This window comes from Mesorhizobium sp. CA5 (genome assembly GCF_020165105.1).
In the GTDB taxonomy this organism is placed as follows: Bacteria; Pseudomonadota; Alphaproteobacteria; order Rhizobiales; family Rhizobiaceae; genus Mesorhizobium.
In genome coordinates this window covers 1-113,367 of sequence record NZ_JAIUHJ010000006.1, presented here as the reverse complement: position 1 = coordinate 113,367, position 113,367 = coordinate 1, and the positions used below count along the sequence as shown (strand labels likewise).

Genomic DNA, 113,367 nt, shown 5'->3' with positions numbered 1-113,367 from the left:
CGATCCGGCCTTGAGCTCCTGGAAAGTGATGCCGGTCCATTCGTAGCCGAAGTCGCGCGGCAGCACATTTGCCGCCGCCCGCTCCATGGCCGCGACCGCCTGTCCGGACGAGAAGCCGGGGGCAGCACCGCCATTGATAAGGGCAGACGCGTTGTTGTTGTAATGCGGCACGGTCTCCGGCCCGACGATCGGCACCAGCCTGCCCAGCGTGCTCAGCGGCACCATGCCGCCCGACGCGTTGCGCACATAGAGCCGCGAGATGTCGGTGGCGTCGCCGCGCGCGTCCTTGTCGGCCTGGATGGTCACGCGGAAGGTGCGGCCAAACAGGTTGAAGTCGTTGACGTAGAGCGAGCCGAGATAGATCTGCAGCGTGTTGAAGACGTCCGGCAGGTTGAGGCCGAGCAGCTTCGCCTTGCTGCGGTCGAGGTCGTAGTTGAACTGCGGCGTCGAGGTCGAGAAGGATGAGAACAGCTGCTGCGGGTTGAGCTCCGGCTGCTTGCGCGCCTCGGCGAGCAGCGCCTGCGTGACGTCATTCAGCGCCGCACTGCCGCGCCCGGACAAATCCTCGACCTGGAACTCGAAGCCGCCTGTGGTGCCGATGCCCGGGATCGAAGGCGGATCGAAGGAGAGCGCGAACGCATCCGGCATCTGCAGAAGCTTGCCGCGCACCTGCTCGACCAGTTTCGAGGCGCTCTGGTCAGGACCGCGTTCGTCCCATGGTTTCAGGATCGCGAACTCCACCGCCGAATTCGACTGCGCGGCGCTGGTTAGGAAGTTCAGGCCGCTGATCGAGCCGACGATGTCGACGCCGGGCGTCGATTGCAGGATGTCGCGCGCCCTTTGCGCCACTGCGTCGGTACGCTCCAGGGAAGCGCCGTCCGGCAGCTGGATGACGACGAAGAAATAGCCCTGGTCTTCCACGGGAAGGAAGGTCGAAGGCAGTTTCTGCCAGACGAAATAGGTGGCGACGAGGCCGGCCGCGAACAGGCCAAGCATGGCCCAGCGCAGCTTGATCAGAATGCGCACCCCATGCGCATAGGCATGCGACAGCCAGTCGAAGCCGGCGTTGAACCAGCGGAACAGCACGAACTGGGTTTCGCCGCGATGGCGCAGGAAGGCAGCGCTCAGCGCCGGCGAGAGCGTCAGCGAGTTGAAGGCGGAGATGCCGACGGAGATCGCCACGGTCAGCGCGAACTGGTTGTAGAGCCGACCCGAGACGCCCGGAATGAAAGCAACGGGAACGAACACCGCCATCAGCACCGCCGTGGTGGCGATGATCGGACCGGTCACCTCGGCCATCGCCGCGCGCGTAGCGGCCAGCGGCTTGAGTCCTGCCTCGAGCTGACGTTCGACATTCTCGACCACGACGATCGCGTCGTCGACGACGAGGCCGATCGCCAGTACCATGCCGAGCAGCGAGAGCATGTTGAGCGAAAAGCCCAGCATGTACATCACCGCCAGCGTCGCGATCAGCGAGACGGGAATGGCGATGGTCGGGATGATGGTGGTGCGCCAGCTCTGGAGGAAGATGAACACCACCGCGACCACCAGCACCAGCGCTTCGCCGAGCGTGATCAGCACGTCGTGCATCGAGGCCGACACGAAACGCGTCGTGTCGTAATGCATGGCGTAGCTGACGCCCTTCGGGAAGCGCTTCGACAGCTCCTGCATCTTGTCCTTGACCCGCTGCTGCAGGTCGAGGGCGTTGGAGCCCGGCATCTGGTAGACGGCCAAAACCACGGTCGGGTCCTTGCCGAAGAAGGCGGAGGAAGAATATTGCAGCGCGCCGAGCTCGATGCGGGCGACGTCGCGCAGCCGCACAAGCGAGCCGTTCTGCGAATTGGCGCGCACGACGATGTCGCCGAATTCCTTCGGGTCGCTAAGGCGGCCTACCGCATTGACCTGCATCTCGAAGGCGGTGCCGGCGGGCGCCGGCGACTGGCCGATCTTGCCGGCCGCCACCTGCACGTTCTGTTCGGCGATGGCGTTCTGCACGTCGACAGCGGTGATGCCAAGATTGGCAAGCTTGTCCGGATCGAGCCAGACGCGCATCGAATAGCGGCGCTCGCCGAAGATCTGCACGTCGCCGACGCCCGGCAGGCGCTTCAGCGGGTCGACCACCTGCAGATAGGCGAGGTTGCTCAGCGCCACCGGATCGACCGAGCCGTCCGGCGAGGTCAGGTCGACGATCAGCACGAAATTGGGATTCTGCTTCTTGATCGTCACGCCGCCCTGGTTGACGATGGCCGGCAGGGAGGATGCCGCTTGGCTGACGCGGTTCTGCACGTCGACCGCCGCCGTGCTCAGCGGATAGCCGACGTCGAAGGTGATGGTGATGGTCGAAGAGCCGTCATTCGAGCTCGTCGACGACATGTAGGTCATGCCTTGCACGCCGTTGATCTGCTGCTCGAGCGGGGTGGTGACCGTATCGGCCACGACCTGGGCGCTGGCGCCCGGATAGTGCGCGCTGACCACGACCTGCGGGGGCGTGATGTCGGGAAACTGCGAGACGGGCAAGAGGAAATAGGCGATCGCACCGGCGAGCACCATGATGATGGCGATCGCCGACGCGAAGATCGGGCGGTGGATGAAGAAGTTCACCATGATGCGGACGCCTCGCCGAACGGGTTTGCGAAATGGCGCAGGCGCCGGGCCCGGCCCGAGCCGGAATCCTGCAGGAAGGATGGCGGGATGTTGCCCGGCGCCTGGTCAGCCGCGCGCTGGCGCAGCATCCGTTCGAAGGCTTTGGGGTCGATCCCGTCCGCCTTCATCACCAGCCGGATCATCGGATCCCGGATGGCTTCGTCGATCGTCAGGTCTTTGCGCTTTTGCATAGGAGTGGCTCCTTGCTCGGTCCGCATCGCTTGATCACGAACCGCTTTTTCTCGTTCTTCACCGGCCAAAGCCGCATGACAGGCAGGTTTTGCGTCCTATCTCACTCTGGCAGGGCTATCGGAGGGCCTTGTCGTTTGACGGCGAGTGATATAGGTGTTACCAGTAAGTAACATGCTGGAAGTTACAGACCGGTAACACCCTAGTCAAGAGGTGGCGACGGTTTTTTTGGAAACGACGAAAGGAGAGCATGATGACTGACGGCGTTGCGGAGCGTTCCCGTCCCCGGGACCGAATCCTGGAGACGGCGCAGGACATGTTCCACAAGCACGGCATCAAGGGTGTGGGCGTCGACGCCATCACCGAGGCTGCCGGCACCAACAAGATGACGCTTTATCGTCACTTCGAGTCCAAGGACGAATTGATCGTCGAATGCCTGCGCGCAACGGCGGCGAAGGCTTCGAGGATCTGGGAGGAATTCGAGGCCAAGCATCCCGGCGACAAGCTCGCCCAGTTGCATGCTTGGGTGCAAAAGGCTTCGGAACTGCTGAGCGCCGACAGCCGCGGCTGCGATATGGCCAATGCCGCCGTCGAGCTCACCGAGACCGATCACCCGGCAAGGCGCGTCATCAAGGAACTGAAGGAGGCCCAGCGCGAAAAGCTGGTCGCGCTTTGCCGCGATGCCGGCATCGGCCAGGCCGAGCTTCTCGCCGACACGCTGTCGCTGCTGCTCGAAGGCGCGCGCGTCTCGATGCAGAGCGTCGGCGCCGAAGGTCCGAGCGCGCAATTCGTGCGCATGGCCGAAAGCCTGATCGCCTCGTTCCGGGCGCGCTGATCTCTTCGCCTTGTCCTGATTCTGTTATGCTGTTCCGGAAACGGCGCTAGACGATGGGTCAGGCAAGTTTTCCGGAGATGTATGAGCGCTGGCTCGTGGGTCCTCTCTTCCGCCCCTGGGCCGAAGTGACCTTCGAAGACCTGAAGCTGTCTCCAGGCCATCGTGTGTTGGACATCGCCTGCGGCACGGGAATAGTTGCCCGGGTTGCCAGGGAACGGCTCGGTGCCGCCGGATATGTCCTCGGCATCGACATCAACGCAGATATGCTTGCTGTCGCGCGCACCGTGGCGCCAGACATCGATTGGCGCGTAGGCAATGCCGGTGCACTGCCCCTCCATGACGGAGAGCAGTTCGATTTGATCGTCTGTCAACAAGGGCTGCAGTTCTTTCCCGATAAGTCCGCTGCGGCGGCGGAGATGCGGCGAGCACTGGCGCAGGGCGGCCGGCTGGCCGTTGCCACGTGGCGCCCCGATGAGGAAATCCCCTTCTTTCGGGATCTCCGCCGCGTCGCCGAGCGCCTCCTCGGCCCAGTGGTGGACCTGCGCCACAGCTTTGGGAATGCGGCGCAGATCGAGGTGCTGCTCCGGGACGCCGGCTTCCACGACGTCTGATCAAGGACAATATCGCGCAGGATACGCTTTGAGGACGGGGCGCCTCTCCTGCGGTTGAACACGATGGCCCTGGTCGGCATGAGCGCCGCCGGCAAGACAATGGCCGATCAGGAACGCAAGCACGTCGTGGAGGACATCATGAGCGGGAGCGCGCCCGTGCTGCAGTCTTATGCGGATGGATCGGGAGTCGCTTTCGAACTCAGCTCCAATCTGGTGACGGCGAAAGGCTAGGCGCGTATCTGGTCAGCATTAGGTAGCTTCGCCTCCGCCTTTGGCACGCAAAGAAAAAGCCCGCTGCCGGGAGGAGGTGGCAGCGGGCTCGATTTCGAATACGGCACGGGAGGAGGTGTACCGCACTCAGCGTCGGCATCACATCTGGGAGGAGGAGACGGCCGACACCCAGATAAATACGAGGTGCCTAACGATTCGGCAATTGCGAAACCTGCATAGCTGCTGTGCAGAATTGCGGGATCAATCGTCAGACAAATAAGCGAGCGGCGCGCTCCGCGCTACTGCGCCGGGACGTTTTCCTTGAAGATCAGCCGCGGCTCGATGAATTTCTTCGTCAGGTATGGCGCCGACGAGGCAATGGAGCCGAGCAGACGGATCACCGACTGCTCCGCGATCAGCCGCGCATTCTGGTCGATGACGACGTCGGCAAGATCGTCGACGAGATAGCGGCGCGTTTCCCTGGTCAGGTCGTGGCAGATGAAGACCGGCTTCAAACGCGGCTTGACCTCGAGCAACGCCTTGGCCACGCCGGAGCGTCCGGCGCCGACGCAATAGATGCCGAGCAGATCCGTTTCGTCGTGCAGCGCCTTGACGGTCGCGCGGTAGCTGGCGTCCGGCTCGTCGTTGCTTTCGGCCGCGCTTGAGACCGTGAGGTCGGGAAATTCTTCGGCGAGCACCGAACGAAAGCCCATCTCGCGCTCCTCGTGGCCGCGATAGGAGCGCGAGCCGACCACCATCGCCAGATGTCCCCTACGGCCGCCGAGGAAGCGGCCCATCAGCAGCGCCGCCGTGCGGCCCGCCACCCGGTTGTCGATGCCGACATAGGCCGAGCGCGGTGCCGCCGGCACATCCGAGATCAGCGTGACCAGCCTGATCCCGGCATCGACCAGCTCGCGCAGAATGTTGCGTGTGCGCGGATGGTCGACGGCGATCACGCCGACGCCATTGGCCTTGAGCGACAGGTTCTCCACGGCACTCTGCAGCGCGCCCGGCGAAATGCCGGCAAGGTTATGGATGCGGCAGGAGGCGACCAGCGGCAGCCGCGCTGCATAGTCCTCGATGTGATGGGCGAGATCGGCCATGAAGGCGTTGGATCCGATCGGCAGGAAGAATTCGAGATGCGCCGGCTTCGACGGCAGCACGACCTGGTCGAGCGTCGGCAGATAACCGAGCTGCTTGGCCGCCTCCAGCACGCGCTGCCGGTTGGCAGCGCTTGCACCCGGGCGGTTGTTGAGCACCCGGTCGACGGTCGCGGTCGACAGGCCGCAGCTCCGGGCGATATCGGCTACGGTGGCTTTCATGGGTCCAGTCATAGGCGCTGATGCAATTCTGTGCCAGCGGCGGGCGTGAAGCGGCTGCCGGCCGCCGATCGGCCTGCCGGTCAGCTCTCAGCCATGCTGCTGCGGACCGTCGGAAATCGCGTCACGGATTTCCTTGTCCGACATGCCGGTGATGACGCGCTCGACCTCGGCGACCGTTGTCTTTTTCGGGTCGATGTCGTCGGCCACCACCTTGCCCCGGCGCATCACCACGATGCGGTCGACCACCTGGAAGACGTGGTGGATGTTATGCGCGATAAAGATGCAGGAATGGCCGGAATCGCGCGCGCTGCGCACGAAGCTCAAGACCCCTTGCGTCTCGGCGACGCCGAGATTGTTGGTCGGCTCGTCGAGGATGATGAGATCGCTGTCGAAATGCATGGCGCGCGCGATCGCCACGGCCTGCCGCTCGCCGCCCGACAGCGAGCCGATCGGTGTCGTCGGCGGGATGTTCTTGGTGATGCCGACTTGCTTGAGCAGGTCGCGCGCTACCGTGTTCATTGCGTCCTGGTCCATGCGGTTCAGGAAGCGCGGCGCCTTGATCGGCTCGCGCCCGAGGAACAGGTTGCGCGCGATCGACAGCTGCGTGACCAGCGCCGAATCCTGGTAGATCGTCTCGATGCCGTGGGCAATGGCATCGCTGGTGCTGCGCAGCGTGACCTTCTTACCGCGGATGAAGATGTCGCCGCTGGTCAGCGGCACGGCGCCTGACAGCACCTTGATCAGCGTCGACTTGCCGGCGCCGTTGTCGCCGAGCAGGCCGACGATCTCCTTTTCATTGACGTGGAAATTGGCGTCCACCAGCGCCTGCACGCGCCCGTAGGACTTGCGGATGTTTGTCATGCGGATTAGAGGCTCGGCCATCGTCTTAAGTCCCCGCCTGGTGCCGGCGTTCGAGCCATGAATGCAGCGCCATCATGCCGAGGATGATCGCGCCGATGAAAATGTTGTAGGCGAGCCCCGGCACGCCGATCAGCACGATGCCGTTGCGCATCACGCGCAGGATCAGGATGCCGAGCACCGTGCCGATGATGGTGCCGCGTCCGCCGGTCAGCGCCGTGCCGCCGATCACCACCATGGCGATGACCTCGAGCTCGTAGCCCGTGCCGCTGTTGGGATTGGCCGCGGAGGTGCGCAGCGAGGAGATGACGCCGGCGAGCGAGGCCATCACCGCTGACAGGATGAACAGGCCGACCTTGACGCGGCTGACGTTGACGCCGCGCGCGCGGGCCGCGTTTGGATTGCCGCCGGCGGCCTGGATCCAGTTGCCGGTGCGGCTCTGCGTCAGCACATAGCCCAGCACCACCGCGGCGCCGATGAACCAGAACAGCGAGGCGTAGATGCGGAAGGATCCGACATAGAAGTCGCCGACCAGGATGTTCGCCAGCCAACTGCCTTCCGCGCTCCAGGTGCGCTGCGGAAAGCCGTCGGTGATGAACAGCGCCGAGCCGCGCACGACAAGCAGCATGCCGAGCGTCACCAGGAAGGACGGGATCTTGAGCTGCGTGACGAACCAGCCATTCACCAGCCCGATCAGGGCAGCGACGATCAGCGCGATCAGCAGGCCCATTTCCAGCGAAGTGACGCCGCTGTTGAAGAGCGTCCACATCAGCACCGGCGAGAAGCCGAACAGCGAGCCGACCGAAAGATCGAACTCGCCTGATGTCATCAAGAGCGTCATCGCCAGCGCGATCAGGCCGAGCTCGACGGTGAAGGCCAGGATGTTGGAGATATTCTGCGGCGACAGGAAGTCGGGATTGATGCCCCAGAAGACGACGAGCTCGACGATAAGCAGCACCAGCGGACCGAATTCCGCTCGCGCGATGAAACTTTGAATGAAGGAACGGTTTTCCATTGAGCCCGCGGCGCGAATGATTGGCTGAAGCCCGCTCCGATCAGGCAGGGCTCGACGGTACAGGAAAGCGGCCGCGGCCCGAAAGCCGCGACCGTTGATGTCAGGGATCATTTGCCGGACAGGATCTTGTCGTAGACGCCGGCGGTGTCCTTCTCATAGAGCGCGCCGGTGATGACGTTGAAGCCCGGAGGAATGCCGCTGGCGGCCATGTTGGCCAGCGAAAGCGCCACATAGCTGGTCGCTTGCGGATCCTGCCACTGCCCGGCATTGACGTAGCCGTTCAGCACTTCCTGCGTGGTGTCGAGCGAGTTGCCCCAGCCGACGACCGGGATTTCGCCGGGCTTGACGCCGGCCTGGTCGAAGACGCGCTTGATCGAGCCGGTGACGAGGTCGCCGAGGCCGATGATCGCCTTCACCTTGCCTTTGTGGGCGGTGAGATAGTCGACCATGCGGTTGATCACTTCGGCCTGGTCGAGCGTCGCTTCGGTCACCTCATAGGTGATGCCGGCGGGTCCGAACACGCTCTTGATGCCTTCCTCTTCCTGTACGCCATAGGTGGCTCCGGGGACCTCGACCGGCATCCAGACGAAGTCGCCCTTCTTTACCAGGCCCTTGTCGACCAGATATTGCGCCCAGTGCTTGCCGAAGGTGACGTTGTCGCCGCCGACATAGGCGTTGAAGTTGGCCTTCGGATCGGGCGTGTTGAAGTTGATGATCGGGATGTTGGCCGCGCGCGCTTCCTTGACGATCTCGACAAGGCTGCCCGGATCCGGGCTGGTGGTGACGATGCCGTCTGCCTTGGCCGAGATGGCGGCACGGACGGCCTCCTGCTGCGAGGCGACATCGCCATTGTGGAACGAGGTGTTCACCTTGTTGCCGGTGTCGCTCGCCCATTGCTTGGCGCCGGCCAGGAAGTAGGTCCAGACCGGATCGGCCGGGCCGCCATGCGAAATCCAGTAGAACGTCTTGGCCTCGGCCATCGCCGGAATGGCGATAGCCGCGATCAAGCCAAGCACGAGCAGTCTTAGCCGCGAAAGCATTCGATTTCCTCCCATGTTGAACTCTCCTCCTGGATCGGTGCGACGCGACCTTGGCCGCATCTCCTGCCCGCGCCGACCGGAACGTCTAGAGCATTCTCTTTTTCAGGCAGTGGCAAGCCTCCATCGCCAATGGATGTTGGCACAGGTGCGCGCGCCATCAGCAATCCCATCAGATTGCATCAGCTGCGGTGATATTCATTGGGCAAGCGGCGCCATAGACCATCCGCTGCACGGATTGGCCTCCAAGCAACCGCCCTTCGGTGCGGGGTTAGATCAGCCCCGCCTTGGCCAGGTCGCGCATCAGATGGCTGGCGCCGTAGGTCCAGTGCGGGCAGTCCGGCGACAGCCGCACGCGGTTGGTGAGCGCGCCGAGCTTTTCCGATGAGATGGTGACGATGTCGCCGATCTTGTGCGTAAAACCCTTGCCCTTCTCGCCGCGATCCTTCGAAGGCACGAACATGGTGCCGAGATAGAGCGCCAGTCCGTCGGGATATTGGTGGTGCGGTCCCATTGCCGCCTTGACCAGTTCCTCCGGCGAACGGCTGATCTCGGCCATCGAGCTCGCGCCCTCCAGCGAGAAGCCGTCCTCGCCATCGACGTTGAGCCGCACCGTGGCGCGCTTCACGTCGGCGATGGAGAAGGTTTCGTCGAAAAGGCGGATGAACGGCCCGAGCGAGGCGGAAGCATTGTTGTCCTTGGCCTTGCCGAGGAGCAGCGCCGAGCGTCCTTCGACATCGCGCAGATTGACGTCGTTGCCGAGCGTGGCGCCGACGATGCGGCCCGAGCTGTCGGCGATCATGGCGATCTCCGGCTCGGGATTGTTCCAGGTGGAGACGGGGTGCAGCCCGACATCGGCGCCGAAGCCGACGGAAGCCATCGGCTGGCATTTGGTGAAGATCTCGGCGTCCGGGCCGATGCCCACTTCGAGATATTGCGACCAGGCGCCGCGCGAGATCAGCTTGGCCTTGATCTCCATCGCTTCCGGCGAGCCGGGCTTGAGCTTCGAGAGATCGTGGCCGATCAGTCCGGCGATGTCGGCGCGGATGGCGTCGGCCTTTTCGGCCGAACCGCGCGCCTGCTCCTCGATGACGCGCTCAAGCAGGCTGACGACGAAGGTGACACCGGAGGCCTTCACCGCCTGCAGGTCGACGGGCGACAGCAGGATGGGCTTCCCGGCGTCACGTTTGGCCTCGAAGCTGTTCGCCGCGATTTCTTCCAGCGCGCCGATAGCCTTGCCCTTGGCCGAGCGCAGATAGTCAGCCGGATCCTTCAACTCGCAAAGATCGCGCACCGTAGGCGCGGCGCTCGAGGTGATGTCGATCACCTCGCCGTCCCGCACCGTAACCACCAGCGGATGGGAAGCGGCGCTGGTCTTGGCGCGGCCGACGAAAATTCCATCGGCGGGCAGGCGGGTCGGATCGGTCATGGCATCATTCCTCTCAACTTTTCGCGCGCGGCACTTTTCCCCGATTTCGCGGAAACGTCTATCCCGCCAGCCGCAACATTTGTGACCATGCATGTGCTGTCACACAGCCACGGCCGAACTGGCCCATCGAAGCGCCCTTTCAAATCCATGAAATCGGCAATAGGATTTTCACCAAGCTCCAGCGCGTGGGTGATCCTCTTGGCCGAAGCCTTTTCCGATCCGATCTGGCGAAAGCCCCAGGCGGCCACGGCGTTTCAGTCTGAGCTTTCGGCCGACGGCACGCTGGACGCGGTCGTCGTCGGCGGCGGCATTATGGGGCTGTCGACCGCGCTGCATGCGGCGCGCGCGGGCCTTTCCGTCCAGGTGCTGGATGCCGGCGCGATCGGGCAGGGCGCTTCGGGCCTCAATGGCGGCCAGGTCATCCCCGGCCTCAAATACGATCCGGAATGGCTGATCGAACACTTCGGCAAGGAGCGCGGCGAAGCCCTGGTCGCGTTCGCCGCCTCGACGGCCGATGCCGTGTTCGACGTGATCCGCGACGAGAAGCTGGCGGTGCCGTTCACGCGCAATGGCTGGATCCAGGCCGCGCACACCAAGACCGCGCTGAAGGCAGCGGCGAACCGGGATCGCCAATGGCGCTCGCGGGGTGCCGACGTCAAATTGCTCGACCAGGCCGAGATCGCGGCGATGACCGGCGCTAAGGGCTATCTCGGCGGCTGGCTCGATCGCCGCGCCGGCGTCGTCGATCCGCTGTCCTACACGCTCGAGCTCGCCCGCGTCGCCGTGGCCGCCGGCGCCAGGATCGCCGAGCAGCAGCGGGTGGTGAAGCTCGCCAAAGAGGCCGGCGCCTGGCGAGTCTCGACGCAAGGCGGCGCCGAGTTGCGCGCCAAGGCGGTCGTGCTCGCCACCAACGCCTATACGGACGGCCTTCTGCCGGGCCTCGCTCAAACAATCGTGCCGCTGCATTCCTTCCAGATCGCTACCGCGCCGCTTCCGGCCGAGCTCGCCGCAAGCATCCTGCCGGGCGGCCAGGCAGTTTCGGATTCCCGGCGCATCCTCGTCTATTACCGACGGAGTCCCGATGGTCGGATGGTGCTGGGCGGGCGTGGCCGCATGACGCTGCCTTCAAGCGCCGCCGACTGGGCGCATTGCGAACGCGCGCTCACCCGCCTCTATCCGGCGCTTGCCGGCATCGCCATCGAAAAACGCTGGTTCGGCCGCGTGGCGCTGACGCCGGACCACCTGCCGCATCTGCATGAGCCGGAAAAGGGCCTGCTCGCGGTCGTCGGCTGCCAAGGCAGGGGCGTTGGGTTGATGAGCGCGCTCGGCAAGCGCCTGGCGGATTATCTCGCGAGCGGAGACGTCAACCAATTGCCTTTCCCGCTGTCGCCGATCCGGCCGATCCCATTCCACGCCTTCCGCCAAGTCGGCGTCGCCGCGGCAATCACCTTGTACCGCATGCTCGACGCGTTCGAACGCTGACGCCGAATGCGTGCAGCGCACAAGCGAATCTGCTTGACAGTTTCATGAATATGAAAAAACATCAGGCGATTTCAAAAATCCGATGGAGCCAACAGGCACTTCGATGTCGACCATCGCCGCAACACGGCCCTTGCCGGAAAACCGCATCTCGCCGGTCTTCCGTTTCGCCATGCTGCTGCCGGGTGGGCTGGTCACCTTCTTTCTGATCCTGTTCGCGCTTGGCCTGGTGGTCTTTCTCGCCTTCAGGGGCAATGACGGCTCGCTGCTCGGGGTTGGCCTGACGGTCGAAAATTTCGTCACCGTCGCCACCGATCCGCTCTATTGGACGGTGACGCTGCGCTCGCTGGTCATCGCCGGCTTGGTGACGCTGGCGACCGTCGTCACCGCCTATCCGGTCGCCTATTATCTCGCCTTTCATGCCGGCCGCCGCCGCAACCTGCTGCTCTTCCTGGTCACGCTGCCGTTCTGGACCAGCTACCTTTTGCGCGTCTTCGCCTGGAAGATCGTGCTTGCCTATAATGGCGTTCTGAACTCGGCCTTCATCGAGACAGGCCTTTGGAAGGAGCCGACGCTCGCCTTCCTCAACACGCCGGCCGCGGTCGTGGTGACACTCGCCCACGCCTATGCGCCTTTCGCCATCCTGCCGATCTACGTGGCGCTGGACACGATCCCCAAATCGCTGCTCGAAGCAGCCTCCGATCTTGGCGCGCGGCCCTTCACCAGCTTCCGCCGCGTGGTGCTCCCAAATTCCATGCCGGGCGTTCTGGCGGCGGCGCTGGTCGTCTTCGTGCCGACGGTCGGCGACTATGTCACGCCGGCCATGGTCGGCGGTCCGGCCAGCACCATGATCGGCACGCTGATCCAGTCGCAATTCGGCAAGGCCAATGATTGGCCGTTCGGTGCCGCGCTCTCGGTCTGTGTCATGCTGGTCATCCTCTGCGTGGTGCTGGTCGCGCGCGGCGCCGACCGCCGGTTCGGCAGCCGCACATGAGCGCCCGGGCAGATATCAATAGCGACGGCCGCTGGCTCGGCGTCTACGTGCTTGGCTATCTCGTCTTCCTCTATCTGCCGGTGCTCTTGATCCCGCTGTTTTCTTTCAACAACTCGATCCAGGCGGCGTTTCCGTTGCAGGGTTTCACGCTCGAATGGTACCGGACGCTCTATGGCAATCCGGCGCTGTCCGGCGCCCTGGCCAATAGCCTGGTCATAGGCGTCATCGCCGCCTTCGGCGCGACGCTCTGCGGCATCACCGTTTCCTACATGGACCTCTACGGCCGTTCGCCGATCGCCGCCACCATCAGCGCCATCGCTCGCCTGCCGATCCTGATCCCCGGCGTCATCGTCGGCATCTCGCTTTTGATCCTGGTCAATCTGATCGGCCTCGGCCCGTCGCGCGTTTCGATCGTGCTCGGCCACATCCTCGTCGCGCTGCCGACGACGGTCGTGGTGATGCGCAGCCGCTTCGCCGCAATCCCGAAGACGATCCGCGAGGCGGCGCTCGATCTCGGCGCTTCCGACTGGACGACGTTCCGGCGCGTGATGCTGCCGCTGAGTGCGCCCGCCATACTGTCGGCCTTCATGCTCTCTTTCCTGATTTCCTTCGACGAGTTCATCGTCGTCTTTTTCCTCGCCGGCACCGAGCCGACGCTGCCGCTCTACATCTGGAGCCAGCTGCGCTTCCCGCGCTCGCTGCCGACCGTGATGGCGCTCGGCACGGTGATCCTCGCGGTGTCCTTCATCATCGCCGGCACAGCCGAAATCCTTCGCCACCGCGGTCTTGGAACTGCGCGCCGCAATCCAGCCTGAACCACAACAAAGAAGAGGAGAACGAAAATGACGGTCCATCTGAAATCGCTCTCCGGACACAAAGTCCGGGCCGGCCTTGCCGCACTGGCGCTCGCGCTGTCGTCGACGGTCGCTCTTGCCGCCGACAAGCTGCAATATTTCACTTGGTCGGGCTACGAATTGCCCGACTTCAACAAGAGCTTCCTTGCCGCGCATCCCGATGGCGTTGAGGCGACGATCTTCGGCGATGATGACGACGCCTTCACCAAGGTCAAGGCTGGCTTCAGGCCTGACATCGCGCATCCCTGCTACGACAAGGTGGCGCGCTGGAACAAGGAAGGCCTGCTGCAGCCGATCGACACCAAGCGTATCAAGAACTGGGATTCGATCTTCCCGGTGTTCAAGAACCTGCCCGACTTGCAGGCCGGCGACGGCAAGGTGTGGATGGTGCCGTGGGATTGGGGCAACACCTCGATTCTCTACCGCACCGACCTGGTGAAGAACCCCGAGGCGAGCTGGAACCTTCTGTGGGACAAGCAATATGCCGGCCGCATGGCGACCATCGACGCCGTGCACGACACGCCGATCGTCGCGGCGTTGCTGGCGGGCGTGAACCCCTTCGACATGACGCCCGACCAGATGGACAAGGTGGCCGAAAAGCTGCGCGAGCAGCGGCCGCTGCTGTCGAGCTACACCACCGACATGACCTCGGTCGAGCAGGCGCTGGCCAGCGGCCAATTGGTCGCCGCCATGACCTGGAATGCGTCCGCCACCTCGCTCAAGAAGCAGGGCGTGCCGGTCGAATTCATGAAGCCGAAGGAAGGCATGCTGACCTGGGCCTGCGGTTTCGTCATGCTCAAGGACGCCAAGAACGTCGATCTCGCCTATGACTTCATCAACAGCCGCCTCGACGCCGACTCGGGGAAATTCCTGATCCAGTCCTATGGCTACGGCAGCTCGCTCTCGACCGCGTTCGCCGGCGTGTCGAAGGAGGAGTTAGAGAAACTGCAGCTGCCGGCAGATCCGGACGTGATGCTGAAGAGCACCATCTTCACCGGCCCGATGAAGCAGAATGACGATATGGCGAAGATGTTCGAGAAGGTGAAGGCCGGGGGATGACTAGCTCCCCCTTCTCCCCTTGTGGGAGAAGGTGGCCGCGAAGCGGCCGGATGAGGGGTGCTCCAGGGAACACAGACGTCTCACTTCGCTGGAACACCCCTCATCCGTCTCGGCGCTGTCGCGCCGATCCACCTTCTCCCACAGGGGGAGAAGGGGGAGCCTGGCGGCGCTGCATCACACCGGGGAAAGACAACAAGGACCAACGCATGGACATTCTTGACGAAGCGGCGGCAAAGCCGAAAGACGATGCCGATATCCGCGTCGGCCGGCGCGTGCGGGCGCTCAGGCTCGAGCGCAAGCTGTCGCTGGCCGAGCTCGCGGCCAAGGCCGGCATCTCCATCGGTGCGCTCAGCCAGATCGAGCGCGGCATGTCCTCGCTGCGCGTCAAGGTGATCTGGCCGCTCGCCGCCGCGCTCGACATCGAGCCGTCGGCGCTGATCGCCGACGGCAGCGAAGCGGTCAATGATCTCTATTGCGTGCGCGCCGACAAGCGACGGCAGATTCCGGTGAAATCCGAAGGCATCGCCAAGGCGCTGCTCTCGCCGCCCGCCGCGACGCTCACCGGCATGCTGGTCACCGTGGAGCCCGGCGGCGGCACGGCGGAAGCCTACGCCCATGCCGGCCACGAATTCGGCTTCGTCATGGCTGGCGAGGTCGAGCTGGTGGTGGACGCCAGCACCTATGTGCTCAAGGCCGGCGACAGCTTCGCCTTCAAGAGCACGCTGCTGCATGCCTTCCGCAATCCCGGCGCCGAGCGTTGCCAGATCCTCTGGGTCAACACGACAAAGCCGTCCGAGGTGCGCGATGGCGCCTGACGCGCTCGTACGGCTGCAGAAAATCTCAAAAGTTTTTCCTGGCGGCATTGTCGGGATCGATAATGTCGATCTCGACATCGCTCCCGGCGAGTTCTTGACTCTTCTCGGGCCGTCCGGCTGCGGCAAGACGACCAGCCTGCGCGTCATCGCCGGCTTCGAAAGCCCGTCACGCGGCAACGTCCTGCTCGACGGCCGCGACATCACCGGCCTGCGGCCCTTCGACCGGCCTGTCAACACGGTCTTCCAGGACTATGCACTGTTCCCGCATATGGATGTCGCGGCCAATGTCGGCTTCGGCCTGTCGCTGCGCAAACTCACCGGCGCCGAGCAGGCCAAACGGGTCCGCGAGGCGCTCGACATGGTCGGCCTCGCCGACAAGCTGCGTGCACGCGTCTCGGAACTATCCGGCGGCCAGCGCCAGCGCGTCGCCTTAGCCCGCGCCATCGTCTGCGAGCCGCGCGTGCTTCTGCTCGACGAGCCGCTGTCGGCGCTCGACGCGCATCTGCGCGAGCAGATGCAGGTCGAGCTGAAGCGGCTGCAGTCGCGGCTGGGCACCACTTTCGTCATGGTCACGCACGACCAGACCGAGGCGTTGTCGATCTCCGACCGCATCGTCGTCATGAATAAGGGCCGCATCGAGCAGATCGCGCCGCCGGCCACGCTCTACGATCGTCCGGCAACGCGTTTCGTCGCCTCTTTCATCGGCACGATGAACCTGTTGCAGTCGCGCTTTGTCCGCCGCGACGGCGAGCGCCTGCGCTTTGCCGCCGGCGACCTGCCGCTGGAAGCGATCTCAGACGGCGGCGAGACGCCGGCCGCCGGAGACACGCGAACCATCGGCGTGCGGCCGGAAGATCTCCTGGTTGTCGGTGAAGCCGGCGAAGGCACCGCGCCGGCACGGGTCAGCGGCGTCGTCTTCCATGGCCGCACGCTGCGCCTGCATGCCGAGCTCGGACAGGGGACTTCGATCGTCATTGATGCCCCACGCCGCGCCGACGGTACTCAATTCAGCGTCGGCGACGTGGCGCATGTCAGCCTGCGGCGCGGCGCCAACTGCCCCATGCTTTCCAACTGATGGAACGGGCCTAGGCTCAAGACGCCTTGGCGAAGAATCCCTGATAGTCGGACTTGGCCTGCAGCAGGCGCAGGATGTTCTCGCGCGAGCCGCGCACATGCGCGCGGGCGCGCTCGCCGGCCAGCGCGACGTCGCCGGCGCAGATCGCGTCGACGATGCCGGCATGTTCCTCGCGGGTGAGCTTCCACTCGTCCAGCCACAAAAGCTCGGTCCACACATATTGCTGGCATTTGTCGAGGATGCCGCAGAGCATGCCATAGAGCATCTCGTTGCCGCCGATTTCGGCGATCGCCCGGTGCAGGTCGATGCCGACCTGGAGTTCCTCGAATTTCTCCCTGGTGCTGCGATCCGGGATCGCCGCCAGCCGCTCGCATTCGGCGAGCATGTCGCGCAGCTTCGCCTTGTCGGCGGCGGTCGCGTTGGCCGCCGCCAGCTCGGTCGCGCGCCCGTCGAGCAGCTCGCGGATGTCGAAAGCCTCGCGGAACATGGTCAGGTTGAACTCGGCCACCACATAACCCTGGCGCGGCCGCCCGATCACCAGGCCGTCGCGCTCCAGCCGGTTGAAGGCCTCGCGCACCGGCGTGCGGCTCACCTTCAGCCGCTCGGCGATTTCGTTTTCCGTCACGCGGCCGCCCGGCGGAATCTGGCCGGTGATGATCAACGCCTTGAGCTTCTCGAACACCGAGTCGCGCAGCGTGTTCTTTCTCTCCTTCAAGCGTTCCGCCTCCAACGGTCAGTCTGGAATCACAGTTTAGTGCCTTTTAGCGCCTGCTTGAACAGACCGTTTCGGGGCGAGCCGCCGCTCCGAACCGTCCTGCTTTTCCACCACCAAAAACCCGATGTCCCATGTTGACATCGGCTTCCGGCGAATTACACTCAAAATTGTATACAAATTCGCATACCAAATCAACGATAACGGGAACACCGGTTGGAGAAGCGAAAATGACGAAGAGACTCTGTATTCAAGGCTTGGCCGTCGCCGGCCTGCTGGCCACGGTCGCCGTTCCGGCCTCGGCCGCCGACACCATCACCGTCGCCTCATGGGGCGGTACTTATCAGGAAGCGCAGACCAAGGCGTTCTTCGATCCGACGGCCAAGGAACTCGGCATCACCATCAAGCAGGATACCACCAACGGCCTCGACGACGTGCGGCTGCAGGTCACCGGCAATGCCGTCAAATGGGACATCACCGAACTCGGCGCCGACGAATGCGCGCGCGGCTCCAAGGAAGGCCTGTTCGAGAAGCTCGACTACAACGTCATCGACAAGAGCGGCATCAACCCGAAGCTTGTCCACGATGATTGGGTCGGCATTTCCTACACGTCGGTGGTTTTGATCTATCGCACCGATGTTTTCGGCGACAAGGGCCCCAAGACCTGGGCCGATTTCTGGAATGTCGAGAAATTCCCTGGACGCCGCGCGCTCTCCGGCAGCCAGGCAACGGAGACGCTGAGCGTCGCCGCGCTTGCCAAGAGCATTCCGATCGACAAAGTCTATCCGGTAGACATCGACGGCGCGCTGCAATCCGTCGATAAAATCAAGGGTCATATCGACGCCTGGTGGACCTCCGGCGCGCAGGCCATGCAACTCGTCAAGGATGGCGAGGTCGACATGGCGAGCATCTGGAACGGCCGCGCCGGCACCTTGAAGAAGGAAGGCGCGCCCGTGAGCTTCTCCTTCGACCAGGGTGTGCTCACCGCCGACTGCATGGTCATCCCGAAAGGTTCGAAGAACAAGGACATCGCCATGAAGGCGCTGGCCAGGTTCGTCAGCCCCGATCTCCAGGCCAACCTGCCGCTCTATGTCGACAACGGCCCGGCCAATGAGAAGGCGTTCGAGACCGGCAAGATCCCGCAGGACCGCATCAAGGACATCAATTCCGCGCCCGAGAACGTCAAGAAACAGGTGCTGCAGGACCCGGCCTTCTGGCGCGACACGCTCGTCGAGGCGACTGAGAAATTCAACAACCTGATCCAGCAATAGCGATCCTATCGGAGCGGTGCCCACGAGGCGCCGCTCCGCATCGTTCGCGAAACATGATCCGGAGTTGAAGGAGATGCTCTTGTCTCTTGCGCAATCCGCGCTTCCCATCGGCATCAGCGGCATCGACAAGCGCTTCGGTGCTGTCTCCATCCTCAGCGATCTCAGCCTCGATGTCTCGGCGGGCGAATTCCTGACGCTGCTCGGGCCATCCGGTTCCGGGAAGACGACGCTGTTGATGATCCTGGCCGGCTTCGTGCGGGCCAATGCCGGCTCCATCAAGGTCGGCGACGAGGAGATCATCACCATGCCGCCGCACAAGCGCAACATCGGCATGGTGTTCCAGAATTATGCGCTGTTCCCGCATATGAACGTCTTCCACAACATCGCCTTTCCGCTGAAGCAACGGCGCGTCCCGGCGGCTGAAACGGCGGAACGCGTCGAGCGGGCGCTGGACCTCGTGCAGCTGAAAGGTCTCGGCGAGCGCCGCGTCGACCAGCTCTCCGGCGGCCAGCGCCAGCGCGTGGCGTTGGCCCGCGCCATCGTCTTCGAGCCGCGCATCGTCCTGATGGATGAGCCGCTATCGGCGCTCGACAAGAGCCTGCGCGAGCACATGCAGATCGAATTGCGCAATTTACATCGAAGGCTCGGCATGACGACGGTTTACGTCACGCACGACCAGCGCGAGGCGATCACCATGTCGGACCGCATCGCCGTCATGAATGCCGGGCGCATCGAGCAGATCGACCAGCCCGAGGCACTTTATGCCAGGCCGAGGACGAAATTCGTCGCAGGATTCATCGGCGAGTCCAACTTCGTTCCTGTCGAGAGCCGCAACGGCAGCGTCTGGTACGAGGACAGGAAGCTTCGCATGACGTCGGCCGCGCCGACCGCCGGCCGGCATCTGATGGTGGTGCGGCCGGAGAAGCTGCGCCTGATCGCCGGTGAACCTGTAGGCGATGTCAACGCGCTGCCGGCGACCGTCGGCGACGTCATCTATCAGGGCGACAGCTTCCTCTGCTACGCGACGCTCAAGGACGGCCGGCAGCTGACGTTGCGCGACTATTGCCGTCCAGACGTCCTGGCGAAACTGCCGTCGCCGGGCGAGCCGATCACGCTCGGCATCGATGCGCAGGACGTCGTTCTGGTGGCCGACCAATGAGCATCGCGTCCGCCAGTCTCGATCGCGTCCCTCGACCTAATGGGGCGATCAACGCCGATGCCTTGCGCGCAGACGCGCGACGGGAAGCGCGCGGCCTGCTCGCACTTCTGTCGCCCGGGCTCTTCCTGGTCTTCGCCGTCATCATCGTGCCGATCGGCTGGCTGTTCTGTCTCTCGCTGTTCGACGAGAACGGCCAGCTCAGCGCTTCGAACTATGCGCGCTTCTTCGAGCAGGCCTCCTACATCAAGACCTTCGTCACCACCTTCAAGGTGGCCTTCACCGTCACCGGCGCCTGCGTGCTCTTCGGCTACCCGCTGGCCTATATGCTGTCGCAGCTGCCGCGCCGCGCAGCCTCCATCTGCCTGATCTTCGTCATCCTGCCGTTCTGGACCTCGGTGCTGGTGCGCACCTATGCCTGGCTCGTCATCCTGCAGCGCAAGGGGCTGGTGAACACATGGCTGATGGATCTCGGCGTCATTGGCCAGCCGCTGCCGCTCGCCAACAATTTCGCCGGCGTCGTCATCGGCATGACCCACATCATGCTGCCCTTCCTGGTGCTGCCGCTCTACGCCTCGATGAAGACCATCGACGTCGACTGCTTGCGCGCCGGCATGAATCTCGGCGCCAGCCCGGCCGCCACCTTCTGGCAGGTCTTCTTCCCGCTGTCGCTGCCCGGCCTGGCCTCGGGCGTGGTCATCGTCTTCGTGCTGTGCCTCGGCTTCTTCGTCACCCCGGCGCTGATGGGCGGCGGCAAGGTCATCATGTGGGCGATGCGCATGGAGCAGACCACCAGCCTCTATTCCAATTGGGGCGCGGGCGCCGCCCTCGGCGTCGTGCTGCTCGCCGTCACGCTGGCGCTGCTTGGCCTCTTCCACTGGCTGCTCGGCACCCGCGCCACCGGTGTGTGGAGCGAGCGATGAGTATGGAAAATGCCCTGCCCATCTCGCATCGGCAACGCCTGTGGCTCTACGCGCTCGGCGGCCTTGTCATGCTGTTCCTGATCGCCCCGTCGGTGATCATCGTCATCATGTCCTTTTCCGGCTCGTCGCTCTTAGAGTTCCCGCCGCAGGAATGGTCGCTGCGCTGGTATGAAAGCTATTTCGGCTCGGTCGAATGGCGCGACGCCACCGTCGTATCGGTCAAGGTTGCCGTGATGACGGCGATCGTCGCAACGCTGCTCGGCACCGCCGCCGCCTACGCCATCAACGCCCGCACACTGCGGCTGACCGGCGCGATCAACGCGCTGCTCACGGCATCGCTGATCATCCCTGTCATCCTGATCGGCATCGGCACCTTTTTCCTCTATGCCCGCATCGGCCTCAACAACACACTGACCGGCTTGGTCATCGCGCACACAGTGCAGGCGCTGCCGCTGGTCGTGCTGACAGTCCTTTCGGGGCTGCGCTCCTACGACATGAACCAGGAGATGGTGGCGCGCAGCCTCGGGGCCGGCCGCTTCTCGGCCTTCTTCCAGGTGACGATGCCTCAGATACGCTTCTCGATCGTCTCCGGCGCGCTGTTTGCCTTTATCACCTCCTTCGACGAGGTGGTGGTGTCGCTGTTCATCTCCGGCGGCGAGACCACGACGCTGACGCGGCGCATGTTCAATGCGCTGCGCGATCAGATTGATCCGACGATTGCCGCCATTTCGACTTGCCTGATCGTGCTATCGATCGTCTTGTTGTCCGCTGCCCAGCTTTTCGGCCGCGGACGTTGATACAGGGATACCTTGAACAGCATGCGTGACTTCCAGTTCCCCGGCCGCTCCCCGGTCCGCGCCACCGAGGCGATGGCCGCGACCTCGCATCCGCTCGCTACGCTTGCGGCCATCGACATGCTGCGCTCCGGCGGCAACGCCATGGACGCCGCGGTTTGCGCGGCCGCGGTGCAGGCCGTGGTCGAGCCGCAGTCGACCGGCATCGGCGGCGACTGTTTTGTCCTCTATTGCCCGAAGGGCGACGGGAACGTGCTTGCCTTCAACGGCTCGGGCCGTGCGCCAAAGGCCGCGACGGTCGACTGGTATCTGGACAAGGGGTTCAGCGAGCTTCCGAAGCAGGGTCCGCACGCGGTCACCATCCCAGGCGCCGTCGACGCCTGGTGTCGGCTGCTTGAGGATCATGGCCGCAAGGGTTTGGCCGACGCGCTCGCTCCGGCCATCCGTTATGCGGAAGAAGGCTATGTCGTGCACGACCGCGTCGCCTTCGACTGGGAGGATCCCGAGACCGACCTGACGGCCGACGAGGTGGCGATGCGCATCTTTTTGCCGGGCGGCAAGCCGCCGAAGGCCGGCGATGTTCATCGCCAGCCGGAGCTGGCGGAGACGCTGCGCATCATCGCCAGGAAAGGTCGCGCCGGTTTCTATGAAGGCGAGGTCGCGGACGATCTGGTCGGGCGGCTTCGCGCGCTCGGCGGCCTGCATACGCTCGACGATTTCGCCGCCACCAAGGGCGATTACCGGACCGCGATCAGCACCTCTTATCGCGGCTATGACATCCACCAGATGCCGCCCAACAACCAGGGCCTGACCGCGCTTCTGATGCTGAACGTGCTCTCGGGCTTCGAGCTGGGCAAGCTCGATCCGGACGGCGCCGCGCGCCTGCACCTCGAGATTGAGGCCGGCCGGCTCGCCTATCAGGATCGCGATGCATTTTTCGCCGATCAGGATCATGTCGATGTCCCGGTCCAGGCGCTGCTTTCCGGCCCCTATGCCGACAGCTTGCGCGCCGCGATCGATCCCGAGCGCGCCATGACCGATCTGCCGCGTCTCGATCTTCCCGGCAGCGACACGGTCTATATCAGCGTCGTCGACGGCGACCGCAACGCGGTGAGCTTCATCAACTCCACCTATTATTCGTTCGGCAGCGGCGTTGTCGGCCCGAAGACCGGAGTCGTGCTGCAGAACCGCGGCTCGAGCTTCCGCCTCGATCCGAAGCACCCGAACGCCATCGCGCCTGGCAAGCGGCCGATGCACACGATCATGCCGGGCATGATGACGAAGGATGGCCGCGCCCTCATGCCTTTCGGCGTCATGGGTGGCGGCTATCAGCCCTTCGGCCATGTGCATCTTTTGACCAACATGATCGACTTCGGCATGGACCCGCAGCAGGCGATCGATGCGGCGCGCGTTTTCTACAACCATGACGTCGTCGAGGCCGAGCGAAGAGTGCATCCCGAGGCCATCGAAGGCCTGCGCCGGCGTGGACATCGCATTGTGGAGCCCGACCATCCGCTGGGCGGTGGGCAGGCGGTGCTGATCGATTGGGAAAAGGGCACGCTGACCGGCGCATCCGATCCGCGCAAGGACGGCCTGGCGCTCGGATATTGAGCAGGCCTTTGCTGGACATAAGCCGATCGTTCGAAACATAGTCTGGAACCATGACAAACAGCGAAAACGCCACCGATCTCGCCCATCGTCTTGCCCCCGGCGCCGACGACGCGCCGGCCATCGCCGCGCCCGAACGGACGGCACTCTCGCATGGCGGGCTGCGCCGCCTAATCCGCGATACCGTGGCGCGCTTGAACGCGCTCGGCATCGGCCGCGGCGACCGCGTCGCCATCGTGCTGCCGAACGGCCCGGAAATGGCCACATCCTTCATCGCGGTGGCGGCGGCTGCGTCCACCGCCCCGCTCAACCCGGCCTACCGGGCCGACGAGCTCGATTTTTATCTCAGCGATATCGGCGTCAAGGCGATCCTTGTCGGCAAGGACGAGCAGGGCCCTTCGGTCGAAGTCGCCGAGCGCCTTGGCATTCCGGTGCTACGGCTCGTGGTGCCGGAAGGCGCGCCCTCCGGTGTCTTCGCGATCGAGGGCGATCCCGTCGGACCACCAGTCGCATCAGGTCTGGCCGCCGATGGCGATGTCGCGCTTCTCCTCCACACCTCAGGCACCACGTCGCGCCCAAAACTCGTGCCGCTCAGCCACGCCAATCTCGCCGCTTCGGCCGCGCATATCGGCGCGACGCTCGGCCTGACGCCGGTCGACCGTTGCCTCAACATCATGCCGCTGTTCCATATCCACGGCCTGATCGCGGCGGTGCTCTCCTCGCTCGCCGCCGGCGGCAGCGTCTTCTGCACGCCCGGCTTCAATGCGCTGCGTTTCTTCACGTGGCTCTCCGAGGCCAGGCCCAGCTGGTATACCGCCGTGCCCACCATGCACCAGGCGATCCTGCCGCGCGCCGCCCGCAATCCCGAGCAGCTCGCCGAGGCGAAGCTGCGCTTCATCCGCTCTTCCTCGGCGTCATTGCCGGCGCAGGTCATGGCCGAGTTGGAGAAGACCTTCGGCTGCCCGGTGATCGAAGCCTATGGCATGACCGAGGCCGCGCATCAGATGGCGTCCAATCGGCTGCCGCCTGGATTGCGTAAGCCGGGCAGCGTCGGCGCGTCGGCCGGGCCGGAAGTCGCCGTCATGGCGCCGGACGGGCGGCTGCTCAAAGCCGGCGAGATCGGCGAGATCGTCATTCGCGGCCCCAACGTCACCGCAGGCTACGAGAAGAACCCCGACGCCAATGCCAGCGCCTTCGCGCATGGCTGGTTCCACACCGGCGACCAGGGCGTGCTCGACGAGGACAACTACCTGCGCGTCACCGGCCGGCTGAAGGAGATCATCAACCGCGGCGGTGAGAAGATCTCGCCGCTCGAGGTCGACGGCGTCTTGATGGATCACCCGGCCGTGGCGCAGGTCGTCACCTTCGCCATGCCGCATGACAAGCTCGGCGAGGAGGTGGCGGCGGCCGTCGTGCTGCGCGAAGGCAAGAGCGCCAGCGAGGCCGATATCCGTGGCTTTGCATCGACCCGGCTCGCCGATTTCAAGGTGCCGCGCAAGGTGGTGATCCTCGACGAGATTCCGAAGGGTGCCACCGGCAAGCTGCAGCGCATCGGGCTGGCGGCCAAGCTCGGACTCGGCTGATGCGCGTTACAGTCTTTGGCGCCGGCGCCATTGGCGGCTATCTCGCCGCCAAGCTCGCGATCGCCGGCTCGGTCGATCTGTCGATCGTGGCGCGCGGCGCGCATCTGGAAGCGATCAAGGCCGGCGGCCTGCGCCTGATCGAGGACGGCAAGGAAACCGTGGCGCAGGTGAGGGCGGCGGCACGCGCCGAGGAACTCGGCGTGCAGGACTATGTCGTGCTGGCGCTGAAGGCGCATTCGCTGGCCCCGGCGCTGGACGAGATTGCGCCGCTCTTGGGCGAGGGGACAGTCGTCGTCACCATGCAGAACGGCGTGCCGTGGTGGTACTTCTACAAGGCGGGCGGCGCGCTCGAAGGCACACGGCTCGACGCGGTCGATCCAGGTGGCGCGATCTGGCAGCGCATCGGACCGGAGCGCGTCATCGGCTCGGTCGTCTATCCAGCCGTCGAGGTCGATGCTCCAGGCCTGATCCGTCATGTCGAAGGAACGCGCTTCTCGCTGGGCGAGCCGTCGGGGAAGAAGAGCGAGCGAGCCGCCGCGCTTGCGCGCGAAATGGTCAAGGCCGGGCTGCAGGCGCCGGTGCGCGAGGACATCCGCTCGGAGATCTGGGTGAAGCTTTGGGGTAACCTCTCCTTCAACCCCATCTCGGCGCTGACCGGCGCCACGCTTGCGGCAATCGTCGGCGATGAAGCCACGCGCGCCGTCGCCCGCGCCATGATGCTGGAAGCGCAGGCGATCGGTGAGCGCCTCGGCGTGCGCTTCCTCATCCCCGTCGACCGGCGCATCAAGGGCGCCGGCGACGTCGGCGAGCACAAGACCTCGATGCTGCAGGATCTCGAGCGCGGCCGTCCGATGGAGATCGACGCGCTGGTCACCGCCGTGCAGGAACTCGGCCGCCTGACCGGCCAGCCGACGCCGACAATCGACAGCGTGCTGGCGCTGGTGCGGCGGCTTGCGATCGAACGCGGGTGTTATTCGCCCTTGTAGTTTGTTCCCTGTTTGTTCTAGGCTATCCTTTGGACGATATCCGAAAGGGATTAGCCATGAACAGAGAACCGCGGTATGGGATCGACAAAAAGGGGCAAGCCTTTTTCAGCTTTGGAGATCCGTTCCCGGAAGGGCGGGGGGCGAACGGACCGCACCTGTTTTATGGAGCTCTGGTTGAAAAACCGATCAATGAGCTGCTAGCGCATCAAGGTAAGATCTACCGTAGGGAGTATAGGCTGCTCCGAGCGTGGCTGACGCCAGCCGAACAGATGCACATAACTTTGATCGCTCTTGGCGATGGAAAATCCGACGAGGCGGTAGATATCGCCTGCCGCATCGGCGGCCTGATACAGGCAAAACCGTTCGACGTTTCCTTCGACCGATTGTCGGCTTTCGGCGGAGGAGCGCTGGTGCTTCGCAGCGGCGATCATTCGCCAGCATTGCAAGATTTCTGGCGCAAACTTTCAGCCATGGTTCACGACAGCCCATTGCAGCCTTTCGTAACCAATTCCCTGGAGCCCCATGTGACCTTGCTTCGCGACAGAGGCAGCGTGCCAGGGATCCAAGAACGGCTCGTCGAGCCCGTCACATGGACCATTCGGAGTTTCGCGCTGATCCGCAGTTTTGAAGGAAAATATGAACTCCCCGGCACTTGGCAGGTGGACGGCCAGGACGACGCGCATGCTGTCATGTGAGCATCTTAAAGTAGCCGTATCATCCACGCACAGGGCACCGCGTCATCCTGACACGAATTGTCACCTGCGGAGGGCCGCACCGCTGGCAGGCGAACGATCAGTCCCTACCTGATGTCTTGTCCAAACCGGGAGGAAATCATGACCACTGCCGAAATTGCCAAGGACTTCACCGAACTCCTCAAGCGGGGCGACAGCCACGGCGCTGCCGCGAAGTACAATGCCGATGACATCGTCAGCTACGAGGCGATGGAAGGGCCGATGGCCGTCTGCAACGGCAAGCAGGCCGTCAAGGAAAAGGGCGCCTGGTGGGAAGCCAACCACGAGGTTCACGGCGGCACGATCGAAGGGCCATATGTCAATGGCGACCAGTTCGCCTTGCGCTTCAGCTTCGACGTGACGCCCAAATCGACCGGCGAGCGCGTCAAAATGGACGAGGTCGGCCTCTACACGGTCAAGAACGGCAAGATCAGCGAAGAACGGTTCTATTATTGAGGCTTGCCGGCATTCGGCTGCGCACGCCTTTCGCAGCATGATTTAAAAGATCAGGCATGGCGGCCTTGGATGATTTCCAGGCCGGCATGTCTGCTTCGCAAATCGTCAGATAGTCCACAAGCTGGTCGGCAACCGTTCCCCGCAAAATCGCACCGGCGCAAAGCGCTGGCAAAGCCTATAGGGCCGGCCTAGGCTTCTGCCGGATTCGAAAATCTCATCTGACAGAGGCCCGCCTTGACCATCACTATGTACGGCATCACCACCTGCGACACGATCAAGAAGGCGCGCGTCTGGCTAGAAAGCCATGACGTGCCGTATCGCTTTCATGACTACCGGGCAGAGGGGATCGAGGCCGACAGGCTCAGCGGTTGGATCGGCAAGGTCGGCTGGCAAAAGCTGCTCAACAAGGGCAGCACGACCTTTCGCGAGCTTCCGGAGAAGGACAAGACCGGGCTGGACGAGAAGAAGGCGAAGCAGCTGATGCTCGCCAGGCCGACGATGATCAAGCGGCCGGTGCTGGAGGTGGGGGATCGGGTGTTTGTGGGATTCAAGCCGGAGGTTTATGAAGAGGTGGTGAAATAGTGCGCGATCGCGAAGCTGCCAATCTCCCCTTGTGGGCTACGGCATGCATGACAGCTTGGCGTATGCATCGTCTAATGTAGCGCTGGTCGACCCCCACTCCGTCTCGGCTTCGCCGAGCCACCTCTCCCCCGATCGATGGGGGAGAGGAAAGGCGCCAAGCTTTTTGCCGTCAACGCTCGTCCGCAAGGCTCCCTTCCTTTCCCTCCGGAGGGGGGAAAGGTGGCGCTGCGAAGCAGCGACGGATTGGGGGAACCACGTGGCAATCAAGCCTCGGCCTGATCCGTTACGCCTGTCACACAAGACGTGTGCATAGTCTAGCCATTTCATGGGGAGATGTCAGGCAGGACAGAGAGGGGGCGAAGGAACGCTACGTCTCGATAATTATGCGTGGGCTTCCAAATACCCCGCCAGCGCCACCGCATTGTTGTTCGTTTCGTCATGCGCGCCGTAGAGCAGCGTCACCTTGCCCTCACGCAGCAGGCCACGCAGCTGAGCTACCGCGTCGCTATTGGCGTCGAGCTCGGCCCGATATCGCTTCTGGAATTCCGGCCAGCGCTCCGGCTCGTGCCCGAACCATTTGCGCAGCGCGTCGCTCGGCGCGATCTCCTTCAGCCAAAGCGTCAGTTCGGCGTCCTTCTTGCTGACGCCGCGCGGCCAGATGCGGTCGACCAGCACCCGCTGGCCGTCGGCTTTCGCCGGCGGCTCATAGACACGCTTCACCGCAATGTCGAAGGCCACTTATGCCTCCTTTGCCAAGCCCCGGCAAAGTGTGCAGCGGTTGGGCTCGGCGACTTCGCCGTGGCCGTCCGTTCGGAATTGCGCCAACAAAGCACCGTTACGCCCACTCGCCCTTGCGCATCACCGGCACGCGGCCGCCATCCTTGGCGACGCCGTCGATGTCGATCTTGTCCGAGCCGATCATCCAGTCGATATGGATGAAGCTCTTGTTGCCGCCGCGCGTCGATATCTCGTCCTGGCTGAGCGAGGCGCCGTCGACGAAGCATTTCGAATAACACTGCCCGAGCGCGATGTGGCAGGCGGCGTTCTCGTCGAACAGCGTGTTGAAGAATAACAGCCCGCTCTTCGAGATCGGTGAGGAATGGGGCACCAGCGCCACTTCGCCGAGGCGGCGCGCGCCCTCGTCGGTGTCGAGCACCTTCTTCAAGACGTCCTCGCCCTTCGACGCCTTGGCCTCGACGATCCGTCCGCCTTCGAAGCGCACCGAGATCTGGTCGATCAGCGTACCCTGATAGGAGAGCGGCTTGGTCGAGGAGACATGGCCCTCGACGCGCCTTGCATGCGGCGTGGTGAAGACCTCCTCGGTCGGGATGTTCGGATTGCAGGTGATGCCGTTCTTCGCCGTCGAAGCGCCGCCCATCCATTCATGGCCGTCCGCCAGCCCAACGGTCAGGTCGGTGCCCGGTCCGGTGAAATGCAGCGCGTGGAAACTGTGCTGGTTGAGCCATTTCGTGCGCTCGGCCAAGGCGGCGTTATGCGCCTTCCAGTTGCCGATCGGGTCCTCGACGTCGACCCGCGAGGCCGAGAAGATCGCGTCGGCGAGCTTGACGACCGCGACGTCGTCCGACTCACCCGGAAACACCTGTTTTGCCCAGGCAAGGTCGGGATAGGCGACGATGTTCCAGTTGATGTCGAAGCCGGTGATCTTCTCCAGCGCCGGCTGGTAGGCCATCGAGTTGGCCTTGTTGGCGCGCGCCACCTTGGCCGGATCCTGCGACGACAGCAGCGACGGATCCTCGCCGCGCACGGCGAGCCGCGCCGCATTGTTGGAGAACGCCTTCGCCATGCCTTCATAGAGCCAGCCGGCGGCGCGGTCGAAGCCGGCGTCTGCCCCATAGCGGAAGCGCGCCAGCGTGATCTCGTCGTCGTTGAAGATCGGCGTCACCAGCCCGCCGCCGGCCTTATAGGCGTGCTCGACGATGCGGCGGGTCAGCGGCAGCGCTGCGATCGAGGAGGTCAGCACCAGGTCCTGTCCGGGCTGCAATTGCAGTCCGACCTTGACGGCGACTTCCGCCAGTCGGTCGAGCTTCACCGGGTCGATGCTTGCCGAAACGCCGCGCGAATGTGTGGTCATGATCCTGCTGCCGTTATGTTGGGGTTCTCATCCTTACATAGACCGCTGCGATTGACCTTTCCACCGCGATCGACTGGGCCTGCTCTCAAGCAGGACGAACCGCGGCATTGAAAGTGCGGAGCGGTTAGGCGGCGCTGTCGAGCGCCCGGAACTGCGCCACGGTCGCCTCGATCTCCTCGCGGATCCAGGCCTTGAAGTCGCGCACCTTGCGGCTTTCGCTCTTGGTGGCCGAGGTCACCAGCCAGTAACCCAGCCCGCTCTCGGCCCTGATTCCGAAGGGCGCGACCAGCCGGCCGTCGGCCAGCGCGTCGGCGGTGAGCAGCTGCCAGGCGAGCATCACGCCATGGCCGGCGATCGCCGATTCCAGGCAAAGCATCGGATCGGTGAAACGCGCACCCTTCTGGAAGGTGACCGGCTCGACGCCCGCCGCCTCGAACCAGCCGTCCCAGCTGAACATCGCCCGCTCGTCGGTGATGGCGCAGGTCTGCGCCAGATCGCCGATCGACTTCAGCCTGGCCGCGATCGAGGGCGCGCAGACTGGAAATACCTCCTGGGCAAGCAGAAGCTCGGCGCGCCCGCCCGGCCATTTGCCGTCGCCAAGCCGGATGGCGATATCGACATCGGAGCGGTCGAGATTGGCGATCCTGGCCGAAGCGTCGATGCGCAAAAGCACATTCGGATGGCGCGCGAAATGCCGCGACAGCCGGGGCAGCAGCCATTTCGAGGCGAAAGCCGGCGCCACCGAGACGACCAGCGTGCACTCGTTGGCCTCGTCGGCCAGCGCTACGGCTTGCGCGAGCTCGCGGAAGCCGGCGCTGAGTCGCGTCGTGAAGGCGGCGCCAAATTCGGTCGGCACGAGCCCGCCCGGCGTCCGTTCGAACAGCGCCTGGCCCAGCTGCTTTTCCGTGCGCTTGACCTGCTGGCTGACGGCACTGACCGAGACGTTCAACTCGGCCGCCGCGCCCGCCAACGATCCCAGCCGGGCGACGGTTTCCACGGCGCGCAGGCCGTTGAGATGGACGCGGTTCAGCATAGCCATCCAGTTTTTCTAAAGCGACCGGACCGAAATCTCAATTGAAACCGGACAGGAAAGCGCAGAATTTAGCCGAAACAACCTTGAACCATGAGGTGGCCCCATGAAGATTTTATCTTTGCTGAAAGGGCTTTGCGGCACCGAGGCGAGGCCGCCCGAGGACGGCGAGATCGCGCGCTGGATCATCGATCCGCTGTCGCATCCGGTGCTCGACACCATGTCGGAGCGCGAGCTCGGCGACATGCCCTTCCGGCTGACGGCCCGCCGCACAGCTTACGAGATGACGGGTGCCGCTGGCCGCTAAGTTGCCGCGAAGTTATTGATCTTTTTCGGCGATGCTCCCCCTCATCCGGCCGCTTCGCGGCCACCTTCTCCCCAAGGCGAGAAGAGGTGGCGCCGGCAGCGACAGGCTCCTCTCCCCACCACCGGGGAGAGGTCAGCCGAGCGAAGCGGAGGCTGGGTGAGGGGACGTGCACCTGGCCCAACGCAAGCGCATTGTTTCACCTGCACATGCAATTATTGTGCGCCGCAATGAACGCCACGCCATCTCCCTTGCGGCTTGCTCTCGCCGGCATGGTCGCGCTCGCGGTCGCCATGGGCATCGGCCGCTTCGTCTACACGCCGATCCTGCCGGGCATGATGGAGGGACTTGGCCTGACGCCGGCCGCTGCCGGCTGGATCGCTTCCGCCAATTATGTCGGCTACCTCATCGGCGCGCTTGCCGCGGCCGGCGGCTGGGCGCATGGCCGCGAGCGCATGCTGATGTTCGCCGGCCTCGCCGCCAGCGCCGTGCTCGCGGCCCTCATGGGGTTCAGCGAGACGATGGCCGCCTTCCTCGCCATCCGCTTCCTGGCCGGCCTCGCCAGTGCCTTCGTCATGGTGTTCATGGCCTCGATCGTCTTCAGCCATCTGGCTGAGGCTGGCTGCGGCGATTTGCAGGCGCTGCATTTCGGCGGCGTGGGCCTCGGCATTGCCGCGTCCTCGGCGCTGCTGGCGATCCTCGTCTCCGAACATGCGGGTTGGGCCGCGGGCTGGCTCTGGTCGGGAGCGCTTTCGACCGTCGGCCTGCTCGTCGTCGCGCTGCTCGCCGGCTCGACCACGCCGGCCAATGTCACCGACGGGCGCGAGCCGGCGCTGCCGAAGGACGGGTCCCTGGTGAAGTTGATCGTCGCCTATGGGCTGTTCGGCTTCGGCTATGTGGTGACCGCCACTTTCCTGGTCGCCATCGTCCGCCAGGGCGGCGGCGGGCGCGTCTTCGAGGCGACTGTCTGGATGGTCGCCGGCCTGGCTGGCTTTCCCTCGATTTGGGCGTGGCAGAAGCTCGCCGGCCGCATCGGGCTCTATGCCACTTATGCCGCGAGTTGCCTGGTCGAGGTGGTCGGCGTCACCGCCAGCGTCGTCGTCAAGGGCGTCGCCGGACCGCTGATCGCCGGCGTCCTGCTCGGCGGCACCTTCATCGCTGTCACGGCGCTGGGCCTACAGATGGGCAGGCAGCTCGCGCCGCGGGCGCCGCGCCGCATCTTCGCGGTGATGACGGCGGCCTTCGGCCTTGGCCAGATCGTCGGCCCGATCGCCGCCGGCCTGCTCGCCCAGGCTTCGGGCAATTACGTGCTTGCTTCGATCATGGCAGCGTCGGCGCTGCTCGCCTCCGGCGTCATTGCTTGGTCGGCTGCGCCAAAATCGCCATGATTTGCGGTTTGTTCGATGCCGGGCGTCGGGCACGGGCATTTTCTTTCCCCCTAATGTGTGACTTTATGCCCGCCGAACTGCAACGCCGCTGATTTGCGGTCAGACCGAGGAAACCCGCCACAGTGTTCGTATCCTTCTTCCCGCAGCCGAAGCTTTTCTTCACCTCGGCCGCCGTCTGGAGCCTTGCCGCGATCCTGTTCTGGTTCTTCGGCGGCGAGCAGTTGGGCGCCGTCTTCGGCCTGCCGCCCGTGGCGGCCGGTTCGCCGCCGATCATCGGCATCGCGGTGCTGTGGTCGAAGCCGTTTCTGTGGTTCTACATGTACTTCGTGGCCTGCGTGGCGATCTTCTACGCCTTCTGGAGCTGGTACGCCCCGCACCCGTGGCAGAACTGGTCGATCCTGATGACTGCGGTCATCCTGTTCTTCATCTACTTCAACGTTCAGGTCTCGGTTGCGGTCAACAACTGGTATGGCCCGTTCTTCGATTATGTTCAGGGCTTGATGTCGGGAACGACGGCCTCGACCGACATCGAATTCTACAAGGGGTTGGCCGATTTCTCCTGGCTCGCGCTGGTCGGCATGAACGTGCAGGTGGTCAACGCCTTCATCGTCAGCCATTGGATCTTCCGCTGGCGCACCGCGATGAACGATTACTTCATGGCCAACTGGGGCCGGCTGCGCCACATCGAGGGCGCCTCGCAGCGTATCCAGGAAGACACGATGCGCTTCTCGCAGATCATGGAAGATCTCGGCTCGACTTTCGTTCAGTCGATCATGACATTGATCGCCTTTCTGCCGGTCTTGATTCAACTGCAGGCCCACATCACCGAATTGCCGATCATCGGCACGGTCCCGCAGCCGCTGGTCGTTGCCGCATTGGGCTGGTGTCTGTTCGGAACGATTTCCGTCATGGTGGCGGGTCTCAAGCTGCCGGGCCTGCAGTTCCGCAACCAGCGTGTCGAGGCAGCCTATCGCAAGGAACTTGTCTACGGCGAGGATCATCCCGATCGGGCGCAGCCGGCGACGACGACACAATTATTCGCCAATGTCCGCCGCAATTATTTCAAGCTCTATTTCCACTACATCTATTTCAACGTCGTTCGTTACACCTACCTGCAGGCCGACAACATTTTTTCGTTGCTCATCCTTGGGCCCTCGCTGGTTGCGCATAAGATCACGTTCGGCGCCCTGAATCAGATATCGAACGCATTCGGCAAGGTGACGAATTCGCTTCAATTCCTACTGAATTCGTGGTCGACGATTGTTGAACTGCAGTCGGTGCACAAACGTTTGCGAGCCTTCGAAGCGACGCTGCAGGGCGAGCAACTGCCGATTATCGATCAGCACTATCTAGAGCGCGAGCAAGCTGGCATGCGTCCCGAAGATCAGCCGGCAGGCTAAAGCGCGGCCGGTCCAGTTAGCCGCCCACGGTCGCCTGTGCCTGCCCGGGCCGCTGGCGCGCGAGATAGTCGCGGAAACTGATGCACTCTACATCCGCTTTCACACAGACCTCGCCGGCGAAGCGCTCCAGCGCGTTCCAGTACGCGCCGTTATTCATCAGGGTGAAGTGGAAGCCGAGCTCCAGCGGCAGGCGCTTGCCGTTGTACTGAGCCTCGAAAGCGGCGCGGAACGCGTGGTAGGCGCGCTCGGTGAATGCGTCCGCCTCGGCCGGCTTTTCGGTGCCGCCCGAGTGGCGGACATAAAGATTGTAATCCATGGCGACGACCGGCTTCGCCTTCGGTCCCTCCGGGACAAGCGGCAGGGCGAAGCGGGTTGTGCCATTCAGGGTTGGCGGCACGACCGGGCCGCTCGAGACGCCGCTCGCGTCGTATTCAAAGCCGGCCTCGGGCAGCGCTTCGTAAAGCGCCTTGCCGGTGGACAGATAGGGCGCGCGAAAACCGGTTACGGTATGGCGGGCGAAATCGCGCCAGCCGGCTGGCTCCTGCATGCCGTTGATCGCATAGGCGTTCTCGAAAATGCGCCGCGCGGAGGTGAATTCGGCCAGCCAGTCGGCCTTGCTCCAGGCCTTGCCGTCGAAATGGCCGCAGGCATGGCTGCCGATGTCGTGGCCCTCGGCCGCGGCCAGCCGGACCTGCTCAAGCCGGTCGGCCACATCCTGCTTTGAGGCGCCGAAGCCGACATTGGATTTGCCGGCGGCCTTGCCGGGGCCGGCATAGTGCAGCCGCGTCTCGGGAGAGAGCAGGAAGACGCAGGACAGGAAATAGGTGAAATGCGCGCCCGTGCGCTTTGCCAGCGCCCGGCTGCGCTGCCATTGCGAGATATCGCGGGCGGCGTCGAAAGAGATCAGCACGACCTGCTTGGCCGGCGAAACGGTTGGCGATTTCGGCGGATCGGCGAAGGCGGCATTGGCTGAGGCGAGCGAGGCAAGACTGATCGCAAGGACGCGGTACGAACGAAGCATTGACAACCTTCTGGCGGGGACGTCTCCGGCCGATCGGAAGCCGGCTATCGCGCAAATGTGGCGCGGTTGCGTTCAGGTATGGACTGTGGGCGCCCGGCATTCTCAGCCGATTTTCCGGTCCGCCCCCTTCCATGCCGACGAAATTTCGCTAAAACGCGGGCTCAAGAAGCGCCCCGTCCTGGGGCCGCAATGGTTTTGATTGATGTCGGACGACAGTTTTATCCGCGAAGTCAACGAAGAGATTCGTCGCGAGCAGGCGCAGAAGCTATGGGACCGTTTCGGCCCGGCCATTCTCGGTCTTGCCATCCTGATCGTGCTCGGCACCGCCGCTGTCGTCGGCTACCGCTATTGGGACGAAACCCGCGCCAACCGCTCGGGCGACGCCTTCTCGGCGGCCCTCAAGCTCGCCAATGATGGCAAGAACGACGAGGCGATCGCCGCGCTCGACCAGCTGGAGAAGGACGGCTACGGCGCCTATCCGCTGCTCGCCCGCATGCGCGCCGCGACGGTCAAGGCCAACAAGGGCGACGTCGACGGCGCGGTCAAGGATTTCGACGAGGTCGCCGCCGACAGCGCCATTCCCGCCGGCATTCGCGATATCGCGCGGCTGAGGGCGGCGCTCCTGCTCGTCGACCACGGCTCCTACGCCGATGTCTCCAGCCGCATCGAGGCGCTTACCGCCGACACCAATCCGCTGCGCCATTCGGCGCGCGAGGCGCTCGGCCTTGCCGCCTGGAAGGACGGCAAGTCGGCGGACGCGCTCAAACTGTTCGACCAGATCTCTTCGGATGAAGCCGCCCCGCGCAATGTGCGCCAGCGCGCGCAGCTGATGTCCGAGTTGATCCGCGGGTCGGGCAACGTGTCGTGATCCTGGATGGGCTTCAAAGTCGCCATCATCGGCCGGCCTAACGTCGGCAAATCGACTCTTTTCAATCGGCTGGTCGGAAAGAAGCTGGCGCTTGTCGACGACACGCCTGGTGTAACGCGCGACCGCCGCGTCCATGCGGCAAAACTCTACGATCTTCATTTCGATGTCATCGACACCGCCGGCTTCGAGGACGCGGCGGCTTCGACGCTGCCCGGCCGCATGCGCCAGCAGACCGAGATCGCCATTCGAGAGGCCGACCTCATCTTCTTCACCGTCGATGCCAAGTCGGGCCTGATGCCCGACGACCGCACCTTCGCTGAGGTGGTGCGCAAATCGGGCAAGCCGGTGGTGCTCGTCGCCAACAAGGCAGAGGCGCGTGGCGCTCAAGGCGGCATGCTGGAAGCCTGGGAACTCGGCCTCGGCGAGCCGATCCCGATCTCGGCCGAGCACGGCCAGGGCATGCCGGATCTGCGCGATGCGGTGATTGAAGCGCTCGGCCAGGAACGCGCTTTCGGCGAGGATGAGGAAGACGAAGCCGGCGAGATCGCCGCCAGCGAGGTTCTGATCGGCCAGGACATCGCCGACCCGGATGCTGAAGCGCCCTATGACGACACCAAGCCGCTGCGCATCGCCGTCGTCGGCCGCCCGAACGCCGGCAAGTCGACGCTGATCAATGCGCTGATCGGCGAGGAGCGGCTGCTCACCGGTCCGGAAGCCGGCATTACCCGCGATTCGATCTCGGTCGACTGGGACTGGCGTGGCCGCAGGATAAAGCTGTTCGACACGGCCGGCATGCGCCGCAAATCCAGGATCCATGAAAAGCTGGAAGTGCTCTCGGTGCAGGATGGCCTGCGCGCCATCCGCTTCGCCGAGATCGTCGTCATCATGCTCGACGCCACCATCCCGTTCGAGAAGCAGGATCTACAAATCGCCGACCTCATCATCCGCGAGGGCAGGGCGCCGGTGATCGCCTTCAACAAATGGGACCTGATCGACAATCCGCAGGAGCTGCTGGCCGAGCTGCGCGAAAAGACCGAGCGGCTCCTGCCGCAGGTGCGCGGCATCCAGGCGGTGACGGTCTCGGCCGAGACCGGGCGCGGCCTCGACCGGCTGATGGAAAGCGTCATCAAGACGCACAAGGTCTGGAACAGCCGTGTCTCCACCGGCAAGCTCAACCGCTGGCTGGAAGGCATCCTCGCGCATCACCCGCCGCCCGCCGTCGCCGGCCGCCGGCTGAAGATCAAATACGTCACGCAGGCAAAAACCCGCCCGCCGGGCTTCGTCGTCTCCTGCTCGCGCCCGGACGCCATGCCGCAATCCTACGTCCGCTATTTGACCAACAGCCTGCGCGAGGCCTTCGACATGCCAGGCGTGCCGATCCGCATGGCGCTGCGCACCTCGGACAATCCGTTTGCGGGCAGGGCGAAGAAGCGGTGACTTCTGGGAAAGCGCCGACGCTGATCCCTCGTCATCCACGGGCGAAGCAAGGAGCGAAGCGACGCGCATAGACCCGAGGATCCATTCCGTGACTTAGAAGCGCCGCGACGGTTCAGAATTCTGCTCCGCTGCATTCCTCGCGCGAAGTAACGGAATGGATTCTAGGGTCTGCGCTGCGTCGCTCCGCTCCTTGCTTCGCCCTAGAATGACGATGTCGAAAGGCGTCGGCTAAGACGCTAAGCGACCTCCCGCAGTCCATCGCCGGTTCGCGCTCCCTCAGGCAGCGTCTCCAGCGCCGCCTGCAAAAGAATCTCCGCCAGCCGCGTCGCCACGGGGTCGAGCTCGGCGTCCTTCCGGTGCAGGTGCAGCGCCATTGTCGGCAGGGCAGGCAGCCCGAGCACGCCCGGCGCGATTGCCCTGACATTGGCCGGCAGGCCGATATCGGTGCGGATCGTCAGGCCGAGGCCTGCCGCCACCGCCGCCCAGATGCCGCCGAGGGAAGGACTCGAGAAGGACATGCGCCAGGGCATGCCCGCGCGATCGAGTGTCTCGGTCGCCACGGTTCTGAGCAGGCACGGCGCCTCGAACACCACCAGCGGCAGCGGCTCGCCATTGCGCGGACCAGCCTCGATCGGCTTGGCCGGGCCGATCCAGCGCGCCGGCACGTCGGCGACATGGCGGCTATAGGGCAGGGCCATGCCGTCATGCCAGGCAAGCGCGATGTCGAGATTACCTGACAGGACACGCTCGGCAAGGTCGTGGCTGCGGCCGATCCGTGCTTCGATGCGGACCTTGGGATGAGTGCGGGCGAAGCGGCCGAGCACGTCGGGCAGCACGGCCTCGCCGAAATCCTCCTGCAGGCCGAGCCGTACCCAGCCTTCCAGCTCGACGTCGCGGATAGCGGAGGCCGCCTCGTCGTTGAGCTCGATCAGCCGCCGCGCATAGCCGAGCATCGTCTCGCCGGCTTCGGTGAGCGCCAGGCCGCGCCCTGCCTTGCGGAAGACCGGCGTGTCCGCCTGCTCCTCCAGTTTCTTCAGTTGCGCGCTGACCGCGGATGTCGAGCGGCCAAGCCGTTCGGCCGCCTTGGCGAAGCTGCCCAGCTCCATGCCGGTGACGAAGGTTCTGAGGACATCGAGGTCGAACGTGACGCGGCGCATCGGGATAGTCCTGGTTTTCAGGATTGTTGGTGAAAAACTTCCTGATTTTATGGATGAAGCTATGGCGCTACATCCGGTCCGTCAAGCCGTCAGCCGGCCATCACAGGAATGGAGCCATGTCCGCCATCGTCACACGAAATGTCTGCCAGCCGCCCGCGGGAGACATTGCCAGCGCCTCAGCCCGCCGCGCCTTCGGCCCCAACCATCGCTGGAAGGTGCTGGGCATCGGCGTCGCCGCCAATGCCGGCTTCTCCGCCACCTTCTCCGGCATTCCGGCAACCGCGGTGGTGATGCGCCAGGGCTACCACCTCGACAATGCCTCGCTGGGCTTGGCATTGGGTCTACTCGGTCTGGGCGTGGCGCTGAGCGAGCTGCCCTGGGGCGTGCTCACCGACCGCTGGGGCGACCGCCGCGTGCTCCTGACCGGGCTCGGGGCGACGGCCGCATGGCTTTTCATCATGGCGCTGCTTGTCGTGCCGACGAAAATGGCCGTTCCCGGCGTCGCGCTGCTGTCGGCAAGCCTGCTCGTCGTCGGCCTGCTCGGCGGCAGCGTCAACGGTTCCAGCGGCCGCGCCATCATGGGCTGGTTCGGCGAGGGCGAGCGCGGCTTCGCCATGAGCATCAGGCAGACGGCGGTGCCGCTTGGCGGCGGGCTGGGCGCGCTTGTCCTGCCGTCGCTTGCGTTGAGTTTGGACTTCACGGCGGTCTTCGGCCTGCTTGCGGTCGTCTCCGCGCTCTCGGCCTGGTTTACCTGGCGCTGGCTGCACGAGCCGCCAGTGGAAAGCGGCCCTCACCCCGCCACGGCGACACTTGGACCGGCGCCGTTGCGCAACATCGAGGTATGGCGCATCTCGACCGCCATCGGCCTGCTCTGCTTCCCGCAGGTCGCGGTGCTGACCTTCGCCTCGGTCTTCCTGCATGACTTCGCCGGCATGGGCACCTTTGTGACCAGCGCCAGCCTCGCTGCGGTGCAGACCGGCGCAATGGCGATGCGTGTCTGGAGCGGGCGCTTCACCGACCGCCACCGCAACCGTCGCCCGTTCCTGAAACTCTGCAGCGCGCTGAGCGCATTTGCCTTCCTGGCGCTGTGGCTGCTGGTGATCGGCGCTGCCGACGCGCCGTCGTTGCTGCCGTTGCTTCCGCTGATGGTCGTCGTTGCCGGCATATCCGTTTCTGCCTGGCACGGCGTCGCCTATACCGAGCTTGCCACGCTTGCCGGCGCCGGCCATGTCGGCACGGCACTCAGCCTTGCCAACAGTTTTGTGTTCATCGGCTTCTGTCTGGTGCCCATCGCCATTCCATGGCTGCTGGTGGTCTTCGCATGGCCCGGCGTGTGGCTCGCGGCCGCGATCTGCGCGGCGCTCGCGTGGCCGATCTTCCTGCGCCAGGCCTGATTCAGCCGAAGCCGATGCACCCGCCCAGAGCCTGATTCTTCATCGGCCCCGCCGTGAAAATTGCACGCTGGCTTTCCTCAAACATGAAAAGAACATGATCGATGCCGTTAACCCCGCATCAAGGTTAATGCTTCATTTTGACTCTCCGGGGTCAGTAGCGTTCTGGAGAGTTCCGTGCATCGACGCGTTTCATTGCGGCTTGCCGCCGCCGCCGTTGCGAAAAAACGTTCCTTTCTTCCTCCTTTGGTGCTTGGGCTCGGTATTTGGATCGGCTTTCCGTCGGCCGTCGCCTACCAGGATATGGCAAGCCTGATCTCCGGCCTGGAATCGTCCGACACCCGCTGGAACGCCTATATCGAGAAATCCGCCGCCGGCTCGGTGCATGCCGCCGAAATGCCGTTTGTCGATTCCGTCACCACCGGCTCGCTGTCCGGTTCCGGCGTGAATTTGCCGGGGGTTGGCACCGTCGCCTTCCGCGGCAAGGGCAGCGCCGTGGGCGCGACGCCCGATGAGGATCGTGTCGTGCGCGCCGACAAGAAGGGCCGCATCGTCAAGGTGTCGCCAGTCGCGCCGCCCAAGAATTTCAGCGCCGGCTCGATTTTCGAGCGCACCTCCTCGCTGCTGCGTCCCGCGATGGACAGCGGCCTGAAGCTCACCTTCGCCAAGCCGGGCATCAAGGGCAAGGAAGTCCAGATCGCCCAGGCCTTCCATCTTCGCGAGGACAAGAGGCCTGATCCGGCGCTGCCGGCGGCACTTGTCGCTCTCGTCAACAACGACAAGCCGGACATCCTTGCCACGGCCTATGCCCAGTCCGCGCCCGACTACGCCAAGGCTTCGCCCTTCGAGGCGCTGCTGCAGGACGATCCCAACGATGGCCGCTTCATTCCGCCGATGGGCAAGGGCGACCATGCCTGGCTGCAGACCCCCCTGCCGGCAAGTGTCTTTTCCAAGCCCGAGCAGGCCTGCCTTGCCAAGGGCATCTATTTCGAGGCGCGCAGCGAGCCGGTCCGCGGCCAGGCGGCGGTGGCGCAGGTGATCCTCAACCGCGTCCGCAATCCGACCTATCCGAAGACGATCTGCGGCGTCGTCTACCAGAACGACAACTGGTTCAACCGCTGCCAGTTCTCCTTTGCCTGCGACGGCAGGAAGAAGACAATCACCGACCTGGCCTCCTACAAGACCGCCCAGGAGGTTGCCATGGCGGTGACCGCCGGCAAGATATTCATTCCCGAGGTCGGTTCTTCGACGCATTACTACGCCAATTACGTCCATCCGGGCTGGGCGCGGGCCATGCACAAGATGACCAGGATCGGCCTGCATATCTTCTACCGCACCTATGGCGGCGGCTGGAGCTGAGCCGCTAAAGCATGTCTCCCGAAAGTGGTAAGCGGTTTCGGGAAGACACGCGCGAAATCAAAAACTGAAGCGCGTGGAGCGAATCTGAAGGATCGCGACGCGCTTAGGCGGCTCAAGCTGAGCCGCCCAAACACCGCCCCGGCTATCCCTTCCTCCGACGCCCGGCAATGCCTCGGCGGACGCGCCTTGTCGCGCGGATTCGCGCCGTTACCTCACGCAGGCGTGAAGGGCACGATGTCGCACCTCGATAAACCATTGATTTAACTGCTAAAAATACATCGCTCGGAAGTTCGGCCCGTGGCTTGACGGGGGCGGACCCTCTAACTATGTTGCCGGCGACTTTAGAAGCGGACGGACGGCAATCGTCTGCCCGGGCAGGGGGGTTGCGATGGCCGACAAAACCGGGCCAGACGGAACCGGAGAAACCGGCCGCGGCAGGCAGCCAGAAGCCACCATCCGCGACGACGAACTTGAGCGCCGCCGGCGCGACCTCGAAGCATCGCTTGCGACGAGACGCACGGACCGGTCCGAGGGGAAAGACGAAGCGAAAGCTGCGACCGGTTACGGTCAGGCGCTGAAGCTGTCCAGCGAGTTCATCGCCGGAGTGGTGGTCGGTGTCGGCTTGGGCTGGATCATCGACCGTCTGGCGGGAATAGCGCCCTGGGGTCTGATCGTCGGCCTGTTGCTGGGCTTTGGCGCAGGCATACTCAATGTCCTGCGCTCGGCGGGACTGGCATCGGAATTCGGCCAGGGCGGCAAGCCGCGCGAGCCGAGAGAATGAAGTGAGGCGCCGCAGGGCGCTAAAGTGAATTAAAAAGCCGTTTGTGGCTTTGACGGGGATTTAAAGTGGCTGCTGACAAGGTCGATCCGATCCACCAGTTCCAGATCCATCCGATCATCCCGCTGCATATCGGCGGCTACGACGTATCTTTCACCAACTCCTCTTTGTTCATGGTCGTGACGATCGTCCTGGCGTCCGCCTTTCTCTATATGAGCACCGCCAGCCGGGCCTTGATTCCCGGTCGCCTGCAGTCGGTGTCCGAAATGGCCTACGAATTCGTCGGCAACATGCTGCGCGATGCCGCGGGCAAGCAGGGCATGCAGTTCTTCCCGCTGGTGTTCTCGCTGTTCATGTTCGTGCTGGTCGCCAACCTGATCGGCCTGTTCCCTTATTTCTTCACCGTCACCAGCCACATCATCGTCACCTTCACGCTGGCGATCCTGGTCATCGGCACGGTCCTCGTCTACGGCTTCGCCAAGCACGGCTTCGGCTTCCTCAAGCTGTTCGTGCCGCATGGCGTGCCGGGCTATCTTCTGCCGCTGGTGGTGGCGATCGAAATCATCTCCTTCGTCTCGAGGCCTGTCAGCCTCTCGGTTCGTCTTTTCGCCAACATGCTGGCCGGCCACATCACGCTGAAAGTGTTCTCGGGCTTCGTCGTCAGCCTGAGCGCGTTTGGCGCCGTCGGTATCGCCGGCTCGGTGCTGCCGCTTGCCATGGCGGTCGCGCTCTCGGCGCTCGAGCTGCTGGTCGCCTTCCTGCAGGCCTATGTGTTCGCGGTGCTGACCTGCATGTATCTGAACGACGCCCTGCACCCGAGCCACTGATTTTCACCGGCGCCCCGGCGCCAGCTTACCCAACGTACCAACTTCAACGAACAGAGAAACCACAGGAGTTTTGAAATGGACGCAACTGCAGCAGCTGCTATCGGCGCTGGTATCGCCTGCATCGGCATGGGCGGCGCGGGCATCGGCCTCGGCAACATCTTCGGCAGCTACCTCTCGGGTGCGCTCCGCAACCCGTCGGCTGCCGACGGCCAGTTCGGCCGCCTGATCTTCGGCTTCGCCGTGACCGAAGCTCTGGGCATCTTCTCGCTCCTGATCGCTCTGCTCCTGGTCTTCAAATAAGAGCCGGCGCTGACGAAAGGGGCCGCATGGTGCGGCCCGTTCTAGGGACAGGGGAATGAGATGTTCGTGACATCTGCCTATGCGCAAGAAGCAGCGCCGGCCGCGGCCGAGGGGGATACGCATGCCGGCACTGCCGTGCCTGCCGCGGAGCATGAAGCGTTCCCGCCGTTCGATGCCAAAACCTTCCCGTCGCAGATCCTGTGGCTGGTCATCACCTTCGGGCTCTTTTACCTGTTCCTGAAGCGGGTTGTGATGCCGCGTCTTGGCGGCATCATCGATGTCCGCAACGACCGCATCACCCAGGACCTCGACCATGCCGCAAGGCTGAAGGGCGAGGCGGACGCCGCGGTTGCTGCCTATGAGCAGGAATTGGCGGAAGCCAAGGTCAACGCCAACAAGATCGGCCAGCAGGCGAACGACGCCGCCAAGGCGCAAGCCGAGGGCACGCGCAAGAAGCTCGAGGCCGAGCTTGAGAAGAAACTTGGCGAGGCCGAGGCGAGCATCGCCTCGATCAAGGCCAAGGCGATGAAGGAAGTCGGCACTATCGCCGAGGACACGACCTCGGCCATCGTCGAGGCGCTTGTCGGCGGCAAGGCCGACAAGGCCGAAATCGCGGCCGCGGTCAAATCCGCGAGCCGGTGAGGAGCGGGATCATGGACGCCACATCACTCGCCACGCTCTGGGCCACCATCGCCCTGATCATCTTCCTCGGCGCCGTCGTCTATCTGAGGGTGCCGGGCATGCTTGCCAAGTCGCTCGACGCCCGCGCGGCCAAGATCAGCAGCGAGCTCGAAGAGGCACGGCGCCTGCGCGAGGAGGCCCAGCAGCTGCTGCGCCAGTATCAGCAGAAGCGCAAGGAAGCCGAGAAGGAGGCCGCCGACATCGTCGCTGCCGCCAAACGCGAGGCTGACTTGCTTGCCTCCGAGGCGGCCAAGAAGACCGAGGACTATGTCGCCCGGCGCACCGCGCTTGCCGAGCAGAAGATCAGCCAGGCCGAGCGCGAGGCGGTCAGCGAAGTGCGCGCCACCGCCGTCGACATCGCCGTCGAAGCCGCCCGCACGCTGCTCGCCGCCAAGGTCGACGTCAAGACCGGCGCGGATCTGTTCAAGTCGGCGCTCAATGATGTGAAGGCCAAGCTGAACTGAGCTGACTTCGAAACTTCGAACTCAAAAGCTGCCTGGGCAACCCGGCGGCTTTTTTGTTGTTTGAAAAGGGAGCGCGGCGCCTGAACTGCTGATCTCCCCCCTTGTGGGGGAGATGCCCGGCAGGGCAGAGAGGGGCGCGAAGGATCGCGGCGTCTCATTCTGTGCGCTGGGTCGAGTGCAACTTTGCGAGAAGTTCGTGCTACTGGCTGACAGGCTGGCGGGACAGCGCCCCCCTCTGTCCTGCCGGACATCTCCCCCACGAGGGGAGATCAGCTAACTACTCCAGCCCGGCGAGGCTCTCTTCCTCTTCCGCCATCTCAACCCCACCCAACCGGAACGGCGCGAACGAGGCCCGGTGGAGCCGTGCCACCGGCCCATGCGCCTCGATCGCGGTGCGGTGGCGGACCGTCGCGTAACCCATATGCACTTCGAAGCCGTAGTGCTCGTGATGTCCGCCGCAGCCGCACATCATGCGGTCGCGCATCACCTTGGCGACGATCGAGGCGGCGGCGATCGATTGCGAGCGCTGGTCGCCCTTGATGAGTGCGCGGCCTTCGCAGGCGAGACCTGGCGGTATGTCGCGGCCGTCGGCCATGGCGAGCTTCGGCCGCAAGGACAGGCCGGCGGCGGCTCGGCGCATCGCTTCGAGGCTGGCCTTCAGGATGTTGCTTTTGTCGATGCCTTCGGCGCTGATCGAAGCCATCGAGATGCTGAGCGCCGAGCCGAGAATTTTGAGAAACAGCGCCTCGCGCTGCAAATGGGTGAGTCGCTTGGAATCGTCGAGGCCTTCGGGAATATTGGCGGGGTTGAGCACCACCGCGGCGGCCACCACCGGACCGGCGAGCGGACCGCGGCCGGCCTCGTCCATGCCGGCGACCGGCCACAGCCCGTCGGCTATCGCTTTCGTCTCGATCGAGAAGTCGGGCTTCTCGACCATTTCAAAGAGAAGCGGAGAATCGGAACGCGCGCGAGCCATGGTGCGGCGAGGTTCGCATCGGCTCCGATTCTCCGCAAGTCCTTCCGGGTCGGATGGGGCGTCGGACCGGGAAGGCACCGTCTCACAGCCGGGGGACAGGGGCCGGACGGAATTTCGAAACGAATGGCAATTCCAGACCGAAAATCGCTTTGCCTGGAAGTGCTTAGCGCCGGCCGCCATGGCCGGTGCTGGCGTCAAAGCAGCATCAGCTGCTCGCCGGCACTGGCGCCTGCGACGAATTGGTCGGTGCGAAGCTGCCGTCGCTCGACATTGAGGCCGAGCCGCTTGGCGGCGATCTCGAAGCGCCGGCCGATCTGCCAGGCATAGGGACCGGCGCCCTTCATGCGCTTGCCCCATTCGGAATCGTAATCCTTGCCGTCGCGCATCGAGCGGATAAGCGACATCACATGCCGGTAACGGTCGGGATAATGGCGCAACAGCCAGTCCTTGAAGATCGGCGCCACTTCGAGCGGCAGGCGCAGGATGACGTAGCCGGCCTCCCGCGCGCCGGCGGCTCTAGCCGAATCGAGGATGCGCTCCATCTCCGGATCGGTAAGCCCCGGAATAATCGGCGCCACCATCACCGACGCCGGGATGCCGGCGTCCGAAAGCTGCCTGATCGCCTCCAGCCGCTTCGTCGGCGTCGAGGCGCGTGGCTCCATCGTTCTCGCCAGCATGCGGTCGAGCGTCGTCACCGACAGCGCCACCTTGGCAAGGCCGCGCTCGGCCATGCGCGACAGGATGTCGATGTCGCGTGTCACCAGCGCCGACTTGGTGACGATGCCGACCGGATGGCCGCGCGCTTCCAGCACTTCCAGGATCTCGCGCATGATGCGGTATTGCTTCTCGATCGGCTGGTAGGGATCGGTGTTGGTGCCGATGGCGATCGTGCGCGGCTGGTAGCCCGGTTTCGACAATTCCCTGTCCAGCATGCGCGCGGCATCCGGCTTGGCGAACAGCTTCGATTCGAAATCGAGCCCCGGCGACAGGCCCATGAAGGCATGCGTCGGCCTGGCGAAGCAGTAGACGCAGCCATGCTCGCAGCCGCGATAGGGGTTGATCGAACGGTCGAAGGAGATGTCAGGCGACTCGTTGCGCGTGATGATGGTGCGCGGCTTTTCGACCTGCACTTCCGTCTTGAACGGCGGCAGTTCCTCCAGCGAGTTCCAGCCGTCGTCGAACACATGCCGGCTGATCGGCTCGAACCGGCCGGACGGATTGATCCCGGCCGAGCGGCCGCGATTGCGATCGGGCCGCACGCGCAAGCCGCTCTGCTCGATCATCGCGTTCGCCATCTCGGCTCGGCCTGCTCCGAAAGCGGCAATGTCGGCGCGCACGATCTGTTCCATTTTCGCCCTCTCCCAGGGACTGTCGGCAGGCTGTCGAATCGCTCTGTTCATGAAACTATTCCTATTTCGCCGAAGAGAACAAAGCAAGAACTTTTTCGCTTGAAGCGCGCAACTGGCGCATCGCCGCACTTTCCGCTATTCGGCTAAAATGCTCAGCGTCCTTATCGAAACCCGCAACGACGAAGAGGGGCTTGCCCGTACGCTCGCCTCGCTGGTCGGCGGCGCGGTCGAAGGCGTCGTGCGCGACGTGATCGTCTGCGATCAAGGCTCGACCGATCAGACGCACCGGGTGGCCGAGCATGCCGGCTGCCACTATGCGACCGGCGGGATCGGCGCCGGTATCGGCCAGGCCAAGGGCGACTGGCTGCTCCTGCTCGAGCCGGGGGCGCGGCTCGCCGAGGGCTGGATCGACGAAGTCGTGGCGCACACCGCGAAACAGACCATGCCGGCGCGCTTTTCACGCGCCCGCGCCAACCGTGCGCCTTTCCTGGCCAGGGTGTTCTCGAGCAATCGTGCGCTGGCCGAGGGGCTTGTCATCAGCAAGCGTCAGGCCTCGGCTCTGGCAAAGAGCGCGCGCAGCGCCGAAGCCCTGGCGCGCGGCCTGGCGACCAGAAGGCTGAACGCCGAAATCTGGATCGCGCCGCCGAAATGATGCCCCGCCGTGCCGGCCGGGCGCCTTAACTGAGCTTTACGAGGTGGGCTTGCCGCCGCGCCTGAGATGCTCGTCCAGCCGCGGCATGATCTCGACGAAGTTGCAGGGCATGTGCCGGTAGTCGAGCTGCGCCTTGATGATGCCGTCCCAGGCGTCCTTGCAGGCGCCGGGCGAGCCCGGCAGCACGAAGACGAAGGTGGCGTTGACGACGCCGCCTGTTGCCCGGCTCTGGATCGTCGAGGTTCCGATCTTGTCGTAGGAGATGCGGTGGAAGACTTCCGAAAAGCCGTCCATGCGCTTTTCGAAGATCGGCTCCAGCGCCTCCGGCGTCACGTCGCGGCCGGTGAAGCCGGTGCCGCCGGTGGTGATCACGACATCGATGTTTTCGTCCTTCGACCAGCCAAGCACCTTGTCGCGGATCTTGTCGCGGTCGTCGGTCACGATATCGCGCGCGGCAAGGCTGTGGCCGGCTTCCGCGATGCGGTCGGCCAGCGTCTGTCCGGATTTGTCGTCGGCGAGGCCGCGCGTGTCGGAGACGGTAAGCACGGCGATGCGCACCGGAATGAAGGGCCGGCTTTCGTCAAGCTTCGCCATTGCTCACCTCCATGCTGCGCGTCGCGGCAACGAACCAGTCGGGGTGGCGGGCGCGGATCTCGATCGCCGCGCGTTTTGCAACATTGCCGGTCTCGAACAGGCCGAAACAGGTGGCGCCCGAGCCGGACATGCGCGCGAAGGCGGCGTCGGCTTTTTTCAGTGCCTTGAGCGCCTCGCCGATCGCAGGTTCGATCGAACGCGCGGCAGGCTCAAGATCGTTGCGCGTCGTCTCCAACCAGTTGCGGATCGTGTGGAAGTCGAAGCGCTTCGGCAGCGGCGGCAGCGCCTCGCTGTCGCGGCTGGAGAGCGCCTTGAACACGTCCGGCGTCGAGACCGCGATGCCCGGATTGACCAGCACCAGGCCAAGCGCAGGAAAGGCGGATAGCGGCGAGACTTCATCGCCGATACCGCGTGCGATCAGCGGCTTTGATTTGAGGCACATCGGCAGGTCGGCACCGAGCGAAAGCCCGATCCGGGCCAGCGAATTGTCGTCGATATCGAGCTTCCAGAGCCGCGCCAGAGCGTTAAGCGCGGCCGCCGCGTCGCTCGAGCCGCCGCCGACTCCGGAGGCGATGGGCAGGTTCTTCTCCAGCCGGATGGCGACCGGCGATCCCTGTTGCATGCCGGCTTCCCGGCGCAAGGCATCGCGCGCCTTCACCACCAGATTGTCGCCGTCGAGCGGCAGCCCGGCGGCATAACGGCCGGATACCGAGAATTCATCCTGCTCGGCCCGCTCGATCTCGAGCCGGTCGCCGAAGCGGGTGAAGACGGCAAGGCTGTCGATGAGATGGTAGCCGTCGGCGCGCTGTCCGATGACATGCAGCGCCAGGTTGATCTTGGCAGGCGCAAGCCACGTCCGGACCTCTGTGCCGGGCTCCAGGATGTCGGCTGCTGGCGAGATGGGATCAGTCCTTGGCGAGACGATATTCGCCGGTCTTGGGGTCCTTGACCAGCGTGCCCGTCGTGCCGTTCGCCGCCTGTCTTTCGGTACGCCGGATCTTGGCCGTCACGCGTTCGGCCTCGCGCACGAAAGCGCGGTAGCCAAAGTAAGCGGCGGCGCCGACAACGGCGAAGAAAATGATCTGCGGCATCTCTAAAACTCCTCCCGCGTCCTCGCGGCAAGGCCGGCCGGACAGGCTCGGTCAAGCGGCCATGCTAGCCGCATTCATGGCTTTTTCAAAGCCCGAAGCGCGCCCACAGCGCGCGCTCTTCCGCCGCATCGAGGACGCCGCTGGCGGCGGCCGCCGCGATATCCGGCGCCGAAACGCGCGAGCCGAACAGGCCGAAACGGCCGAACAGACCGCGCGGCGCGGTGATCAGCTTGAGCTGCGTCTTTTCGCCGAAACGGGTCTTGAGCACGCTGCGCATATCGCCCAGCGCATCGACAAGGCCGAGCTCGAGACCGCGCTTGGCGGTCCAGAACAGGCCGGTGAACAGGTCCGGGTCGTCCTTGAGCTTGCTGCCGCGCCGTTCCTTGACGAGGTCGATGAAGGTTTCGTGCACTTCGAGCTGCAGCGCCTTCAGCCGTTCGACGTCCTCCTCCTTCTCGGGCTTGAACGGATCGAGCACGGCCTTGTTCTGGCCGGCGGTGTGGACGCGCCGCTCGACGCCGATCTTCTTCATCAGCTCCGGGAAGCCGAACGAGGCCGAGACCACGCCGATCGAGCCGACGATCGAGGACGGGTCGGCGAAGATCTCGTCGCCGGCAACCGCGATCATGTAGCCGCCCGAGGCCGCCACGTCCTCGACGAAGACCAGCACCTTCTTGTTCTTTTCCGCCGCCAGGTCGCGGATGCGCTTGAAGATCAGCCGCGACTGCACCGCTGAGCCGCCCGGCGAATTGATCGAGATGGCGACCGCCGGCGCGTCGAAGCCGAACGCCTTTTCGATCAGGCCGGCCGTCGAGGCGAGCGACAGGCTCGGCCGGAACTGGCCTCCGCCGGCCATGATGGGGCCTTGCAGCCGGATGACCGGAATGGTGACGACTGTCGAGCGCCAGGATTTCGGCAGCAGGCGGTTGAAAAGGCGTTTCACGAACGATTGTCTCCGGACAAAAGGCAAAGGAGCAAGATGAGATCAGGTCGGTTGGTCTGTTTCACGGGCGCAGCGTCATCCTGCTTGGGCATGTAAGAAACTCGCCGGCCAACGGCAATGCCGCATCGCCGGCCAGTGCATGTCGCGCAAAAGTGTGCAGCGGTTTTGCGAAAAAGACATGCATAAAACAAAAACTTGAAGCGCGTCGCTAGAATCCATTTCAACGCGACGCGCTTCAAGGATCAATCGCCGAACAGCGATGCCAGGCCGTTATTGATCATTTCCGTCCGCTCCGCCGGCCCGTTGCCGGACGGCCCGTGCAAGATGAGCGGCGGGCGGATCGACAATTTTCCGCGCGCGCCGAGCACCGCCCTGACGACGATGCGGATCGCCGCCGCATCCGGCCGCGGATGCACGCACAGCAACTCGGCATCGCCGAAGCGTCCTTCGATCGCGTTCAGGACGGCAACCAACTGCTCGGGCCGCGCGATGACGGCCAGCCCGCCGCGCGGCCTGGCGACGGCGGCGGCGCTCCTGATCCAGCGCTCGAACAGGCCGTCCTCGGCCACATGCGCCTCTCTGCGCAACGCGTCGGGCGTCGAGCGATCCTCGGCCGCGTTGAACGGCGGGTTCATGATGACGAAGTCGAAGGAGTTGTCGGCAAGCCCGGCCTCGGTCCGCGCTCGACCGGTCAGCGTCACGTCGGCGGTCAGCACCGAGGCGCGGTCGCCGAGATGGCCATTGCCGGGATGCGAAAGCGTGGCAGTGGCGAACCCGGCCATTTCGGCGGAGCGCTCGACGAGCACGGCCTGCGCCGCCGGACAGCGCGACAGCACGGCAAGAGCGGCGGCGCCGGCGCCCGCGCCGAAATCGGCGAGCCGGCCGGAAAAGCCGGACGGCACGGCGGCCGCCAGCATCATGGCGTCCATGCCGGCGCGATGACCGCCGCGGCTCGGCTGCACCAGCCAGAAGCGCCCGCGATGGAAGGCATCGATCGTGTGCGCCGGCGTATCCGGGACGGGGGCGGTGCTGGCTCCCATTATTTTTTGCGGATCTCGTTCTCGATGCCGGCATCCTTGAGGATGCGCCGTGCGGCATCCACCTTTTCGGCATCGACCATCACGCGCCGCGGCAGGATGCCGAGCGAACCGTCGAGCACGCTCATATTCTGGTCGGCGACGAAACAGGCGATGCCGGCATCGCGCATCAGCGATTCGACAAAGGAGATGACGACGGCGTCGTTGGTGCGGACAAGCTCGATCATGAAACGAAAATCGCAGGTTGTGGCGTTCGTGTAAACGTGCGCGTGGACACTCCGTCGGCGGAGCCGCGCTAATTCGCCTCTTGCCGTGCCCGGTTGCGCCGCCCTAGAGTCAGCGAGGGACCAAGGGTGCGTCAGATTGACGGGAGTTGTCGTGGTGGGTGTCGTTCTCAACATCGAAGGCAAGCGGGAACCCGCTTCCATCAAGGATTTGATCGATCTGACAGCCGCCGATATGGGGCGGGTCAACGAGCTGATCCTGTCCAAGGCCGGCTCCGACGTCGAGATGATCCCGGAGATCGCCAATCATCTGATCTCCTCCGGCGGCAAGCGGCTCAGGCCCATGCTCACGCTCGCCGCCGCGCAGATGTTCGGCTATTCCGGTGAAGGCCATGTCAAGCTCGCCACGGCGGTCGAGTTCATGCACACGGCGACGCTGCTGCATGACGACGTGGTCGACGAGAGCGCGCTACGCCGCGGCAAGAAGACGGCGCGCATGATCTGGGGCAACCAGGCGAGCGTGCTCGTCGGCGATTTCCTGCTCGGCCAGGCCTTCCGCATGATGGTCGAGGTCGGCTCGCTGGAAGCGCTGGACATCCTGTCGGCCGCAGCCTCCATCATCGCCGAGGGCGAGGTGATGCAGCTTGCCGCCGCCAAGAACCTCGAGACCACCGAGGACGAGCATTTCGCCGTCATCAAGGCCAAGACGGCGGCGCTGTTCTCGGCCGCCGCCGAAGTCGGGCCGGTCATCGCCCAGGCCTCGCGCACCGATCGCGCGGCGCTTCGCTCCTACGGCATGAATCTCGGCCTTGCCTTCCAGCTCATCGACGACGCGCTGGACTATGGCGGCTCGAGCAAGGATCTCGGCAAGAATGTCGGCGACGATTTCCGCGAGGGCAAGGTGACGCTGCCGGTGATCCTCGCCTACCGGCGCGGCACCAAGGCCGAGCGCACCTTCTGGAAGCGCGCCATCGAGGACAACGTCGCCGACGATGCCGGGCTTGAAAAGGCTATCGGACTGATGGCCCGCCACGGCGCCATCGCCGATACGATCGGCCGCGCCCGCCATTTCGGCGAGATCGCCCGCGACGCGCTGGCGCCGCTGGAGGCGACGCCGCAGAAGTCGGCTTTGATCGACGTGATCGATTTCTGCATCAGCCGCGTCAACTGAGCCCGCGGATCCGGCACATTTGCGTCCGCCGGGAAGGGCGCCTGTGAATCCCGCGCCGGCCGTCTCGACAAACGGCGGTCCGGCAAATTATCTATAAAATATGGCCAGCAAAGAAGACACGATCGCCGTCCGCATCAGCAAGGAACTGGCGGATCGCATCATTTCGGGTGCGATCGAGCCCGGATCGCGGCTGCGCCAGGACCATGTCGCCGAGGAATTCAACACCAGCCATGTCCCGGTGCGCGAGGCCTTCCGGCGTTTGGAGGCGCAAGGGTTGGCGATCGGCGAGCCGCGCCGCGGCGTGCGTGTCGCCTCTTTCGATCTCGGCGAGGTCAGGGAGGTGGCCGAGATGCGGGCGGCGCTCGAAGTGCTGGCGCTGCGCCATGCCGTGCCGCATCTGACGGCGTCGATTCTCGACCAGGCCGAGGAGGCGACCAAGGCCGGCGACAAATCCCGCGACGTGCGCTCCTGGGAAGAGGCCAATCGCACCTTCCATCGGCTGATCCTGGCGCCCTGCAACATGCCGCGCCTGCTCTCCACCATCGACGACCTGCATGCCGCGAGCGCGCGCTTCCTGTTCGCGGCCTGGCGCTCGGAATGGGAAATCCGCACCGACCAGGATCACCGGGCGATCCTGAGCGCCCTGAGACAAGGCAATACCGAATCGGCCGCCGCGACACTCGGGCGGCACGTGCAATGGATCGGCCAGAAGCCGGTCAAGACCGCTTCCGGCAAGACCCGCGACGCCTTCGCCATCGTGGGGTAGGTTTGGCGATTGGCGATTGGCCGAGGCTTCTCAGCCTCGTCATTCTAGGGTCTGCGCCAGTCGCTTCGCTCCTCCCTGGAATGACGAATTCGAGGGCAGGCGCTTGCCATTCGTTTCAAAATATGGATTCGATAATAGATGAAGTCGAAAAATTATCTATAATTCACACGAGCCAAGGAAGACACCGTGACAAACGCAGCCATTTCGACCCAAAACCCCTCCTTCAGCCCATTGCGGCTGCACAGCCGTTCGCTCGCCTGGCAGATCGGCGCCGTGATCCTTGGTTCGCTGTTCCTGGCGCTGTCGTCCTATATCGAGGTGCCGATGGTGCCGGTTCCGGTCACCATGCAGACCTTCGCCGTCACACTGGTCGGCGCGCTTTATGGCTGGCGCTTCGGTGCGCTGACCATCGCCGCCTGGCTCGTCGAGGGCGCCGCCGGTTTCCCGGTTCTTGCAGGCGGCGCCGCTGGCATACAGCATTTCGTTGGCCCGACCGGCGGCTATCTTTTCGCCTTTCCGGTCGTCGGCGCTGTCGTGGGCTGGCTGGCCGAACGCGGCTGGAACGGGAACCGCGTCATGCTTGCCTTCGCTGCCATGCTCATCGGCAACCTGCTCTGCCTGGTTCTGGGCACCGCCTGGCTTGCGGTCATGATCGGCGCTGAAAAGGCCATCACCTTCGGCTTCGTGCCTTTCATCGTCGGCGGCCTGCTCAAGTCGGCGCTGGGGGCGGCGACGCTGAAGCTCTTTTCCACCTATCGTGCAGAGCAAGGCGACCGCTCGTCCGGGACGCGATGACCGTCAAGCTGCGCGCCCATCATCTGCTCTGCCTGCTGACCTATGTCGGCAAGGGCTACTCGCCGGCCTTCACCGCCAATTACGACAAGGTGGTGAAGCGGCTGGGCGAGAGCGAGGCGGTGGTGATCGTTGCCGGTCCGGACGACGTCTGCGCCCCGCTGCTCGGTGAGCCGGAGCCGCATTGCCTGCGCGAGAGCGCCGCCGAGCGGGACCGGATGGCCGCGCGCGATGTGAGCGAACTGCTGGGCAGGCCGATCCAGGCCGGAGACCGATTGGCGCTGGACGCCTCCAAACTGGCGGAGATGCGCAAGGCCTTTTCCGCCGGCCTGACGCGCCAGGCGTGCTCCGGCTGCGAATGGTCCGGCCTGTGCGATACGGTTGCCGCCAGCGGATTCAGCGATACCTATCTGTAGGCAATCCGATGCCGCATATGGGCGTCCCGGGCCTGCGCGCGGGATTTTCGCTGGCGCGGCATCGTTTTTTAAGCCGGATGATTGCATTGTGATTCGCCCGGCAATTGAAGCCTGACCCCAAAAAGGCCATGCTTTGACCGGAAAAGAGCGAGTCTGTGGGCGGTCCGCCAAGGGCGGGATCGCATCTGGCTGAAAGGGATACGATGCGGCAAGGACGTGCGCGCTGGCTGACGAGGCTGGCATTTTTGACCGGTGTGGCGCTTTGGGTGCTGCCGGTCCAGGCCAAGGAAGAGGCCCGACCGCTCCAGATCACGTCTTTCTCGGGCGCCTATCTCGCGGCTCATATCGCCGAAAGCGACAACGATCTCGACGATGCGATCGCCTATTACAAGCAGGCGCTGGCCTTTGCGCCGAACGACAAGGAATTGCAGCAGAGCCTGATGCTGGCTCTGGTCGCGCAAGGCCGCTTCGAGGAATCGCTGGTCTATGCCGATAAGCTGAAGGAAGTGCCGGACGTCGAGCGCTTCTCGCGCCTGGCTCTGGCCATCGATTCCTTCCACAAGAAGGACTACGCCAAGGCGCAGTACTGGCTGAAGCTCTCGCTGGAATCCGATCTCGACCGGCTGCTCTCGGGCGTCATGGACGGCTGGGCCAAGGAAGGTGCCGGCAACGCGTCCGAGGCCATGGACTCCATCGACAAGCTCAAGGGCCCGGACTGGTTCGGCCTGTTCAAATCATTCCACCGCGCGCTGATCGCCGACGCCGCCGGCCTGAACGACAAGGCCGAGGAACTCTACGCCGCCACCATGGCCGATACCGCGGCCGGCGGCTCCGCGCCCGAAACCTGGATGCGCAACGCCCAGGCCTATGCCTCGTTCCTGGTCCGCAAGGGCGACAAGTCGAAGGCGCAGGCGGTGTTGAACCAGGCCGAAGCCTTCGCGCCGGGCAAGCTCGAAATCACCACGCTGCGCGACCGCATCAGCAAGGGCGACAAGATCGAGCCGCTCGTCACCGGTCCGGCCGACGGCGCATCCGAAATCCTGCTTGACCTTGCCACCGCGCTCAACCGCGGCGGCGGCGAGCCTTTCGTGCGGCTCTATCTGCAATATGCCCTGGCGCTGAAGCCGGACAGCGACGCAGCCCTTGTGCAGCTTGCCGCCGTGGCCGAGCAGTTGAAGGACGGCGAAGGCGCCGTCTCGCTCTACCGCCGCATTCCGGCATCCTCGCCGCTGAAGGAGCTCTCCGACCTGCAGATCGGCCTCAACCTTGCCGATCTCGACAAGCATGACGAGGCGATTTCGCATCTCAAGGCCTATCTCGACAGACATCCGGACGACATGCGCGCCTATCTGGCGCTTGGCGGCGTCTATGGCTCGAAGGAAGATTTCCGCTCGGCCGCCAGTCTCTACGACAAGGCTGTCGAGCAGCTGAAGACGCCAACCGCCGCCAACTGGAACATCTTCTACCAGCGCGGCATCGCCTATGAGCGGCTGAAGGAATGGCCGAAGGCGGAACCCAATTTCCGCAAGGCGCTGGAGCTGCAGCCCGACCAGCCGCAGGTCATGAACTATCTCGGCTATTCCTGGGTCGACATGAACATGAACCTCAAGGAAGGCCTGGCGATGATCCAGAAGGCCGTGGATCTGCGGCCGAACGACGGCTACATCGTCGATTCGCTGGGCTGGGCCTATTTCCGCATGGGCCGCTTCGACGACGCCGTGCGCGAGATGGAGCGCGCCGTCTCGCTGAAGCCCGAGGATCCGGTCCTCAACGATCATCTCGGCGATGCCTACTGGCGCGTCGGCCGCAAGCTCGAGGCCACCTATCAGTGGACGCAGGCACGCGACCTGAAGCCCGATCCGGATGTGCTCGCCACTTTGCAGCAGAAGCTGCTCAAGGGCCTGCCGCCGATCGAATCCAACACCGCGCAGGAAACCCCCAAAGTGAAGCCGGAGCCGACGCCCGCGCCGAAAGGCTGAGCGCTTTTCGTCAACATTGAAGAATGCGGGGCTCATCGAGCCCCGTTTTCGTTTCGGCTCGGCGTCTGCCGAGCTCGGGCCTTGGCAGGTGGAGATTGGCCGAAACGGCCACCCCGTCGTCATCCACGGGCGGAGCAAGGAGCGAAGCGCCGCGCGCAGACCCGAGGATCCATTCCGTGACTTCCGAGCGCTGTCGCGGTGCAGAATTCTGCTCCGCTGCACTCCGCGGCTCAGGTCACGGAATGGATTCCAGGGTCTCCGCGACACCGCTTCGCAGCTGCTCCGCGCTGAAATAACGAGGTTGGAAGGCTTCAACCAATCTCAGCGGTTGTCGTGGAAATGACCGGTGACAATCTTGCGCCGACAAACAGCTGCCTTCCCTGTGTCGAGGAAACTAGAACATTTTTCTATAGACGACGAACCCCGACTTCTCGCCGATCTTGTCGTAGAGCTGCATCGCGGTGTGGTTCGTCTCATGCGTCAGCCAGTAGACGCGGTTCGCGCCCGCTTGCCTGGCGCGCTCATAGACGCCTTCGATCAGCGCCCGGCCGACGCCCTGGCCGCGCGCGGCCTGCGTGGTGAAGAGATCCTGCAGGTAGCAGCTCGGCGCGATCGACGTCGTCGAGCGATGATAGAGATAGTGGACAAGGCCGAGCAGATTGCCATCGCGCTCGGCCACCAGCGCATGCACCGGTTCATAGGCGTCGAAGAAACGCGACCATGTCATCTGCGTGATCTCGCCGGCAAGTGCCGTCGAGCCGGAGCGCCCGTAAAACGCGTTGTAGCCGTCCCAGAGCGGCAGCCACTGCTCGTAGTCCAGCCTTGTGACGGGTCGTATGGTGAGTTGACCGGACATAGCGAAACCTCTGTCGTTGAGCTGGAACGGAGCAAACGGCGGCCGCCGCTCGACGGCAATGGGCCAGCCCGCCGCAAAGCTTTCCGCCTTGCCGGGCGCGAGCCTCCCGCCTTGACGCTCGGCGGCCCGGCAACTAGGGAAGCGTCATCCCGCGCTTTCCGAGGCCGCCGTGACCATCGAAATTCCTGCCCATATACATCCCAGCCGCTCCTTCCAGGGGCTGATCCTGACCTTGCACAATTACTGGGCGGACTATGGTTGCGTCATCCTGCAGCCCTACGACATGGAGGTCGGCGCCGGCACCTTCCATCCGGCCACCACCTTGCGCGCGCTGGGCCCGCTGCGCTGGAACGCGGCCTATGTGCAGCCCTCGCGCCGCCCGAAGGATGGCCGCTACGGCGAGAACCCGAACCGCCTGCAGCATTATTACCAATACCAGGTGATCCTGAAGCCAAATCCGCCGAACCTGCAGGAACTCTATCTGGGCTCGCTGAAAGCAATCGGCGTCGATCCGCTGCTGCACGACATTCGCTTCGTCGAGGACGATTGGGAAAGCCCGACGCTGGGCGCCTGGGGGCTCGGCTGGGAGTGCTGGTGCGACGGCATGGAAGTCTCGCAGTTCACCTATTTCCAGCAGGTCTGCGGCATCGAATGCGCGCCGGTGGCCGGCGAGCTGACCTACGGCCTGGAGCGGCTCGCCATGTATGTGCAGGGCGTCGACAATGTCTACGATCTGAACTTCAATGGCCGCGAGGGCGCCGAGAAAGTCACTTACGGCGACGTCTTCCTGCAGGCCGAGCAGGAATATTCGCGCCACAATTTCGAATTCGCCAACACCGCGATGCTGCTGAGGCATTTCGAGGACGCCGAGGCCGAGTGCAAGGCGCTGCTCGATGCCGGCACGCCCAAGCCAAGCGACAATCTGGCGATGCATCGCATGGTCTTCCCGGCCTACGACCAGTGCATCAAGGCAAGCCATGTCTTCAACCTGCTCGACGCGCGCGGCGTCATCTCGGTCACCGAGCGGCAAAGCTACATCCTGCGCGTGCGCAATCTGGCCAAGGCCTGCGGCGAAGCGTTCCTCAAGACGCGGGCGGGCGGGCTGGCGGCGGCCTAAGCCGATACGGCTTTCGCGGCCGCGATGGCAGCGCCGGCCGGCAATACGATCTGCGCCGATGCGCCGTCGATCGTGCGCATGGCCTGCCTGATCCCCGGCATCGTGATCGTGCCATGCGCCTGGGCGGCGAAGCAGGCGCTGAGCGCCAGGATCTGCAGGGTTCTCGATGCCGTCTTCATCGCCGTTCAGCCAATAGCTCTCTGCCTGAGCGTTTGTCGCTTCAGCGCAGCGTTCGGTTCATGGGAAGTTCTGCCCCAAGGACGGGCAGCCCCGCGCCGTTCCGACAGCGGGCCGAAAAATTCCGCGAAATCGGTCGAAGAGGCGATCTGCTGGCGGGGTGACAGCGGGCGGCCGAGTTGCTATCTCCCGCCCATTCGTTTCGGCGCTTCGCGCCGACCCTCCCCATCAAGGGGAGGGTGGGGAGCTTAACAATGCCCGACCTGCTCTTGGAACTCCGCTCGGAAGAGATTCCCGCCCGCATGCAGCGCAAGGCGGCCGGCGACCTCAGGAAGATGCTGACCGACGGTCTGGTCGAGGCGGGTCTCACCTATGAGGCGGCGCGCGAATATTGGACGCCGCGGCGCCTGGCGCTCGACATCCGTGGCCTGACCGCGCGCTCGAAGGACATCCGCGAGGAGATCAAGGGTCCTTCGACCACGGCGCCCGAGCAGGCGGTGCAGGGTTTTCTTCGCAAGGCCGGCCTTTCGTCGATCGCCGAGGCGCATGTCCATTCCGACCCCAAGAAGGGCGACTTCTACGTCGCGCACATCTCCAAGCCGGGCAGGGCGGCCGAAGAGATCATCGCCGAGCTGGTGCCGGGCATCATCCGCGCCTTCCCTTGGCCGAAATCGATGCGCTGGGGGCCGGCCTCGGCGAAACCCGGCTCGCTGCGCTGGGTACGGCCGCTGCAGTCGATCGTCTGCACCTTCGGGCCGGAGACCGAGGAGCCGGTGATCGTCGATTTCGAGATCGACGGCATCCGCGCCGGCAATATCACCTATGGCCATCGCTTCCATGCGCCGGGCCCGATCACCGTGCGCCGCTTCGACGACTATGTGGCGAAGCTGGAGGCGGCCAAGGTCGTGCTCGATGCCGACCGGCGCAAGGAGATCATCCTGGCCGATGCCCGCAACATCGCCTTTGCCAACGGCCTCGACCTGGTCGAGGACGAGGGCCTGCTGGAGGAAGTGTCCGGCCTGGTCGAATGGCCGGCCGTGCTGATGGGTGAGTTCGAGCAGGATTTCCTCACCATTCCGGGCGAGGTCATCCGCCTCACTATCCGCGCCAACCAGAAGTGTTTCGTGACGTCGCGCCCGATCTCCCCCTCGCAGGGGGAGATGTCGGCGAAGCCGACAGAGGGGACTCAGCGCGAGGCCCCCCTCTCTGCCCTGCCGGGCATCTCCCCCTCTAGGGGGGAGATTGGCCAATCGCTTTCGAACCGCTTCGTGCTGGTCGCCAACATCGAGGCGAGCGACGGCGGCAAGGAGATCGCCTACGGCAACGGCAAGGTGGTGCGCGCGCGCCTGTCCGATGCGCTCTATTTCTGGCGGACCGATCAAGGCGATTTGCCCGACCTCGATCAACTCGCTGAGTCGGCGGCGAAGTTCGACCTGGATTTGAAGAAGCCGCTCGACCAGCGCATGGCGCGCCTCGATCATCTCAACGTGACTTTTCACGCGAAGCTGGGCACGCAAGGCGCGCGCGTTGAGCGTATCAAGCGGTTGGCTGAGGAACTGGCGCCGACGGTCGCCTCCGGCGACATCTCCCCCTCGAGGGGGGAGATTACCGCGCTCGCAAGCCGTGCCGCCGTGCTTGCCAAGGCGGACCTGCAAACCGAAGTGGTCGGCGAGTTCCCCGAGCTGCAAGGCGCCATGGGCCGCAAATATGCGCTGCTGCAGGGCGAGCATCCGTCGGTCGCCGCGGCCGCCGAGGAGCACTACAAACCGCAAGGCCCATCCGACCGCGTGCCGACCGATCCGGTCTCGGTTGCCGTCGCGCTCGCCGACAAGCTCGACACGCTCACCGGCTTCTGGGCGATCGATGAAAAGCCCACGGGCAGCAAGGATCCGTTCGCGCTGCGACGTGCGGCTCTTGGCGTGGTCAGGGTACTCGTCGAGAACCGGATTCGTCTGGCGCTGACGTCTGTTTTCGCCAAGGCCTTTGAAAACTTCAAAGGCGGCGCGGACCAGTCGTCCGACCTCCTCGCCTTCTTCCACGACCGTCTGAAAGTCTATCTGCGTGAAAGCGGTGCACGGCATGACTTGATCGATGCCGTGCTGTCAGCGGGCTCGCGCCCAATCTCCCCCACAAGGGGGGAGATCGGCCAATCGCCGAACGACGACCTGTTGCAGATCGTGCGCCGCGTCGAGGCGCTCGGCTCCTTGCTCGACACCGAGGAGGGCAAGAACCTGCTTGCCGGTACCAAGCGCGCCGCCAACATCCTGGCCGCCGAGGAGAAGAAGAAAACAGCAATCGCCCGGACCGTTGAGCCGGCGCTGTTCCGCGAGGAGGCGGAAAAGAAGCTTTTTGCCGCGGTGAATCAGGCCGAGAAGGAAGCCGGCCAAGCAATTCAAAACGAAGATTTTTCTGCCGCCATGCTGGCGCTTAGCGTGTTGCGCGAACCGGTTGATTCATTCTTTGAGCGTGTTCTCGTGAATGATGAGGACCAGGCCGTGCGCGCCAACCGTCTGGCGCTGCTCGCCCGCATCCGCGCCGCCACCGACCAGGTCGGGGATTTTTCAAAAATCGTCGGCTGACGGCTCGGAAAACCGCACATTCGAGCCTGCCCACATCGGCTAGGATGCCGGCAGGCTTGAACAATTCGGCGCCCGAAATTTAATGCGCCGGAGCCGGCTTACAGTCATATGACGATGACCTCCGCATGGGACAAAGGTGCATGTCGTCCAGAAGCGCTGAGCGGTCCTGGGGCAACGACATGCATCAACCAAAGACTTAAGGCGCGTTGCCCGAAATCGTTTCGCTGGGCACGCCGTAAGACATTCCCCAAACACGGAGGCATGCCATGAATTCCGTTGACGATATCGACCTGAATGAAGAGACCCCGGCCGCCGCCGAGGCGATCGAATCCGCTTCCGAAAACCTTCTCGACCACGCTGCCGCCGCGGCGGTCGAATCCGCCGATCCGTCCGAAGACGGCGACGAGGAAACCACTGCCTCGGCCGACGACGAGCCGGACGATGAAGATGAAGGCGACGAAGACGGCGACGAAGAAGCCAAAGCCTCGGGCGACGATGAGTCCGACGACGAGGATGAAGATGGCGACGATGATGAGGACGAAGCCGATGAGGATGAGTCCGACGATGACGACAAGGAAGAAGCGGCCTGAGCCGTCCCTCTGTCTGAAGTACGAGGGGCGGCGTCGCGCGTCGCCCTTTTTTCGTCGGTGCGGCTCTTGTCGGTCTTCCAGGAAGATTGACCCGTCAATCCTCCACTATGCTGACCCGCACGCTGTCCGGATAGACATCGACCTCGATCAACGGCTCGCCATTGACGATGGCGCGCCGGGTCGAGCTGCTCATGGCGCCGCCGCGTTCCAGCATGCGCTGCAGGTCGGCGCGCGAGCCGTCGCTGCGGAACCAGGCATCACCCTGGTCGTCGCTGTCGCGCCGGTGGAATTTATGCCAGTTGGCGCGGTCCTGCCGCACCATCTGCGCCGCGCTGCCGAGCGGGTAGCGGTCGCTGGCGCGGTGATCGCGGTCAGAAATCCGCGCGGTGTAAGAGCCAAGCATGTCGTCGGCCCGTGCCGTACCCGTGCCCAGTGTCGTCGCCGCCAACATTGCGGCAACGGTCATTGCTTTCGAAACAGTCATGAAACCCCCTTTTGAAATGCCGGCGCAATCGTGCCCGATCCGATCACGGGAATCGGACAGCTTAAGCGCCTAGCATACCAGGGCCGGATCCAGTGTGATCTACATCGCCTTGCCGACGCGCGGCACCGACGGGGCGCCTTGCGGCTGCGCGCCGCCGCCCGACGCATTGGCCGTCGCGGCCGGCTGTCCGCCGGTTCCGCTGTTGCCGTTCGAAGCGGACGCTGTGCCGTTCGCGGGCGTTGCCGGCGTGGTGCCGTTTGCCGGCGCGGCGGCGGTAGTGTTTGCCGGTGCTGTGGGCTTGGCCGCCGCGGGCGTTTCGAAAGCGCCGCCGACAATGCCGCCGCGAATGATCATCGGGGCCTGCTGGCGCCCGGACTTCGCGGGGATTGCCGCGACGTTTTCGTCGGTGACGGCGGGCACAGGCTCGCCAAGCGCTATCATCGACGGCGCCGAGGCCGCGGACAGCTTGGTCGGGTCGATCGCATTCAGCCTGATAACCGAAGGCGTCGAGGTCGAGGGTGCCACCACGACGATTGACGAGGCATGTGCCGCGCCGTTCATCGCCAGAAGGCTGATACCGAAAGCTCCGAGCAAACGCATTACAAACTCCCAAGCCGCAACCGCATTGAACCCGCACCCTAGGGCCGTCCGATTGAAGCCGGCTTGCACGGGAACTTAACATTTTAGGGATTGATAAATCGCCAATGCCCGCACTTGCCCGATGCAAGCGGCCGTATTACGGGACCGGCATGTTCAGGACTGGTGGCGGATTTGGCTGAGATACTGGCGGTCGGCGAGGCTATGGAGCAGGCATTGGCGCTGCTCGAAGGGGGCGACGTCGTCGCCATCCCGACAGAGACGGTTTACGGCCTGGCCGGCGATGCCACCAATGGCATTGCCGTGGCGCGCATCTTCGAGGCCAAGGGTCGGCCGCGCTTCAACCCGCTGATCGCCCATGTCGCCGATCGCGCGATGGCGGACCGTATCGCCGGCTTCGATCCGCTCTCGGCAAAACTGGCCGAAGCCTTCTGGCCGGGTCCGCTGACGCTGGTGCTCCCGCAGCGCGCCGGCAACGGCATCCACCCGCTCGTCACCGCGGGGCTGGACACCATCGCGCTGCGCATGCCGCGTGGGTTTGGCGGCGAGCTCATCGCCCGGCTCGGCAGGCCGCTCGCAGCCCCGAGCGCCAATTCCTCCGGGAAAATCAGCGGCACGACAGCGCAGGCGGTCGCCGCCGATCTCGGCGACAGGATCAGGCTGGTCGTTGATGGCGGCGCGACGCCGGTCGGCCTGGAATCGACTATTCTCAAGGTCGAGAACGGCAAGTTGCGGCTGCTGCGGCCCGGCGGCATCGGCGCCGAGGAGATCGAGGCGGTGGCCGGTGCGAAGCTGTCGCGCGGCGCCAGCGGCATCGAGGCGCCGGGCATGCTTGCCTCGCATTACGCGCCGGGCGCCGCGATGCGGCTCAATGTCGGAAAAATTGCCGAAGGCGAGGCGTTGCTTGCGTTCGGCCGCAACCGCGCCGAGGGCTGGGAACGGGCCGTTGCGCTGCGCAATCTCTCTGAAAGAGGCGACCTGCGCGAAGCGGCAAGCAACCTCTTTGCCTATATGCAGGCGCTCGACCGTGTCGGCGCCGCGACCATCGCCGTCGAGCCGATCCCGTTCGAGGGCCTGGGCGAGGCGATCAATGACCGGCTCGCCCGCGCCGCCGCGCCGCGTGATAAGCCGGCCTGAGTCTATCTCTTTGTTCTGACGCAATTCCGGACGGAAACCGCTTCGCACTTTTCCTGGAATTGCTCTAGTCTCGCCGCCCATGAACGATCAGCCCTTGGACCTCGATCCCGCCCTCATCGACCGCTTCGCGGCAATCGTCGGCGACAAATATGCATTGCGCGATCAGGCCGACATCGCGCCTTACATAACCGAGCGGCGCGGCCTTTGGCACGGCCGCACATCACTGGTGCTGAGACCCGGCAGCGTTGAGGAAGTGAGCCGCATCATGCGACTTGCGACCGAGACCGGAACGCCGATCGTGCCGCAAAGCGGCAATACAGGCCTGGTCGGCGCCCAGGTGCCGGATAAATCCGGTCGCGACATCGTGGTCTCGCTGTCGCGACTGAACCGCATCCGCGAGATCGATGTCCTGTCGAACACGGTGACCGCAGAGGCCGGCGTCATCCTGCAGACGCTGCAGGAAGCGGCCGACGCCGCCGACCGGCTGTTTCCGCTCTCGCTCGCTGCCCAGGGCTCCTGCCAGATCGGCGGCAATCTCTCCTCCAATGCCGGCGGCACCGGCGTGCTTGCCTACGGCAATGCGCGCGAGCTCTGCCTTGGCGTCGAAGTGGTGCTGCCCACCGGCGAGGTGTTTGACGATCTGCGCAAGCTGAAGAAGGACAACACCGGCTACGATCTGAAAGACCTCTTCATTGGCGCCGAAGGCACGCTCGGCATCATCACCGCCGCGGTGATGAAATTGTTCCCGAAGCCGAAGGGCAGGGAGGTGGCCTTTGCCGGCCTGCCATCGTCGCCGAAAGATGCGCTTTCGCTGTTCACCCTGGCGATGGATCGCGCCGGCGCATCGCTCACCGCTTTCGAGCTGATCGGCAAAAGGCCATACGATTTCACGCTCAAGCACGGGCACGGCATCACGCGGCCGCTGGCCGACGACTGGCCGTGGTATGTGCTGATGCAGGTCTCTTCCGGCCGCTCCGAGGAAGACGGCAGGGCGCTGATCGAAGAAGTCCTGGCCGAGGCTCTCGAGCAAGGTATCGTCGGCGACGCTGTGGTGTCGGCAAGCCTTGCCCAAGGCGACGCCTTCTGGAATTTCCGCGAGACGCTTCCCGAATGCCAGAAACCCGAAGGCGCTTCGATCAAGCACGACATTTCGGTGCCGATCGCCTCGATCCCGGAGTTCATTGAAAAGGCGGCCGGCGTGGTGGAGGGGGTCTGCCCCGGCGCGCGCGTCGTCTGCTTCGGCCACATGGGCGACGGCAACCTGCACTACAACATCTCGCGTCCCGTGGATTGGCAGGACGAGGCGTTCCTCGAACTCTACCACCCTATGAACCAGGCCGTGCACGATGTCGTGCGCTCCTTCCATGGCTCGATCTCGGCCGAGCACGGCATCGGCCAATTGAAACGCGACGAGCTGATCGCCACGGCGCCGCCGATGGCGATCGACCTGATGCGCCGCGTGAAGGCCGCCTTTGATCCGGCAGGCATCATGAATCCCGGTAAGGTTATCTGATCCTCACCTCATCCGGCGGTCGGTCGCATTCCGATAACCATTGGCTCAGATCAGCAAAATTTAACCGACTTTCTTAAGCGCGCCGGTAAGAAGCGAGCGCTAATGTTTCTTCCCATAACGAGGCCGGAAAAACCGGCCCTGAGAGAACCGGAAAAACGGCCCTCAGGACTAACAGGGAAGACATCGATGAACACTGGACTGAAGCCAGTCTGGGCCGGGCGCAACATGCGTCTCGACCCATTTCGCCTGCCGCAGATGGTGAGCTATGCCACCCGCGACGACTATGGCGATGTGACCTTCACCATCGACCAGCGCGGCGCCGTCATCCGCCGTGTGCTGGAGATGAGCGGCGTGCCGGCGATCATCGCGCTGCCCCCCAATGCGTTCCGCGGCGTCGCCGCGCGCGCCATGGAGGATCCCGACGGCAACGTGACCGTGACGCTCGAGCTCCTCCACAATGATCCGATGCTGTCTGTGCCGCTCCTGGTCGCCGACGACCTCGACGACGTCGCCGCCGACTGGCGCGCCTGGGCCGATGCCTATCGCCTGCCGATGCTGCTGATCGAGGCCGACGGCATTGCCCGCACCCTGGAAGAATCGCTCGGCGCCGCCATCAAGGCCCTGCCGCCGCAGGAGCGCCGCAAGGGCCGCGTCTCCACCACGCGCCGCCCGCGCTTCCTCGCCCGCCGCAAGGCCGGCAATCTGGGCTTGAGGCTCGTCATCGATGGCCAGGAGATTATCGCAAGGGAGTAGTGCGATTTTCCCTCCTCCCTTGTGGGAGAAGGTGGATCGGCGCACAGCGCCGAGACGGATGAGGGGTGTTCCAGCGGAGTGAGACGCTGGTGTCCTCTGGAGCACCCCTCATCCGTCGCCTTCGGCGACACCTTCCCCCACAAGGGGGGAAGGGGGAGCCCGCTACACCAGCGGCTTCAGCCAAATCCACACGGACCCGCCGATCAGGCCGAGGAAGATCAGCCAGCCCACCTGGTTGTTCGACTTGAACAGTTTCAGGCATTGGTCCGGATTGTTGATGTCGAGTCGGATGATCTGGCGCGCCATATGCGCGCCGGCGGCGATCAGCCCGGCCAGCGCCACGATCGGCACCTGGGCGGATGCAAAGGCGATGGCGAAGCAGACCAGCGCGCCGCCATAGAGTCCGGTGAGCCAGGTCTTGGTGTTGTCGCCGAACAGCCGCGCCGTCGAGCGCACACCGACGATGGCGTCGTCTTCCTTGTCCTGATGCGCGTAGATCGTATCGTAGCCGATCACCCACAGGATCGAGCCGATATAGAGCATGATCGCCGGATCATCGAGATCGCCGAATTCGACCGCCCAGCCCATCAGCGCGCCCCAGGAGAAGGCCAGCCCCAGCACCAATTGCGGCCAGTTAGTGATGCGCTTCATGAAAGGATAGACCGCGACGATCGCCAGCGAGGCGATGCCGAGCGGAATGGCGAAGCCGTTGAACTGCAACAGCACGGCCAAGCCCACCAGCGCCTGGATGATGACGAAAGCCCAGGCCTGGCGGCGTGTCACCTTGCCGGCGGGCAGCGGCCGCGAGCGCGTGCGCTCGACCTGGTTGTCAATGTCCTGGTCGGCGAGATCGTTATAGGTGCAGCCGGCGCCGCGCATGGCGACAGCGCCGATGAAGAACAGCAATAGATACCAAGGCGTCGGCAGCAGCGTCAGCAGCGGGTCGGTCGGGCGCGGATAGGCGCCCGCGGCAAGCGCTGCCGACCACCAGCAGGGCCATAAAAGCAGCTGCCAGCCGATCGGCCTGTCCCAGCGCGCAAGCTGCGCATAGGGCCAGAGCCAGCGCGGCAGCACGCGATAGACCCAATGACCGCTCGGCGCGTCGGCGACACGGCCCTGGATCGCTTTCGACTGGACGGTTTCCATCACGCTGGAGTGGCAGCAGCAAGCAGCGCCGTCAAGCGGCCGCGTTGTCGCTCAAGCGCTGAAAACCTAGGCGGTGAAAACATCGTGACCGGCAAACCAGGCCTTGGCGACCTCGATGAAGGCGACCGCTGCCTTCGACAGGCGCTGGCGCGTGTCGTGGGTCAGGATGATGCGCTGCATGGGCAGCGGATCGGAGAGCGGCTTGCAGACCAGTGGCAGGCCGTCATAGCTGCGGTCGCCATAGGGCCTCGTATAGCTGACCGCGACGCCGAAGCCGTTGGCCACCATGGAACGCTGCAGCTCGAACGAGCTGGTCGTCGCCCGGGCGACCGGTGAGAGGCCGCGGCTGAGGAAAAGGTCCAGCATGTGCTGCCAGCTATGCGGCTGGTCGGTGGTGATCAGCGGATGCTGCGCAAGCTCGGCCAGGCTGACGGCGTGCTTGTCCGCCAGCACATGGCCGGCCGACAAAAGCGCGTGCGGCCGCAATTCATGCAGCAGAATGCGCTTGAAATGGCCTGGAAGGCCGAGATCGTAGGTGAGGCCGAGATCGACGGCGCTGTCGGCCAGGCGCCGTCCCAGCGTGTCGAAGGTTTCATCGCCGATGACGACGGTGACAGCCGGGCAGCGCTCGGCGAAGGCGCGCATCAGCGCCGGCGCGAAATAGGGCGCCAGATCCTCGAAGCAGCCGAGCGCCAGCTCGCCGCCGACATCGGCGTCACGCGAACCGAGCGCCGCCAGCTCGTCCGCCTCGCCCAGCACCTGCCTTGCCTTGGCCACGGCCCTGCGGCCGAAGGATGTCAGCGAAACGCCGCTGCCGCGCTGGCGCACGAACAGTTTCTGGCCCAGCGCGTCCTCGACATTGTCGATCGCAACCGAGATGGACGGCTGCGACACGTTCAGCGTCTGGGCTGCCGCGGTCACGCTGCCATAGCGGGCCACGGCAACGACATAGCGCAATTGCGCGAGGGTCAGTCTCATAGGCTATAACTATAAACCAGATGGCAAGTTATTATTTTACCCGATGTCGGGCGCTTGCGATAGTCGCTTGCCAACTCAAGGAGAGCTCGCCATGGCCAGCCCGAAGATCGATGCCTCGACAATTGCCGATTATCAGCGCGATGGCGCGGTCTGCATCCGCGGCGCCTTCAAGGACTGGGTCGACGTGATCGCCGACGGCATCGAGCGTAATATGCGCAACCGCAGCGCCGCCGCTTCCGACATCGCCGGCAAGGGCAGCTTCTTCGACGACTATTGCAACTGGGAGCGCATCCCGGAATTCGTCAGGATCGTCAAGGAATCACCGGCCGCCGAGCTCGCGGCCGCGGTCATGCAGTCGCGCAGCGCCCAGTTCTTCCACGACCACGTCCTGGTCAAGGAGCCCGGCACGCAGAAGCCGACGCCGTGGCACCAGGACATTCCCTACTACTTCGTCGACGGCAGCCAGACGGTCAGCTTCTGGATCCCGATCGATCCGGTGAAGGAAGCGACGCTGAGGTTGATCGCCGGCTCGCACAAATGGGAAAAGATGGTGCTGCCGGTGCGATGGCTGAACGACGACAACTTCTACGCCGGCGAGGGCGACTACCTGCCTGTGCCCGACCCCGACAACGACCCGTCGATGAAGGTGCTCGAATGGGAGATGGAACCGGGCGACGCCATCCTGTTCGACTTCCGCACCGCGCACGGTGCGCGCGGCAACCTGACGGCGGCGCGGCGCCGGGCGCTGTCGCTGCGCTGGGTCGGCGACGACGCACATTATGTCGAACGTCCCGGCCGCACCTCGCCGCCCTATCCGGGTCACGACATGAAGCCCGGCCAGAAACTGCGCGAGGATTGGTTCCCCGTCATTTTCCAGAGCTGAGGCATTTTTTCAGACCAAGTTGGGGACACAGCAATTTCTGATGGGTCGGCTATATTTGCGCCGGCAATCGCATGTTGGGGTTGGCCGAACCGGCCCGCCCTCGTCATCCACGGGCGGAGCAAGGAGCGTAGCGACGCGCGCAGACCCGAGGATCCATGCCGTGATGCTGAGGCGTTGCAGGGGTGCAGAATTCTGCTCCGTCGCGGCCCTCGATCAATGTCACGGCATGGATCCTAGGGTCTCCGCGACGGAGCTGCGCTCCTGCTTCGCCCAAGGATGACGACGTTGATGAAACTTCAGCCAATCACCAACGCTTGCGCCGATTTCACGGAAATGAACGGCCAACATCTTGCTCGCCGATAAACGGCAACCTCCCAAATCCCTGTACCGGGGACTGGCCGGCGGCGGGACTTGTCTCATCGGCCTTGATGAGGCCCATGTTCCCATGCGCAATTGCCGCCAAAATGCCAAGATGCCTTGACCCGTCGCCTGCGTACCAATAGCGGGTTCAGGGAGACGATCAGCAAGAGGTGGCCATGAACGTTCTTCTTCTCGGTTCGGGCGGCCGCGAACATGCGCTGGCCTGGAAGATGTCCGCCTCGCCGCTGCTGACGAAGCTCTACGCCTCGCCCGGCAATCCGGGCATCGGCCGCATCGCCGAACAGGTCAAGCTCGACGTCGCCGACCATTCCACCGTCGCCGCCTTCTGCCAGGAGAAGAAGATCGACCTCGTCGTCGTCGGCCCGGAAGGTCCGCTGGTGGCCGGCATCGCCGACGATCTGCGCTCCTGGGGCATCCGCGTCTTCGGCCCCTCTAAAGCGGCGGCGCGGCTCGAAGGCTCGAAGGGCTTCACCAAGGATCTTTGCGCCAGGTTCAACATCCCGACCGCCGCCTATGGCCGCTTCAGCGACCTTGCCTCGGCAAAGGCCTATGTCGAGAAGACCGGCGCGCCGATCGTCATCAAGGCCGACGGGCTCGCCGCAGGCAAGGGTGTCACCATCGCCATGACGCTCGATGAGGCGAACGCCGCGCTTGAAGGCTGTTTCGACGGCGCCTTCGGGGCGGCCGGCGCCGAGGTCGTGGTCGAGGAATATCTGACCGGCGAGGAGGCAAGCTTCTTCTGCCTGTGCGACGGCGCCACCGCGCTGCCCTTCGGCACCGCGCAGGACCACAAGCGCGTCGGCGACGGCGATACCGGACCGAACACCGGCGGCATGGGCGCCTATTCGCCGGCGCCGGTGATGACGCCGGAAATGACCGAGCGCACCATGCGCGAGATCATCGAGCCGACCATGCGCGGCATGGCCAATCTCGGCGCGCCCTTCGCCGGCATCCTCTTCGCCGGCCTGATGATCACCGACCAGGGCCCCAAGCTGATCGAGTACAACACCCGCTTCGGCGATCCCGAATGCCAGGTGCTGATGATGCGGCTGAAGGACGATTTGCTCGTCCTGCTCAACGCCGCCGTCGACGGCCAGCTCGCGCATATGTCGGTCCGCTGGAGCGACGAGACGGCGTTGACCGTGGTGATGGCGGCCAGGGGTTATCCCGGCGCGCCGGAAAAGGGCTCCGTCATCCGCGGCCTCGACGAGGCGGAAGGCGAGGGCGTCCAGGTCTTCCATGCCGGCACCGCCATCAATGGCGGCGCGCTGGTCGCCAATGGCGGCCGTGTGCTCAATGTCACCGCGCTCGGCAAGACCGTCGGCGAGGCGCAGGCCAAGGCATATGCGGCGATCGACCAGATCGACTGGCCGCAAGGCTTTTACCGCCACGACATCGGCTGGCGCGCCGTCGAGCGCGAGAAGGCCGGGGCGTAATTCCGGAATTCAGGCGGCCGCGCTCTTGCGCCGGCCTCGCGCCCAGGCCGGCAGCCAGTCGCCATGCGCGGCAAGCAGGTCGTCGACCAGTGACCAGATCTGATCGAGGTCGAGCTCGGCCGCCGTATGCGGGTCCATCATCGCCGCGTGGTAGATGTGCTCGCGGTTCTCGCTCATCAGCGCCCGCACCGTCAGCTCCTGCACATTGATGTTGGTGCGGATCAGCGCCGTGAGCTGCGGCGGCAATTCGCCGATGTAGGTGGGCTGGATACCTGAAGCATCGACCAGGCACGGCACTTCCGCTGCGCAGTCGAAAGGCAGCGAGGTGATGCAGCCATTGTTGCGCACATTGCCGTAGATCACCGACGGCTCGCCGGTCCACACCGAATTCATGATCGAGGAAGCGTACTCCCTGGACTGCTCGACCTCGATCCGCTCGGCCGAGCGGTAGGCCTCCGCCTGGCCTTTCCAGCGCTCGATCTGCTCGATGCAGCGTTTCGGATATTCGTCGAGCGGAATACCGTATCTCTCGATCAGGTCGGGTCGGCCGTCCTTGATGAAATAAGGCGTGTATTCGGCGAAATGCTCCGAGCTTTCGGTGACGAAATAGCCGAGCCTGGTCAGCATCTCGTAGCGCACCTTGTTCGGGCAGCGCGGGTTCCACCCGGGTTTTGGCGCACGACCCTCGCGATAGGCGCGCACGAGGTCGGGATAGAGGTCGCGGTAGGTGCCGTCCGGCTGGCGATGCTCGAACTTCAAATAGAAGGCCATGTGGTTGATGCCGGCCGAGCGGTAGCGGATCTCCTCATAGGGAAGGTCGAGATCATGCGCCAGTTCCATCGCCGTGCCCTGCACCGAGTGGCAGAGCCCGACCTGCTTGATCGTGGGATATTTCTCGGCGATCGCCCAGGTGTTGATCGCCATCGGGTTGACATATTGCAGCATGATCGCCTCGGGGCAGACCGCGAGCATGTCCTCGCAGATCTTCCACAGATGCGGCACGGTCCTGAGGCCCCGCATGATGCCGCCGACGCCGAGCGTGTCGGCGATGGTCTGGCGCAGGCCGTATTTCTTCGGCACCTCGAAGTCGGTGACGGTGCAAGGCTCGTAGCCGCCGATCTGGAAGGCGACGACGACGAAGTCGGCGCCGGAAAGCGCCTTGCGCTGGTCGGAATAGGTCTCGGCCTTCGCCTTGACGCCGAGCGTCGCGATCAGCTTGTTGACGACGACGGCGCTTTCTTCCAGCCGCTGCGGGTTGATGTCCATGAGCGCGATGGTCGCGCCCGACAGCGCCGGCCGCTGCAGCACGTCGCCGACGATGTTCTTCATGAACACCGTCGAGCCTGCGCCGATGAATGTGATCCTGGGATTTCTTGCCACTGTAAAAACCTCCGGCACTTCTAAGCCACGTCGAAAGCGGCCCTGACGAGCCGTTCGGTGTAGGCGGTCTTGGGATTGGAAAGGACCTCGTCGACGGGTCCCTGCTCGACGATCTTGCCGTGCTGCATGACGATGACGCGGTGGCAGAGCGCCCGCACCACCTTGAGGTCGTGCGAGATGAACAGATAGCTCAGGCCGCGCTCGTCCTGCAGCTTGCGCAACAGGTCGATGATCTGCGCCTGCACCGAAAGGTCGAGCGCCGAGGTCGGCTCGTCGAGCAGGATGAATTCGGGCTCCAGCGCGATGGCTCGCGCGATCGCGATGCGCTGTCGCTGGCCGCCGGAGAACTCGTGCGGGAAGCGCGACAGGATATTGCCGGGCATGCCGGCGCTGACCAGCGCCTCGCGCACCCGCGCGTTCCGCTCGCGCCGCGTCGCGCCCAGCCTGTTGACGACCAGGCCTTCCTCGATGATCTGGCCGATCGTCATGCGTGGGTTGAGCGAGGAGAACGGATCCTGGAAAACGACCTGCATGCGCGAGCGCAGCGGCCGCATGTCGGTGCGCGACAGCTTCTCGATCGGCTGGCCGTCGAAGCGGATCTCGCCGCGCTTGGCGTCGGCCAGCCTGATCAGTGCCTGGCCGAAGCTGGTCTTGCCGGAACCGGATTCGCCGACCAGTCCCAGCGTCTCGTGACGGCAAAGCTTCAGGTCAAGATCATCGACCGCGACCAGCTCGCGCCAGTCCGGCTTGAGGAAGGAGCCGTGGCGCAGCATGAAGCAGACGCGCACGCCGTTCGCCTCGAGGATGGTGCCGCTGCTCTCCGGCAGTGGCTGCGGGCGGCCGCGCGGCTCCGAGGCGAGCAGCCGCTGCGTGTAAGGGTGCCGCGGGTCGGCGAACAGCCGCTCGGTGACGTTGTGCTCGCGCATTTCGCCATGCTGCATGACATAGACATAGTCGGAGAACTTGCGCACCACGGTGAGATCGTGGGTGATCAGGATCACCGCCATCCGCAGTTCCTTCTGCAGGTTGCGGATCAGGTTCAGGATCTGCGCCTGCACCGTGACGTCGAGCGCCGTGGTCGGCTCGTCGGCGATCAGAACGTCGGGCTCGTTGGCCAAGGCCATCGCGATCATCACCCGCTGCCGCTGACCGCCCGACAGCTGATGCGGATACTGCTTGAGCCTTGCTTCCGGCTCGGGGATCTGGACATGCCGTAGGAGCTCGAGCGCGCGCGCCCAGGCTTGCCTGCGGCCCACCTTGCGGTGCACCCTGATCGCTTCGACGATCTGGCTGCCCACCGTGTAGATCGGGTTGAGCGAGCTCATCGGCTCCTGGAAGATCATCGAGATGCGGTTGCCGCGCAGCTTGCGCCGGGCGCTCTCGGGGAATTTCAGGATGTTCTGCCCGAGATATTCGACGCTCGATCGCGGCGAGACGGTTGCCCGCCTGGACAGCAGCCCCATGACGGTGCGCGCCGTCACCGACTTGCCGGAGCCGGACTCGCCCACGATCGCGATCGTCTCGCCGCGATAGATCTGGAAGGAGACGTCCTTGACCGCCTCGACGGTGCCGTGCTCGACCTTGAACGCGACCTCGATGTTGCGGGCGTCGATGACGGGTTGGTCATGGCGTCCGCCATGGTCGAACCGGACGGCCGGCGCGAGGGAGTCTGCGATTGCGATCGTCGTCATCCGGCCACCTCAATAAGGATCGACGGCATCGCGCAGGCCGTCGCCCAGCGCGTTGAAGGCAAAGACGGTGATCAGCACGAAGCCGACCGGCGACAGGATCCACGGATAGGTGCCGATGACCGAATAGGTCGCGGTGTCCTGCAGCATCAGGCCCCAGGAGATCAGCGGCGGCTTCACCGCGAAACCGAGGAAGCCAAGGAAGGATTCGAGCAGCACCACCGTCGGGATCGCCAGCGTCACGGCGACGATCACATGGCTCATCACATTGGGGAAGATGTGCTGCATGATGATGCGCCGGTCGGTGGCACCGACCGCCATGGCGGCGCGCACATAGTCGATCCGCGCCAGCGCCAGCGTCTTGCCGCGCACCTCGCGCGACATCTGCGCCCAGCCCAGCGCCGACATGACGATGATGACGAAGGCGAGGAAGACATTGGTCGGCGCGGTGACCGGGATCAGCGTCGTCAGCGCCAGATAAAGCGGCAATTGCGGGAAGGCGAGCACAAGCTCGACGAAGCGCTGCATCCAGACGTCGAACTTGCCGCCGAAATAGCCGGAGATCATGCCGACGCTGGTGCCGATGACCGTGATGATGAAGACCACCGTCAGCGCGATCATCAGCGACACGCGCGAGCCGTGGATGGCGCGCGACAGCACATCGCGGCCGAACTTGTCGGTGCCGAGGAAATGCACCGGCTGGCCGTCCATCGAGGCGAAGAAATGCCGGTTCGCCGGAATGAGGCCGAGAAGCTTGTAGGGCGCGCCTTCGACGAAGAAGCCGAGCAGCCTTGGATGGTCGTAGTCGGGGCCGACGATCGGCTGGAAGGTGACCGGATCGAGATCGGCCGAATCGGCCAGCGCATAGACCCGCGGCCGCGCGACGAAATTGCCGTCCTTGTCGTGGAAGGCGGGCAGTTGCGGCGGCGCGAAGGCGACGTCGGTCGCCTTGGGGTCCATCGGCGCCAGGAATTCGGCGAACACCGCCATGACAAGCAAGAGCGCGACCAGGCAAAGCCCGGCCATGCCGGTCCACGAACGCTTCAGCCGGCGCCAGACAAGCGCGATGTAGCTCTCATTGCCATGCGCGGCTTCGGCCACCGGAACGCTTTCGGCCGGCAAGGGCGTAAGGGATGGGGGCGGGGGTAAGGGATCGCGGGCCAGCATCTAGCGCTCCCCGAACTGGCGGATGCGCGGGTCGAGCAGGACCAGCAGCATGTCGGCGATGATGTTGCCGACGATCAGCGTCGCCGACAGCACCATCATGAAGGTCGCCGTGACATAGACGTCGCCAACCGCCATCGAGCCGACGATCGCCGGGCCGACAGTGGGCAGCGCGAAGATGATTGCCGTCTCGATCTCGCCGGTGAGCATATAGGGCAGCACCACGCCCTGATACATCACCAGCGGATGCAGCGCGTTGGGCACGGCGTGCCGCATGACGACGGCGCCGCCGGTCAGGCCCTTGGCCTTGGCCGTCTCGACATATTGCGCGTTGAGCGTGTCGAGCAGATTGCCGCGCATGACGCGCATATTGTAGGCGAGGCCGCCGAAGGTCGCGATCGCCACAACCGGCCAGACGTGTTTGACCAGGTCGACAAACTTCGCCCACGACCAGGGCGCGCCGCCATATTGCGGCGAGAAGAACGAGCCGATCTCGGAGACGTTGAACTGGAAGACCAAGAGGTAGACGATGATCAGCGCCATCAGGAAGCGCGGCACCGTCATGCCGAGGAACGAGATCGCCGAAAGTGTCGAATCTATCCAGCTGTACTGACGCGTTGCCGCCCATATGCCGAAGGTGATGCCAAGCACCGAGGCGAGCAGATGGCAGACCAGCGCCAGAAGCAAGGTGCGCGGCAGGCGCTCGCCCACCACATCGGCTACGGGCTTGTTGTAGTAGAGGCTGTAGCCGAAATCGCCGCGGGTGACGATGCCGCCGATCCAGTTGAGGTACTGGATGGGCAGCGGCCTATCGAGGCCATGCTCGACGCGGTAGGCCTGGGCTTGCGCTTCAGCCTCGGCGTAGGAAGCGCCGCCCTGGTTGATCAGCTGCGAGCGGATGTAATCCGCATAGTCGCCGGGCGGCGCCTGGATGATGGCGAAGGTGACGAGGCTCAAAATGGCGAGGACGGGAAGCGCCGACGCTATGCGCATAAGCAGGAATCGCAGCATGGGCGGTCAGCTTCCTTTCTGGCCGGTCGCTCCCTGAGGTGCGTTCGGAGGTTTCGTTGTCCGGCCGCGCCGCGGCGCGGCCGGACGTCTTTTCGTCAGGGGAGGTAAACCTTACATCGGACCCTTGTCACCCGGTTTGCCGGGAAGCTCCTCCGGATACAGTTCGTGCTTCGCCTGCTTGTCGGCGGCGACGAACACACGTTCGCGGATGATCGAATCCTCGGCCCAGTTGAACATGTAGATCGGCGTGCCTTGCGGAATGTTCGAGAAGCGCTTGTTGATGATGAGCGCGCCCGGATACTCGGTCAGCCCGACATTGTAGACATGCTCGGTCGATATCTTCTGGAACTTTCGCATCAGGTCGGCACGCTGGTCGTTGTCCTGCGTCGTCACGAACTTGTTGACGATGTCCACGAGGTCCTTCTCGAAGGGCATCAGGTCGACTTCGCCGCTTTCCGGCGCGCGGTGATTCCAGCTGGTCTTCGGGCCGACGGGAGCAAGTTGCTCGGTGTTTTGCACCACCGAGGTGAGCTCGGTCTCGTTGCGCCGGATCAGCCAATCGAAACGGCCGGAATATTGGATGGCGTCGCGCTGCGTTCCGTTGACCCCGTTGAGGACGACCCTCAGTCCGAGCTTTTCCATCTGCGCGACGACGCCTTCGGCGAGGCTCTTGTCGGTGGTGTAGTCGTTGTTGACCAGCATCACGATCTCGACATTCTTGCCGCCGGCGGTGCCGGCCGGGAAGTTCACGATGCCGTCGCCATCAGTGTCCTTCAGCCCGGCCTTGGCAAGCTCGGCCTTGGCGCCTTTGAGATCGAACGGATAGTAGACGGTCGACTTGCGGTCATAGAAGCTGGTGCCCGACGAGAAGCCGCCCGGATAGATGGCGGTAAACGGACCCTTGACCAGCGAGTCGCCCAGCGCCTTGCGGTCGAGCGCCATGGTCACCGCCTTGCGGAAGTCCTCGTTGCGGTTCAATTCGCGCAGCGCCTGGCCGCGTTCGTCCGGGTTGCCCCAGCCATTGGCGGAGAAATTCATGCGCAGATTGTAGCCGATGAGGCGCGGGCCGAAGGCAAGCCGGGCCGGCGCGTTCGGGTCGGCCGCGCGCTTCAGCGAGGCGACGAAATTCTCGGGCTGCTCAAGGTTCGAGAAGTCGCCGGAGCCCGCCACCGCCTGGACGTCGCGGTCGGCCCAGGTCGACAGCTTGTATTGCAGCTCGTTGAGATAGGGCAGCTGGTTGCCCTTTTCGTCGACCTTCCAATAGTAGGGGTTGCGCCGTAAGACGATGATATCGTCCGGCCGGTATTCGACCGGCACCCAGGCGCCCATCACCGGCATGTTCATATAATCCGGCGGGAAGGCGTTCTTGAACTGGTCGTAGGTATTCTTCGAATATTTCGGATGCTGCGGCTTCAGGATATGCGAAGGGCCGGGACAGAAGGTGCCGTAGGCCATCGCATAGAGATATTGCCGCGGGAACGCCTCCTTGAAGGTCCACTCGACGGTGTAGTCGTCGACCTTCTTCAGCGTCGTGCCGACGCCGAAAGTTTCGGGCGTGGCGCCGTTCAGCGGCGAGACATTGGGATCGACGACCTCGTCATCCCAGTAGAACATGACGTCGTCGGCGTTGAAGGGCGCGCCGTCCGACCATTTGGCGCCTTCGATCAGATGCATGGTGAGCTTGTGACCGTCACTCGACCAGTCCCAGCTCTTGGCGAGGTTCGGCAGCGGCTCGGTGTCCTTGGCCTCGACCTGGAACAGCGGCGCCGTGCGCGTCAGGCATTCGGACAAGCCGATATCGATGCCGCCCCAGCCTTGCGTCTGGCCGGCGCCGTAGTTCCAGCCTTCCGGCCTGCCGCCGATGACGTGGCGCATCGTGTCGCCATAGACGCCGATGCCGTCGGGCATGTTGCCGGTCTTGAAGACCAGCGGCTCCTTGGGCAGTCTGTCCTTGACCGGCGGCAACTTGCCGGTCTTGACGTATTTCTCCGTTACCCAGTCCGGCTCGTGATATTCGGGCAGCGCCTTGAACTCCAGGATGGAGTCGCGCGCCACATAGTGGATCTTGCCTTCGGCCGGGAATGTCGCCGGCTGCGGCGGCACGGTCGGTTCGGACGCGAAAGCGTTGAGTGCATGGACTGAAACGCTCAGCATCAGCCCGGCGGCGATACCAATTCTATGCAGGTTCCTCATAGTCTCCTCCCAGATGTTTGGATGTCTGCTGTTGCCCGCCTCTGCCTCCAGCAGGTCCGGCTGCTTGTCCCAGTCTCAGCCGGCCTGTTTCAGCGCCGCCTTCTCGGCGCGCAATTCCTCGATCGAGCGCACGCTGCGCCGCGCCGCGCCTGCCCATTCACGCGTCTTGACCTTGGATTTCGAAAGCCGCTCCTTTGCCGCCGGAACGGCATGCGCATATTGCGGCAGCCATTGAGCCTGCGCGACGACCATCTCGTCCACCATCTGCCAGACCTCTTCCGGCGTCGACACGGCTCCGACCAGCGGATCGTGCAGCACGGCGAGCTTCAACAGGTCGATGTCGCCGGCGATGGCGGCATGCACCGACATGCGCTGGACGTTGATCGAAGCCATGCAGGTGGCCGCGCAGGCTTCCGGCAAGGTGATGCCGGCCGCCATGTTGATGCCGAACCGGTCGACGAAGCCGGGCGATTCGATGATGGCATCCTGCGGCAGGTTGGTGATCACGCCGTTGTTCTTGACGTTGAAATGGCCGCGATAGACGCGATTGGTCTCAAGCGCCTCGAGGATGTGGCTGGCGTGTTCGTTCGAGCGTTTTGCCGAGTCGATCGGTTTCGAGGCCGCTTCGAGAAATTGCGGATATTCCGTCTCGAACCAGTTGCGGGTTTCGGTCGAGTAGCGCAGGTAGCCGCCCGTCTCGCCATGGATCCATTCCGACATGTCGATCCAGCGCGCGATCTCGTCGGGACGCTTGCGATACCAGGGCAGATATTCCGACAGGTGGCCGTTGCTTTCGGTCGAATAGACCCCAAAACGCTTCAGCACGTCGATGCGCAGCTTTTCCTGCTTCGAATAGACCGGATGCGCCTCGAAGGCGGAGATCAATTCGTCCTTGCCGATCGGCCGGCCGTTCAGCTTGAGCTCGATGAACCAGGTCTGGTGATTGATGCCGGAGCAGACATAGTCGAGCTCCTTGGGCGACTTTGCGCCGAGCACCTGGGCAATCTGCTCGGCGCCATGCTGAACGCCGTGGCAGAGGCCGACCGTGTCGACCTTGCCGTATTCGATCGCGGCCCAGGTGTTCATCGCCATCGGGTTGGCGTAGTTGAGGAACTTGGCGCCGGCGGCGGCGACCTCCCTTATATCCTTGCAGAAGTCGAGGATCACCGGAATGTTGCGTTGGCCGTAGAGAATGCCGCCGGCGCAGATCGTGTCGCCGACGCATTGGTCGATGCCGTATTTCAGCGGGATGCGGATGTCGTCGGCATAGGCTTCGAGCCCGCCGACGCGCACGCAGCTGATGATATAGCGCGCGCCCTCCAGCGCCTCGCGGCGGTTGGTGGTCGCCGTCACCTTGGTCGGCAACTTGTTCGCTTCCACGATCCTGTCGAGGATCGCCTTGATCATCGCCAGATTGTGCTCGCTGACATCGGTCAGCGCGAATTCGATATCCTCGAACTCCGGCACGCATAGGATGTCGGTGAACAGCTTCTTGGTGAAGCCGACGCTGCCGGCGCCGATAATAGCGATTTTGAAACTCATCACCTTCACCTCGATCCAATCGAATGCTAGGCAAGGAGCAAAGGAGAAGAACATGGCCGCGTGCAACAGCGCGCATGCCATCCAAAGCCGGAAATCCGGCTCTTTCTCCTCCCGCCCGCTCCTCGACCGCGGGTCTTTCGCGTTCTTGAGGGCCGGATTATGCGCTTATTCGCCGACGGGGCCAGAGAAGGATTATGCTTTCGAGGGTAATTTTGTGCTGCGGGACCTGATCGCCAACGGAAAGCTGATGCGCACGATCTCGCTGCCGCGCGGCCGCCAGCGCCTGCACGCCATGCCGACCAGCACGGGCTATGAACTGCGCGAGGACGAGGCATATGACTGGGACGGCAGGAAGCGCGGCCAGACCCCGTTCACGGTTCTCCAGCATACGATCAGCGGCACCGGCCAATTGCGCTACGAGAGCCGCAATTACCGCCTGCAGGCGAACGACACGCTGCTGGTTCTGGTGCCGCACAATCATCGCTACTGGTTGGCCAAGGGCGACCGCTGGGAATATTTCTGGATCTCGATGAACGGCGAGGAGGCGCTACGCATCCACAAGTCCATCCTCAGCGTCTCGGGCCCGGTGCTGCGGCTGCAGCCGGCCACCATCGATCACCTTGCCGATTGCAGCCTGCGGCTGATCAAGGGCGCCGCTTCGCCAGGCGCGGCCTCGGCGATCGCCTACGAGGCGGCAATGGCGCTTTATGACGACGTCTTCGGCTCGCACGCCTTCGCCGAGAAGCAAAGCGCCATGCAACCGGTCATCGACCACATCAACGCCAATCTCGACAAGCCGCTGCCGGTGGCGGAGCTGGTTCAGATCAGTGGCTTGAGCCGTGCCCATTTCTCGCGCTGCTTCGCCGAGAGCGAAGGATTGCCGCCGGCCGAATTCGTGCTGCAGCAGCGCCTGCAACGCGCGGCGAAACTCCTGACCAAGGCCGATTTCCTGCCGGTCAAGGAAGTCGCGGTGCTGTGCGGCTTCGAGGACGCGAACTACTTCTCCAAGGTCTTTCGCCGCTGTTACGGCATCAATCCGACGCAGTTTCGCACCACCGGCATGTATGCCAGCCTGGGCAGCCATCGTTGATGTCCTCGGCTCCTGGAAGAAGTCGGCTCTTGGAAGAAGTCAGCGCTTGGCGCTGTCGAGCGCCGTTGAGGCGGTGCTGACCGGATCGGCGGCAGCGGCAAAGGCCGCGTCGATCTGCTCGGGCGTGCGCTGTCCGGAGCGTTTCCAGGCGACATATTGCGCGATGCCGAAGCCGGCACGCCGCGGCACCGTCTTCACCACCGGCATGCGGAATCCGTCGCGGAATGTCTCCCAGCGCGCGCCGAGCACCGCCACCATCTCCTCGAAGGACGGCGGCGCCGCCACGTCGGCATAGGTGATCGTCACCTTGCCGGCCAGCGCCATCTCACGCGAAATCGGCACCGGGATCGAGGCGAGATAGTCGGCCGGCACGTCGAGCAGGCCGCCAAAGGCCCATTGCCGGCGCAATTCGTCGGCGCTCATCGGCGCGACGCTGACGTCGATGTCGTTGGGCGTGCCGGGCACGCGGTAGGGGCAACGGAAGCGGCCGCAATTGGTGTGCGCGGAGAATTGCCAGAGCGCATAGCCCTGCCAGTTGCCCATCGGGAAATGCACGTCGATATCCGGCTTGTAGCGCGCATACCAGAGCGGCAGCCGCGACAGGAGCCGATATTGGTAGCGGTTGTCGGCGATATACTGGGCGGTCTTGCCGTTGACATAGAGCACCGGGAAGCGGCCGAGGCGGCGATGCACCTGGCGCACGAATTCTTCCGCGTCCTCCAGCGACATCCATTGCGTTGCATCGATGCCTTCGATGTCGAGGGCCATCAGCTCGTCCGGCGCCGGCTCGGCGAAATCGATGAAGTTATTGGCCTGCTCGACCGGGTTGCCGGGCCGCGCCAGGTGATAGGCGCCCCATTTCAGGCCGAGCGCCTTGGCCACCACCTTGCGCGTCTGGAACAATTCGCGCGTCACCGCATAGCGCTTCCACTGCGCCTTGCAGAGTTTGACGTCGGCTTCGGCGCCGAAGCAGAAATAGGGCGGCGGCAGCCCGTCGGACGCCTTGTTGATGAAGCCGGCGACACGCTTGTCGGTGACCAGCTGCTGCCAGTCGATCGAATTGTATTCATAGGCGTCGATCACCAGCGGCCGGTCGGCATTCTTCCACGGCTCGGAAAAATCCGAGGCCTTTGCCGCCGTGCCCAGCGCAATCGCCGCCGCGAGAAGCGCCAGGCGGCGAAGAGGGCGCGCCGGCTTTTTCAATCAGGGTGTCCCCACTGACCAGAGAACGATCCTGAACCGCTATGGTTAAGGAAGTGCTTTCAAAACATCGGCTGCTTCGACCTGCTCCGAAACGTCAAAAAAGTATCGGTCGGGTGGACAAGCCGTGGTGGCAGGCGTTTCAATTGCCGCCTAAGCTTCAATCACGGCGGCCAGTGGGAATACACAGGCCTGCCTGACGAAGCGCAGCAACCGGTCCCAAGACCGGACCCGCGCGGGGAGGAAATGAAGATGAATCCGGACCTGGAAGTCGTCCAGATCAGACAGGGAGAGTCGTTCAAGGCCTGGGCCCACGGCTATCCTTTCCGCACCGTGCGCTGGCACTTCCATCCCGAATACGAGCTGCATCTGGTCGTCGCCACCACCGGCCGCTATTTCGTCGGCGACTTCATCGGCGAGTTCGAGCCGGGCAATCTGGTGCTCACCGGGCCCAATTTGCCGCACAACTGGGTCAGCGACGTGCCGCCGGGCGAGACCGTGCCGCTGCGTGGCCGCGTCGTCCAGTTCTCGGAAGAATTCATCGCCGGCGCCTCCGCCGCGCTGCCCGAACTTGCCGCCTGCGCCGGCATCCTCGAAACCAGCCGCCGCGGCGCGCTGTTCTCGCCGGCGACGGCTGAGCTCGTGGCGCCCCTGCTGGCCGAACTGACCGAGGCGCAGGGCGTGCGCCGCCTGTCGCTGTTCATGGCCGTGCTCGATATATTGAACCGCGCTGGCGACGTCCGCACGCTGGCCAGCGCGGGCTATCTGCCCGACCCCTCGGGCTTCATGTCGGCCGGCATCAACCAGGCGCTCGCTTACATCAACTGCCACCTGACCGAGCCGTTCAGCGAAGGCACTCTGGCCGAGATCGCCGGGCGCAGCCCGAGCGCCTTCTCGCGCAGCTTCCGCCGGCACACCGGAATGGCGCTGGTGCAGTATGTCAACCGCCTGCGCATCAACCTTGCCTGCCAGCTGCTGATGAGCGAGGACCAGATGTCGATCACCGAAATCTGCTACGCCGCCGGCTACAACAACATCTCGAATTTCAACCGTCAGTTCCTGGCGCAGAAAGGCATGTCGCCTTCGCGCTTCAGGGCCTTGTTGGCTGAGAATATCAACGCGGAGATAGCCGCCTAACAGGGAGGAAGCGGGAGGAGCCTAGAGCAATTGCGAAGCGGTTGAACGCGGCGAGCTTGCCGTAGCCTCCGTCCGCAATTGGTCAAACAACAAAAGATTCAGGGAAGGAAGGACGCGGGGTGCGGAGCACCCTGTGCTGGAGATCGTTTGTTTCGAATCCAGCACGTTCAGGAGGATGCTTGTAGAGTTTACCGGGATCGGATCGATCCTCGGCCGCTGACAATACTCCTCCCAACAGTTCGACATGCAGTCAAGGCCTGGCGCGTGGTCCACCGCGCAGGTCCTCGTGAAACCATTTCTCGAAACGGAGACATTCGAATGACCAGACATGCTTGGAAATCGCCGTTTGCCTTTAAATCGACGATCGCGGCCGTTTTCGCGGTCTCGCTGCTCGGCAGCACCGCGGCCTTCGCCGACACGGTAACCGATGCCACGGTTGCCTTCCTGATGCCCGACCAGGCGTCGACCCGCTACGAGCAGCACGACTATCCCGGCTTCGTCGCCGAGATGAAGAAGCTCTGCCCGGGCTGCAAGGTGATCTACCAGAACGCCGACGCCGATGCGGCGCGCCAGCAGCAGCAGTTCAATTCGGTGATCTCGCAGGGCGCCAAGGCCATCGTGCTCGACCCGGTCGATTCGACCGCCGCCGCCTCGCTGGTCAAGCTCGCCCAGAGCCAGGGCGTCAAGGTGATCGCCTATGACCGGCCCATCCCGACGGCGCCCGCCGATTTCTACGTCTCCTTCAACAATGAAGGCATCGGCAAGGCCATCGCCGACTCGCTGGTCGAGCACCTCAAGGCTCTGAAGGTCGACCCGGCCGGCGGCGGCCTGCTGCAGATCAACGGCTCGCCGACCGACGCCGCCGCCGGCCTGATCAAGAAGGGCATCCACGAAGGCCTCGACAACAGCGGCTATCCGATCCTGGCCGAGTTCGACACGCCGGAATGGGCGCCGCCGAAGGCGCAGCAATGGGCGAGCGGCCAGATCACCCGCTTCGGCACCAAGATCCTCGGCGTCGTCGCGGCCAATGACGGCACTGGCGGCGGCGCGATCGCCGCTTTCAAGGCAGCAGGCGTCGATCCGGTTCCACCGGTGACCGGCAATGACGCGACCATCGCGGCGCTGCAGCTGATCATCGCCGGCGACCAGTACAACACCATCTCCAAGCCGAGCGAGATCGTTGCGGCGGCCGCGGCCAACGTGGCCGTCAAGCTGTTGTCGGGCGAAAAGCCGAAGGCAGAGATGACGCTCTACGACACGCCCTCGCAGCTGTTCACGCCGGCGGTGGTGACGCAGGAGAACCTCAAGGCCGAGATCATCGACAAGAAGATCAACACGGCGGCCGAACTCTGCGTCGATCGCTATGCCGAGGGCTGCAAGAAGCTCGGCATCACGAAGTGATCCATATGGCATCCGGCCGCTCCTTGGCGGCCGGATGTCCAGCGAACGACAGTCAAGAAAGGCGGCGCATGAGTGAAAGTCCCGAAAGGTCGGCTTCCGTCGGCGAGCTGGTGCTCAGCCTGCGCGGCATATCGAAGAATTTCGGCGCCGTTTCGGCGCTGACCGATATCGATTTCGATGTCCATGCCGGCGAGGTCGTCGCGCTGGTCGGCGACAACGGCGCCGGCAAGTCGACGCTGGTCAAGATCCTCGCCGGCGTGCATCAGCCGAGCGCGGGAACGATCGATTTCCGTGGCAAGCCCGTCACGCTGCCAGACCCGCGCGCGGCGCTGACGCTCGGCATCGCCACAGTGTTCCAGGACCTGGCGCTCTGCGAAAACCTCGATGTGGTCGCCAACATTTTCCTGGGCAACGAGCTCAGTCCGCTGCGGCTGGACGAGGTGGCGATGGAGATGCGGGCCTGGACGCTGCTCAACGAATTGTCGGCGCGCATCCCGAGCGTGCGCGAGGCGGTCGCCTCGCTGTCCGGCGGCCAGCGCCAGACGGTCGCCATCGCGCGCTCGCTGCTGCTCGAGCCGAAACTCATCCTGCTCGACGAGCCGACCGCGGCGCTTGGCGTCGCCCAGACGGCGGAGGTGCTCAACCTTATCGACCGCGTCCGCGCGCGCGGCCTCGGCGTCGTGATGATCAGCCACAACATGGAAGATGTCCGCGCCGTCGCCGACCGCATCGTGGTGCTGCGGCTGGGGCGCAACAACGGCGTCTTCGAGCCCGACGCCTCGAACCAGGATCTGGTGAGCGCCATCACCGGCGCGTCCAACAACGCGGTGTCGCGCCGCGTCGAGCGCCTGCGCATGGAGCGCGATCACAGCGGCAGCGCGCAGGCGGGGGAGCAACGCCCATGACGGCAGAGAAAAGCACCTCCGCCCCGATGGCCCTCGACCGCGCCGATGCGCGAGTGAAGCATGAAGCCGGCTTCGGCGGCGCGCTCCGCGCCTTCCTCGACCGCGTGCGTAGCGGCGATCTCGGCTCCCTGCCGGTCATCGTCGGCCTGGTGGTCATCTGGACCGTATTCACCAGCCTCAATCCCGTGTTCGTTTCCAGCAGCAATCTGGTCAATCTTCTCTTCGACTGCTCGACGGTCGGCGTCATCGCGCTCGGCATCGTCTGCGTGCTGATGGTCGGCGAGATCGACCTTTCCGTCGGCTCGATCAGCGGCTTCGCCTCCGCGATAGTCGGCACGCTCTGGGTCAACCAGGGATGGCCGGTCGCGCTCGCCATCCTGGCGGCGTTGGCCTTCGGCGCCCTGATCGGCTCGCTCTATGCCATTTTGTTCAACCGTCTGGGCATGCCGAGCTTCGTTTCGACGCTGGCCGGCTTGCTCGCGGTGCTGGGCATGCAGCTCTACATTCTCGGCTCCACCGGCTCGATCAACCTGCCATACGGCTCCGCTTTGGTGGATTTCGGCCAGCTGATGGTGATGCCGAAATGGGTATCGTACACGCTGGCAGCGATCCCGGGCCTGGCGCTGCTGATCTCCGGGCTTCGCACCTTCGCGCGCCGCCGGGCGGCCAACCTGTCGGCACCGTCCGTGACCGGGCTCATCGTGCGCGTCGCCGTCATTACCGTCGGCCTCGAGCTGATCGTCGCCTATCTCAACCAGTCGCGCGGCATCCCGTGGATGTTCGGCCTCTTCGTCGGCCTCGTCGTGGCGATGAACTATGCGCTGACCCGGACCAAATGGGGGCGCTCGATGACCGCCGTCGGCGGCAACCGCGAGGCAGCACGGCGCGCCGGCATCAAGGTCCGCGCCATCTATCTCAGCGCTTTCGCGCTCTGCTCGCTCTTTGCCGCGCTCGGCGGTGTGCTTGCGGCCGCCAGGCTTGCTTCCGCCAGCCAGCAGGCCGGCACCGGCGACGTCAACCTGAACGCGATCGCGGCCGCGGTCATCGGCGGCACCAGCCTGTTCGGCGGCCGCGGCAGCGCCTATTCCGCGCTGCTCGGCATCATCGTCATCCAGTCGATCGCCAGCGGCCTGACGCTGCTCGATCTGTCCTCGTCGCTTCGTTACATGATCACCGGTGCCGTTCTGGCCATCGCCGTGATCGTCGATTCCCTCGCGCGCCGTTCCCGTGCTTCGCACGGCCGCGCCTGAACAGTTCAAACGAGAAGGGTACACATGGCTCACGATCTTTCGGGAAAAGTCGCCGCGGTCACCGGCGCGGCATCGGGCATCGGCCTCGAATGCGCCAGGGCGATGCTTGCCGCCGGCGCCCGCGTCGTTCTGGTCGACCGCGCGGAGGACAGGCTGAAGGAGGTGGTCGCCGAGCTCGGCGATGGCGCGATCCCGCTGGTGGTCGACCTCACCAGCCCGGCTAGCGTGGCGACCATGATGCCCGGCATCCTCGACAAGGCCGGCCAGCTCGACATCTTCCACGCCAATGCCGGCTCCTATGTGGGCGGCGAGATCCTCAACGGCGATCCGGATGCCTGGGACCGCATGCTGAACCTCAACATCAACTCGGTGTTCCGCTCGGTGCACGTGGTGCTGCCGCATATGGTCGAACGCAAGACCGGCGACATCATCGTCACAAGTTCGATTGCGGGCCTCGTCCCTGTCGTCTGGGAACCGGTCTACACGGCCTCCAAGCACGCCATCCAGGCCTTCGTCCATACGCTGCGCCGGCAGGTCGCCAAGCATGGCCTGCGCGTCGGCGCGGTGGCGCCCGGACCGGTGGTGACGGCGCTGATCAGCGATTGGCCGAAGCAGAAGCTCGAGGACGAGCTGGCGGCCGGCGGACTGATGCAGCCCACGGAGGTCGCGGACGCCGTCCTGTTCATGCTGACGCGGCCGAGAAACGTCACCATTCGGGATCTGGTGATCCTGCCGCAGAGCAATGATTTGTAGGCAATAGGAATTAGGCAGTAGGGAATAAGGAAAGAGGCGGTTGCCTCCGGCCGTCCAACACGGATCATCTCCTACTGCCTACTGCCTACTGCCTACTGCCTACTGCCCTACCTTTGAGGTTCTCATGCCTTCCCACTTTCTCGGCATCGATGTCGGTACCGGCAGCGCGCGCGCCGGCGTTTTTGACGAGCGCGGCGAGCTGCTCGCTTCCGCCAAGCGCGACATCGCGCTCTTCGTCGAGCCCGGCGAGATCGCCGAGCAGTCGAGCCGGGACATCTGGCAGGCGGTGTGCGCCAGCGTGCGCGACGCGGTCGGGAAATCGGGCGTCGGTCCCGGGGAAATCGGCGGCATCGGCTTCGACGCTACCTGTTCCCTCGTGGTGGTCGGCGATGATGGCGAGGCTTTGCCGGTCGGTCGCTCGGGAGATAGCGACAGGAACATCATCGTCTGGATGGACCACCGCGCCCTCGACCAGACTAGGCGCATTAACGCCCTCCGGCACCCGGTCCTCGACTATGTCGGCGGCGTCATTTCGCCCGAGATGGAGACGCCGAAGCTTTTGTGGCTGAAGGAGAACCTGCCGGCGACCTTTGCCCAAGCGCGGCATTTCTTCGACCTCGCCGACTATCTCACATGGCGCGCCACGGGCAGCCTTGCCCGCTCGGTCTGCACGCTCGCCTGCAAATGGACCTATCTCGGCCACAAACGGCGCTGGGACGAAAGCTATTTCCATGCCGTGGGGCTCGGCGAGCTTGCCGACGAGGGTTTTATCCGCATCGGCACCGACGTGGTCGATCCCGGCACGGCGCTGGGCGCCGGCCTGACGGAAGCGGCCGCCGGTGAATTGGGACTGGTTCCAGGCACCGTTGTCGCTGCCGGGCTGATCGACGCCCATGCCGGCGGCGTCGGCACCGTGGGGGCTGCGGGCGAAGCCGGCACCATCGCCTCGCGCATGGCCTATGTGCTCGGCACCTCTGCCTGCACCATGGCAAGCAGCGAAGGCCCGGCCTTCGTTCCGGGAGTCTGGGGACCCTACTATTCCGCCATGGTGCCCGGGCTCTGGCTGAGCGAAGGCGGCCAGTCGGCGGCCGGAGCGGCCATTGATCTCCTGGTGCATTTCCACCCGGCCGAGGCCGAGGCCTCCGCGCGCGCCGCGGCCGAGGGCAAATCGCTGGTCGATTGGCTGGCTGCGGCCGCCACGGCGGGTTCGCCCGACCTGTCGGCCGCCGCCACACTCGCGGGAAGCATCCACGTCGTGCCCGAATTCCTCGGTAATCGCTCGCCTTTGGCCGATCCGGACGCGCGCGGCCTGATCGCCGGGCTTGGCACGGACCGTTCCGTCGATAATCTCGTCGGGCTTTACGTGGCCGGGCTTTGCGGGCTCGGCTACGGCGTGCGCCAGATCGTGGCGGCGATGGCGTCGTCCGGCCATGCGGTCGATACCATCGTCATCAGCGGCGGCGCCGGGCAGTCGCCGCTGGTGCGACAGCTGCTTGCCGACGCCGCCGGCTTGCCGGTCGCCGCCTCGCAATCGCCCGAACCGGTGCTGCTGGGCGCTGCGATGCTCGGAGCGGTCGCCGCCGGCCGGTATGCGAACCTTTCGACCGCCATGCCTGCCATGTCGCGGCTTGGCGAGGTTTTCACCCCGGCGACCGGTGAAATGCGGGCTTGGCATGACAGGCGCTACGAAGCCTTCCTGGCGCTGCAGGCGGTGGGACGCAGCATACGTTGAGAGACCGTTTTGTTTCTGCGCGATTTCGGACGCTTGGACCAGCGCGAAGGTTCGCTTGCCCCAACGAAGCAATCGCAGACTCCGGAGATCAGCGCAGCGTCCGAGCTTCGTCATCCACGGGCGGAGCGGGAGCGCAGCGGACGCGTAGACCCGAGGATCCATTCCGTGACCTTGGCCGTGGGATGCAGCGGAGTAGAATTCTGCACCGTAGAAGCGCCTCAAAGTAACGGAATGGATCTATGGTCTGCGCGCGTCGCTTCGCTCCTTGCTCCGCCATAGAATGACGAAATCGCGAAGGCCACGGCCAATCTCAATGTTGCAATTACCATTCAAAATTCTACGCCGAATTACATCCGGCTGGTAATCCAGGAAAAGCGGACGCGGTTTTCCGGTTGTCAGGCCCATCCTCGGCTCTACGCGTTCGCGGTGCTCCCGCTCCGCCCGTGGATGACGAAGTCCAAGCAAAATCCGCGTGACAAAAGTTGACGTTTACGTAAAAAGAAGGCGTGAGGCCGGCCCAAAGGTGGATGGCTTCGCTTCGGCCATGCGCCTACGCTCGGCCGGAATGGGAGGAGCAGACATGTATCGCGCGCCGGTCGAGGACATCGCCTTCACGCTGAAGCAGGTGGCGGGGCTGAAGCCGGCGCTTGACGCCGGCATTTTTGGCGATCTCGGCGAGGACCTTGTCGACGCGATCCTGGCCGAGGCCGGCCGTTTCGCCAGCGAGGAGGTTGCTCCGCTCTACAAGATCGGCGACGAGCAAGGCGCTGTGCTGAAGGACGCCGCCGTCACCACGCCGCCCGGCTGGAAGGAACTCTACCGGCGCTGGATCGAAGGCGGCTGGAACGCGCTGTCCGGTCCGGAAGAATTCGGCGCCCAAGGCCTGCCGACCATGCTCGGCGTCGCCGCGCTCGAAATGTGGAACTCCGCCGCCATGGCCTTCGGCATCGGCCCGACGCTGACCATGGGCGCGGTCGAGGCGCTCGACAAACACGCCTCGGAGGAACTCAAGGCCAAATACCTGGCAAAACTCGTCTCCGGCGAGTGGATGGGGACGATGAACCTGACCGAACCGCAGGCGGGCTCGGACCTCGCGGCCTTGCGTACGCGCGCCGAGCCGGTCGGCGACGGCACCTACCGCATCTTCGGGCAGAAGATATTCATCACCTACGGCGAGCACGATTTCACCGACAACATCGTGCATCTGGTGCTGGCCAGGCTGCCCGACGCGCCGGCCGGCACGCGCGGCATCTCGCTGTTTTTGGTGCCGAAGTTTTTCGTCAACGACGACGGTTCGCTCGGCGCCCGCAACGACGTCTTCTGTTCCGGCCTCGAGCACAAGCTCGGTATCCATGCCTCGCCGACCTGCACCATGATCTACGGCGACGGTTTTCGAGGCTCCACACCCGGCGCCATCGGGTGGCTGATCGGCGAGGAGAACAAGGGTCTGGCCTGCATGTTCACCATGATGAACAACGCCCGCCTTGCCGTCGGCATGCAGGGCGTGGCGGTGGCCGAGACCGCCACGCAGAAGGCGATCGCCTATGCCAACGAGCGCCGCCAAGGCAAGGTTTCCGCTTATACGGGCGCTGGCATGGCGCCGATCGTCCATCACCCCGATGTACAGCGCAACCTGCTCACCATGAAGGCGCTGACCCAGATCGCGCGCTCGATCGCCTATTCCTGCGCCCACGCCATCGACCGCGCGCGCGTCGACCAGGGCGAGGCCGCCGCCAATTGGCGCGACCGCGCCAACCTGCTGACGCCGCTCGCTAAAGCCTTCTCGACCGATGTCGGCGTCGAGGTCGCCTCCATCGGTGTCCAGGTGCACGGGGGCATGGGCTTCATCGAGGAGACCGGTGCCGCCGCGCTCTATCGCGATGCGCGCATCGCGCCGATCTATGAAGGCACTAACGGCATCCAGGCGATCGACCTTGTGGCGCGAAAGCTGCCGCTCGGCGGCGGCGAGCATGTGCATTCCTATATCGGCGAATTGAAAGCGGTGGCCGATGCGGTGCGCATCTCCAACATTGAGGGTTTCGGCCGCACCGCCGACAATCTCGACCGTGCGCTGGCCGATCTCGAAGAGGCGACGCGGTTCCTGCAGAAGCTCATGGCCGATGGCAAGACCGACGCCGCGATGGCCGGTGCCACGCCCTATCTGCGCCTGATCTCGCTCGCTGCCGGCGGCGCCTATCTGGCGCAGGCCGGGCTGGCCGACCGCGGCCGCGTCGCGCTCTGCCGCTTCTTTGCCGAGAACCTGCTCGGCGAGACGCGCGCCCTGAAGGAGCGTGTCGTCAATGGCGCCGAGAGCCTCGCCGCCGCCGGCAAGCAACTGATTTCCGCTTGACGTTCACAAGGAAAAAATCGTGACAGACCATATCCTCGTCGAGCGCCAGGGCGCCGTGCAGATCATCCGCATCAACCGCCCGGACAAGAAGAACGCGCTGACGCGCGCCATGTATGCGAAGATGTCGGCGGCGCTGGCCGAAGGCGATGCCGATCCGGCGGTCCGCGTCCATGTCTTCCTCGGCGTTCCAGGCGCCTTTTCCGCCGGCAACGACCTGGCCGATTTCCTGGTCATCGCCACAGGCGGCGAGGGCGGCAACGAGGTCTGGGATTTCCTGATGGCGCTGGCCAAGGCCGAAAAGCCGATGGTGTCGGGCGTCGACGGCATCGCCGTCGGCATCGGCACCACGCTCAACCTGCATTGCGACCTGACCTTCGCCACGCCGCGCACGCTGTTCCGCACGCCCTTCGTCGATCTCGGCCTGGTGCCTGAAGCCGGCTCCAGTCTGATCGCGCCGCGGCTGCTTGGCCGGCAGGGCGCCTTCGCGTTGCTCGGCCTGGGCGAAGGCTTTTCGGCCGAGCGCGCCAAGGCCGCGGGTATGATCTACGATGTCGTCGCGGAAGACTCCCTCGAAAGCGCCGTGTTGGCGGCCGCCGCCGACATCGCGGCCAAGCCGCCTGAGGCGCTGAAGATCGCGCGCGACCTGATGCGCGCGCCGCGCGAAGAATTGATCGCCCGCATCGAGGTCGAAAGCGAACATTTCCGCGAGCGGCTGACCTCCGACGAGGCGTGCGCGGCGCTGACTGCGTTCATGACGCGCAAGAAGGGCTGAGCCCTTCGCCTGCGGCACCGTTCAAGGATAAAGCCGCGTCTTGTCCCAGCCGGCGGCGTTGCGCGAGAAAAGGATGCGGTCGTGCAGGCGGAACGGCCTGTCCTGCCAGAACTCGATTGTCTGCGGCAGGATGCGGAAACCCGACCAATGTTTCGGTCGCGGGATCTCGCCGATGGCGTAGCGCGCCGTGTATTCGGCTACCGCCTTTTCCAGCGCGAAGCGGCTCTCCAGCGGCCGCGACTGTTTCGAGGCCCAGGCGCCGATGCGGCTGCCGCGCGGGCGTGTCGCGTAATAGGCGTCGGCCTCGGCGTCGCTGACGATCTCCACCGGCCCGCGTATCCGCACCTGGCGGCGCAGCGATTTCCAGTGGAAGCACATCGCCGCCTTCATGCTGCCAAGAATCTCGCGGCCCTTGGCGCTCTCGAAATTCGTGTAGAAGACAAATCCCTTTTCGTCGAACCCCTTGAGCAGCACCATTCTCACATCCGGCATGCCGTCGGCGTCGACGGTTGCCAGCGCCACGCCGTTGGGATCGTTGGGCTCGCTTTTGGTGGCGTCCTCCAGCCATGCGGCAAAGAGCCTGAACGGCTCCGCGGCCTCGGTGAAGTCACTGCTTGTTAACTCAGTTTCGTTCATAGTTTTCCGAATTTTTACCGTTGCGGGAGGAGTTGGCCGATTGTCGCGTATCGCGCAAGCTTTTGACAGCAGGCAATGGGGCGTTATCGCTTCTGCCAGCGTCAAGGCTGTGGTCGTGACGTTGGCGCTACCGCTTGCCGCTTGCGGTGCCGGCGGCTTCAGCCTCGAAAAGGCCGACGTCGACCGCTCGATCATCACCTCCAGCGCGCCGTCGTCGCCGGCTGCCCCGGCGGCTGATAAGGACTCCGACCAGACCACCATCGGCAACGCCGTTTCCTCCGCCGACTTGAAGGAGCTTGCCGGCCAAGCGGTGCCATGGGCCAATGCCGGGACCGGGTCCCGCGGCGCGATCACCGAACTGGTGGAACTGAAGGATGGCGGCCTGACCTGTCGCCGCTTCAGCGCCACGCGCGAGAGCTTCGACGGCGTCGCCCTCTACAAGGGCGAGCTGTGCCTAGCCGAGGCCGGCGGCTGGCGCATGCATGAATTCAAGGCGCTCTGATTGTCCGGCACTCTGATTTTCGGGCGCCAATTGCCCTTGCGCCACTGGAATTTCTTCCTATGCGAGCGCATATAGGAGGCGACTCATAAATCCATTCTCTCATGCAGGCAGGAAGCATGCGCGACCCCTATGAGGTGCTGGGCGTTGCCAAGAACGCATCGGCCAAGGACATAAAATCGGCTTACCGCAAGCTCGCCAAGAAGTATCATCCGGACCAGAATCCGAATGATCCGAAGGCGAAGGACCGTTTTGCCGCCGCCAACCAGGCTTACGAGATCGTCGGCGATGAGAAGACGCGCGCCGCCTACGATCGCGGCGAGATCGACGCCGACGGCAAGCCTAAATTCCAGGGCTTTGAAGGCGCAGCCGGCGGCGATCCGTTTGCCGGATTCCGCCGTCAGCAAGGCCCCGGCGGCGCGCATTTCGAATTTCGCAGCGGGCGCCCGGGCGGCGATCCGTTCGACGGCAACAGCGACATCTTCAGCCAGATTTTTGGCGATGCCTTCTCCGGCGCCCGCGGCGCCGGCCGGGCCGACCGCCGTCAGCCGGTCCAGGCCGCGGACCTCAACGTCACCATGGATATCAGCGTCGAGGAGGCAGCCACCGCCGATAAGGTGACGGCGATGTTCCCCGACGGCCGCAAGGTGGCGGTCAAGCTGCCGGCCTATGTCGAGGATGGCCAGACGATCCGCTTGAAGGGCCAGGGCGAGCAGGGTCCGGGCCAGCCTGGCGACGCGCTGGTCAAGATCCACATCCGCCGCCATTCGCGCTATCGCATCGAAGGCCGCGACCTGCATGTCGATCTTCCCGTCGATCTGGCCGATGCGGTGCTTGGCGCCAAAGTGGCGGTCGAGACGCCGACCGGCAAGCTCGCGGTCAACGTGCCCGCATGGTCGAGCTCGGACAAGGTGCTGCGCCTCAAGGGCAGGGGCCTGCCGGAAAAGGCAGGCGGCCATGGCGATCTCTATGCCCATGTTCGGCTGATGCTGCCGGAGGGCGGCGATGCCGAGCTCGAGGCCCTGATGCGCCGCAGAAAAGGCTGATTGAGGGAATTTTGTTCCTGTTGCAGTGTCTTTTGAGCGCTTGAAGGGGCTTTGTGCCTGTGCGATAGGCTCTCCACAAAGCAGATATTCTTGCGGAGAGCTTGCACATGGCGGGTGGACAGGGCCTGATGGCCGGTAAGCGGGGCCTGATCCTGGGCGTCGCCAACAATCGGTCGATCGCTTTCGGCATCGCCAAGGCCTGCGTCGATCACGGCGCCGAAATCGCTCTGACCTATCAGGGCGAGGCCTTCAGGAAGCGCGTCGAGCCGCTCGCGGCCGAACTCAACGCGCATGTCGCAGGCCATTGCGACGTCACCGACCCGGAAAGCCTCGACGCGGTCTTCGCCGACATCGCCAAGCACTGGGGCAAGCTCGACTTCCTCGTCCACGCCATCGCCTTTTCCGACAAGGACGAGCTCACCGGCCGTTATGTCGAGACGACGCGCGACAATTTCCTGCGGACCATGGACATTTCGGTCTATTCCTTCACCACCATCGCCAAGCGCGCCGAGCCGCTGATGACCGATGGCGGCTCGCTTTTGACGCTGACCTATTACGGCGCCGAGAAGGTGATGCCACATTACAACGTCATGGGCGTCGCCAAGGCGGCGCTCGAGGCCAGCGTACGCTATCTCGCGGTCGATCTCGGGGCCAAGAAGATCCGCGTCAACGCGATCTCCGCCGGTCCGATCAAGACGCTGGCCGCCTCCGGCATCGGCGATTTCCGCTACATCCTGAAGTGGAACGAGTACAATTCGCCGCTGAAGCAGACGGTCACCCAGGAAGAGGTCGGTGATTCCGGCGTCTATTTCCTGTCGGACCTGTCGCGCGGCGTGACCGGCGAGGTTCATCATGTCGATTCCGGCTACCATGTCGTCGGCATGAAGGCGGTCGACGCGCCGGATATCTCGACCGTCAAGGACTGATCCTCTCCGCTTATCCAGCGTCCAAGCAACTTCCAGGAAAAGTGCGAAGCGGTTTTCCGTCCGGAATTGCTTGAAAAGCAAAAAGCGCCCGACCTTGGAAGACCTGATGTATCCGCTCGTCTACATCGCGCGTCACGGCCAGACCGAGTGGAATGCCGAGCGCCGCCTGCAGGGCCAGGCCGATACCGATATCAACGAACTTGGCCGCGAGCAGGCGACGCAAAACGGCCGACGGTTGGCGGAACTCATCGGAAATCCTGCGGATTTCGATTTTGTCGCCAGCCCGATGCGGCGCACGCGCGAGACGATGGAGCTGATGCGCGCTGCGATGGGGCTCGATCCTTCCGCCTACCGCACCGATCCACGCCTGGTGGAGCTAAGCTTCGGCGACTGGCAGGGTTTCACCTTTGCCGAACTCGAAAAGCGTGTCCCGGGTTCGACCAAAAGTCGCCGCGCAGCGAAGTGGGATTTCCAGCCGCCGGGCGAGGGCGCGGAAAGCTACGAAATGCTGCTCGAGCGGATAAAGCCGTGGCTGGACGCGCTACGCCGGCCGACGGTCTGCGTCACCCATGGCGGCGTCATGCGCTGCTTCTTCCGCTTGGTCACTGGCATTTCCAAGGAGGAGGCCGCCAGCCTCGATGTCCCGCAGGACCGCCTGCTCCGGCTGGAGGGCCGCAGCCTGGAGTGGCTTTGAAGGCACTCCGCTTCGTCATTCTAGGGCGAAGCAGGAGCGAAGCTCCGTCGCGGAGACGCTAGGCGCGGCCTGGCGAATTCAGGTCAGGCCGAGTCGAAAATGGTGGGTTCCGAGAACCGGCCTACGCCGGCCGTAGCCTTCATAGCGCGGAGACCCTCATGAGAGCTTCGGCCGGCGAAGGCCGGAGCGGAGCGTACTTTTCATACGTGAGCACCGGAAGCGCAGGAAGCCGCCATTTGCAGGCCGGCCTCACCTGAATTCAGTTCTGGTCGCTGTCGGGCAACTGCATGTCCGTCACGACATTCTCGCCATTGGTCACGTCATAGGCGATGACGATGTCCATGCCGGGCTTCAGCGAGTCGATGTCGGTCTCGGCGTTGAGCTTGTAGGCCTTGCCGTCGTCGAGCGTCAGCGTCAGCGTGTCCTTGTCGACCTTCTTGATCAGGCCTTCGGTCTGGCCGGCGAACGCGGCGGCGGTGGAAATCAGCAACATGGCGCAGGCCGCGCCAATCAGGGTACGCATCGTCGTCCTCTTTAGGTCATTGCGCCGGCTTGTCAGCGGCGGGTCCTCAACGGCGGATGGGAAGAGAGCAGAAACCAACCGAATGTGTCAAAACTAAATCCGCCACATCACAGTTTGATGCACACCCGATCAGCGTTTGACCACTGTGGAAAACGCCAATAGAAGGCAGCCTTAACCGGGTTCCCTCACCGGGCAGGGCGTATCCTCATGTCGCACAACACATTCGGCCACCTCTTTCGAGTCACCACCTGGGGTGAAAGCCATGGCGCCGCGCTCGGCTGCGTTGTCGACGGCTGCCCGCCCGGCATCCGCTTCAAGCGCGAGGATATCCAGGCCGAGCTCGACCGCCGGCGGCCCGGACAGTCGCGCTTCGTCACCCAACGCCGCGAGCCGGACGAGGTCAAGATCCTGTCCGGCTTCATCCTCGACGAGGACGGCGAGACGATGATCACCACTGGCACGCCGGTGTCGATGCTGATCGAGAATGTCGACCAGCGCTCCAAGGACTATGGCGAGATCGCCCGCCAGTATCGGCCGGGCCATGCCGACTACACCTACGACGTCAAATACGGGCTGCGCGATCACCGCGGCGGCGGCCGCTCCTCGGCGCGTGAGACGGCAGCGCGGGTGGCGGCCGGCGCCCTGGCGCGCCGGATAGTGCCCGGCATGGTGGTGCGCGGCGCGCTGGTGTCGATGGGCGAAAAGTCCATCGACCGCGCCAACTGGAACTGGAATTTCGTCGGCGACGCCGAAAACCCGTTTTTCACCCCGGATCCGGCCTCGGTCCCGGTCTTCACCGCCTATCTCGACGGCATCCGCAAGGCCGGCTCTTCGGTCGGCGCGGTGATCGAGATCGTCGCCGACGGCGTGCCGCCCGGCCTCGGCGCGCCGATCTATGCCAAGCTCGACCAGGACATCGCGTCCGGCCTGATGTCGATCAACGCCGTCAAGGGCGTCGAGATCGGCAATGGTTTCGAGGCGGCCCGCATCACCGGCGAACAGAACGCCGACGAGATGCGCATGGGCAATGACGGCAAGCCAGTGTTTCTGTCCAACAACGCCGGCGGCATACTGGGCGGCATCTCGACAGGACAGGCGATTGTGGCCCGTTTCGCCGTCAAGCCGACCTCCTCGATCCTGACCCCGCGCCAGTCGATCGACAAGGACGGCAAGGATGTCGAGGTGGTGACCAAGGGCCGCCACGACCCGTGCGTCGGCATCCGCGCCGTGCCGATCGGCGAGGCCATGGTTGCCTGCGCGATCGCCGATCATTATCTGCGGCACAGAGGACAGACAGGAAGGGAGTAGGGGAATAGGGCAGTGGGGCAGTAGGCCAACGCTTGCCCGGTGGCCAAAACTTTTTCCTTCCCCTATTCCCTTACTGCCCTATTCCCCTACTCCCTTGCGAGCGAAGCGAGCGCCGATGCCATACGACCAGAAGAAGATCGTCGAAGCGATCCGCGCCTTCGAGCGCGGCGAGATCGTCGTCGTCATGGACGATGACGGGCGCGAGAACGAGGGCGACCTGATCGTCGCCGCCGTCCATTGCACGCCGGAGAAGATGGCCTTCATCGTCCGCAACACCTCCGGCATCGTCTGCACGCCGATGCTGCGCGAGGACGCGAGGCGGCTGAACCTTGCGCCGATGGTGGCGGATAATGATTCCGCGCACACCACCGCCTTCACCGTCAGCGTCGATTTCAAGCATGGCACCACGACCGGCATTTCCGCCGACGACCGCACGCTCACCGTGCGCAACCTTGCCAATGGCAATGTCGGCCCGTCGGATTTCGTGCGTCCCGGCCACATCTTCCCGCTGATCGCGCGCGAAGGCGGCGTCTTGATGCGCTCCGGCCATACGGAGGCCGCGGTCGATCTCTGCAAGCTCGCCGGTCTGCCGCCGGTCGGCGTCATCTCTGAACTGGTCAATGACGACGGCACGGTCAAGCGCGGGCCGCAAGTGCAGGCCTTTGCCGAGGAACATGGGCTGAAGCAGGTCTCGGTCGCCGACCTCATCGCCTATCGCCAGCGCAAGGAGACGCTGGTCGAACGCGTCGCCTGCTCCGACATCGACACGCCCGGCGGCAAGGCCCAGGCCTTCACCTACACGCTGCCCTGGGATTCCATGCACCATCTCGCGGTCGTCTTCGGCGACATCCGCGATGGCGAGGAGGTGCCGGTACGGCTGCATTCGGAAGATGTCGTCACCGACGTCTTCGGCACCAGCCACCGGCTCGACGGCATCATGAGGGCGATGGGCGAGCGCAGGCGCGGCGTCATCGTCTATCTGCGTGAAGGCTCGGTCGGTGTCGCCCATCAGGAGCGTAAGCGGCCCGCGAGCGGCGAGCGCGAGGACCACGAAGAAGCCCGCCGCCGCGAGAACGAATGGCGCGAGATCGGCCTTGGCGCCCAGATTCTCAGGGACCTGGGCATCTCCTCGATCAACCTGATCGCCTCGCGCGAGCGCCACTATGTCGGTCTTGAAGGATTTGGCATCCATATCGCCAAAACGGAGATTCTGTAGTCCGTCGAAGGACCTGACGCGCCAGAGGTCCTAGCGGCAGTCTGATTGATGGAAGCCTCCGCGACGCAGGCGATTGGCGGAAGCCTCCGCGACGTCGTCATCCACGGGCGGAGCAAGGAGCGAAGCGACGCGCGCAGACCCGAGGATCCATTCCGTGACCTCGAAGCGCCGCGACGGTTCAGAATTCTGCTCCGCTGCGCTCTATGATCAAGGTCACGGAATGGATCCTCGGGTCTGCGCTCCGCTTCGCGTCGCTCCGCCCGTGGATGACGAAGTCGCGAGGGTCTCGGCCAATTCCGAACGCTGGCGAAACGAGTGCTGGACGCTTCGTTCGATCACTCCGCCGGAACCACCGCCTCGCCCCTGTCCACATCGCAATCGTCCGTCGCCAACCGGCATTGACCGGCGAGCACGGTGACGAGCGCGACGGCGCCGGCCGCGACCGAAACCCAAAACCCGTTCTGCGGACCGAAAGTGTCGACCATCCAGCCGGCGGCGAAGGAACCCAGCGCCATGCCGATGCCGATGCCGGTCGTCACCCAGGTGACGCCTTCGGTGAGCATCGCCGGCGGCACGTGGCGCTCGATCAGGCCGAAGGCGGTGATGAAGGTCGGCGAGATCGCGACGCCGCTGACGAACACCGCCAGCGCCAGAGTCGGCACCGTGTCAACGAAGAGGAGCGGCAAGGTGGTGAGCGCGATCACGCTGACTGCAAGGGCCAATTGCCGCTGCAGCGGCACCTTGAGGCTGAGCGCGCCGACGATGATGCCCAGCACGAAGGATCCCAGTGCATAGACGCCGATGACGAGGCTCGCCGCCTCAGGCTGGCCAAGCTCCTTGGTGATCGCCACCGTCGTCACTTCCGTCGTGGCGAAGGTCGCGCCGACGAATATCAGTGCGAAGGTGATGATCTGCACCGGCCGCAGGCGGATCGCCGAGCCGGCCGCGCCATGTTCGGCCGGGCGGACCGGCGGCTCGGACGAGCGCTGCAGCAGGAATGCCGCCGAGCCGAGCGCAAGCAGCAATGTGCTGACCACCATGCCGGCTTCCGGGAACAGCGCGGCGCTCAAGCCCACCGACAGCGAGGCGCCGGCGACATAGACCAGTTCGTCGGCGGCCGATTCGAAGGCGAACGCCGTGTTGAGCTCCGGCCGGTCGCGGAAGATCTCGGTCCAGCGCGCCCGGACCAGCGCCGGGATGCTGGGCATGGCGGCGGCAAGTAGCGCCGAGCTGAACAACGTCCAGATAGGCCAGTGCTGGTTGGCCGCGACGATCAATGTCGCGAAGGAAAGCACCGAGACGAGCGTCATGGGTGCTGCGATCGCCGTCTGGCCACGTCGGTCCACCAGCCGCGACCCTTGCGGCGACAGGAAAGCATTGACCAGCGCGTAGGTCGCCGAGACGGCGCCGGCCAGCCAGTATTCGCCATGCGTCTGCGACAGCATCGCCACGATGCCGATCGGGGCCATGGCGATCGGCAAGCGCGCGATGAAAGCCGCCGCGGCAAAGCCTTTCGTGCCGGGAGCCCGAAAGATGTCCGAATAAGGGTTTCGCATGATCCTGCTCCTCGACAACGGCGCATACTAAAATTACATACGCTGCGTATGACTGTGAGATAGTTCATACGTCACGTATGTCAATTGGCATACGATGCGTATGTGAATAGGGCCAGAACCATGCACAGACCGCGCAAGGAGATGATCGCCGAGACGCGCGCCAAGCTGATCGCAGCCGCTCGCCATGCTTTCGGCACGATCGGCTATGCCGAGGCCTCGATGGACGATTTCACCGCGTCGGCCGGCCTCACGCGCGGCGCGCTCTACCATCATTTCGGTGACAAGAAGGGACTGCTGCAGGCGGTGATCGCCGAGATCGACGGCGAAATGGCTGTGCGGGTGAACGAGGTGGCTTCGAAAGCGCCCACCCGCTGGCAGCATTTCGTCGACGAATGCACCACCTATATCGAGATGGCGCTCGAGCCGGAAATCCAGCGGATCATGTTCCGCGATGGCCCGGCGGTGCTCGGCGATCCGGCGCAGTGGCCGAATGCCAGCGCCTGCACCGCCTCGATGACCAACCATCTGACCAGGCTGCAGGAAGAGGGCGAGGTCGTTCCGGAGCTTGATCCCGAGACGACCTCACGGCTGATCAATGGCGCCAGCAGCCAGGCCGCGCAGCGCATCGCCAATTCGACGGACCCCGAGGCGGCCTCGAAAAAAGCGATCACGGCCTTCAAGCAGTTGCTCGAAGGCTTGCGAAAGAAGCCTTGACGGCACGCTCGGGTAATCAAGCCACCGGCTTATGCACCGGTTTCGGGCCGGCGCAACCCTGCCGCGATTGACAATCGCCGGGGCGAGCGCATCCTCCACCGCCAACTCTGAAGGTGAGGGGAGTCGGGGCCATGTGGGACTTCAGCATCGCCAGATCCGTGTCGATCATGATGCGGACATGGCCGTTCATCGTCTTTCGCATGATCGTCTATTTTGGCATCACGGTCGCCTACATCATGGCGACCGGTACGGGCGCCAGCGTCGGCTACGGCGTCGGCCACATCTCCACCGATCCCGACGGCCCGATGTCCTTCGCGCTGTGGGGTGGCGTGGTCGGCTTCGGCGTCGTCTCGATCGCCGTCTACTGGATACGCGAATACATCCTCTATGTGTTGAAAGCGGGCCATATCGCCGTCATGGTGCATCTGATCGACGGCCAAGATGTCCCCGACGGCCAGGGCCAGATCGCCTACGCGAAGGAAGTGGTCACCCAGCGTTTTGCCGAGGCCAACATCCTTTTCGTCGTCGACCAGCTGGTCAAGGGCGCCATCCGAGCCATCACCGGCCTGATCGGCGGCATCGCCGCCTTCCTGCCCATTCCGGGCCTGAGCGGCATCGTCAGCTTCATCAACACGGTGATCCGCCTGTCGCTGACCTATGTCGACGAAATCATCCTCGGCTACAATATCCGCATCAATTCGAGCTCGCCTTTCGAGACGGCAAGGCAAGGCGTCGTGCTCTACGCGCAGAACGGCAAGCACATGGTCAAGAACGCCGTCTGGTTGGCGGCGATCATGTGGGGCGTGTCCTTCGTCATCTTCCTGTTGATGCTGGCGCCCGCGGCGGCCATTCTGTGGGTCATGCCGGGCCAGCTTGCCGGCTGGGCCTTCGTGCTGGCCATCGTCTTCGCCTGGGCCTTCAAGGCAGCCTTCATCGAGCCCTTCGCCATCGCCTCGCTGATGCAGGTCTATTTCGATGCCATCGAAGGCCAGGCGCCCAATCCCGAATGGGACCGCCGGCTCGCCGAGACCTCGTCCAAATTCAGGGAACTGCGCGACAAGGCGCTGGGCTCTTTCGGCGGCGGCTCGCGCTGGGATACGCCGAGGGCCGCCTGATCACGGCTTTGATGCGCTGCCGAGCTTTGCGATTGCCGATTTAAGCGGCGCCTCGCCGGCGCCCCGAAACGTCTCGCTCATGACCAGTTCGGGCAGCGGCAGGCGCTTGCCCCAGCCATGCGCCTCGAGGTCCGGCTTCGGCGCGAAGGCCGAGACGCGGCCGACGCACAGATAGGCGATCGGCGTGACATGCTCCGGGATCGCGAGAAGCCGCTTCAGTGCCTCGGTCTCGATGATGCTCACCCAGCCAACGCCGACACCTTCGGCCCGCGCCGCCAGCCAGAAATTCTGCACCGCGCAGACGGTGCTGTAGAGGTCCATCTCCGGATTGTGCCAACGCCCGAGCGGCGAATCCTTCGACCGCTGCCGGTCGCAGGTGATGCACAGGTTGAGCGCGCTTTCGCAAATGCCCTCGAGTTTCAGCTTGCGGTAGAGCGCCTGCCGTTCCGCCTCGATCGCCGGCAACTCCTGCTCGCGCGCGGCGAGGAACAGGTCGCGCACTTGTCTGCGCCGCTCGGCATCGCGGATGACGATGAAATTCCACGGCTGCATATAGCCGACCGACGGGGCGTGATGCGCGGCGGTGATGAGCCGCGCCAGCACATTGTCATCGAGATCGTCGGGGACGAAATGGCTGCGCACGTCGCGCCTGGTGAACATGGCCCGGTAGACCGCGTCGCGCGCCAATTGGTCAAAGTCGTCGCCGCTCGTGGCGATCGCTGCTGCCGTCATCGCTTTTCCCCTTGCGACAAGCAGTTCCCCGCCTGACCAAGCGGAAAACCATGTCTGCCGGGCCGGTCTTCTGGCTCGGGATCGTCCCGCATCCGGCGCCTTCCCGTCTTCGACAGTGGCGTTTGCCGGCGCGGTCCCCCTTACAGTGTTGGGCACGCCACGGAATTCAACCGTGTTCCCGATTCTCCCGCGTCGCGGGCACCAGGCAGCGACGCGACCTTACAGCGAAGCTTGGGCCGCGCCAATGGCGTTAGCGACACGGCAAGACGCGATTTTCCCCAGCCATTCGGCTGCCAAACATGGTCATTGCGGGCATAGGCCCCTAGATTAGGCGCCATGACCACCCGTCTCTACACGCATCCGATCTTCCTCGAACACCTCACGCCGCCCGGTCACCCCGAGCGGCCAGACCGCCTGCGCGCCATCGAGCGCGTGCTGGATGACGAGGCTTTTGCGGCGCTCGACCGCGTCAAGGCGCCGGAAGGCGACGAGAAAACCATCCTCTATGCGCACCCGGAGGATTTCGTCGAGCGCGTGCGCGGGGCGATCCCTGAGAGCGGGATCGTGTCGATCGACGCCGATACCAGCGCCAGCCCGAAAAGCTGGCAGGCCGTGGTGACGGCGATCGGCGGTGCCAACGCGGCGGTGGACGACGTCTTCGAGGGCCGTGCGGCAAACGTCTTCGTCGCCGCGCGTCCGCCTGGACATCATGCCGAAAAGACCACGGCAATGGGCTTCTGCCTGTTCAACACGGCGGCGATCGCCGCCCGATACGCGCAGAAGAAACACCAGGCCGAGCGCGTCGCCATCGTCGACTGGGATGTCCACCACGGCAACGGCACGCAGGACATCTTCTGGGACGACCCGTCGGTTCTCTACTGCTCGACGCACCAGATGCCGCTTTACCCAGGCACCGGCGCGAAGAGCGAGACCGGCGCCGGCAATATCGTCAACGCGCCGCTGGCGCCGCAGACCGGCAGCGATCTCTTCCGCGACGCCTTCTTGTCGCGCGTGCTGCCCTCGATCGACGCGTTCGCGCCGGACCTGATCATCATTTCCGCCGGCTTCGATGCGCACCATCGCGACCCGTTGGCCGAGATCAACCTGACCGAGGACGATTTCGACTGGGCGACCGGGCAATTGATGGAACGCGCCGGGCGCCATAGCTCCAACAGGCTCGTCAGCCTGTTGGAAGGCGGCTACGATCTGCAGGGACTGGCATTTTCAGTCGCCGCCCATGTCGGGCGGCTGATGAAGGGATAGGGTATGGCATTGGAAGGCAATGAGGACGTCAAGGCGATGAGCTTCGAACAGGCGCTCGACGCGCTGGAGAAGATCGTCGATGATCTTGAGCGCGGCGACGTTCCGCTCGACCAGTCGATCAAGATCTATGAGCGCGGCGAGGCGCTGAAGGCGCATTGCGACCGGCTGCTGAAAGCGGCCGAGGACAAGGTCGAGAAGATCAGGCTGTCGCGCGACGGCAAGCCGGTGGGAACTGAACCGCTGGACGCCGACTGAGGTGTTGATATTCAGGTGAGGCCGGCCTGCAAATGGCAACTTCCTGCGCTTCCGGTGCTCACGTACTTCAAGTACGCTCCGCTCCGGTTCTCGGAAACCACCATTTTCGGCTCGGCCTGACCTGAATCTCAACACCTCAGCGGATGATCTCAGACCGGGTAAGGGCAAAGAAAGCAGGTAAGGAGTTCAAGCCATGTGCCGCAACATCAAGACCTTGGCCAATTTCGAGCCGCCGGCGACCAATGACGAAGTGCATGACGCAGCGCTGCAATTCGTGCGCAAGCTGAGCGGCTCGACCAAGCCGTCCAAGCGCAACGAGCATGCCTTCTACCATGCCGTCGAGGCGATCGCCGCTGTCGCGCGCGAATTGATCGATTCGCTCGAAACCAATCAGGAACCGCGCAACCGCGAGGAAGAAGCTGCCAAGGCGAAGGCCAGGTCGGCGCTGCGTTTCGCCTGAGGATCCGACATGAGCTTCTTTCCGGGAAACGATCCTGAACCCGGCGATGCCTTCGCCTGCGACCAGATCGAGCTGATGGTCGTTCCGAACGCCAAGGACATTGGCGGCTTCGAGGTGCGCCGCGCTTTGCCGACAGCGAAGCGCCGGCTGGTCGGGCCGTTCATCTTCTTCGACCGCATGGGCCCGGCGATCCTGCGCGCCGGCCACGCGCTCGACGTGCGCCCGCATCCGCATATCGGGCTTTCCACCGTCACCTATCTGTTCGACGGCAGGATCAGGCATCGCGATTCGCTCGGCACCGAAATGGTGATCGCGCCCGGCGACGTAAATTTGATGACCGCGGGGCGCGGTATCGTTCATTCCGAGCGCACGCCGCAGGAATTGCGCGGCGCGCCGATGTCGGTCTCCGGCCTGCAGACCTGGCTGGCGCTGCCCGACGGCAAGGAGGAGATCGCTCCGGTGTTCGCGAACACGTCGGTGGCCCGCCTGCCGCAGATCGATGCCGAGGGTGTCAGCGGCCGCGTCGTCATTGGCGCGTTCTCAGGCCTTCGCTCGCCCGTGGCCACCGCTTCCGACACGCTCTACGCCGATCTCAGGCTGGCCGCCGGTGCCAGCGTGAAGATTCCGGCCGATGCCGAGGAGCGCGCCATCTACACGCTAGAAGGCGACGTCTCGATCGCCGGCGATGTTTTCCCGGCCGAGCGGCTCCTGGTGTTCAAGCCGGGCGAGGAGATAGTCGTTTCCTCCGAGCGCGGCGCGCATTTCATGCTGTTCGGCGGCGCTTCGCTGGGCTCCAAGCGCTACATCTGGTGGAATTTCGTCTCGTCCTCCAAGGAACGCATCGAGCAGGCCAAGCAGGAATGGAAGACGGGCCGCTTCGATATCGTTCCTGGCGATGAGGAAGAGTTCATCCCGCTGCCCGAGAACTAAGGTGTGTTGATATTCAGGTGAGGCCGGCCTGCAAATGCCGGTTTCCTGCGCTTCCGGTGCTCACGTACTTTGAGTACGCTCCGGTTCTCGGAATCCATCATTTTCGGCGCGGCCTGACCTGAATCTCAATACACCTTGCAGCGTAGCACGCGTCACTGACGCACATTTACATTCGCCCGCCGGCGGACTATTGCCGCGCATGATTATGGCGCAATCTGCTGGTAGCGCCGTGTTCGATCGATAAGGCAGGACGCGCCCGAGTGAAGCCAGACACGCCGCTGCTCGACAAGGTCCGCATTCCGGCGGATTTGCGGACGCTTGATGAGAGCGCGCTGCCGCAGCTTGCCGCGGAATTGCGCGCCGAGCTCATCGACGCTGTCTCGCAGACCGGCGGCCATCTTGGCGCAGGCCTCGGCGTCGTCGAGCTGACGGTTGCGCTTCATTACGTCTTCAACACGCCGGCGGACCGGCTGATCTGGGACGTCGGCCACCAGGCCTATCCGCACAAGATCCTGACCGGCCGCCGCGACCGTATCCGCACGCTGCGCCAGGAAGGCGGCCTTTCCGGTTTCACCCGGCGGGCCGAGAGCGAATACGACCCGTTCGGCGCCGCGCATTCCTCGACCTCGATTTCGGCCGGTCTCGGCATGGCCATGGCCCGCGACCTGTCGGGCGGCCGCAACAATGTCATTTCGGTCATCGGCGACGGCTCGATGTCGGCCGGCATGGCCTTCGAGGCGCTGAACAATGCCGGCGCGCTCGACGCCCGGCTGATCGTCATCCTCAACGACAACGACATGTCGATCGCGCCGCCGACCGGCGCCATGAGCGCCTATCTGGCGAGGCTCGCCTCTGGCAAGGCCTATCTCGGCCTGCGCGATTTCGGCAAGAAGCTGACATCCTATCTCGGCAAGCGCGCCGACCGCGCCATCACCCGTGCGGTCGAGCATGCGCGTGGTTACGTCACCGGCGGCACCTTGTTCGAGGAGCTCGGCTTCTATCACATCGGTCCGATCGACGGGCACAATCTCGAACATCTGATTCCGGTGCTGAAGAACGTCCGCGACAATGGCAAAGGCCCGGTGCTGATCCATGTCGTGACCCAGAAGGGCAAGGGCTACGCGCCGGCGGAAGCCGCAGCCGACAAATATCACGGCGTCAACAAGTTCGACGTCATCACCGGCGCGCAGGCCAAGGCGCCGGCCAACGCGCCCGCCTACACCAAGGTCTTCGCCGAAAGCCTGATCCAGGAAGCGCGCGAGGACGACCGCATCGTCGCCATCACCGCCGCCATGCCGAGCGGCACCGGCCTCGATCTCTTCGGCGAGGTGTTTCCGAAGCGAACTTTCGATGTCGGCATTGCCGAGCAGCATGCGGTGACCTTCGCCGCCGGCCTTGCTACTGAAGGCTACAAGCCTTTTGCCGCCATCTATTCTACTTTCCTGCAACGCGCCTATGACCAGGTCGTCCATGATGTGGCGATCCAGAAACTGCCGGTACGCTTTCCCATCGACCGCGCCGGTTTCGTCGGCGCCGACGGCGCCACCCACTGCGGCGCTTTCGATACGACCTTCCTGACCACGCTGCCGGGCTTCGTCGTCATGGCCGCCGCCGATGAGGCGGAGCTTCGCCATATGGTGCGCACCGCGGCGGCCTATGATGACGGCCCGATCGCCTTCCGCTATCCGCGCGGCAACGGCATCGGCGTCGACATGCCGGAGCGCGGCTCGCTGCTCGAGATCGGCAGGGGCCGCATCCTCAAGGAAGGGACCAAGGTCGCGCTGCTTTCCTTCGGCACGCGGCTGCAGGATTGCCTGTTGGCGGCCGAGGAACTTGGCGCTGCCGGTCTTTCCACCACCGTTGCCGACGCCCGCTTCGCCAAGCCGCTGGACGAGAATCTCATCCGGCGGCTCGCCCGTTCGCATGAGGTGCTGGTGACCGTGGAAGAGGGCGCCATCGGCGGCTTCGCCAGCCAGGTGCTGCACTTCCTCGCCCATGAAGGCCTTCTCGAAAGCGGCCTCAAGGTGCGCCCGCTGGTGCTGCCGGACGCGTTCACCGACCATGCCAAGCCGGAGAAGATGTATGCCGATGCCGGGCTGGATTCGGCAGGCATCGTACGCACCGTCTTCGCCGCGCTCGGTCGCGGCGTGCAGGCGCAGCGCGCCTGAATCAGAGCTTCAAGCGGTGAATCGTTTTGCCGGATGCCAGATGTAGGTATCTGTTAACGCTCCCGTTTGGCGGTTCGCTTACCCTGTCTCTTGGCCGATTTTCAACGGCGCCCTGCTAGAAGCTCGAGCCAGGCAGGGAGACAACCAAAAATGAAAACGCTTCTGTGCGGAGTAGCCCTTTTGGCGGCCGTGACGGCGTCGGCGGCAGCCGAAACACGTTACGACCGCAATCTCGAAAAGGCGGTGCTGGATATCGTTGCCGGCAAGATGGGCAATATTCGCGGCGGCTTCTCCTATAAGCAGGTTCCTCAACTCGTCGTGCTGCCGGATGCAGGTCCCGTCGCGCCCACTCCGGTTGAGCCGCCGCGCAAGCAAGCCTCCGGCAATGACGGCCTGATGCACGCCATCGAGCGCCAGGTTTCGCGCACCATTTTTTAGAACCACATATCGCGCACGCAGCGGCCGTCGCGCGGCAGGTCGTCAAAAGTGTCGAGGCCGTCGAAATGGTCGATCGGCAGGTCGGCGACCTCCTCGGGCGGCGCAAGCCTGACATTGACAGCGATGCGCGTGCGGCCGCTTTCGCCGGAGCGCAGGCCACGCCAGGCGACCACGCAGGCGCAGGTCGGACAGAACAGGATTTCCAGCGCGGGCTCCGCCACCTCGGCGCGTGTGTACGATTTCAGCGGTCCGGCGACGCGGATGCGCTCATCGACATAGTCATAGGCCCAGAGCGCTCCGTAGCGGCGGCAAAGCGTGCAATTGCATGCGGTGATACCACCGGGATCGCCTTCCAGCGTCCAATGAACTGCGCCGCAATGACAGGTACCCCTCAGCATTGCCACCTCCACCGGCTGACGAACCGCCTGTCCCTCTCGGCATTCTGCAGCCTCTTGCGCCATATTCAACCATTGCGTTCGCGCCCGGCTTTCGCCAATGAAGGCCGATGAGTTCCCCTTTGCCAGCCAGCCGGCGCCAGCGGCTCGACGAATTGCTCGTTGGGCGCGGTCTGTTTGCCAGCCGTTCGCGCGCCCGCGACGCGATCGAGCGCGGCACGGTGACGGTTGACGGCGCCGTCGCCCGCAAGCCCGGCCAGCCCGTCGCGCCGGACTGCCTGGTCGCCATCGACGATCCGGCGCGGGCCTATGTATCGCGCGCCGCGTTGAAGCTGATCGCCGGCCTCGACCATTTCGGCCTCGATCCTTCCGGCAGCGAGGCGCTCGACATCGGCGCCTCGACCGGCGGTTTTACCCAGGTGCTGCTCGAGCGCGGCGCGGCCCATGTCATGGCGATCGATGTCGGTCACGGCCAGATCCATCAAGACATTGCCGGCGACCCGCGTGTCACAGTGATCGAAGGACTGAACGCGCGCGATCTGACGGCAGCCGATCTCGGCGGCCGCGTTCCTGCTTTCCTTGTCTGTGACGTCAGCTTCATCTCGCTGAAGCTGGCGCTGCCGCCGGCGCTGGGATTGGCAGGTGAGGGCGCCAAGGCAGTTCTGCTGGTCAAGCCGCAATTCGAGGCGGGCCGCGAGGCCATCGGCAAGGGCGGCCTGCTCAAGGATCCGGGCGATGCCGGGCGCATTGCCGCAAATTTGCGCGACTGGCTGGCTGGCGTTCCCGGCTGGCGCGTGCTGGGACTCGAGCCGTCGCCGATCGAAGGCGGCGACGGCAACCGCGAGTTCCTGCTCGCCGCCATGAAGGACGAGCGATGAGCACACGCTTCACCATCGCGAGGCTCGGTTTGCAGGGCGACGGTATCGCCAATGCCGAAGGCGGGGAGGTCTTCATCCCGTTCACGCTACCGGGCGAAACGGTAACGGCCGCGCGCCAGAAGGACCGCGCCGCGCTGATGTCGGTATTGGAAGCCTCGCCGCTCAGGATCGACCCGGCCTGCCGCCATTTCACCGAATGCGGCGGCTGCGCGCTGCAGCATTACGAGGCCGAAGCCTACCGGCAATGGAAGCGCGAGAAGGTTGTGCAGGCGCTGAAGGCCAAGGGCATCGCTTGCGAGATCGCCGCGCTGGTGCCTTGCGCGCCGCACACCCGCCGCCGCGTCACCTTCAGCGCCAGGCGCACGGATGCCGGCATGCTGCTCGGCTTCGTGCGCGCGCTGTCTTCCGAGATCATCCCGATCGAGGAATGCCCGATCTCGCTGCCCGCGATCGTCTCGGCGCTTGATAAATTGCGCGCCCTGGCCGGGTTGGTCTGCGCCACCCCGAAGGCATTTCATATGACGGTGACCGTCACCGCTTCAGGCCTCGACGTGGCTGTGCACGATGCCGGCAAGCTTGGCGACCATCAGCGCCGTATCGCCTCCAATTTCGTCATGGCCGAAGGCCTGGCGCGGCTTTCCGTCGACGGCGAGATCGTCGTCGAGCCGAAGAAGCCGGTGGTGCAGTTCGGGCCCGTCGCGGTCGCCGTGCCGCCGGGCGCCTTCCTGCAGGCGACGGAGGCCGCCGAGCGGGCGATGGCAAGCCTCGTCGGCCAGCATCTGTCGCGCGCCAGGAAGGTCGCGGACCTGTTTGCCGGCTGCGGCAGCTTCGCGCTCAGGCTCGGCGCGCAATCCGAGGTCCATGCCGTCGAGGGCGATGCGCCGGCGCTTGCCGCGCTCGATCGCGCCTTCCGCTTTGCCAGCGGCCTGAAGCGGGTGACCAGCGAACGCCGCGACCTGTTCCGCCGGCCGCTGACCTTCAAGGAGTTGAACGCCTTCGACGGGCTGGTCTTCGATCCGCCGCGCGCCGGCGCCGAGGACCAGTCGAAGCAGATCGCCCGCTCCGACGTGCCGCTGGTCGCCGCGGTGTCCTGCAATCCGGTGACGCTGGCACGCGACCTGCGCATCTTGATCGATGGTGGCTACACGCTGAAGAGCGTCACGCCGATCGACCAGTTCCTGTGGTCGGCGCATGTCGAGGCCGTCGCGCTTTTGGAGAAGCCGAAGCGGCGGCGGTAGCTCGCGGCCGGAGGCTCGCGTGAAAATTGTGAAGCCTCTGTTCTTTCGACGAAATTGCGCCCTAAAGCCGCCTTTTTGCAGGGTCTTAATTCTGCGGTTAGGGAAACATTCCTGCCTCTCCGGCGTTGTCGCGTTGGACGAAATGGCGGACAAGGATGGCGGATTGCAATGCGCTCGCTTCGGAAAGTCATCGGCCTTGTCGTCGTTCTCATCGCGTTCGCCGTCGCGTCCACGACGGGCGCGCTCGCCCAACAGCAGAAGCGTCTCGCATTCGTCATCGGCAACGCCGCCTATCCGTCGGATGCGCTGGTCACCTCCGCGAATGACGCCGGTCTGATCGCGCAGACCCTGCAGGCAGCAGGGTTCGATGTCGTCGGCGCGCGCGATGTCGACCAGGAATCATTGCGTGGCGCGCTGCGCGATTTCCTTGGAAAGGTTTCCGCCGCCGGTCCGGACGCGACCGTTTTCGTATACCTCGCCGGCCGCGGCGTGCAGTTCGAAGGTGAGAACTATTTCTTGCCGGTCGATGCCCAGATCGCCAATCCGGCCGACGTGCCGCTGCAAGCCATGCGGCTCTCCGATATCACCAGGTCCCTGGCGGGACTGCCGGCGAAGGTCAATATCGTCGTTCTCGACGCGGCTCGGCCGAATGCGCTTCCGAAAATGAGCCAGCCGCTGGCCAGCGGTCTCGCGCTGGTCGACCCCGATCCCAACATGCTGATTGCGTTCAACGCGGCGCCTGGAACGGTTGCGCCGGAAGGTAAAGGCCCATACGGCGCCTATGCTCAGGCGCTCGCCGAGATGATGCGCGAAGGCGGCTTGTCGCTTGACGATGTTTTCGACCGCACGCGGCTACGCGTCAACGAGGTGACGCAAGGCGCCGAAATCCCGTGGGACGCCTCGAAGATCAACACGCCTTTCGTCTTCTTCGAACGCGCTCCGGACGCGCCGCCGCCGAAGGTTTCGGAGGCCGAAGAACGGGCCAACCGGACCAGGCCGATCCGCGACTTCAATGCGCATGACGCCTATGTCGCGGCACTCGATCGCGACACCATGCGCGGCTACGAGGAATTCCTCGTCGCCTATCCGCACGATCCGATGGCCAAGCGTGTGCGCGCCATCATCGCTGCGCGGCGCGAGGCGATCACCTGGCGCGAAACATGGCTGCGGGATACGCCGGAGGCCTATTGGTCGTACCTCGAGCGCTATCCGCACGGGCTGCATGCCTGGGACGCGCGCCGCCGGCTGGAGCATTTCGACGCCGAGCTCGAGCCACCGACGAGCTTCACTGTCATCGTCTACGACGTGCCGCCGCCACCGCCGGAGGAAATCATCTATGTCGATCGTCCGGTGCTCTATTTCGACGATCCCGATTTCGATTTTGAGCCGCCGCCCCCGATCGACGTGATATTCCTGCCGCCGCCGCCGCCGGATTTCGTCGTGCTGCCGCCGCCCCCGCCGCCGGTCGATGTCTACGTCCTGCCGACGCCGGTCTTCGTCCCCGTGCCGGTCTGGGTGAGGCCGCCGCGTGACATCGTGCCGCCGCCGAACGACATCATCTTCAACAACATTCACAACACGACCGTCATCAACAACACGACGATCAACAACGAGCCGGCCAATCAGGCTGGACAGCCGAGCGCCAACGCACCGAGCGGTCTCACCCTCGGGCAGAAGATGGCGGCTGGCGCGGGCGCGGCCGCACTGGCGGCCAAGGTGGCGCTGCCGCCGGTGCTGCAGAAAAGGGCGGTGCTGTTCAGGCAAAACCAGGGCGGCCAGCCGCCGAAGCCGGGCCAGGCTGCCACGCAGGGCCAGCAGCCTGGTGCGACGCCGCAATCGCTGAAGCCGGGCCAGGCTGTCACGCAGGGCCAGCAGCTGGGTGCGACGCCGCAGGCGAGGACGATGGGCAAGCTCTCGACCGATCACGCCTTGCCGGGAGCTGACGGCAAAGCGCTGCCGCTTGTCAACGGCAAGCCGGTGCTCAACGGCCAGAACGCGCCCAACAGGAAGGTGCTGGGCAAGCAAGGCACGGTGAGTGGCAACCAGCAGGCTACCGGGAATGCCGGCGCCCCCGTTAGGGGCAATGACCAGCAGAACGGAGCCGTCAACGGTCAAGACAAGAATAACAAGTTCCGCAAGTTGCCGACCGTCAATGGCGCGCCGGGCGAGAACGGGCAGAACGCCCAGCAGAGGTTCGGGAAGAACAATCCGAATGCGTTGTCCGGCCAGAACGAAGGCAGACCGAGGAAGCTGACACGCAAGGATCTGTCGGCAGGCCAGACAGCTGTCGGCCCGAGCGATCAAGGCACGGTCAACGGAGGCGATAGAGGTAAGAAGCTCCGCAAGCTGCCGACCGTCAATGGCGCGCCGGGCGAGAACGGGCAGAACGCTCAGCAGAGGTTCGGGAAGAACAATCCGAATGCGTTGTCCGGCCAGAACGAAGGCAGACCGAGGAAGCTGACACGCAA

Annotated in this window: 110 protein-coding genes and 1 riboswitch (1 of these 111 only partly in view); of the genes, 71 read left to right on the top strand and 39 right to left on the bottom strand. The window is 64.5% G+C overall.

From position 1 onward, the window contains the following. Together LB529_RS10095 and LB529_RS10090 are read right to left on the bottom strand one after the other, a co-directional pair. Positions 1–2,604, bottom strand: partial view of an efflux RND transporter permease subunit gene (locus LB529_RS10095; protein WP_224710984.1) — the 5' portion only. Its footprint begins 594 nt before the window's first position; the window shows 2,604 of its 3,198 coding nt (coding positions 1–2,604); it begins with the start codon at positions 2,602–2,604; its stop codon lies off the left edge, out of view. Next, positions 2,598–2,834, bottom strand: coding sequence for a hypothetical protein (locus LB529_RS10090; RefSeq protein ID WP_095768759.1), 237 nt, complete (start codon positions 2,832–2,834; stop codon positions 2,598–2,600). Before LB529_RS10090 ends, LB529_RS10095 begins: the two co-directional genes overlap by 7 nt. Positions 2,835–3,085: 251 nt before the next feature. On the opposite strand from LB529_RS10090, the gene LB529_RS10085 reads away from it, so the two are divergent. The 3 genes from LB529_RS10085 (at position 3,086) to LB529_RS10075 (ending at position 4,509) form a co-directional block, all read left to right on the top strand. Then, a complete protein-coding gene (locus LB529_RS10085) occupies positions 3,086–3,667 on the top strand; it encodes a TetR/AcrR family transcriptional regulator (protein WP_224710983.1) in 582 nt (193 codons plus the stop codon). 53 nt (positions 3,668–3,720) lie between these two features. Continuing rightward, the gene (locus tag LB529_RS10080; protein WP_224710982.1) at positions 3,721–4,278 is read left to right on the top strand and encodes a class I SAM-dependent methyltransferase; all 558 of its coding nucleotides are present in this window, start codon (positions 3,721–3,723) and stop codon (positions 4,276–4,278) included. A 63-nt stretch (positions 4,279–4,341) separates the two neighbouring features. Continuing rightward, positions 4,342–4,509 carry a hypothetical protein gene (locus LB529_RS10075; RefSeq protein ID WP_224710981.1) on the top strand — a complete coding sequence of 56 codons (168 nt, stop codon included), beginning with the start codon at positions 4,342–4,344 and terminating at the stop codon, positions 4,507–4,509. A 278-nt stretch (positions 4,510–4,787) separates the two neighbouring features. Here the strand turns inward: LB529_RS10075 and LB529_RS10070 are convergent, their stop codons facing one another. From LB529_RS10070 to LB529_RS10050, 5 genes are all read right to left on the bottom strand, one after another. After that, a complete protein-coding gene (locus LB529_RS10070) occupies positions 4,788–5,810 on the bottom strand; it encodes a LacI family DNA-binding transcriptional regulator (RefSeq protein WP_224710980.1) in 1,023 nt (340 codons plus the stop codon). Positions 5,811–5,897: 87 nt separating this feature from the next. After that, entirely contained in the window at positions 5,898–6,692 is a 795-nt protein-coding gene (locus LB529_RS10065; RefSeq protein WP_224546815.1) for an ATP-binding cassette domain-containing protein, read from the bottom strand. A gap of 4 nt (positions 6,693–6,696) precedes the next feature. Then, the gene (locus tag LB529_RS10060) at positions 6,697–7,683 is read right to left on the bottom strand and encodes an ABC transporter permease (protein ID WP_224710979.1); all 987 of its coding nucleotides are present in this window, start codon (positions 7,681–7,683) and stop codon (positions 6,697–6,699) included. Positions 7,684–7,790: 107 nt separating this feature from the next. Next, positions 7,791–8,723, bottom strand: coding sequence for a substrate-binding domain-containing protein (locus LB529_RS10055; protein ID WP_140844574.1), 933 nt, complete (start codon positions 8,721–8,723; stop codon positions 7,791–7,793). A gap of 268 nt (positions 8,724–8,991) precedes the next feature. Then, positions 8,992–10,149, bottom strand: a complete 1,158-nt coding sequence (locus LB529_RS10050) for a fumarylacetoacetate hydrolase family protein (protein ID WP_224710978.1) — start codon at positions 10,147–10,149, stop codon at positions 8,992–8,994. A gap of 198 nt (positions 10,150–10,347) precedes the next feature. On the opposite strand from LB529_RS10050, the gene LB529_RS10045 reads away from it, so the two are divergent. The 6 genes from LB529_RS10045 (at position 10,348) to LB529_RS10020 (ending at position 16,425) form a co-directional block, all read left to right on the top strand. Further along, complete coding sequence (locus LB529_RS10045) at positions 10,348–11,631, top strand: NAD(P)/FAD-dependent oxidoreductase (RefSeq protein ID WP_224710977.1); 1,284 nt, start codon at positions 10,348–10,350, stop codon at positions 11,629–11,631. A gap of 103 nt (positions 11,632–11,734) precedes the next feature. Continuing rightward, positions 11,735–12,622 carry an ABC transporter permease gene (locus LB529_RS10040; RefSeq protein WP_140845780.1) on the top strand — a complete coding sequence of 296 codons (888 nt, stop codon included), beginning with the start codon at positions 11,735–11,737 and terminating at the stop codon, positions 12,620–12,622. Then, positions 12,619–13,437 (top strand): ABC transporter permease, encoded by an 819-nt coding sequence (locus LB529_RS10035; RefSeq protein WP_224710976.1) that lies wholly within the window; start codon positions 12,619–12,621, stop codon positions 13,435–13,437. The genes LB529_RS10040 and LB529_RS10035 overlap by 4 nt, the downstream gene beginning before the upstream one ends. Positions 13,438–13,464: 27 nt before the next feature. Continuing rightward, a complete protein-coding gene (locus tag LB529_RS10030) occupies positions 13,465–14,535 on the top strand; it encodes an ABC transporter substrate-binding protein (protein WP_224710975.1) in 1,071 nt (356 codons plus the stop codon). 206 nt (positions 14,536–14,741) lie between these two features. Next, positions 14,742–15,350 (top strand): cupin domain-containing protein, encoded by a 609-nt coding sequence (locus tag LB529_RS10025; protein WP_224710974.1) that lies wholly within the window; start codon positions 14,742–14,744, stop codon positions 15,348–15,350. Next, on the top strand, positions 15,340–16,425 hold the full coding sequence (locus LB529_RS10020) for an ABC transporter ATP-binding protein (protein ID WP_224710973.1): 1,086 nt from the start codon (positions 15,340–15,342) through the stop codon (positions 16,423–16,425). The genes LB529_RS10025 and LB529_RS10020 overlap by 11 nt, the downstream gene beginning before the upstream one ends. Before the next feature lie 16 nt (positions 16,426–16,441). On the opposite strand, the gene LB529_RS10015 is transcribed toward LB529_RS10020, so the two are convergent. Beyond that, entirely contained in the window at positions 16,442–17,140 is a 699-nt protein-coding gene (locus LB529_RS10015) for a GntR family transcriptional regulator (RefSeq protein ID WP_224710972.1), read from the bottom strand. A 227-nt stretch (positions 17,141–17,367) separates the two neighbouring features. On the opposite strand from LB529_RS10015, the gene LB529_RS10010 reads away from it, so the two are divergent. The 10 genes from LB529_RS10010 (at position 17,368) to LB529_RS09965 (ending at position 27,227) form a co-directional block, all read left to right on the top strand. Further along, positions 17,368–18,408, top strand: coding sequence for an ABC transporter substrate-binding protein (locus tag LB529_RS10010; protein ID WP_224710971.1), 1,041 nt, complete (start codon positions 17,368–17,370; stop codon positions 18,406–18,408). A gap of 79 nt (positions 18,409–18,487) precedes the next feature. After that, entirely contained in the window at positions 18,488–19,567 is a 1,080-nt protein-coding gene (locus LB529_RS10005) for an ABC transporter ATP-binding protein (protein ID WP_224711074.1), read from the top strand. Continuing rightward, on the top strand, positions 19,564–20,487 hold the full coding sequence (locus tag LB529_RS10000) for an ABC transporter permease (RefSeq protein WP_224710970.1): 924 nt from the start codon (positions 19,564–19,566) through the stop codon (positions 20,485–20,487). Before LB529_RS10005 ends, LB529_RS10000 begins: the two co-directional genes overlap by 4 nt. Continuing rightward, positions 20,484–21,284, top strand: coding sequence for an ABC transporter permease (locus LB529_RS09995; RefSeq protein ID WP_224601245.1), 801 nt, complete (start codon positions 20,484–20,486; stop codon positions 21,282–21,284). The genes LB529_RS10000 and LB529_RS09995 overlap by 4 nt, the downstream gene beginning before the upstream one ends. Positions 21,285–21,305: 21 nt before the next feature. Beyond that, a complete protein-coding gene (ggt, locus tag LB529_RS09990) occupies positions 21,306–22,892 on the top strand; it encodes a gamma-glutamyltransferase (protein ID WP_224710969.1) in 1,587 nt (528 codons plus the stop codon). A 50-nt stretch (positions 22,893–22,942) separates the two neighbouring features. Continuing rightward, positions 22,943–24,472, top strand: a complete 1,530-nt coding sequence (locus tag LB529_RS09985; RefSeq protein ID WP_224710968.1) for an acyl--CoA ligase — start codon at positions 22,943–22,945, stop codon at positions 24,470–24,472. Then, positions 24,472–25,458: a 2-dehydropantoate 2-reductase gene (locus LB529_RS09980; RefSeq protein ID WP_224710967.1), complete on the top strand. Its 987-nt coding sequence runs from the start codon at positions 24,472–24,474 to the stop codon at positions 25,456–25,458. The genes LB529_RS09985 and LB529_RS09980 overlap by 1 nt, the downstream gene beginning before the upstream one ends. A gap of 56 nt (positions 25,459–25,514) precedes the next feature. Beyond that, positions 25,515–26,153: a 2'-5' RNA ligase family protein gene (locus tag LB529_RS09975; RefSeq protein WP_224710966.1), complete on the top strand. Its 639-nt coding sequence runs from the start codon at positions 25,515–25,517 to the stop codon at positions 26,151–26,153. A 138-nt stretch (positions 26,154–26,291) separates the two neighbouring features. Next, complete coding sequence (locus tag LB529_RS09970; protein ID WP_224710965.1) at positions 26,292–26,645, top strand: nuclear transport factor 2 family protein; 354 nt, start codon at positions 26,292–26,294, stop codon at positions 26,643–26,645. Between the two features lie 234 nt (positions 26,646–26,879). Next, positions 26,880–27,227, top strand: coding sequence for an ArsC family reductase (locus tag LB529_RS09965; RefSeq protein WP_224710964.1), 348 nt, complete (start codon positions 26,880–26,882; stop codon positions 27,225–27,227). A 381-nt stretch (positions 27,228–27,608) separates the two neighbouring features. On the opposite strand, the gene LB529_RS09960 is transcribed toward LB529_RS09965, so the two are convergent. The 3 genes from LB529_RS09960 to LB529_RS09950 form a co-directional block, all read right to left on the bottom strand. After that, the gene (locus LB529_RS09960) at positions 27,609–27,965 is read right to left on the bottom strand and encodes a DUF488 domain-containing protein (RefSeq protein WP_224710963.1); all 357 of its coding nucleotides are present in this window, start codon (positions 27,963–27,965) and stop codon (positions 27,609–27,611) included. Between the two features lie 97 nt (positions 27,966–28,062). Then, positions 28,063–29,319, bottom strand: coding sequence for an aminopeptidase (locus LB529_RS09955; protein ID WP_224710962.1), 1,257 nt, complete (start codon positions 29,317–29,319; stop codon positions 28,063–28,065). Between the two features lie 124 nt (positions 29,320–29,443). Next, positions 29,444–30,358 (bottom strand): LysR substrate-binding domain-containing protein, encoded by a 915-nt coding sequence (locus LB529_RS09950; protein WP_224710961.1) that lies wholly within the window; start codon positions 30,356–30,358, stop codon positions 29,444–29,446. 97 nt (positions 30,359–30,455) lie between these two features. On the opposite strand from LB529_RS09950, the gene LB529_RS09945 reads away from it, so the two are divergent. From LB529_RS09945 to sbmA, 3 genes are all read left to right on the top strand, one after another. Next, the gene (locus LB529_RS09945; RefSeq protein ID WP_224546880.1) at positions 30,456–30,656 is read left to right on the top strand and encodes a hypothetical protein; all 201 of its coding nucleotides are present in this window, start codon (positions 30,456–30,458) and stop codon (positions 30,654–30,656) included. A gap of 227 nt (positions 30,657–30,883) precedes the next feature. Then, positions 30,884–32,041, top strand: a complete 1,158-nt coding sequence (locus tag LB529_RS09940; protein WP_224710960.1) for a YbfB/YjiJ family MFS transporter — start codon at positions 30,884–30,886, stop codon at positions 32,039–32,041. A 122-nt stretch (positions 32,042–32,163) separates the two neighbouring features. Continuing rightward, positions 32,164–33,441 carry a peptide antibiotic transporter SbmA gene (gene sbmA / locus LB529_RS09935; RefSeq protein ID WP_095768730.1) on the top strand — a complete coding sequence of 426 codons (1,278 nt, stop codon included), beginning with the start codon at positions 32,164–32,166 and terminating at the stop codon, positions 33,439–33,441. A 16-nt stretch (positions 33,442–33,457) separates the two neighbouring features. Here sbmA and LB529_RS09930 read toward each other — a convergent pair whose 3' ends face one another. Then, the gene (locus tag LB529_RS09930; RefSeq protein ID WP_224601272.1) at positions 33,458–34,462 is read right to left on the bottom strand and encodes a polysaccharide deacetylase family protein; all 1,005 of its coding nucleotides are present in this window, start codon (positions 34,460–34,462) and stop codon (positions 33,458–33,460) included. 202 nt (positions 34,463–34,664) lie between these two features. On the opposite strand from LB529_RS09930, the gene LB529_RS09925 reads away from it, so the two are divergent. Next, positions 34,665–35,330: a tetratricopeptide repeat protein gene (locus LB529_RS09925; RefSeq protein WP_140845806.1), complete on the top strand. Its 666-nt coding sequence runs from the start codon at positions 34,665–34,667 to the stop codon at positions 35,328–35,330. A 6-nt stretch (positions 35,331–35,336) separates the two neighbouring features. Beyond that, the gene (gene der / locus LB529_RS09920) at positions 35,337–36,767 is read left to right on the top strand and encodes a ribosome biogenesis GTPase Der (protein WP_224601275.1); all 1,431 of its coding nucleotides are present in this window, start codon (positions 35,337–35,339) and stop codon (positions 36,765–36,767) included. Between the two features lie 236 nt (positions 36,768–37,003). Here the strand turns inward: der and LB529_RS09915 are convergent, their stop codons facing one another. Further along, complete coding sequence (locus tag LB529_RS09915) at positions 37,004–37,924, bottom strand: LysR substrate-binding domain-containing protein (protein ID WP_224601277.1); 921 nt, start codon at positions 37,922–37,924, stop codon at positions 37,004–37,006. A gap of 116 nt (positions 37,925–38,040) precedes the next feature. Here LB529_RS09915 and LB529_RS09910 point away from each other — a divergent pair, with 116 nt between their 5' ends. From LB529_RS09910 to LB529_RS09880, 7 genes are all read left to right on the top strand, one after another. Beyond that, positions 38,041–39,318 carry an MFS transporter gene (locus LB529_RS09910; protein ID WP_224601279.1) on the top strand — a complete coding sequence of 426 codons (1,278 nt, stop codon included), beginning with the start codon at positions 38,041–38,043 and terminating at the stop codon, positions 39,316–39,318. Positions 39,319–39,492: 174 nt separating this feature from the next. Continuing rightward, positions 39,493–40,674 carry a cell wall hydrolase gene (locus LB529_RS09905; RefSeq protein WP_224601281.1) on the top strand — a complete coding sequence of 394 codons (1,182 nt, stop codon included), beginning with the start codon at positions 39,493–39,495 and terminating at the stop codon, positions 40,672–40,674. Between the two features lie 388 nt (positions 40,675–41,062). Further along, positions 41,063–41,455, top strand: a complete 393-nt coding sequence (locus LB529_RS09900; protein ID WP_095768724.1) for an AtpZ/AtpI family protein — start codon at positions 41,063–41,065, stop codon at positions 41,453–41,455. 65 nt (positions 41,456–41,520) lie between these two features. Continuing rightward, positions 41,521–42,279, top strand: coding sequence for a F0F1 ATP synthase subunit A (locus LB529_RS09895; protein WP_095768723.1), 759 nt, complete (start codon positions 41,521–41,523; stop codon positions 42,277–42,279). Between the two features lie 75 nt (positions 42,280–42,354). Next, positions 42,355–42,579 carry a F0F1 ATP synthase subunit C gene (locus LB529_RS09890; protein WP_027164582.1) on the top strand — a complete coding sequence of 75 codons (225 nt, stop codon included), beginning with the start codon at positions 42,355–42,357 and terminating at the stop codon, positions 42,577–42,579. Between the two features lie 60 nt (positions 42,580–42,639). Further along, positions 42,640–43,221, top strand: a complete 582-nt coding sequence (locus LB529_RS09885) for a F0F1 ATP synthase subunit B (protein ID WP_095768722.1) — start codon at positions 42,640–42,642, stop codon at positions 43,219–43,221. Positions 43,222–43,232: 11 nt separating this feature from the next. Then, on the top strand, positions 43,233–43,724 hold the full coding sequence (locus tag LB529_RS09880) for a F0F1 ATP synthase subunit B (RefSeq protein WP_140845810.1): 492 nt from the start codon (positions 43,233–43,235) through the stop codon (positions 43,722–43,724). Between the two features lie 277 nt (positions 43,725–44,001). On the opposite strand, the gene LB529_RS09875 is transcribed toward LB529_RS09880, so the two are convergent. Together LB529_RS09875 and LB529_RS09870 are read right to left on the bottom strand one after the other, a co-directional pair. Continuing rightward, entirely contained in the window at positions 44,002–44,700 is a 699-nt protein-coding gene (locus LB529_RS09875) for a ribonuclease HII (RefSeq protein ID WP_224601283.1), read from the bottom strand. 194 nt (positions 44,701–44,894) lie between these two features. Then, on the bottom strand, positions 44,895–46,049 hold the full coding sequence (locus LB529_RS09870; RefSeq protein ID WP_140845812.1) for a PA0069 family radical SAM protein: 1,155 nt from the start codon (positions 46,047–46,049) through the stop codon (positions 44,895–44,897). Between the two features lie 148 nt (positions 46,050–46,197). On the opposite strand from LB529_RS09870, the gene LB529_RS09865 reads away from it, so the two are divergent. Continuing rightward, positions 46,198–46,701: a glycosyltransferase gene (locus LB529_RS09865; RefSeq protein WP_095768718.1), complete on the top strand. Its 504-nt coding sequence runs from the start codon at positions 46,198–46,200 to the stop codon at positions 46,699–46,701. 36 nt (positions 46,702–46,737) lie between these two features. On the opposite strand, the gene moaB is transcribed toward LB529_RS09865, so the two are convergent. The 6 genes from moaB to LB529_RS09835 all read right to left on the bottom strand — a co-directional run bounded on the left by moaB (position 46,738) and on the right by LB529_RS09835 (position 50,593). Next, positions 46,738–47,295, bottom strand: a complete 558-nt coding sequence (moaB, locus tag LB529_RS09860) for a molybdenum cofactor biosynthesis protein B (RefSeq protein WP_224546921.1) — start codon at positions 47,293–47,295, stop codon at positions 46,738–46,740. After that, positions 47,282–48,175 (bottom strand): 4-(cytidine 5'-diphospho)-2-C-methyl-D-erythritol kinase, encoded by an 894-nt coding sequence (locus tag LB529_RS09855; RefSeq protein WP_224601787.1) that lies wholly within the window; start codon positions 48,173–48,175, stop codon positions 47,282–47,284. Before LB529_RS09855 ends, moaB begins: the two co-directional genes overlap by 14 nt. Before the next feature lie 25 nt (positions 48,176–48,200). Beyond that, positions 48,201–48,386, bottom strand: a complete 186-nt coding sequence (locus tag LB529_RS09850; RefSeq protein ID WP_095768715.1) for an NfeD family protein — start codon at positions 48,384–48,386, stop codon at positions 48,201–48,203. A gap of 85 nt (positions 48,387–48,471) precedes the next feature. Further along, entirely contained in the window at positions 48,472–49,329 is an 858-nt protein-coding gene (locus tag LB529_RS09845) for a S49 family peptidase (RefSeq protein ID WP_095768714.1), read from the bottom strand. A gap of 242 nt (positions 49,330–49,571) precedes the next feature. After that, positions 49,572–50,369 (bottom strand): tRNA1(Val) (adenine(37)-N6)-methyltransferase, encoded by a 798-nt coding sequence (locus LB529_RS09840; protein ID WP_224710959.1) that lies wholly within the window; start codon positions 50,367–50,369, stop codon positions 49,572–49,574. Beyond that, positions 50,369–50,593: a DUF2007 domain-containing protein gene (locus LB529_RS09835; protein WP_027164594.1), complete on the bottom strand. Its 225-nt coding sequence runs from the start codon at positions 50,591–50,593 to the stop codon at positions 50,369–50,371. Before LB529_RS09835 ends, LB529_RS09840 begins: the two co-directional genes overlap by 1 nt. Before the next feature lie 154 nt (positions 50,594–50,747). Between LB529_RS09835 and LB529_RS09830 the strand changes: the two genes are divergently transcribed. From LB529_RS09830 to LB529_RS09810, 5 genes are all read left to right on the top strand, one after another. Beyond that, entirely contained in the window at positions 50,748–51,761 is a 1,014-nt protein-coding gene (locus LB529_RS09830; RefSeq protein ID WP_112095919.1) for a polyprenyl synthetase family protein, read from the top strand. Positions 51,762–51,861: 100 nt separating this feature from the next. Next, positions 51,862–52,527 carry a GntR family transcriptional regulator gene (locus tag LB529_RS09825; RefSeq protein WP_095768711.1) on the top strand — a complete coding sequence of 222 codons (666 nt, stop codon included), beginning with the start codon at positions 51,862–51,864 and terminating at the stop codon, positions 52,525–52,527. 186 nt (positions 52,528–52,713) lie between these two features. Further along, entirely contained in the window at positions 52,714–53,322 is a 609-nt protein-coding gene (locus tag LB529_RS09820; protein WP_224546925.1) for a biotin transporter BioY, read from the top strand. Then, positions 53,319–53,735: a DUF1284 domain-containing protein gene (locus LB529_RS09815; protein ID WP_224710958.1), complete on the top strand. Its 417-nt coding sequence runs from the start codon at positions 53,319–53,321 to the stop codon at positions 53,733–53,735. Before LB529_RS09820 ends, LB529_RS09815 begins: the two co-directional genes overlap by 4 nt. 203 nt (positions 53,736–53,938) lie before the next feature. Beyond that, a complete protein-coding gene (locus tag LB529_RS09810; RefSeq protein ID WP_224710957.1) occupies positions 53,939–55,714 on the top strand; it encodes a tetratricopeptide repeat protein in 1,776 nt (591 codons plus the stop codon). A gap of 394 nt (positions 55,715–56,108) precedes the next feature. Here the strand turns inward: LB529_RS09810 and LB529_RS09805 are convergent, their stop codons facing one another. Further along, positions 56,109–56,570 (bottom strand): GNAT family N-acetyltransferase, encoded by a 462-nt coding sequence (locus tag LB529_RS09805; protein ID WP_224526496.1) that lies wholly within the window; start codon positions 56,568–56,570, stop codon positions 56,109–56,111. 169 nt (positions 56,571–56,739) lie between these two features. On the opposite strand from LB529_RS09805, the gene LB529_RS09800 reads away from it, so the two are divergent. Beyond that, complete coding sequence (locus LB529_RS09800) at positions 56,740–57,687, top strand: glycine--tRNA ligase subunit alpha (RefSeq protein WP_224710956.1); 948 nt, start codon at positions 56,740–56,742, stop codon at positions 57,685–57,687. Here LB529_RS09800 and LB529_RS09795 read toward each other — a convergent pair. Beyond that, a complete protein-coding gene (locus LB529_RS09795; RefSeq protein ID WP_224601291.1) occupies positions 57,684–57,866 on the bottom strand; it encodes a hypothetical protein in 183 nt (60 codons plus the stop codon). The two genes, LB529_RS09800 and LB529_RS09795, sit on opposite strands and share 4 nt — an antisense overlap. A 252-nt stretch (positions 57,867–58,118) precedes the next feature. Between LB529_RS09795 and glyS the strand changes: the two genes are divergently transcribed. Then, complete coding sequence (gene glyS / locus LB529_RS09790) at positions 58,119–60,443, top strand: glycine--tRNA ligase subunit beta (protein ID WP_224630595.1); 2,325 nt, start codon at positions 58,119–58,121, stop codon at positions 60,441–60,443. Between the two features lie 266 nt (positions 60,444–60,709). Then, a complete protein-coding gene (locus LB529_RS09785) occupies positions 60,710–61,033 on the top strand; it encodes an ATPase (protein WP_224630594.1) in 324 nt (107 codons plus the stop codon). A gap of 94 nt (positions 61,034–61,127) precedes the next feature. Here LB529_RS09785 and LB529_RS09780 read toward each other — a convergent pair whose 3' ends face one another. Then, a complete protein-coding gene (locus LB529_RS09780; RefSeq protein ID WP_224630593.1) occupies positions 61,128–61,517 on the bottom strand; it encodes a hypothetical protein in 390 nt (129 codons plus the stop codon). Between the two features lie 99 nt (positions 61,518–61,616). After that, a complete protein-coding gene (locus LB529_RS09775) occupies positions 61,617–62,117 on the bottom strand; it encodes a hypothetical protein (protein WP_224710955.1) in 501 nt (166 codons plus the stop codon). 171 nt (positions 62,118–62,288) lie between these two features. On the opposite strand from LB529_RS09775, the gene LB529_RS09770 reads away from it, so the two are divergent. The 3 genes from LB529_RS09770 (at position 62,289) to LB529_RS09760 (ending at position 65,517) form a co-directional block, all read left to right on the top strand. Next, positions 62,289–63,251, top strand: coding sequence for an L-threonylcarbamoyladenylate synthase (locus LB529_RS09770; protein ID WP_224630591.1), 963 nt, complete (start codon positions 62,289–62,291; stop codon positions 63,249–63,251). Positions 63,252–63,330: 79 nt separating this feature from the next. After that, entirely contained in the window at positions 63,331–64,764 is a 1,434-nt protein-coding gene (locus tag LB529_RS09765) for an FAD-binding oxidoreductase (RefSeq protein WP_224710954.1), read from the top strand. A gap of 186 nt (positions 64,765–64,950) precedes the next feature. Further along, complete coding sequence (locus LB529_RS09760) at positions 64,951–65,517, top strand: DUF6101 family protein (protein WP_071074058.1); 567 nt, start codon at positions 64,951–64,953, stop codon at positions 65,515–65,517. Positions 65,518–65,679: 162 nt separating this feature from the next. Here LB529_RS09760 and ubiA read toward each other — a convergent pair whose 3' ends face one another. Then, complete coding sequence (gene ubiA, locus LB529_RS09755; RefSeq protein ID WP_224547059.1) at positions 65,680–66,663, bottom strand: 4-hydroxybenzoate octaprenyltransferase; 984 nt, start codon at positions 66,661–66,663, stop codon at positions 65,680–65,682. Positions 66,664–66,729: 66 nt separating this feature from the next. Then, positions 66,730–67,641 carry a LysR family transcriptional regulator gene (locus LB529_RS09750; protein WP_224710953.1) on the bottom strand — a complete coding sequence of 304 codons (912 nt, stop codon included), beginning with the start codon at positions 67,639–67,641 and terminating at the stop codon, positions 66,730–66,732. A gap of 91 nt (positions 67,642–67,732) precedes the next feature. On the opposite strand from LB529_RS09750, the gene LB529_RS09745 reads away from it, so the two are divergent. Both LB529_RS09745 and purD read left to right on the top strand, forming a co-directional pair. Next, entirely contained in the window at positions 67,733–68,524 is a 792-nt protein-coding gene (locus tag LB529_RS09745) for a phytanoyl-CoA dioxygenase family protein (RefSeq protein ID WP_224710952.1), read from the top strand. Positions 68,525–69,060: 536 nt separating this feature from the next. Next, positions 69,061–70,341, top strand: coding sequence for a phosphoribosylamine--glycine ligase (gene purD, locus LB529_RS09740; protein ID WP_224710951.1), 1,281 nt, complete (start codon positions 69,061–69,063; stop codon positions 70,339–70,341). A 9-nt stretch (positions 70,342–70,350) separates the two neighbouring features. On the opposite strand, the gene LB529_RS09735 is transcribed toward purD, so the two are convergent. The 6 genes from LB529_RS09735 to LB529_RS09710 all read right to left on the bottom strand — a co-directional run bounded on the left by LB529_RS09735 (position 70,351) and on the right by LB529_RS09710 (position 79,319). After that, positions 70,351–71,721 (bottom strand): alpha-glucosidase/alpha-galactosidase, encoded by a 1,371-nt coding sequence (locus LB529_RS09735; protein ID WP_224710950.1) that lies wholly within the window; start codon positions 71,719–71,721, stop codon positions 70,351–70,353. A gap of 20 nt (positions 71,722–71,741) precedes the next feature. Further along, positions 71,742–73,412, bottom strand: a complete 1,671-nt coding sequence (locus tag LB529_RS09730; protein ID WP_224710949.1) for an ABC transporter ATP-binding protein — start codon at positions 73,410–73,412, stop codon at positions 71,742–71,744. A gap of 9 nt (positions 73,413–73,421) precedes the next feature. After that, on the bottom strand, positions 73,422–74,576 hold the full coding sequence (locus tag LB529_RS09725; RefSeq protein ID WP_224526461.1) for an ABC transporter permease: 1,155 nt from the start codon (positions 74,574–74,576) through the stop codon (positions 73,422–73,424). Continuing rightward, entirely contained in the window at positions 74,577–75,584 is a 1,008-nt protein-coding gene (locus LB529_RS09720; protein WP_224632457.1) for an ABC transporter permease, read from the bottom strand. It abuts the gene before it with no gap. Positions 75,585–75,695: 111 nt separating this feature from the next. Further along, positions 75,696–77,777 carry an ABC transporter substrate-binding protein gene (locus LB529_RS09715; protein ID WP_224605186.1) on the bottom strand — a complete coding sequence of 694 codons (2,082 nt, stop codon included), beginning with the start codon at positions 77,775–77,777 and terminating at the stop codon, positions 75,696–75,698. A gap of 75 nt (positions 77,778–77,852) precedes the next feature. After that, positions 77,853–79,319, bottom strand: a complete 1,467-nt coding sequence (locus LB529_RS09710) for an alpha-glucosidase/alpha-galactosidase (RefSeq protein ID WP_224710948.1) — start codon at positions 79,317–79,319, stop codon at positions 77,853–77,855. Between the two features lie 247 nt (positions 79,320–79,566). On the opposite strand from LB529_RS09710, the gene LB529_RS09705 reads away from it, so the two are divergent. Beyond that, on the top strand, positions 79,567–80,409 hold the full coding sequence (locus tag LB529_RS09705) for an AraC family transcriptional regulator (RefSeq protein WP_263482280.1): 843 nt from the start codon (positions 79,567–79,569) through the stop codon (positions 80,407–80,409). Between the two features lie 39 nt (positions 80,410–80,448). Here the strand turns inward: LB529_RS09705 and LB529_RS09700 are convergent, their stop codons facing one another. Further along, positions 80,449–81,612 carry a glycoside hydrolase family 25 protein gene (locus tag LB529_RS09700; protein ID WP_224710947.1) on the bottom strand — a complete coding sequence of 388 codons (1,164 nt, stop codon included), beginning with the start codon at positions 81,610–81,612 and terminating at the stop codon, positions 80,449–80,451. Positions 81,613–81,861: 249 nt separating this feature from the next. On the opposite strand from LB529_RS09700, the gene LB529_RS09695 reads away from it, so the two are divergent. The 8 genes from LB529_RS09695 to LB529_RS09660 all read left to right on the top strand — a co-directional run bounded on the left by LB529_RS09695 (position 81,862) and on the right by LB529_RS09660 (position 91,909). After that, the gene (locus tag LB529_RS09695) at positions 81,862–82,746 is read left to right on the top strand and encodes an AraC family transcriptional regulator (RefSeq protein ID WP_224526442.1); all 885 of its coding nucleotides are present in this window, start codon (positions 81,862–81,864) and stop codon (positions 82,744–82,746) included. Positions 82,747–83,064: 318 nt separating this feature from the next. Further along, positions 83,065–84,147: a sugar ABC transporter substrate-binding protein gene (locus tag LB529_RS09690; protein ID WP_224547027.1), complete on the top strand. Its 1,083-nt coding sequence runs from the start codon at positions 83,065–83,067 to the stop codon at positions 84,145–84,147. A gap of 68 nt (positions 84,148–84,215) precedes the next feature. Further along, positions 84,216–85,052: an ATP-binding cassette domain-containing protein gene (locus LB529_RS09685; RefSeq protein WP_224710946.1), complete on the top strand. Its 837-nt coding sequence runs from the start codon at positions 84,216–84,218 to the stop codon at positions 85,050–85,052. Further along, positions 85,049–86,302 carry a sugar ABC transporter permease gene (locus tag LB529_RS09680; protein ID WP_224605175.1) on the top strand — a complete coding sequence of 418 codons (1,254 nt, stop codon included), beginning with the start codon at positions 85,049–85,051 and terminating at the stop codon, positions 86,300–86,302. Before LB529_RS09685 ends, LB529_RS09680 begins: the two co-directional genes overlap by 4 nt. A 24-nt stretch (positions 86,303–86,326) precedes the next feature. Then, on the top strand, positions 86,327–87,055 hold the full coding sequence (locus LB529_RS09675; protein ID WP_224710945.1) for an SDR family oxidoreductase: 729 nt from the start codon (positions 86,327–86,329) through the stop codon (positions 87,053–87,055). A gap of 124 nt (positions 87,056–87,179) precedes the next feature. Next, positions 87,180–88,787 (top strand): FGGY-family carbohydrate kinase, encoded by a 1,608-nt coding sequence (locus LB529_RS09670; protein WP_224710944.1) that lies wholly within the window; start codon positions 87,180–87,182, stop codon positions 88,785–88,787. Between the two features lie 580 nt (positions 88,788–89,367). Next, positions 89,368–91,137, top strand: a complete 1,770-nt coding sequence (locus tag LB529_RS09665) for an acyl-CoA dehydrogenase family protein (protein WP_224710943.1) — start codon at positions 89,368–89,370, stop codon at positions 91,135–91,137. 19 nt (positions 91,138–91,156) lie between these two features. Further along, positions 91,157–91,909 (top strand): crotonase/enoyl-CoA hydratase family protein, encoded by a 753-nt coding sequence (locus LB529_RS09660; protein WP_224710942.1) that lies wholly within the window; start codon positions 91,157–91,159, stop codon positions 91,907–91,909. 21 nt (positions 91,910–91,930) lie between these two features. On the opposite strand, the gene pdxH is transcribed toward LB529_RS09660, so the two are convergent. Beyond that, positions 91,931–92,650, bottom strand: coding sequence for a pyridoxamine 5'-phosphate oxidase (gene pdxH, locus LB529_RS09655; protein WP_411962463.1), 720 nt, complete (start codon positions 92,648–92,650; stop codon positions 91,931–91,933). Here pdxH and LB529_RS09650 point away from each other — a divergent pair. From LB529_RS09650 to LB529_RS09635, 4 genes are all read left to right on the top strand, one after another. Further along, complete coding sequence (locus LB529_RS09650; RefSeq protein WP_224710941.1) at positions 92,586–93,047, top strand: RT0821/Lpp0805 family surface protein; 462 nt, start codon at positions 92,586–92,588, stop codon at positions 93,045–93,047. The genes pdxH and LB529_RS09650 overlap by 65 nt on opposite strands. Positions 93,048–93,163: 116 nt before the next feature. After that, the gene (locus LB529_RS09645; RefSeq protein ID WP_095767150.1) at positions 93,164–94,090 is read left to right on the top strand and encodes a DnaJ C-terminal domain-containing protein; all 927 of its coding nucleotides are present in this window, start codon (positions 93,164–93,166) and stop codon (positions 94,088–94,090) included. Between the two features lie 107 nt (positions 94,091–94,197). Continuing rightward, complete coding sequence (gene fabI, locus LB529_RS09640) at positions 94,198–95,016, top strand: enoyl-ACP reductase FabI (RefSeq protein WP_095766743.1); 819 nt, start codon at positions 94,198–94,200, stop codon at positions 95,014–95,016. 106 nt (positions 95,017–95,122) lie between these two features. Then, positions 95,123–95,710 carry a histidine phosphatase family protein gene (locus LB529_RS09635; RefSeq protein WP_140845847.1) on the top strand — a complete coding sequence of 196 codons (588 nt, stop codon included), beginning with the start codon at positions 95,123–95,125 and terminating at the stop codon, positions 95,708–95,710. A 259-nt stretch (positions 95,711–95,969) separates the two neighbouring features. Here the strand turns inward: LB529_RS09635 and LB529_RS09630 are convergent, their stop codons facing one another. Continuing rightward, complete coding sequence (locus LB529_RS09630; RefSeq protein ID WP_041002438.1) at positions 95,970–96,233, bottom strand: DUF1344 domain-containing protein; 264 nt, start codon at positions 96,231–96,233, stop codon at positions 95,970–95,972. Between the two features lie 207 nt (positions 96,234–96,440). Here LB529_RS09630 and aroC point away from each other — a divergent pair, with 207 nt between their 5' ends. Further along, positions 96,441–97,541: a chorismate synthase gene (aroC, locus tag LB529_RS09625; protein WP_224710940.1), complete on the top strand. Its 1,101-nt coding sequence runs from the start codon at positions 96,441–96,443 to the stop codon at positions 97,539–97,541. A 115-nt stretch (positions 97,542–97,656) separates the two neighbouring features. Further along, positions 97,657–98,757 (top strand): 3,4-dihydroxy-2-butanone-4-phosphate synthase, encoded by a 1,101-nt coding sequence (gene ribB / locus LB529_RS09620; protein ID WP_224710939.1) that lies wholly within the window; start codon positions 97,657–97,659, stop codon positions 98,755–98,757. A 335-nt stretch (positions 98,758–99,092) separates the two neighbouring features. Here the strand turns inward: ribB and LB529_RS09615 are convergent, their stop codons facing one another. After that, positions 99,093–100,313, bottom strand: a complete 1,221-nt coding sequence (locus LB529_RS09615; protein ID WP_224710938.1) for an MFS transporter — start codon at positions 100,311–100,313, stop codon at positions 99,093–99,095. Positions 100,314–100,433: 120 nt separating this feature from the next. Here LB529_RS09615 and LB529_RS09610 point away from each other — a divergent pair, with 120 nt between their 5' ends. Further along, positions 100,434–101,027: a TetR/AcrR family transcriptional regulator gene (locus LB529_RS09610; RefSeq protein WP_224710937.1), complete on the top strand. Its 594-nt coding sequence runs from the start codon at positions 100,434–100,436 to the stop codon at positions 101,025–101,027. Positions 101,028–101,158: 131 nt separating this feature from the next. Next, on the top strand, positions 101,159–102,142 hold the full coding sequence (locus LB529_RS09605) for a hypothetical protein (RefSeq protein ID WP_224710936.1): 984 nt from the start codon (positions 101,159–101,161) through the stop codon (positions 102,140–102,142). Here LB529_RS09605 and bluB read toward each other — a convergent pair whose 3' ends face one another. Then, positions 102,143–102,874 (bottom strand): 5,6-dimethylbenzimidazole synthase, encoded by a 732-nt coding sequence (gene bluB / locus LB529_RS09600; protein WP_224710935.1) that lies wholly within the window; start codon positions 102,872–102,874, stop codon positions 102,143–102,145. It abuts the gene before it with no gap. Between the two features lie 42 nt (positions 102,875–102,916). Further along, positions 102,917–103,095: riboswitch (cobalamin riboswitch) on the bottom strand. A gap of 115 nt (positions 103,096–103,210) precedes the next feature. Here bluB and LB529_RS09595 point away from each other — a divergent pair. The 6 genes from LB529_RS09595 (at position 103,211) to LB529_RS09570 (ending at position 108,388) form a co-directional block, all read left to right on the top strand. Then, the gene (locus tag LB529_RS09595) at positions 103,211–104,137 is read left to right on the top strand and encodes a histone deacetylase family protein (protein ID WP_224710934.1); all 927 of its coding nucleotides are present in this window, start codon (positions 103,211–103,213) and stop codon (positions 104,135–104,137) included. A 3-nt stretch (positions 104,138–104,140) separates the two neighbouring features. Next, on the top strand, positions 104,141–104,392 hold the full coding sequence (locus LB529_RS09590; protein ID WP_095766752.1) for an exodeoxyribonuclease VII small subunit: 252 nt from the start codon (positions 104,141–104,143) through the stop codon (positions 104,390–104,392). A 193-nt stretch (positions 104,393–104,585) separates the two neighbouring features. Next, positions 104,586–104,852, top strand: coding sequence for a DUF2277 domain-containing protein (locus LB529_RS09585; RefSeq protein WP_095766753.1), 267 nt, complete (start codon positions 104,586–104,588; stop codon positions 104,850–104,852). Positions 104,853–104,861: 9 nt separating this feature from the next. Next, positions 104,862–105,782 carry a pirin family protein gene (locus LB529_RS09580; RefSeq protein WP_140847990.1) on the top strand — a complete coding sequence of 307 codons (921 nt, stop codon included), beginning with the start codon at positions 104,862–104,864 and terminating at the stop codon, positions 105,780–105,782. A 260-nt stretch (positions 105,783–106,042) separates the two neighbouring features. After that, positions 106,043–107,950: a 1-deoxy-D-xylulose-5-phosphate synthase gene (gene dxs / locus LB529_RS09575; RefSeq protein WP_224710933.1), complete on the top strand. Its 1,908-nt coding sequence runs from the start codon at positions 106,043–106,045 to the stop codon at positions 107,948–107,950. Between the two features lie 189 nt (positions 107,951–108,139). Continuing rightward, positions 108,140–108,388 (top strand): hypothetical protein, encoded by a 249-nt coding sequence (locus LB529_RS09570; protein WP_224711073.1) that lies wholly within the window; start codon positions 108,140–108,142, stop codon positions 108,386–108,388. On the opposite strand, the gene LB529_RS09565 is transcribed toward LB529_RS09570, so the two are convergent. After that, positions 108,385–108,786, bottom strand: a complete 402-nt coding sequence (locus LB529_RS09565; RefSeq protein ID WP_095767151.1) for a GFA family protein — start codon at positions 108,784–108,786, stop codon at positions 108,385–108,387. The genes LB529_RS09570 and LB529_RS09565 overlap by 4 nt on opposite strands. A gap of 107 nt (positions 108,787–108,893) precedes the next feature. On the opposite strand from LB529_RS09565, the gene LB529_RS09560 reads away from it, so the two are divergent. From LB529_RS09560 to LB529_RS09550, 3 genes are all read left to right on the top strand, one after another. Continuing rightward, positions 108,894–109,661 (top strand): TlyA family RNA methyltransferase, encoded by a 768-nt coding sequence (locus LB529_RS09560; protein WP_224710932.1) that lies wholly within the window; start codon positions 108,894–108,896, stop codon positions 109,659–109,661. Continuing rightward, the gene (locus tag LB529_RS09555) at positions 109,658–110,899 is read left to right on the top strand and encodes a class I SAM-dependent RNA methyltransferase (RefSeq protein WP_224710931.1); all 1,242 of its coding nucleotides are present in this window, start codon (positions 109,658–109,660) and stop codon (positions 110,897–110,899) included. Before LB529_RS09560 ends, LB529_RS09555 begins: the two co-directional genes overlap by 4 nt. 168 nt (positions 110,900–111,067) lie before the next feature. Next, a partial coding sequence (locus tag LB529_RS09550) for a caspase family protein (protein WP_224710930.1) occupies positions 111,068–113,367 on the top strand: 2,300 nt, incomplete at its 3' end.

Bases quoted from the DNA above. Each gene is read 5' to 3' on its own strand.
- LB529_RS10080 (WP_224710982.1), top strand. From the start codon at position 3,721: ATGGGTCAGGCAAGTTTTCCGGAGATGTATGAGCGCTGGCTCGTGGGT.
- LB529_RS09940 (WP_224710960.1), top strand. From the start codon at position 30,884: ATGAACGCCACGCCATCTCCCTTGCGGCTTGCTCTCGCCGGCATGGTC.
- LB529_RS10030 (WP_224710975.1), top strand. From the start codon at position 13,465: ATGACGGTCCATCTGAAATCGCTCTCCGGACACAAAGTCCGGGCCGGC.
- LB529_RS09880 (WP_140845810.1), top strand. From the start codon at position 43,233: ATGGACGCCACATCACTCGCCACGCTCTGGGCCACCATCGCCCTGATC.
- LB529_RS09605 (WP_224710936.1), top strand. From the start codon at position 101,159: ATGTGGGACTTCAGCATCGCCAGATCCGTGTCGATCATGATGCGGACA.
- LB529_RS09590 (WP_095766752.1), top strand. From the start codon at position 104,141: ATGGCATTGGAAGGCAATGAGGACGTCAAGGCGATGAGCTTCGAACAG.
- LB529_RS09810 (WP_224710957.1), top strand. From the start codon at position 53,939: ATGCGGCAAGGACGTGCGCGCTGGCTGACGAGGCTGGCATTTTTGACC.
- LB529_RS09580 (WP_140847990.1), top strand. From the start codon at position 104,862: ATGAGCTTCTTTCCGGGAAACGATCCTGAACCCGGCGATGCCTTCGCC.
- LB529_RS09955 (WP_224710962.1), bottom strand. From the start codon at position 29,319: ATGACCACACATTCGCGCGGCGTTTCGGCAAGCATCGACCCGGTGAAG.
- LB529_RS09645 (WP_095767150.1), top strand. From the start codon at position 93,164: ATGCGCGACCCCTATGAGGTGCTGGGCGTTGCCAAGAACGCATCGGCC.
- LB529_RS09665 (WP_224710943.1), top strand. From the start codon at position 89,368: ATGTATCGCGCGCCGGTCGAGGACATCGCCTTCACGCTGAAGCAGGTG.
- LB529_RS10000 (WP_224710970.1), top strand. From the start codon at position 19,564: ATGAGCATCGCGTCCGCCAGTCTCGATCGCGTCCCTCGACCTAATGGG.
- LB529_RS09675 (WP_224710945.1), top strand. From the start codon at position 86,327: ATGGCTCACGATCTTTCGGGAAAAGTCGCCGCGGTCACCGGCGCGGCA.
- LB529_RS09730 (WP_224710949.1), bottom strand. From the start codon at position 73,412: ATGACGACGATCGCAATCGCAGACTCCCTCGCGCCGGCCGTCCGGTTC.
- LB529_RS10050 (WP_224710978.1), bottom strand. From the start codon at position 10,149: ATGACCGATCCGACCCGCCTGCCCGCCGATGGAATTTTCGTCGGCCGC.
- LB529_RS09705 (WP_263482280.1), top strand. From the start codon at position 79,567: ATGCGCACGATCTCGCTGCCGCGCGGCCGCCAGCGCCTGCACGCCATG.
- LB529_RS09610 (WP_224710937.1), top strand. From the start codon at position 100,434: ATGCACAGACCGCGCAAGGAGATGATCGCCGAGACGCGCGCCAAGCTG.
- LB529_RS09690 (WP_224547027.1), top strand. From the start codon at position 83,065: ATGACCAGACATGCTTGGAAATCGCCGTTTGCCTTTAAATCGACGATC.
- LB529_RS09585 (WP_095766753.1), top strand. From the start codon at position 104,586: ATGTGCCGCAACATCAAGACCTTGGCCAATTTCGAGCCGCCGGCGACC.
- LB529_RS09980 (WP_224710967.1), top strand. From the start codon at position 24,472: ATGCGCGTTACAGTCTTTGGCGCCGGCGCCATTGGCGGCTATCTCGCC.
- LB529_RS09915 (WP_224601277.1), bottom strand. From the start codon at position 37,924: ATGCGCCGCGTCACGTTCGACCTCGATGTCCTCAGAACCTTCGTCACC.
- LB529_RS09595 (WP_224710934.1), top strand. From the start codon at position 103,211: ATGACCACCCGTCTCTACACGCATCCGATCTTCCTCGAACACCTCACG.
- LB529_RS09695 (WP_224526442.1), top strand. From the start codon at position 81,862: ATGAATCCGGACCTGGAAGTCGTCCAGATCAGACAGGGAGAGTCGTTC.
- glyS (WP_224630595.1), top strand. From the start codon at position 58,119: ATGCCCGACCTGCTCTTGGAACTCCGCTCGGAAGAGATTCCCGCCCGC.
- LB529_RS10055 (WP_140844574.1), bottom strand. From the start codon at position 8,723: ATGCTTTCGCGGCTAAGACTGCTCGTGCTTGGCTTGATCGCGGCTATC.
- LB529_RS09635 (WP_140845847.1), top strand. From the start codon at position 95,123: ATGTATCCGCTCGTCTACATCGCGCGTCACGGCCAGACCGAGTGGAAT.
- fabI (WP_095766743.1), top strand. From the start codon at position 94,198: ATGGCGGGTGGACAGGGCCTGATGGCCGGTAAGCGGGGCCTGATCCTG.
- LB529_RS09815 (WP_224710958.1), top strand. From the start codon at position 53,319: ATGACCGTCAAGCTGCGCGCCCATCATCTGCTCTGCCTGCTGACCTAT.
- LB529_RS09970 (WP_224710965.1), top strand. From the start codon at position 26,292: ATGACCACTGCCGAAATTGCCAAGGACTTCACCGAACTCCTCAAGCGG.
- LB529_RS09930 (WP_224601272.1), bottom strand. From the start codon at position 34,462: ATGCTTCGTTCGTACCGCGTCCTTGCGATCAGTCTTGCCTCGCTCGCC.
- LB529_RS09890 (WP_027164582.1), top strand. From the start codon at position 42,355: ATGGACGCAACTGCAGCAGCTGCTATCGGCGCTGGTATCGCCTGCATC.
- LB529_RS10065 (WP_224546815.1), bottom strand. From the start codon at position 6,692: ATGGCCGAGCCTCTAATCCGCATGACAAACATCCGCAAGTCCTACGGG.
- LB529_RS09925 (WP_140845806.1), top strand. From the start codon at position 34,665: ATGTCGGACGACAGTTTTATCCGCGAAGTCAACGAAGAGATTCGTCGC.
- LB529_RS09950 (WP_224710961.1), bottom strand. From the start codon at position 30,358: ATGGCTATGCTGAACCGCGTCCATCTCAACGGCCTGCGCGCCGTGGAA.
- LB529_RS09825 (WP_095768711.1), top strand. From the start codon at position 51,862: ATGGCCAGCAAAGAAGACACGATCGCCGTCCGCATCAGCAAGGAACTG.
- LB529_RS09565 (WP_095767151.1), bottom strand. From the start codon at position 108,786: ATGCTGAGGGGTACCTGTCATTGCGGCGCAGTTCATTGGACGCTGGAA.
- ggt (WP_224710969.1), top strand. From the start codon at position 21,306: ATGCGTGACTTCCAGTTCCCCGGCCGCTCCCCGGTCCGCGCCACCGAG.
- aroC (WP_224710940.1), top strand. From the start codon at position 96,441: ATGTCGCACAACACATTCGGCCACCTCTTTCGAGTCACCACCTGGGGT.
- der (WP_224601275.1), top strand. From the start codon at position 35,337: ATGGGCTTCAAAGTCGCCATCATCGGCCGGCCTAACGTCGGCAAATCG.
- LB529_RS09685 (WP_224710946.1), top strand. From the start codon at position 84,216: ATGAGTGAAAGTCCCGAAAGGTCGGCTTCCGTCGGCGAGCTGGTGCTC.
- LB529_RS09865 (WP_095768718.1), top strand. From the start codon at position 46,198: ATGCTCAGCGTCCTTATCGAAACCCGCAACGACGAAGAGGGGCTTGCC.
- LB529_RS10025 (WP_224710974.1), top strand. From the start codon at position 14,742: ATGGACATTCTTGACGAAGCGGCGGCAAAGCCGAAAGACGATGCCGAT.
- LB529_RS09795 (WP_224601291.1), bottom strand. From the start codon at position 57,866: ATGAAGACGGCATCGAGAACCCTGCAGATCCTGGCGCTCAGCGCCTGC.
- LB529_RS09910 (WP_224601279.1), top strand. From the start codon at position 38,041: ATGTCCGCCATCGTCACACGAAATGTCTGCCAGCCGCCCGCGGGAGAC.
- LB529_RS10010 (WP_224710971.1), top strand. From the start codon at position 17,368: ATGACGAAGAGACTCTGTATTCAAGGCTTGGCCGTCGCCGGCCTGCTG.
- LB529_RS09745 (WP_224710952.1), top strand. From the start codon at position 67,733: ATGGCCAGCCCGAAGATCGATGCCTCGACAATTGCCGATTATCAGCGC.
- LB529_RS10090 (WP_095768759.1), bottom strand. From the start codon at position 2,834: ATGCAAAAGCGCAAAGACCTGACGATCGACGAAGCCATCCGGGATCCG.
- LB529_RS10035 (WP_224710976.1), top strand. From the start codon at position 12,619: ATGAGCGCCCGGGCAGATATCAATAGCGACGGCCGCTGGCTCGGCGTC.
- LB529_RS09945 (WP_224546880.1), top strand. From the start codon at position 30,456: ATGAAGATTTTATCTTTGCTGAAAGGGCTTTGCGGCACCGAGGCGAGG.
- LB529_RS09840 (WP_224710959.1), bottom strand. From the start codon at position 50,369: ATGGGAGCCAGCACCGCCCCCGTCCCGGATACGCCGGCGCACACGATC.
- LB529_RS09785 (WP_224630594.1), top strand. From the start codon at position 60,710: ATGAATTCCGTTGACGATATCGACCTGAATGAAGAGACCCCGGCCGCC.
- LB529_RS10040 (WP_140845780.1), top strand. From the start codon at position 11,735: ATGTCGACCATCGCCGCAACACGGCCCTTGCCGGAAAACCGCATCTCG.
- LB529_RS10075 (WP_224710981.1), top strand. From the start codon at position 4,342: ATGGCCCTGGTCGGCATGAGCGCCGCCGGCAAGACAATGGCCGATCAG.
- LB529_RS09715 (WP_224605186.1), bottom strand. From the start codon at position 77,777: ATGAGGAACCTGCATAGAATTGGTATCGCCGCCGGGCTGATGCTGAGC.
- ribB (WP_224710939.1), top strand. From the start codon at position 97,657: ATGCCATACGACCAGAAGAAGATCGTCGAAGCGATCCGCGCCTTCGAG.
- LB529_RS09750 (WP_224710953.1), bottom strand. From the start codon at position 67,641: ATGAGACTGACCCTCGCGCAATTGCGCTATGTCGTTGCCGTGGCCCGC.
- LB529_RS09680 (WP_224605175.1), top strand. From the start codon at position 85,049: ATGACGGCAGAGAAAAGCACCTCCGCCCCGATGGCCCTCGACCGCGCC.
- LB529_RS09900 (WP_095768724.1), top strand. From the start codon at position 41,063: ATGGCCGACAAAACCGGGCCAGACGGAACCGGAGAAACCGGCCGCGGC.
- LB529_RS09985 (WP_224710968.1), top strand. From the start codon at position 22,943: ATGACAAACAGCGAAAACGCCACCGATCTCGCCCATCGTCTTGCCCCC.
- LB529_RS10070 (WP_224710980.1), bottom strand. From the start codon at position 5,810: ATGAAAGCCACCGTAGCCGATATCGCCCGGAGCTGCGGCCTGTCGACC.
- LB529_RS09870 (WP_140845812.1), bottom strand. From the start codon at position 46,049: ATGGAACAGATCGTGCGCGCCGACATTGCCGCTTTCGGAGCAGGCCGA.
- ubiA (WP_224547059.1), bottom strand. From the start codon at position 66,663: ATGGAAACCGTCCAGTCGAAAGCGATCCAGGGCCGTGTCGCCGACGCG.
- LB529_RS10020 (WP_224710973.1), top strand. From the start codon at position 15,340: ATGGCGCCTGACGCGCTCGTACGGCTGCAGAAAATCTCAAAAGTTTTT.
- moaB (WP_224546921.1), bottom strand. From the start codon at position 47,295: ATGGCGAAGCTTGACGAAAGCCGGCCCTTCATTCCGGTGCGCATCGCC.
- LB529_RS09805 (WP_224526496.1), bottom strand. From the start codon at position 56,570: ATGTCCGGTCAACTCACCATACGACCCGTCACAAGGCTGGACTACGAG.
- LB529_RS09765 (WP_224710954.1), top strand. From the start codon at position 63,331: ATGAACGATCAGCCCTTGGACCTCGATCCCGCCCTCATCGACCGCTTC.
- LB529_RS09560 (WP_224710932.1), top strand. From the start codon at position 108,894: ATGAGTTCCCCTTTGCCAGCCAGCCGGCGCCAGCGGCTCGACGAATTG.
- LB529_RS09835 (WP_027164594.1), bottom strand. From the start codon at position 50,593: ATGATCGAGCTTGTCCGCACCAACGACGCCGTCGTCATCTCCTTTGTC.
- LB529_RS09995 (WP_224601245.1), top strand. From the start codon at position 20,484: ATGAGTATGGAAAATGCCCTGCCCATCTCGCATCGGCAACGCCTGTGG.
- LB529_RS09720 (WP_224632457.1), bottom strand. From the start codon at position 75,584: ATGCTGCGATTCCTGCTTATGCGCATAGCGTCGGCGCTTCCCGTCCTC.
- purD (WP_224710951.1), top strand. From the start codon at position 69,061: ATGAACGTTCTTCTTCTCGGTTCGGGCGGCCGCGAACATGCGCTGGCC.
- LB529_RS10060 (WP_224710979.1), bottom strand. From the start codon at position 7,683: ATGGAAAACCGTTCCTTCATTCAAAGTTTCATCGCGCGAGCGGAATTC.
- LB529_RS09670 (WP_224710944.1), top strand. From the start codon at position 87,180: ATGCCTTCCCACTTTCTCGGCATCGATGTCGGTACCGGCAGCGCGCGC.
- LB529_RS09710 (WP_224710948.1), bottom strand. From the start codon at position 79,319: ATGAGTTTCAAAATCGCTATTATCGGCGCCGGCAGCGTCGGCTTCACC.
- LB529_RS09885 (WP_095768722.1), top strand. From the start codon at position 42,640: ATGTTCGTGACATCTGCCTATGCGCAAGAAGCAGCGCCGGCCGCGGCC.
- LB529_RS09780 (WP_224630593.1), bottom strand. From the start codon at position 61,517: ATGACTGTTTCGAAAGCAATGACCGTTGCCGCAATGTTGGCGGCGACG.
- LB529_RS09615 (WP_224710938.1), bottom strand. From the start codon at position 100,313: ATGCGAAACCCTTATTCGGACATCTTTCGGGCTCCCGGCACGAAAGGC.
- LB529_RS09555 (WP_224710931.1), top strand. From the start codon at position 109,658: ATGAGCACACGCTTCACCATCGCGAGGCTCGGTTTGCAGGGCGACGGT.
- LB529_RS09725 (WP_224526461.1), bottom strand. From the start codon at position 74,576: ATGCTGGCCCGCGATCCCTTACCCCCGCCCCCATCCCTTACGCCCTTG.
- LB529_RS09875 (WP_224601283.1), bottom strand. From the start codon at position 44,700: ATGGCTCGCGCGCGTTCCGATTCTCCGCTTCTCTTTGAAATGGTCGAG.
- LB529_RS10085 (WP_224710983.1), top strand. From the start codon at position 3,086: ATGACTGACGGCGTTGCGGAGCGTTCCCGTCCCCGGGACCGAATCCTG.
- LB529_RS09975 (WP_224710966.1), top strand. From the start codon at position 25,515: ATGAACAGAGAACCGCGGTATGGGATCGACAAAAAGGGGCAAGCCTTT.
- LB529_RS09630 (WP_041002438.1), bottom strand. From the start codon at position 96,233: ATGCGTACCCTGATTGGCGCGGCCTGCGCCATGTTGCTGATTTCCACC.
- LB529_RS09850 (WP_095768715.1), bottom strand. From the start codon at position 48,386: ATGCCGCAGATCATTTTCTTCGCCGTTGTCGGCGCCGCCGCTTACTTT.
- bluB (WP_224710935.1), bottom strand. From the start codon at position 102,874: ATGACGGCAGCAGCGATCGCCACGAGCGGCGACGACTTTGACCAATTG.
- LB529_RS09760 (WP_071074058.1), top strand. From the start codon at position 64,951: ATGAACACTGGACTGAAGCCAGTCTGGGCCGGGCGCAACATGCGTCTC.
- LB529_RS09775 (WP_224710955.1), bottom strand. From the start codon at position 62,117: ATGCGTTTGCTCGGAGCTTTCGGTATCAGCCTTCTGGCGATGAACGGC.